Origin of the sequence: Nonomuraea purpurea (genome assembly GCF_042650645.1) — a bacterium.
Taxonomy (GTDB): domain Bacteria; phylum Actinomycetota; class Actinomycetes; order Streptosporangiales; family Streptosporangiaceae; genus Nonomuraea; species Nonomuraea purpurea.
Genome location: NZ_JBHSBI010000008.1, coordinates 284302 through 379825 on the forward strand (window position 1 = coordinate 284302; position 95524 = coordinate 379825).

A 95524-nucleotide genomic window follows, 5' to 3' on the forward strand; every position below is an offset into this window, starting at 1 on the left:
CGGCGAGGCCGAGCCTGCCCAGCTCCGCGTCACCGCGCCGGCCGGACAGGTGGAGCAGGTGGCGGAGCGGGCCCGTGAACGGCTGGCCGCCGCCAAGGTGACCTCCACCGTGAAGGCGTCGGAGAACGTCGTCGTCGCGGCCCTGGGCAGCTACGCCGACACGGTCACGGTCGACAGGGCGCGTACCGCGCTGGCCGGGCTCGTCCCCGGACGCACGCCCACGACCGAGACCGACGAGGAGCGGTTCGGCCTGCAGATCCTGGCTGACGTCCGGGTCGGCACGGTGGTGGTGCTGGCGGTCTCGTTCCTGGTCGCCATCGCCAGCGCGGGGATCACGGCCGCGTCGTCGATCCTGGACCGGCGGCAGACGTACGGGCTGCTGCGGCTGGCGGGCACGCCGCTGGAGGTGCTCGACGGGGCGCGGCGCGCGGAGACACTGATCCCGCTGACGGTCATGGGTGGCGGGGCGATCCTGACCGGGGTGTTCTGCGCGATGCCATTCATGATTGGCGGAATGAGCACGAACGGGGTGATCACGCTGGTCGTCTGCGTCGTGGCCGGTTTCGGCGGCGTGGTCGCCGCAGGGGCGCTGAGCAGGCCGCTGCTGCGCTCGGTCACCACCGACCCGGCCCCACGCCCCGACTGACCGGCCCTCGGTTCCAAGGGGCCGGAGACCGGCGCGGGGGCGTCAGCCGCCAGGTCCCGGCCCTGCGCTGGGCGATGGCCGTCAGCCGAGTACCAGGTCGCGGATCAGTTTCAGTGAGGGTTCGTCGCGTGGTCCCATGACGAGCAGGCTCGTGACCGGACTCTCGCGCCACAGCTCAAGCCGTTCCTTGATCCTCCCGGGCGGGCCGACGAGCGAGATGCCGTCGGCCAGTTCATCCGGGATCGCCTTGAACGCTTCGTCTTTCTTCCCGGCCAGGTAGAGCGACTGGATGTGCTCGGCGGCCTCGGCGTAGCCCATCCTGCCGATGATGTCGGCGTGGAAGTTGCGCTGTTTGGCGCCCATGCCGCCGATGTAGAGGGTGAGCATCATCTTCACGCCGTCCAGCGCGGCCCGGACGTCGTCGGAGATCAACACCATCACCATGGCGGCCACGTCGAAGCCCTCGGGAGCGCCGGCCAGTGACTCTCCGTACATCTCCTCGATCTTGGCAGGGAACGCGAACAGCGGCAGCCACCCCTGCGCGACCTCGGCGGCGAGCGCGACGTTCTTGGGGCCCTCCGCCCCGAGGTAGACAGGGATGTCCGAGCGGAGCGGATGCGTGATGAGTTTGAGTGGTTTGCCCAGTCCGTCCGGCAGCGGCAGCGGGTAGTGCGGTCCTTCGTTCGTGACGGGTTCCTCGCGGCGCCAGACCTTGCGCATGATCTCGATGTACTCGCGCGTCCTGGCCAGCGGTTTGGCGAACGGCTGGCCGTACCAGCCCTCCACGACCTGCGGGCCGGAGGCGCCCACCCCGAGCAGCAACCGGCCGCCCGTGAGGTGGTCGAGGGTCATGGCGGTCATCGCCGTCGTGACGGGTGGCCTGGCCGACATCTGGGCGATCGAAGTGCCCAGTTTGATGCGGCTGGTCCGAGCTCCATACCAGGCCAAAGGGGTAAAAACATCGCTACCGTATGCCTCCGCCGTCCATACCGAGTCATAGCCGAGACGTTCCGCGGCGAGCACCGATTCCGTTGCGTCATCGGCGTTACGCTGCCAGTAGCCAAGGTTCAAGCCAAGCTTCATGGGACACCTCCGGAATTAAGTTCTATTACGGCGGCGGCGGGCCCGGGTGTCAATGGCGGATCTATCGGGGAAGTCACACTCTGTGGTCAAGGGCCTATGTCGTCTCGCGTGTCTCCTGCTGCTTCTCCTGCCGGCGGCGGAGACCACGATGGCCGAGGGTGATTCTCGGCCGAACATCGTGTTCATCATGGCCGACGATCTCGAAGCGGGCACGCTGCGGTACTTTCCCAACATCACCGAGGAACTCGTGCGCCAAGGCGCCTCGTTCGACCGTTTCTTCGTGTCGAACTCCTGGTGCTGCCCCTCCAGGTCGTCGATCCTGCGCAGTCAGTACGTCCATAGTCATGGCGTCTACACCAACACTGCACCGGAGGGGGGATTCGACCGCTTCCACACCTTGGGTCTGGAACGTTCCACGGTCGGCACCTGGATGCAGGAGGCCGGATACCGTACGGCGTTGATGGGCAAGTTCCTCAACCACTATCCGGGTGCCACCGCCGATGAGAAGTTCGTGCCGCCCGGATGGGACGAATGGGACGTGCCCGTGCGCGACCTCTACGAGGAGTACGGCTACCGCCTCAACGAGAACGGCGAGCTGTTCGACTACGACTGGACCGAAGAGGACTACCTGTCGGACGTCCTGGCCCGCAAGGCCCACGACTTCATCACCGCGTCCAAGGAGCCGTTCTTCCTCTACCTGGCCCCCGTCGGCCCGCACAACCCGACCAACCCCGCCGTCCGTCACGCCAACGCCTTCCCGCTGGCCGCGGCGCCGCGCCCGCCGTCGTTCAACCAGGACGACCTGAGTGCCGAGCCGCTCTGGCTGCGGTCCCGTCCCAAGATCACGCCGGAGGGCATCGCCGAGGTCGACGAGCGCTACCGCGACCGCATGCGCGCCATGCTGGGCGTGGACGACCTCGTCGGGTCCGTCATGGACGCGCTGCGCCAGTCGGGCCAGCTCGACGACACCTACATCTTCTTCACCTCGGACAACGGCTTCCATCTTGGGACGCACCGGCTCAAGCAGGGCAAGACCACTCCGTTCGAGGAGGCGATCAGGATCCCGCTCGTCGTCCGCGGCCCCGGCATCAAGCAGGAATCCACGATCGACCACATGGGGGCCACGGTCGACCTGGCCACCACCTTCGCCGACCTGGGCGGGGCGGCGACGCCGCCGTTCGCCGAAGGCCGCTCTCTGGTTCCGCTGCTGCGCGGCAGGTCGCCGTCGAACTGGCGCAAGAACGTCCTGGTCGAGTTCGACAGGCCGTCCAACCGCTCGTCGGCCGCCCAGACCCCGGTGCCCGCCTATCGGGCGTTGCGGACAGAGCGCTACACCTATGTCCGGTACGAGACGGGCGAGCTCCAGCTCTACGACCTGGAGCACGACCCCCACCAGCTCCGCAACCTGGCGAGCACCGCCGACCGGTCGCTGCTGGTCAGGTTGGACGAGCGGCTGCGGGGGATGATGATGTGCGGGGGCGCGAGCTGCAGACAGGCCGACATGAGCGGATGAGCGCGTCAGCCGGCGGGGAACAACGACGGGTACGCGTGGGCCAGGTGCTCCGACACGGCCCTTACGGCCTCGTCGGCCCGGCCGCCCTCGATGGCCTCCAGGATGCGGACGTGGTCGGCCCGCAGGATCGACGTGTCGCCCAGGCGCTGCACCGCTTCGACCGAGTATCTCCGCATGGAGTCGCGCAGTGAGCGCATGATGGCGGCGATGAGGCGATTGCCTGACGCGTCCGCGATCGCGCAGTGGAAGGCGGTGTCGTGCTCGACGAACTCCTCCGCCGTTCCCGCCGCGTCCATCCCGGCGAGGGCGGCGGCCAGGCCGGAGGCGTCGGCGCGCCCGGAGGCGGCCAGGGCGGAGGCGTGCGCGGCGGCCCACTGCTCGATCATGTGCCGGGTGTCGATGACCTCGCGCATCTCCAGGCTGGCCAGCCCGAGGTGGAGCCTGAGCAGGTCCGTCAGCGCCGAGTCCGGGCGTGAGGTGAGCACGGCCCCGGCGTCGGGGCCCCGGCCCACCTGGGAGGAGACCACGCCGAGGGTCTCCAGGACACGCATGGCCTCCCGCACGGACGAACGGCTGACGCCGAGCTGCTCGGCGAGCTGGCGCTCGGCGGGCAGGCGGTCGCCCACGGTGAGGCCGTCCTCGGCGATGCGCCGCTCGATCTGGGCGAGCACGTCCTCGAACGTCCGCGTGCGCTTGACGGGACGCCAGCCGCTGCCGTCCAACGAGCCTCCCTCATGGTGGCTGGAATGGGCGTGGTTCGATATGGTCTGACCATACTGTGGTCAGACCATACCAACAAGAAACCTGCCGCCCTACTGTTCTGCCTGGTGCGGGTGGTGGCGGCAGTCCGCTTGGCGGATTTCTCATCGGCCAACAAGAAACCCGCTCGTGGGTCTGCCGCCCTGCTGTCGGCAGTCCGCTTGGCAGGCCTGCTCGTGGGGCTGCCGCGTTGCTGTGTTACCTGGTCCAGGCTGTGGGCCTTGGAAGGAGGGCTGTGAGAGTCGCCCTGTTCATCACGTGCGTGAACGACACGCTCTTCCCCGGCACCGGCAAGGCCGTCGTGTCGCTCCTGCGCAGGCTCGGCTGTGACGTGGACTTCCCCGTCGCCCAGACGTGCTGCGGGCAGATGCACGTCAACACGGGCTATCGGGAGGAGGGCGTACGGCTGGCGCGGCACTTCACCGAGGTGTTCGCCGGGTACGACGCCGTCGTCGCCCCATCGGGGTCGTGCGCCGCCATGGTGCGTGAGCAGTACCCGAAGCTGGCGCGTCCGGGCAGCAGGGGAGCGGCGGCGATCGCCGAGGTGGCCCCGAAGGTTTATGAGCTGTCCGAGTTCCTGGTTGACGTCCTGAAGACAGACGACGTAGGCGCATATTTCCCGCACCGGGTGACATATCACCCGACATGCCACTCACTCCGTGGCCTCCGCCTCGGCGACCGGCCCACCCGGTTGCTGCGCAACGTCAAGGGCCTGGAGCTGGTGCCGCTGCCGGGCGCGGAGGAATGTTGCGGCTTCGGGGGGACGTTCGCGGTCAAGAACCCCTCCGTCTCCGCCGCGATGGGCGCCGACAAGACCAGGAACATCCTGGACACGGGTGCCGAAGTGCTGTGCGCGGCGGACAACTCCTGCCTCATGCACATCGGGGGCACCCTGAGCCGCCAGAAGACCGGCGTCAGGACCATGCACCTGGCGGAGATCCTCGCGTCGACGGAGGAGGCCCAATGAGCGCGACATTCCTCGGCATGCCCGGAAATTTCCCGAAAAACGCTGAGAAAGCCGTCCAAAACTCGCAGCTTCGCTACAACCTCCGGAAAGCCACCCACACCATCCGCGGCAAGCGCGCAGGCGTCGTGGCCGAACTGCCCGACTGGCAGGAGCTCCGCGCCGCCGGCAAGGCGATCAAGGACCTCACCCTCCGCCACCTCGACCGTTACCTCCTCCAGCTCGAAGAGGCCGTGACCAGGGCGGGCGGCACCGTCCACTGGGCCAGGGACGCCGCCGAAGCCAACCGCATCGTCACCGGCCTGGTCAAGGCCACCGGCGAGACCGAGGTGGTCAAGGTCAAGTCGATGGCAACCCAGGAGATCGAGCTCAACCAGGCGCTGGCCGAGCAGGGCATCACCGCGTACGAGACCGACCTGGCCGAGCTGATCGTCCAGCTCGGCGACGATTTCCCCAGCCACATCCTGGTCCCCGCGATCCACCGCAACAGGTCGGAGATCCGCGAGATCTTCCTGGACAAGATGCCCAAAGTCCCGGAGAACCTGACCGACGACCCACCCGCGCTGGCCGAGGCGGCCCGGCTTCACCTGCGCGAACGCTTCCTCAAGAGCAAGGTCGCCATCTCCGGCGCCAACTTCATGATCGCCGAGACCGGCACGCTGGTGGTGCTGGAATCGGAGGGCAACGGCCGCATGTGCCTGACGCTCCCCGAGACCCTCATCAGCGTCGTCGGGATCGAGAAGCTTCTGCCCTCCTGGCGGGACCTGGAGGTCTTCCTCCAACTACTGCCGAGAAGCTCCACGGGCGAGCGGATGAATCCCTATACGAGCATGTGGACGGGCTCGGTCGAGGGCCAGGACTTCCACCTGGTGCTGCTCGACAACGGCCGCACCGACGTGCTCGCCGACGAGGTGGGCCGCCAGGCGCTGCGCTGCATCCGCTGCTCGGCCTGCCTGAACGTGTGCCCCGTCTACGAGCGCACGGGCGGCCACGCGTACGGCTCGGTCTATCCAGGGCCGATCGGCGCGATCCTGACCCCGCAGCTCAGGGGCATGTCGTCGGACCTGGACGCCTCGCTGCCGTACGCCTCCAGCCTGTGCGGCGCCTGCTACGAGGTCTGCCCGGTCGCCATCGACATCCCGGAGGTCCTGGTCGACCTGCGGGCCAAGGCCCCGCACGCGGCGGCGGAGCGGGCCGGGATGAAGGTCGCGGGCTGGATACTCAACGACCACCAGCGCCTGGCCAAGGCCCAGCACGCAGCCACCCGCCTGCGCAAGCTGGTACCCAAGAGACTGCCGGGACCACTGTCGTCCTGGACCGACACCAGGGACGTCCCGGAGATTCCGGAAGAATCCTTCAGAGACTGGTGGGAGCGAACCCAACGGAGCGAGCGAAGCGAGTGAGAAGGGTGAGTGACCAAATGGGCAGGGAGCGAACCCAACGCAGCGAGCGAAGCGAGTGAGAAGGGTGAGTGACCCATGGGGAGGGAGCGGGATGGGCGCGCGTGAGGAGATTCTGGCCAGGATCGGCAGGGCCGTGGCCGGTGCGGACGAGGTGGACGTCCCCCGTCGTTACCGTACGACGCAGCAGGTCGATGACCTGGTGGGTCTTTTCGCCGAGCGAGTCGACGACTACCGCGCGATCGTGCACGTGCTGCCCGCCTCCGAGGTCCCCGGCAGGATCGAGGAGAGCGTCGCGGGACGCCGCATGATCGTCCCGGACGGCTTCGAGCGGGACGGCGGCTGGGGCGACCTCGACACGGCCGACGGCGTGATCACCGGCTGCGCCGTGGCGGTCGCGGAGACCGGCACGATCGTTCTCGATCACGGCCCCGGTCAGGGCACGAGGGCGCAGACGCTGGTCCCCGACTACCACCTGTGCGTGGTCCGGGCCGATCAGATCGTGGCGGGGGCGCCGGAGGCGATCGCCCGGCTCGACCCGTCCCGTCCGCTCACCTGGATCAGCGGCCCCTCGGCCACCAGCGATATCGAGCTGAACAGGGTTGAGGGCGTCCACGGCCCCAGAACCCTGGAAGTGATCATCAGTACCTGAGGACGGCGGCCACGTCCGTGACGCCGTCGGTGAACCAGAGCTCCGCGTCGGTCATCGCCGCCGCCCTGGCCAGCGCGGAGTCGGCGCGTTCCTGAACCGGCTCGTCCACGCCCCAGCGGCGCAGTTCGCCGGCGTCGGTGGCGAGCTGTGTGCCGCCCGCGCCGATCCAGATGAGCCGCGGCAGCTCGCCGGGCGAGAGCACGGCCTGCACGCGGCCCTCGCGCAGGGCCTGCGCGACGCGGGCCACGCCGACGGGGCCCGCGCTCTCCTGGTGCCGTTCCAGCAGCTCGGCGCGCTTGCGGCCGAGCCAGTCGTCGAGCGCTTTCTCCACGTCGTGCTCGAATTGCCCGTGGTTGGAGCGGCTGCCGTGCTCGACCATCATGACCCGGTCCACGGACTTGGTGTTGAGATGTTCCAGCAGGTACGAGCGCGACTTCGGCTCGCCGGCCACCAGGATCAGCTGCGCGCCGATGCGGCGTACCTGCTCGTCGACCTCGCGCGCGGTGGCCACCGCGTTCTTCTCCCAGGTCTCGTCCACCGCCCTCTCGTAGCGCTTCTGCGACCAGCCGCCCTGCGCGGTCTTCTGCAGCGGCCACAGGTCGGCCGCCACCACGGCCCGGCGCGGCGATCCGCCGCCGAACACCGTCAGCTCCGCCCCGGCGTGATCCACGATCACGCGCAGATGCGGGATGTTCTCGCCGCGCCGCATGAGCATCGTCGTGATGTGCGGCAAAGGCGAGTACATGGCGATCTCGGACGGCGGCTCCGCCAGCGACTCGGCCAGCACCACGTCACCGTGCGTGGCGAACAGCGCCCGCCCCGCGGCGGCCCGCAGCGCCTCCTCCTCCAGGGCGTCCAGGGTCCGCTTGTCCACTTGGCCGTCGAGCCGGTCGCGCACGCTGCGCCAGTGGGCCGCCCGCTCTGGGCCGGTGAGCGCGCCGAGGTAGACCGACGCGTACGGGCCGCGCCGCTCGTACAGGGGCCGGATGAAGTCGAGCCGCACGGGTCACCACCTCCGGATTTCCACACCGAGCCCGAGGGCCTTGGCGACCTCGGCCACGTTCCTGAAGCGGCGTTCCGGGAGGGAGCCGACCATGTCCAGCACCGGGTCCGGGGCGCCCACGCGTTCGGCGTGTCGGGCGAGTTCGTGCTTGTTCGCGGGCCAACGAGCGTCGCTGAGCCATTTCGCCAGATCACTGCGGATATCGACGCCACGCTGTGTGATGCCGGGCGGGGTCCCCGGCTCGTGGCCGGGCGGATACGACTGCCGCAGCCCCTCGCCCGGCGCCGGCATGCCTTCGGGGTCCTTCCACTCCTCGGCGTGCGTGGGACCGCAGCCGCGAATCAGGCCCTCGGTCTCATGCTTCTGCTGGTCGTCCAGGCGTGCGCTGTGCTTGTCGCTCCCCCGTTGTGCCATGGTTCCCACACTCCTCTCAACCGCGCTCCTACCCCTGCTTTCGTGGGCAAACATGGCCACTGTGTACTCTGCCGAGCGTGTTCGATTCCGATGTGAACATCGCTACGGAACGGCTCACTCTCCGGCCGTTCGGCCCCCAGGACGCGGTCAGGCTCCGTGCCATCGTGAAGTCGGGCGTCCAGTTCCTCCCGCCCGGCGCGCCGGCCAAGACCTCCGGCGTCGCGCAGTGGCTCGCGCACGGCGTGCACGAGCTGCGCCGCTCGGGCCAGGGCCTGCACCTGGCCATGACGGACGCCGAGGGCCTGATCGTGGGCGCCATCAGCCTGTTCAAGACCTCGTGGAGCGCGGGCACGACCGAGGTCGGGTACGGCGTGCACCCGCTCTACCGGGGCCGGGGCTTCGCCACCGAGGCGGTGCGCGGGCTGGTCGGCTGGGCGTTCGGGACCCTGGGGCTGCGCAGGATCGACCTGACGGCCAACCTGGACAACCTCGCCTCTCTGCGCGTGGCCCAGAAAGCGGGCTTCACCTGGGAAGGCGTGCTCCGATCCGCGATCATGGAGGACGACGGCCCGCACGACCTCGTCATGTTCGGCCTGCTGCGCGACGACGGCCGCGCGCCCGCCGGCGCCCTGCCCAGGACGGAGTTGCGCACCGAACGGCTGCTCCTGCGCCCCCAGGCCGCCGCGGACGTCCCGCACCTGACCGCCACCGCCGCGGACCCGCTCACCCAGGCCCAGACCGGCGTGCCGAGCGACTACACCGAAGGGCACGCCAAGGCCTACATCGACCATTCGGAACGCATGCGGATGAGAGGCGCGGGCATCGCCTGGACCGTCGAAGAGCTCGACACCGGACGCTACACCGCCAACGTGGATCTCAGGGACCTCGACTGGCACAGCAGAAGCGCCGAGATCGGCTACATGACGGCCCCGTGGGCGCGCGGCAGGGGCTACGCGGGGGAGGCCGTCACGGCCATCGCGCGCTGGCTGTTCGAGCGGCATGGCTTCCGCCGGCTGCAACTGCGCGCCGTCGCCTCGAACACCGCTTCGCAGCGGGTCGCGGAGAAAGCCGGCTTCGTCCGCGAAGGCGTGGCCCGTGCGGCTCTGGCCGGTGACGATCTGATCGTCTACAGCCTCATCCCGTCCGACCTGGCCTGAGGGCACGCCGGACTGACCTCCGCACCCTTTGTGAAACCCCTCCGCACCCGGCACCCTTGAGATGAGGACGGTGAGGCACAATGATCACGGTTGTCGGCTGGGACGGATCCGAGCTTCCGGCGAAGGCGGTGGACAAACTCCACGAGGCGGAACTCGTCGTCGGACCCGACGCCATTTTGGCGCAGCTCAGGCTCACCGCGACGACCGCAGCCGACGGGTCGCTGCTCGAAACCCTGGATGACCACCTGGAACACGGTCAGGGCCCCGCCGTCGTGGTCACGGAGGGCGATCCCGGATTCTTCGGAGTCGTCCGCACGTTGCGGGCACACGGCCTCAACCCGGACGTGTTGCCGGCGATGTCCCTGGTCACCCGCGCCTTCGGCTGCGCCGGGCTCAACTGGGAAGACGCGCTGGTCGTCGCCCCTTCGGGGCCGCGGCAGCTCAACCGCGTCGTCAACGCCTGCCGCGCCCACCCCAAGGTCGCGCTGATCGTCGCGCCCGGCGTCGGCCCCGCCGAGATCGCCAGGGAGCTGGCCCCGACCACGCCGCGCGCGCTGATCGTGTGCGAGGACCTGGGCGGCCCCGACCAGCGGATCACGCACAGCCGCATGGGCGAGGCCACCACCCGCCCGTGGAAGGACCCCGACGTGGTCCTCGTCATCGACCCGCTGCACCGGCCGAAGGAGCCGAGCTGGGTGGCGGGCGCCAGGCCGGGCCCCGCGGAGTGGGCGCTGCCGTTCGAGGGCGGGCTCCCGGCTGAGGTCAGGGCGTTCGTCCTGGCCAAGCTCGGTCCCCGGCTCGGCGACCTGGTCTGGGACGTCGGCGCGGGCGTCGGCGAGATCGCCGTCGAATGCGCCAGGCTCGGCGCGGCCGTCGTGGCCGTCGAACGCGATGAGGAGTCCTGCGCCAAGCTGCGCGCCAACGTGCTCCTGTACGGTGTCAAAGTGGCTTTGACCAGGGGACAGGCGCCTCCGGCTCTGGAGCCGCTGCCCGACCCCGACGCTGTCTTCGTGGGCGGCGGCGGCCCCGACGTGGTGGTCGCGTGCGCGGCCCGCCGACCGCGTACGCTGGTGTGCGCACTCGCCAAGGTCGAGCAGGTCTCGGCCGTGCTCGACCGGCTGCGTGAGCAGGGCTACCGCGGCGAGGGCACCCAGATACTGGCCTCCAACCTGACGCTCAACCCCGACGGCTCGCACCGCTTGACCGCCTCTGACCCGGTCTTCGTGGTGCACGCGACACCTGCGCACACGGCCTGACCTGTCCCCTACCGCTACGCATCGGTTATCCTCGCGTGACTTTGTCTACCGCACCGGAGAATCCCTCACAATGAAGCCGCCGCTCCTGCTGATCGGGCAGGGCTCTCAGGACGACGCCTACGCCGCGGAGTTCGGCAGGTTCGTACACCGGCTCCGCTGCCGCCTCGACCAGTCGGGCGCCGACGTCTCGGGCGGTTACTTGGAGCGCGCCACTCCCCGGCTGAGCGATTCCGTCTCCTCTTTGGTCGCCAAGGGACATCACCGGCTCGTGGCCCTGCCGATGAGCCTCAGCAGGATGGGGGAGGAGTTCCCCGCCGCGATGGCGCTTGAGCAGCAGCGTCACCCGACGCTGATGTACGACTACGGCCGCCCGCTCGGGCCCGACCCGCGTGTGCTGACGCTGCTGGCCGAGCGGCTCAACGAGGCCGCCAGCGAGCTGTCCAGGCCGCGCGCGCTGGAGCTGGCGGGCGCCAGGCCACGGCTGCGCGCCGTCGACGCGCTGCCCGTCGAGGACCATCCCGCGCATGTCGAGCCGGGCGAGACCGCGGTCGTGCTGGTCGGCGAGGGCTCGACCGATGCCGCCGCCAACGCCGAGGTCCACCGGGTGTCGCGGCTGTTCTGGGAGACGCACGCCTACGACTTCATGACCGTCGAGACCGCGTTCGTCTCCGTCACCCCGCCCGGCGTGCCCGGCGGGCTCGAACGCTGCCGCCGCCTCGGGGCCAAGCGCGTGATCGTGGTGCCCTATCTGCTGTTCGCGGGCGGCATGCTGGAGAGGGTGTGGGCGCAGGCGCTGGCGTACGGCGCCGGGCACCCGGACCTTGACATCCGCTGCGCAGAAGTGATCGGCGACTGCGAGACTCTGGCCGATGTCGTGATCGACAGATATGAGGAAGCGCTCCAACTCGTCCCGTAAGTGGAGGTTGTTAGCAGTGCTCGCTGAGACGCTCGCCGCGATCCGTCCCGCCGACAGGCGGGCGATCGCCGACGCTCGAGCCCACCAGGACCGCCTGACCAAGCCTCGCGGCTCGCTCGGCGTTCTTGAGGAGATCGCGGTACGCCTCGCCGGGGCGTCCGGCGCCTGTCCGCCGCCCATGCCCTTCCCCGCGGCGCTGGCCATCTTCACCGCCGACCACGGCGTGCACGCCCGCGGCGTCAGCCCCTGGCCGCAGGAGGTGACCGTCCAGATGGTGGCCAACTTCCTGGCGGGCGGCGCGGTCGCCAACGCCTTCGCCGCGCAGGTCGGCGCGTCGGTGACCGTGGTCGACGTCGGCGTCGCCACCGACCTGCCCGACGCGCCCAACCTCGTCAACCGCAAGATCGGGTACGGCACCGCCGACCTGTCCAAGGGTCCGGCCATGACCGTCGACCAGGCCGTCAGGGCGCTGGAGGCCGGCATCACCGTGGCCCGCGACCTGGTCGACTCCGGGGCCCGCTGCCTGATCACCGGCGACATGGGCATCGCGAACACCACCGCCTCGGCCGCGCTGATCTCCGTGTTCACCGGCAGGGACGCCGCCGAGGTGACCGGCAGGGGCACGGGCATCGACGACGAGACCTACGAGCGCAAGGTCGAGATCGTCCGCGAGGCCATCCTCGCCAACGGCCTGACGGACGGCTCGGGCTCGCCCCCGCAGCCGAGCGAGGCGCTGCGGGCCCTGGCGGCCGTCGGCGGCTTCGAGCACGCGGCCATCGCGGGCTTCATCCTGGGCGGTGCGGCGGCCCGCGTGCCGGTGATCCTCGACGGCGTCATCGCCGGCGCCGGCGCGCTGGCGGCCGCCGCGCTCGACCCCGGCGCGATCGACCACTGCGTCGCGGGCCACCGCTCGGCGGAGCCGGGCCACGCCGCCGCACTCGACCACCTCGGCCTGCGCCCACTGGTGGATTTGGAACTGCGGCTCGGCGAGGGCACCGGCGCCCTGCTGGCGCACCCGATGGTCTGCGCGGCCGTCCGCGTGATGCACGACGTGGCCACGTTCGACTCCGCGGGAGTGACGGAAAAGCCCGTGTGATGATGGGGCCCTGGAGGTGAGGCAGTGTCCCGTTACGGCCCCATGTACGGCCCCGACTTCACATTCCTGGGCGTGGACCGCTGCGACGTCGGCGACCCGGCGACCTACGCCGGCGCCGACGTCGTGATCATCGGCGCCCCCTTCGACGGCGGCACCAGCAACAGGCCGGGCGCCAGGTTCGGCCCGATGGCGCTGCGCCAGGCCTGCTACCTGCCGCACGACGGTTCCAGGCCGAGCCTGGCCCTGCGCGTGGACGCCATGCGCGACCTGCGGGTGCTGGACGCGGGCGACGTCGAGTGCTACTCCGGCGACGTCGAAGGCTCGCTGGCCGCGATCGAGGAGGCGGTGCACCGCATCGCCGCCTCCGGAGCCGTTCCGCTGGTGCTGGGCGGCGACCACACGGTGGCGCTGCCCGACGCCAGGGGTACCGCCAGGGCCTACGCGCCCGGCCGTACCTCGATGATCCACTTCGACGCGCACGCCGACACCGGCGACATCACCTTCGGCCACCTGTACGGCCACGGCCAGCCGATGCGGCGGCTCATCGAGTCAGGCGCCATCCGCGGCGACAGGTTCCTGCAGATCGGGCTGCGCGGTTACTGGCCAGGGCCCGAGACGCTGAGCTGGATGGCCGAGCGCCGCATGCGGTCCTACGAGATGACCGAGATCGTGGCCCGCGGGCTGGAGGAGTGCCTGACGGAGGCGTTCGTGACAGCGCTCGACGACTGCGACCAGGTCTTCCTGTCGGTGGACATCGACGTCTGCGACCCCGGCCACGCGCCCGGCACCGGCACGCCGGAGCCGGGCGGGCTCACGGCCAGGCAGCTGCTCGACTCCGTCCGCCGCATCTGCTACGAACTTCCCGTGGCCGGCATGGAACTCGTCGAGGTGGCGCCGCCGTACGACCACGCCGACGTGACCGCCTACCTCGGAAACCGCGTTATCCTTGAGGCGCTGTCAGCGATGGCCAGACGCCGCAAGGACGATCAGGGCGGGCCTCGCTGGGATCCTCGGCAGCCTCTTCTCGACGGTCGTTAACTCGTGCGCAGCAAATGACGTATGCGGAGCCGGTAGGTTTGACCTCCTGAACACAACCTTCGCGAATGGGAGATTCCCCTCATGGGCCCCTACCTCCTCGGCCTGCGGCTTTCCGGCCGCCGGGTGCTGGTCGTGGGCGGCGGACGCGTCGCGCAACGACGAGTACCCGCGCTGCTAGAGGCCGGTGCGGAGGTCACGGTCGTCTCGCCTGGCGTGACCCCGGCCCTTGACGACCTGATCGCCGCCGGCAGGGTCACCTGGCACGCCCGGCCCTACGAGGTCGGCGACTGCGACGGCGCCTGGCTCGTGCAGGCCTGCACCGACGACAGATCCGTCAACACCGCGGTCGCGGCCGAGGCGGAGGCCAAACGGGTGTGGTGCGTGCGGGCCGACGACAAAGACGCCTCCGCCGCCTGGACACCCGCCACGGGACGGGTCGACGAGATCGGCGTGGCCGTCACCGCGGGCGGCGATCCGCGCAGGGCGGCGGGCATCAGAGACGCGGTCGTCGACGCGCTGCGCGACGGCACGGTCGACGCCCGGCGCAACCGCACCAAACCGGTCGGCGTGGCGCTGGTGGGCGGCGGGCCCGGCGATCCCGGGCTGATCACCGTACGCGGGCGTCAGCTCCTCGCGCAGGCCGACGTGGTGGTCGCCGACCGGCTCGCGCCCCGCGCCCTGCTCGACGAGCTCGCCCCCGACGTCGAGCTCATCGACGCGGCCAAGGTCCCCTATGGCAGGTCGCTGTCCCAGGACACGATCAACGACCTGCTCGTCGACCGCGCCAGGCAGGGCAAGTTCGTGGTGCGGCTCAAGGGGGGCGACTCGTTCGTGTTCGGGCGCGGGGGCGAGGAGATGATCGCCTGCGCCCGGGCCGGCATTCCCGTGCTGGTGGTGCCCGGCCTCACCAGCGCCGTCGCGGTGCCCGCCGCGGCCGGGGTGCCGGTGACGCATCGCGGCGTCAGCCAGGAGTTTCACGTGATCTCCGTGCACGTGGCGCCCGACGACCCCAAGTCCACCGTCGACTGGCCCGGCCTGGCCCGTTCCCAGGGCACTTTGGTGCTGCTGATGGCCGTCGAACGGCTGGCGAAGGTAGCCGAGGCACTCGTTCGAGATGGACGTGCCCCGGAGACTCCCGTAATGGTGGTACAGGACGGTACCCTTCCGACCCAGCGGGCGGTCACCGCTTCGCTTTCCACCGTGGCCGACCGCGTGTCCGCGGCTGGGATACGGCCGCCGGCGATCGTCATCGTCGGCGAGGTCGTGAGGGTCGGCCAGGAGGTCGAGATGGTTCGAGCGGAGCGCTTGCCTTGAGCACGGCCATGGATGACGGGCGGCAGGAGTCACCCGGGGAGCAGACGTTGAGCTTCCCCCCGGTGACGGACGAGGACCTGGCAGAGGTCCGGGACAACGATGCCCTGGACGGGGGCGACAAGAAGGTCGCGCCCGCCGCGGCCTCCCCCGAGGCCGAAGGGCCGGCCGAGAAGGGCGGTGAGGAGGCCGTGGCCGACGACGAACCGGTGAACTTCTTCGCCGCGCGCAAGAAACCCACCGGGCCGGCCGACCGCGCGGTGGCGGGTATGCCGGGCGGCGAGGCGTCGCGTGGGGCGGAGGAGGCCGAGCTCAGCGGGCCCTCGCTCTTCGTCAAGCCGGCTTCGCGCGGTGGGCCCGAGACGCCTCCCGAGCAGGACGAGCCGAGCGCCGCGGAAGGAGCGGCTTCCGCCGAGGACCCGCGCTCCGGCGACGAGCCAGACGAGGCCGTCCCCGGAGCCGCCGACAAGGCGCCCGCCCCGGTGGAGATCGCCGACGCGGATGTCAAGCCCGAGGAGACGAAGTCCGAGGCCACGCAAGAGGAGCCCGAGCCTGCGGAGCCCGAGTCTTCGGAGGCCGTTCCCACCGAGGTCGCTTCCGATCGAGCCGAGCCCGCCACGGCTGCTTCCGACGGTGTCAAGGCCGCCGCGTCTGTCTCCGGCGGGGCCAAAGCCGCCGCGACCGGCTCCAATGGCGCCAAGCCGGGCGGGGAGGAGTTGCCCCCCGAGACCGTCGAGACGCTCATGGCCGCCCTCGACACCCTCCGCGAAAGCGTCGCCGACCTGCGCTTCGGCCTTGAGCTTCCCGGTGCGGAGGAGGCCAGGAACGCCCAGGCCGACCTCCTGACCCAGCTCCAGGACTACGTGCTGCCCCGCGTCAAGACCAACACCGCCCCGGCCCTCATCGTCGTCGCAGGCTCGACAGGATCGGGCAAGTCCACGCTGGTCAATACGCTCGCCGAGAAGAACATCTCACGCACCGGCGTACGCCGCCCGACCACCGGCACCCCCGTCCTCGCCTGTCACCCTGACGACCGCAAGTGGTTCATGGAGGGAGACCTGCTCGGCGGCCTCGAACGGCTTGACAAGCCGTCCCAGGAGGCCGGGCTCCGCAGCCTGGTCGTCGTCGCGACCGAGAAGCTCCCGCAGGGCGTCGCGCTGCTCGACACCCCCGACATCGACTCGGTCGTCGAAGAGCACCACGAGATCGCCCACCGCATGCTCGACGCCGCCGACCTGTGGATCTTCGTGACCACGGCCGCCCGCTACGCCGACGCCCCCGCCTGGAACCTGCTGCGCCTGGCCAAGGAGCGCGGCGCCCGGCTCGCCATCGTGCTCTCGCGGGTGCAGCCGAGGTCCGGCGAGGTGGTTCTGAAGCACTTCGTCCGCATGCTCACCGAATACGGTCTGGGCGAGATCGATAGGTTCGTCATCAACGAGGCGAAAGTCCAAGACGGCAGGTTGCCCGACAGCGAGGTCACCGACCTGCGGCTCTGGCTGGCGGAGCTCTCGGTCGACGAGGAACGCCGCGCCCAGGCCGTCCGTGAGACGCTCAACGGCGTGCTCGACAGCTTCCGCACCCGCGTCCCCGCGCTGGCCAAGCACCTGGAGGGGCAGGTCGCGTTCAGGACGGAGCTGCGCAGCGACGTGGAGGCGGCCTTCCTGAGCGCGCTCAGCGAGATCGACAAGGCCTCGAAGAACGGCTCGCTGCTGCACGGCGAGGTGCTGGCCCGCTGGCAGGACTTCGCCGGCTCCGGCGACCTCATGCGCTCGCTCCAACTGCGCAAACGCGGCCGGGCGGCCAAACAGGCGCCCGAGCGCGTGCTGGCGTTCAGGTCGGCGATCCGCACCGGCCTGGAGTCGCTGATCGTCGCCGCGGCCAACCGGGCCGCGGAGGAGGTGGCGGCGCGCTGGCGGCACCGATCCGGGTTGGGCGCCAAGCTCGCGGAAGGGCTCGACCGGCCGTCCGACGACCTCGTACGCCACACCAGCCGCGCCATCGCGACCTGGCAGGAGCACCTGAGCGAGCTCGTCCGCACAGAGGGAGTGGCCAAGAGGTCGGTGTCGAAGCTGGTGTCGTTCGACCCCGACTCGCTCGCCCTGATCTTCACCGTTGCGATGTTCAGCGGCACCAACGGCGAAGGAGTGCCGCATCGGCTGGTCACCGCCCTGCTGGGCGCGGAGTCGCTGCGCGGCATCGGCGCCAAGGCGCTCAGCGACCTGCGGGCCAGGATCGGCATGCTGTTCGATGAGGAATCCATGCGTTACGTGCAAGCGCTCGACTCCGCGGGCATCCCCGACGAGTCAGTGGCGACCCGGCTCTACCAGGCGGCCTACAACCTCGAGGTGGCCCGATGACCACCGCGACCACCAGGCCAGGGCTGGCTCCGCGGCTGGCCGCGCTCACCAAGGTGGTGGAGCTGGGCCCAGGGCGGCTGGACAAGAAGCTGCTCAACGACGCCAGCACGCTGCTGATGCAGGCGGGCGACCGGCTCAAGCTGTCGTCCGAGCACACCGTCGTCGCCCTCGCGGGCGGCACGGGCAGCGGCAAGTCGTCGCTGTTCAACGCCGTCTCCGGGCTTGAGCTGTCGCCCACGGGCGTGCGCCGGCCGACCACCGCCCGCACGCACGCCTGCGTGTGGGGGCTGGAGGGCGCGGGGCCGCTGCTCGACTGGCTGCAGATCCAGTGGCGGCACCGCTTCTCCCGGGCCAGCGCGCTTGACAAGGGCGACAGCCAGCTCCACGGGCTGATCCTGCTCGACCTGCCCGACCACGACTCGATCAGGGCGCTCACCGACACCGAGGCCGACCGGCTCATCGGCCTGGCCGACCTGGTCGTGTGGGTGCTCGACCCGCAGAAGTACGCCGACGCCTCCACCCACCGGCGCTATGTGACCGAGCTGGCCGGGCACGACGCGGTGACGGTGTTCGCGCTCAACCAGGCCGACCGGCTGACCGCCGAAGAGCTGGCCGAGCTCGTCATCGACCTCAACGACCTGCTGCGCCGCGAAGGCGTCGAACACCCCAGCGTCGTCCCCACCTCGGCGGTCACCGGGCGGGGCATCGAAAGCCTCAAGAGCGTCGTCGCGACCGCCGTCAGCCGCCGCCGGGCCGCCATCCAGAAGCTGGAGGCCGACCTCCACCGGCTGGAACAGCGCCTCATCCAGGCCATGCCGCTGGGGGAGTCGCTGTCCGCCCCCTCGTCGGTCGACGAGGCCCGCAGGATGGGCCTCACCGACGCCCTCTGCGACGCGGTCGGCGTGCCCGCCGTGGGCGAGGCCATGGAGAACATCTACGCCGAGCGGTCCAGCCAGTGGGTCGGGTGGCCGTATCCGAGGTGGTTCGCCAAGTTCCGCTCCGACCCGCTGAAGACGCTGCGACTGGAGGGCGTGGGGGAGGAGATCCGCGGCATCGCGACCGCGTCGGTGAGCGCGCAGTCGGCCGAGGTCTCCAACGCCGTGCAGGCGCTGGCCGACGGGCTGTCCGTGGGGATGAACCCGGTCTGGCGCACCGCCGTGCACCGAGCCGCCCGTTCCCGCTCCAGCCAGCTCCCGAAGGCGCTGAGCGAAGACCTCACCGAGGTCGCGCCCCAACTCGACCGCGTGCCCGGCTGGTGGCGGGTGCTCAAGGTGTGGCAGTACCTTCTGGTGGCGGCGTTCGCCGCCGGAGTCGCCTGGCTGCTGGTCGGGCTGCTCATGCCCGACCAACTGCCGCCCGCCCTCGAACTCCTGGGCGACAGCACGACGTTGCCCTGGGTCGGGCTGATGACGGCGTCGGTCCTCGGACTCGGGGCGCTGTCGGGGATCGCCTCCCGCAACTTCGTCGAATTGGGGGCGTCGCGGGAGCGGGAACGCCTGGAACGCGAGATGAGGCGCAGGGTCGCGGCGGTGTCGACGACCATGGTGGTGGAGCCGGTGGAACGCGAACTGACCCGCCACCACACCTTCCACACCGCCCTCCGCGACCTGTCAACCTGAGCCCCGTCCCACAACCTCGGGGTCCGTCACCCACTCCGCGCGGGCACCAGGAGGCGCGTCCCCAGCTGGGCCACAAAGCAGCCCGGGGCCTTCGTTCGCCCCGGGGCCTGCGTTTTCGGCCCAGCGCCCCTGCACACCCGCCCCTGCTCCGTCCCTGACCCCAGCTCCAGCCCCGGGCCCGAACCTTGGCACCAGGCCCCAGCTCCGGTTCCGGCCCTGGCCTCGGCTGTCACTCCGGCTTCGGCCCTGGCTTCGGCTGCGATCTCGGTTCCGGCTATGGCTCCGGTCCTGGCTCTGGACTTCAGCCCCGGACCTCGGACCTCGGACGACCTCGCCCACCTCGGCCCCCGGACCTCGGATCCGGGACCTCGGACGACCTCGGGCCTCGGGCCTTGGATCTCGGACCGAGGCACGGTTCCGGCTGCGGCCAAGCCGCCACTTCTGGCTTCGGCTCGTCGGCGGTTGAAGGTGGCGGTTGAAGGAGGCGTTTGTCTGCCGCGTCCAATGAAGTGCGCCTGCGTGTGAACCGCCTTTGAGATGACCCGACAACCACGACAACCGGCCCCAGCCTTGTCCACAACCCCGACACACCCCCGCCTCCCCATCCACAGAACCCCATTCGGCCCCCCGCCCTCACCCCCTTCCACGGCACCGTATTCCCAGATCGCGGGCAGCCGGCCCGCAGCATGGGAGGCATGGGATGAACGACATCTACATCACACTCACCGGCAATGTCGCAGCAGAGCCAAGGCAATACAGCTTCGAGGAGGGCACCAAGGTCACCTCACTGAAGGTCCTCACCTCACACCGCTACTTCGACAAGAGGACCGGACAGTGGACGGACGGTGAGAAGGTCTGCTTCACGGTCCGCTGCTGGCGCGCGCTGGGGGATAACGTCGCCGCCTCGATCCGAGCAGGCCACCCGGTGGTGGTGTCGGGCAAGCTGCGTATCCGTGAGTTCGGCGCGGAGGGAGACCGCCGTTTCATGCCGGAGATCGAGGCCAGCGCGGTCGGCCATGACCTGCGCTGGGGCACCGGTGTCTTCACCAAGCCAGACCGGTCAGGAGGAGTGGCCTTGATGAGCAGGGAAATGCGCGACCGCCTCGACGAAGAGACCCGAGACTGGGCCATGGGCACCCAAAACACCCGCCCCAACCCACGACTCGCCGCAGCCCCCTTCTCCAGCGCAAACGAGTCCGCAGGACAAACTTTCGGGACCGCAAACACCCCCACGCCCACCCCGGAACCGAACTGGGACGTAACCCACCTCCCGTCAACAAAGAAGACCCCGATCCACACCATGAGCACAGGCGGGGAAGACGGGAACACGGATAGGTCGGACATCACGGGCATCACCGCCAATGCACCCCGTGCCCAGACCCCAGGCGACCACCAAGCCCACAACCCGGAATCCACCAAGCCAGAACCCCACACCCTCGATGCGCTCAAGGCCGCGCCTCACACCTCCGGAGCAGCAAGGACCAACCTCAACACCCCCGACGCAGCCGACCTCGGGCCGCACCTCTCTGAAGCAGCCAAGGCCGGCACCCGTATGGGTGAAGCAGATGAGACCAAATCCCGTAGGCCGACGGAAACGGACGGGGACGGACATCGCGCTTCGGGAACAACCGGAGAATCCGCACGTTCCCGAGGAACAACCGGAGGCACAACCCGCCCCCTCGGGCAGAGCCGGGAGGAATCACGCACTCGCGGAGCAGGCCGAGACGCGGCACGCAGCCGAGGAACGACCACGGTACGCGTCCTCGGAACGGAAGGGGAAGCATCACGCACCCCCTTGAGGCCCGAGAACGACGAGCAGGAGCGCATCGCGGTTAAGGCGCAAGCCGCCGCCGAGCCCCTGAGGCCGGATCAGCGAGCAGCAGCCTAGCCCTCGCGACCAGAGGCACCGGACCAGCACCGCGACATCAGGCGTTGATGGGCGGTGCTGCCCGGCGGCGTTGAGGGGCTGCTCCGAGTGTGCGTACTCCGGGTCGGAGTAGGGCGGGGACGACATGTGCGCGCTGGGCTTGGACAGTGGCGGCTGGCATGCGGGTGGGGGCGCTGGGTGGTGAAGGGGGCTGGGCAATCTGCGTGTCGGCCGCCGATCACATCGGCACTCCGATGCCTCTGCACTTACCTGCGCGGCTGTCGAAGCGATTGCTGTGCCCGTAGGAGGAGGGGCTCATCGAGTCGTGGATTAATGATCTCGTTGTACGGCTGCTACCTGGATGAACAGGGCCGAGATGGCTCAGGAATTACATCGCTCCGCGGAACGTGATCGGAGGTTGTTCGGCATCTGACTCTGAAGATGGCGGATCGCAGAGGGAAGTAGGTGCTGCCGAGAAGGTGTTTGTGGCTGGCGGAAAGATCGTTATTGATTTGCGTCGCAGGCAAAAGCGTAAAGCGGTGAAGACATTAAACCCGTGCGAGAGAAAGGGGGATAGGGGACGGCCGAATTTGGGGGAGGGGGCACCGGTGCGTCCCGTTGACACCCCCGAGGGACGGCCGATGGCGTGTTGCCCGTGTCAGATGGCTAGTGCATCTGTTAGGTCCAGGTAACGCCCTGCACCATGGCACTGCTCCTTTCCAGCACGGCCCGCTCGCGGAGTGAACGGGTGTAGTCATTGCCAAACGTAGCGGTTCCCATCGCGCAACGCACACTCCGCAATTATTGTGTTACACATCGTTAGTCAGGGAGGAGACGAGATGGCGGTGACCAGTCACGCTTCGATCAAGTCTCGCGACGGTGTGTCAACATTGGCCTGCCGCTGGCCGTTGCTTGGGCAACGCCGCCCGCTCGTGGGCTACGTGTGCGCGACAGTCGCTCTTGATCTCGCCGCGATCGTGCTGTTCGCGGCTTCGACTGAATTCACCTGGCGGGATGTGCTCACGTTCGGTGCCCTCATGGGGTGCGGCGCGGTGTGCATCGAGGCGACCAGACGCTTGGGCGTGCCCGCCGGGGTCTCGCGGGACCTGTTGTCGGCCTGGTGGCTGCCCGTGGCGCTGCTGTTGCCCCCGGTGTATGCCCTCTTCGCGCCGATCGTGCTGCAGATTCTGCTCCAGGTCCGTGTGCGGGCGACGGTGCTCTACCGTCGCGTGTTCAGCTCGGCGGCCATCGGCCTGGCCGGGTGTACGGCCTCCGTCGTGTTCCACTGGTTCGTCGAGGATCCGCGGGTGTTGCCGCAGGACGGCGGCTTGCCGATCATCTACGCGGTGGTGGCCTCCGTACTGTTCTGCCTGCTCAACATCGGCCTCATCGCCATCGCGGCGCACACGGCCGACCCCGACATCGCTTGGCGGGAGGTCCTGTGGGACAGGGAGAGCGTCCTGCTGGACATCGTCGAGCTCTGCCTGGGCGTCATGGTCTCGATCTGTTGCAGCCTCAACCTGGGGCTGCTGGTCCTCACGCTGCCGCCGGTGGTGCTGCTCCAGCGCAGCCTCCTGCACGCCCAGCTCCAGGCCGCGGCCCGTACGGACGCCAAGACCGGTCTGCTGAACGCCGCCGCCTGGCAGCGCGAAGCCGACACCGAGATCGTCAGGGCACGCCGCACCGGCGACACACTGGCGCTGCTGATCATCGACATCGACCACTTCAAACGCGTCAACGACGCCCATGGCCACCTGGTCGGCGACCAGGTGCTCGTCGGGTTGGCGGCGACGCTGCGCAGCCAACTCCGCGACTATGACGTGGTAGGGCGGTTCGGGGGCGAAGAGTTCGTCGTACTGCTGCCAGGGGCCGACATGGAGGAGGCCTGCCAGGTCGCGGAACGACTCCGCGTCCACATCAGCCACATGGCCGTTCCCGCCGGCGGCACCTTGATCAGGGTCACGATCTCGGTCGGGGTCGCCTTGATGAGCATCCACGGCGACGACCTGATCGACCTGCTCGCCGCCGCCGACCTGGCCCTTTACCGGGCGAAGGAGCTGGGGCGGGATCAGGTCTGCGTGCCGGTGGCACAACAGCCCCCACCGTTCCCTAAGACGCCCCCACCCCCACGTTCCCTCCCCAAAGACCCCAATCTCTGACCTTTCTCCCTCCCGCTCCTTGAGATCTTCGCTCTCCTCGGTGTCCTCGCTCCTCAGGGTGCACTTCGCTCTCACTGGGCTCTTGGTGCCCGCGCGATGTCGTCCCGGTACTCGGTGCTCATGGCATCCAGGACCAGCTCGTATGGTCGGATGCCTGGCGCTGACGGCGACCGCGTTGCTTTGGGCCACCGCCCTTACGTACCTCTCAGCCCAACGTCGCTTTCGGTCCTTGAGCCCTTCTCGGGCATCTTGGGCCCTCCCAGCTCTTGGTTCCCTCCCGGTTCTTGGTTCCCTTCCGGCTCCTGGGTCCCTTCCGGCCCTTGGGTGTCTCTGGGGCCTTTGCCTCTCGGCCCCCTTGGGTCCGTTGCCAGGGGCAGTCCCTCGCCAAGCACCGGGGCGGTCCGAAGCAGGCCACGCCCGTCCGGGTCGTCTGATTGCTTCGGGGAACCACATCGGATTCGAGATGCTTTGCTCTCCTGGGGAGGAGCGGCGGAAGCCCGGGTCGAGAGCCCCTAAGCTAGAAGGCATGCCGGAGTACATCTATACGCTGCAGCGCGTGCGCAAGGCGCACGGCGACAAGGTTGTCCTTGACGACGTAACGTTGTCGTTCCTGCCTGGAGCCAAGATCGGTGTCCTGGGGCCGAACGGCACCGGAAAGTCGACGCTGCTCCGGATGATGGCCGGCCTGGAGCAGCCCTCGAACGGTGATGCGAAGCTCATGCCGGGCTTCACGGTGGGCATGCTCCAGCAGGAGCCCCCGCTCAACGAGGAGAAGACCGTCCTCGGCAACGTCCAAGAGGGCGTCGCCGAGACGATGGCGATGCTCCACCGCTACAACGAGATCGCTGAGCAGATGGCCACCGACTACAGCGACGAACTGCTGGAGGAGATGGGCAAGCTGCAGGATCAGCTTGAGCACCGCAACGCGTGGGATCTTGACAGCCAGCTTGAGCAGGCCATGGACGCCCTGCGCTGCCCGCCGCCCGACGCCGAGGTGACCAAGCTGTCCGGTGGTGAGCGTCGCCGGGTCGCGCTGTGCAAGTTGCTGCTTGAGGCGCCCGACCTGCTGCTGCTCGACGAGCCCACCAACCACCTCGACGCCGAGAGTGTTCAGTGGCTGGAGCAGCACCTGGAGAAGTACGCCGGCACCGTGGTCGCCGTCACCCACGACCGCTACTTCCTCGACAACGTGGCCGGCTGGATCCTGGAGCTCGACCGCGGACGCGCGTTCGTGTACGAGGGCAACTACTCCACCTACCTCGAGGCCAAGGCCCAGCGGCTCAAGGTCGAGGGGCAGAAGGACGTCAAGCGGAAGAAGCGCCTGGAAGACGAGCTGGAGTGGGTTCGCTCCAACCCGAAGGCGCGCCAGACCAAGAGCAAGGCCCGACTGCAGCGGTACGAGGAGATGGCGGCCGAAGCCGACAAGCACCGCAAGCTGGACTTCGAGGAGATCCAGATCCCGCCGGGCCCGCGTCTGGGCACCACGGTGATCAAGGCCGGCGACCTCACCAAGGGGTTCGGTGACAGGCTGCTGATGGAGGAGTTGACGTTCGACCTGCCCCGCAACGGCATCGTCGGCGTCATCGGCCCCAACGGCGTCGGCAAGACCACGCTGTTCCGGATGATCACCGGTGGTGAGACGCCCGACACCGGCTCGATCATCGTCGGTGACACGGTCAAGATCTCGTACGCCGACCAGAGCCGCGGCGGCATCGACGCGAACAAGAACGTCTGGGAGGTCGTCTCCGACGGGCTCGACCACATCAAGGTCGGCAACGTGGAGATGCCGTCGAGGGCGTACATCGCGGCGTTCGGGTTCAAGGGGCCCGACCAGCAGAAGAAGGCGGGGGTGTTGTCGGGCGGCGAGCGCAACCGGCTCAACCTCGCGCTCACCCTCAAGCAGGGCGGCAACGTTCTGCTGCTCGACGAGCCCACCAACGACCTCGACACCGAGACGCTGTCGTCGCTGGAGAACGCGCTGCTCGACTTCCCGGGCTGTGCGGTCATCACCTCGCACGACCGGTGGTTCCTCGACCGGATCGCCACCCACATCCTGGCGTGGGAGGAAGGGTCCAACTGGTTCTGGTTCGAGGGGAACTTCGCGGACTACGAGAAGAACAAGATCGAGCGACTGGGTGCCGACGCCGCACGTCCGCACCGGATCACATATCGGAAGCTGCACCGCGACTGATTCAAGGGTCTGAGGATCTGAGGGTCGGCTGGTGAAGAATGGGGCCTTTCCGGGTAAAACCGGAGGGCCCCATTTTGGTTGGTGTGGCGTGGTGTGGCTTGGTCTGGTGTGATGCGGCGGGGCGGCATTGGGCGTAACGTGCCGGCACATCGGCCTGGCGTCATGTTGTTCTGGCGGGGAGTCCCGTCGACCTGGCGCGGCATGGCGAGTCTGGCCTGGGGTGGCGTGTGTCGTGTCGGTCTGGCGTGGCGTGGCGTGGTTCGCGTCTTCCTGGTGGGGTGGCGTGTGTCGTGTTGGCCTGGGGTGGCGTGGGTTGCGTCGGTCCGTGGTGATGTGGTGTGGATCGTGTCGGTCGGGATGGCGTGGGGTGGCCTGATTCGGTGGGGTGGGACGTAGTGAGGTGTGGTGCGGTGGGTGTTGGCGTCTCAGGGCGATTGGGAGATGGGCGGCGGCGTTGTAAGGGGGCCGATCGGCCGTGAGGGCGCGCAGACGTTAGAATCCGATTCTAGGATCGCTCCGCAGCGAGGAGTCGTGCGTGGACCTGCAACTGGACGGCCTCCAAGTTTCCTTCGACCACACGGCCGTGGCCGCTCCCCGGATCAGGGATCTGCTGCCGCTCTACCGTGACCTCCTCGGCGGCACCCATCGGGGCGGGGGCGGCGACAACCGGACCGCCGGTTACCGCACCCTGCAGCTCACCTACGCCAACGGCGGCAGGGTCGAGCTCATGGAGCCCCTGGCCGACTCGACGTTCTTCGACAGTTTCTTCGAGCTCACCCGGGGCCGGGGCGGCGTCCACCACCTCAATTTCCACGTCGACGACCTGGACGCGGCCGTGGCGGCGCTGACCGCGCGCGGCTACCGCCTGCACGGCCTCAACCGGTCGAATCCGCGGTGGCGGGAGGTGTTCCTGCACCCGAAGGAGGCACATGGCGTGCTGGTGCAGCTCGCCCAGCCGGGGCCGCGCGAGCCGGGGGAGCGGCGGCCGACGTTGGAGGAGGTGCTGGCCGGGCGGGGCAGGAACGGCAACGGCGTGTCGAGTCCTTGAGCGCGGGTGGCGTGGCCGGGGGTCCTGCCGTCGTACGTGCTGCTCATCGGTGTGGTGGTGGGCGGCGTGGACGGCTCCGCTCCCGCCGCCTGGGAAAACCCGATTCTAGAATGCTGGAATGGCACGCAAGTCCTCGTGGGAGTGGAGTCGTACGGCCCAGACGCGCAAGATCATGCTGCAGGCCGCTCGCGAGGTCTTCAGCGAGCACGGCTTCGCCGACTCCAGCGTCTCCGAGGTCGTCGCCCGCGCCGGGTCCAGCGTCGGGAGCCTCTACCACCACTTCGGCGGCAAGACGGAGCTGTTCCTGGCTCTGTACGAGGACCACCAGGCGGCGCACGAACAGGCCTCGGCTGCCGGCGTCGCCAAGGCCAAGAAGGATGGGGTGGGCGACCCGGTCGAGCTGCTGATCGCCGGGGCCCGCGCCTACCTCGCCGGCGCGTGGGAGCGGCGCGACCTTGTCCGGCTCTTCATCGACGGGGACGGCCCGCCCGGCTTCGAGCTGATCCGCCGCACGCGGGGACGGGAGTGGGTGCGTCAGAACGCCGTGCTGCTGGGGGCGGGCGGCGATCCGCTCGACCGGTTCACGGTGGCGGTGCTGACCAGCATCATCGGCGAGGCGGCCAGGGAGGTGGCCACCTCCGACACGGAGGAGGAGGCCCAGGAGGTCATCGACGCCGCCATGACCCTGATCCGCCGCCTCGACCCCCTGCGGGTCCTGGACGAAACCTGACGTCGGGCCATCCGGCAAAGCCAGGTACGGTTGCGGACGTGGTTGAACGCACCCAGGCCCATCGGCACGTCTTTCTACGAACGGTGAGATTCGCCGACATCGACTCCCAAGGACACGTGAACAACGTGCGCTTCCTCGACTACCTCGAGGACGCCCGTTTCGGCATGTTCCACATCGATCCGTACAACGCGGGCGATGCGCCGTTCAAGGGCCTGGTGGTGACCCGGCACGAGGTCGACTACCGCCGTCCGCTCGGCTTCCGCGCCGCGCCGGTGCGCGTCGAGACGTGGGTGACGCAGGTTGGGGCGGTGCGGTTTACGCTCCAGTACGAGATTCGCGATGACGAAGCCCTCTATGTGACGGCCACGTCCGTCTTGGCGGCCTACGACGTCGAGCGGGCCGCGCCGCGACGCCTCAACTCAGGGGAGCTGGCCTACCTCAAGCGCTTTTGCGAATGAACCGCTGGGTGATGCTGGCGCTGGGGGTCAACGCCCACGCCAGTGTCACGCTGGGGCTGTTCGGCCTGCCCCTCGTCATGCCCGAAATTTTGCGACATTTCGGTGTCTCACTGCCGGTGGGCGGAGTCATAGGGAACGCCCCTGCTTTCGGCATCCTCCTGGCCCTCGTCGCCTGGGGCGCGCTGGCGGACCGGCACGGCGAGCGGCTGGTGCTGGGCACGGGCGTGGGGCTGGCGGCCCTGTTGTTCGCCGCCGTGGCCCTGGTCGAGCAGGCATGGGCCGTGGTCGCGCTGCTCGCCCTGGCGGGCGCGGCCGGCTCGGCGGCGATGGTCGGCGGCGGCCGGATCGTGCTGCGCTGGTTCGAGCCGCCGGAGCGCGGCGTCGCCATGGGCCTGCGCCAGGTCTCCTTCACACTCGGCATGGCCATCGGCGCCTTCGCGCTGCCGCCGGTCGCCCGCGCGTACGGACTGCCCGGCGTGATGCTCGTCTGCGCGGGCGCGAGCCTGGTGGCCGCCGTGCTGGCCGCGCTCTTCCTGGCCGAGCCCCCGCACGACCTCTCGGCCTCCGGCGCGGCGCCGAAGGGCTCGCCGTACCGGCAGCCCGCGTTGTGGCGGGTGCACGCCACCAGCGCGCTGCACGCGGTGCCGCAGGTCGTGGTCAGCACGTACGGTGTGAGCTGCCTCGTCAATCTCTACGACTGGGACAGCGTGGCCGCCGGCCAGCTCTTCGGGGTGGCGGCGATCGGCGGGGCCGTGGTCAGGATCGCGGTCGGCCGCTGGTCCGACAGGACGGGTCTGCGCATGCGGCCCCTGCTGCTGATCACCCTTGTCACCCTGGTCGTTCTCGCGTTGCTGGTGGCCGGGACGCTCGGTGGCACCTGGCTCGGACCCGTGATGATCGCGGCGGCCGCGGTGATGACCGTGGCGGGGAACGGGCTGGCCTACCTGGCGGCGGGCGAGCTCGCCGGGCCCGGCTGGGCGGGCCGGGTGCTCGGCACCCACAACACCGTCCAGAACTCCGTCTCCCTGGTCGTCACCCCGCTGGCCGGAGCGCTGATGGACGGCACGGGGATGTGGGCGGGGTTCGCGGCGGGCTTGGCCTGCGCACTGCTCTCCCTGCCCGTCATCCCCTTCCGCGGCGAACGCCCCTGAGCTGAACGAGTTATGTGGGGGAGTTCACCAGGCTGTGGGCCGCGTAGACCAGATAGTCCCAGAGCCTGGTCTCCTGCTCTTCCGGCAGGTCGAGGGAGTCGACCGCGTCACGCATGTGCCGCAGCCAGGCGTCGCGCTCGGGCTCCCCGATGACGAACGGCATGTGACGCATACGCAGCCTGGGGTGGCCGCGCTCCTGGCTGTAGGTGTTGGGGCCGCCCCAGTACTGGATCAGGAAGCCCCGCAGCCGCTCCTCAGCGCCCGTCAGGTCGGACTCCGGGTAGAGCGGCCGCAGCAGCGGGTCTTCGGAGACCCCCTCGTAGAAGCGGTGCACGAGACGTCGGAAGGTCTCCTCACCCCCGACGGCGTCGTAGAAGGAGGTCTCAGTCACGCCCCCTAGCCTACGGCGTACCGGGAACCGCCTTAAACCGGACTCATATCACCGCGACCATGGGGATGCCTGCGGTGTCGAGCGCGGTCTTGACCCTGAGCCTGAGCTCTCTGCCCACCTCGGCCTGCGCGGACGGCAGCGTCTTGGCGCTGAGGCGGAACACCAGCGCGCTGTCGGAGAGCTGCTCGACGCCGAACACCTGAGGCTGCTCAACGATCTTGCTCTCGCGCAGCTCGGAGTCGGCCCAGACCTCCTCCGCCACCTGCTCGAGCAGCACGCGCACGCCGACGACGTCGGCGTCGTAGGCGACAGGGACGTCGACGTAGGCTCGCGACCAGCCCTGCGACTCGTTGCCGACCCGGGTGATGGTGCCGTTGCGGACGTACCACACGCGGCCGTCGATGTCGCGCAGCCGGGTGACGCGCAGGGTGACCGCCTCGACTGTTCCGACCGCGGCGCCCGCGTCGATCACGTCGCCGACGCCGTACTGGTCCTCCAGCAGCATGAACATGCCCGCGATGAAGTCTTTGACCAGTTCCTGTGCGCCGAAGCCGACGGCCACGCCGAGGATGCCGACGCTGGTCAGCAGCGGCGCGATCGGGATCGTCAGCCGGTCGAGCACGGTCAGCACCGCAGTGCCGAGGATGACGATCGAGGCGATGTGCTTGAGCACCGAGCCCATCGTCTCGGCCCGCTGCTTGCGGCGCTCGTGGAGCAGCACGTCGATGCCGTCGGTGGCCGCTCCCTTGCGGAAGCGGCTGGTGATCGACCCTCCGGTGGCCGCACGGTTCACCACCCGCGTGATCACCCGGTGCGCGATGCCACGGACCACGAACGCGAGCACGATGATCAGAACGACCGTGATCGCGCTGGCCACGAGCGGTGCCCAGGTCCAATTGTTCAGCATCCCGACAAGGGTAGAGCAAAGAACCGTGTCGTTTTGGCAGCTTGTCGCCATGCCTTGGGTCATTTGGTCTAAATCAGGAAGCCCTGACGGCGACGCAGGCGGTGGCGACGGTGTCACCAGCAGTAACACTAGGCGGATCCCCCTCCGGAAGCGGTTCGGTCGGCAGATTGGACCGTTTCGATCCAAAAATACCGCCGACCGAACCGCCCGCCGTCACATCACGCCGGGGAAGACGGGGTTGCCCGCTCTCTGGGCCGCGGAGGGAGAGAGCGAACGCTCCGATGACGGACAGCTCGGAACGGGGCGCGCACCCGGAAGCGCGTCCCGTTCCGGTTCCGGGAGGGATTCCCCGAGCACTCGCCCGGCGGGATCCCCCGAACACCCGCCCGGCGTACCGGACGGGCGGCTTGTGAGAGAGACAGGCGGCTCGTGAGAGAGGGGCCGGAACCGGCGGAGTGGCCAGGGCTCCTGTATCGGGGAGACCCTCCGCACCGGCCACCCCGCCGGCTCCGTCGAGGCCACCATGGGTGCGGTGAGCCGCGGTGGCTGCGCTCCACCCGGTTCACCGCGTGGTCACTTCCCCACGGCGGCGAGCACGCGGGCGACTTTCGTCGCAGCACCGGCCGGGTCGTCGGCCGTGTGCATTCGTTCGCCCCAGGACCAGCAGTACCACCAGTCCGGCATGTCGGAGACGGTGGCCGACCGACAGGTGACGTTCTCGGACAGGCTGGTCGCCTCGGGGTTGATGACCCGTACGAACCTGCGACCGTTCTGGGCCTGGACCACTCGGGCGAGCAATCCGCGGGCGCCGAGCTCCGCCACGAGACGCTGCAGATGTTCGAAACTGTCGTCCCCCACCGTTCGTCCCTCCTTGGGAATCGTTGCTGGTGGGCCAAAGATGTCTCAAGTCAATGGCGGGCGCAACGAGGGGAATTTGCTCACGGGGAGTCGCTTGTCCCTCGTGGGATGTAAGAAACAGTCCCTCGGAGGACGATCCTTAACCGTACGCTGGATCCGGGCGTTTCCAAGCCGCCGACATTGCTTCATAGTCATGGGTAGGCGTAGAGCGATCCGGAGGCTACGCTGAGTCACCAGTTGCGGACCGCTCGAGACGTGCGTGAGAGGGGCCGGGATGTCCGGCAGACAGCATAGGGAGACGGAGATCGCCCGGCGGATCAGGGCCAAGGGCCTTGCCGTCGGCCGCACCTCGGCCCAGATAGCTGAAGAGATCCACGAGGCATGCACCACGCAGTTCAGCACGACCCGTATCAAGTCCCACCGGCTGGCGCACGGCATCGCGCTGGCGGACGTGATCGAGCAGGTCAGGGCCCTTTTCGAGCGAGATTCCAAGCCGATGCCCGGTATCGGCGAGACGCTGCTGTCCGCCTACGAGAGCGGGCTCAAGCGTCCGGGCCCCGAATACCTCCACTACCTGTGCACCGTCTACCGGGTCGAGCCCGTGGCGCTCGGCCTCGACGGGCCGTGCATCTGCGGCCACGGCCACCGGATGCCGGGGGTGCTGGGAGGCGAGGCCAAGGATCGGCCGCTGCTGCCCACGGAGCGGGAGCTGGTGATCATGCCGATGGTCACCGAGCCCGCCGCCGAGGAGGACGAGAACATCCTCCGGCGCACCCTGTTAAATCTCCTCGATCCCGATGCCAGCCCGGCGGCCGAGCTCGACGGCCCGGTGCTGGGCGCGTGCGAGGGCATCAGGCGGCGCATGGACGAGACGCTCGTGTCGGCCACCGTGTCGGCCGCGATGCTCGACCAGTGGGAAGAGGCCACGGTCAGTTTCGGCCGTCAGTACACCACGACGGCCCCGCTGCGGCTGCTGTGCGACGTGCTGCTCGAACTGAGCGCGGTGCGCACGGCGCTGTCCCGCCGCCAGCCCATCGACCTGAACGACCGCCTGCTCAGGATGGCGGCCCAGCTCTCCGGGCTGAGCGGCATGATCATGATCAACCTGGGCGACCACCGGCTGGCCCGCTCCTTCTTCCGCACCGGGCGCACCGCGGCCGACGAGACGGGCGACCGCGCGCTGCGGGCGTGGATCACGGCCCGCGAGTCGCTCGTCCCCCTGTATTTCGGCGACGCCCGCGAGGCGCTCCACCTGGCCAAGAAGAGCCGCGACCTGGCCGGCTCCACACCGTGTCCCGCGCTGGCCATGGCGCCGGTCGTCGAGGCCAGGGCGCTGGCCATGCTCTCGGGGGTCGACAGCAAGAAGGAGGTCGTCGACCAGGCCAAGCGCGCGCTGGCCCGCGCCAGGAACGCCTTCTCGCACATGAAGAGCACCGACCAGGAGGACATGGCCTTCGGCTACACCGAGAAGCAGCTCTACTTCTACCAGGGCGACGTCCTGACCAAGCTCGGCCAGACGATAGAGGCCGAGGTGGTGCTCGACCAGGCGCTGGAGAAGTACGAGGACCACATCCTCGACCAGACCCTGATCAGGCTGGACCAGGCACAGTGCCGCCTGATCGACGGCGAGCTCGACGACGCGCTCGACGTCGGGACGAGGGCGCTGCGCATGGTCCGCGACGAGTACCTGACCGATCTCATCATGCGTCCCGCCCTGGAGCTTGAGAAGAAGGTCATGGAGCGCGATGCGAACCATCCGAAACTGGACGACTATCGGGCCGAGCTGCGCCGGCCCAGGAGCCGGGTGAAAGGGGGCGGTACGTGAAGTTGACGATCAGGCGTTATCGCTGGTCCGATCTCGACACCATTCTCGCGCTGCACCGGATCTGCCTCGCCGAGGTGGGCCTGGCCCCCGGTGACGGCGTCTACTACGAAGACGACTTCCCCCGTATCCAGGAGATCTACCTGGCCTGCGGGGGCGACTTCCTGATCGGCGAGGTCTCCTCGCGGGTCGTCGCCATGGGCGGGCTGAAACCGGTCGACACGGCGACCGCCGAAATCTGCCGCCTGCGGGTGCACCCCGAGTTCCAGCGGCGCGGCTTCGGCGCCGCCATGCTCGAGGCTCTGGAGCGACGCGCGGTGGAGCTCGGCTTCCACAGCGTCACAGGTGACACCACGCTCAACCAGGAGGCCGCGCTGGCGTTGTACGAGCGCCAGGGCTGGCGTCAGCTCTCCCGGCATCGGGTCGGCGACCTGACCGTCGTCTACATCGAGAAGCGCCTGATCCCTCCGGCGATGCTCGAACTCTAGGCCTCCCCCCTTTTCCTCACGGCCCCACCCTCCTGGGGCCGCTTTTGGCTTGTCTCGGCGTGACTTCCGGACGTATGCCGTCGATTTTTCAATCCGGCCATAGATCGGATCACTGCCGCCCGGCTCCGGTCTGCGGCCTCCCCGGATCCTCGCCGGATATGGATGTACGTGCCTGCGGGTGAACCAGATACCACCGAGGTGTAAGGGAGTATCACCGACTGCTCCCTGTGAAGTTGTCGCTGCGAATAGTAGTGAGATGCTTCTGATATGGCAGTCGTGGCCGCTCCCCGGCCCCTCCTGGGAGCCGTGCTTCTGTTGTTCGTCAGCGCCGCATGGGGGTCGGCGTTTCCGCTGATGAAAGATCTCATCCACCGTTTACCAGTCGAAGACCTGCTCGCCGAGCGATACGTGATCGCCGCGGTGACGCTGGCCGTCATCCGTCCCGCGTGCTTGCGGGGATTGTCACGCGAGACGTGGATCTACGGGATCGTCCTCGGGTTGATGTTCGGGGTGGGGCAGGTCGCCCAGGCGTTCGCCCTGCACAGCCTGCCGTCGGCGGTGTCGGGGTTCGCGGTCGGGTGCAGCGTGGTGATCACGCCGATCCTGTCGCTCGTGATCACCAAGGCCAAGATGCCGCGCCGGATCTGGGTGGGGGTCGCCCTCGCGCTGGCCGGCATGACGGTGTTCACGCTCCTGCAGGGTGCGGAAGAGGAGGAGTTCTCGGTGGTCGCCCTTGTGGCCACACTCTTCGCCGCCGCCCTCTACTCCGGTCACACGTTGCTGCTCGCGCACCTGTCCAAGCTCGAGGTGGGCTTTCACGCGTACGCGCTGACCGTCATCCAGCTCTTCACCATCGGTCTGCTCTGCGGCGTCTTCGCGGCGCGCGACGGGATCACCCTGCCGGGCAACGCGCCCGACTGGGTGGTCATGGCTCACCTGTCCGTGGTGTCGTGCGCGCTGGGGTTCCTGGCGCGCGCGTACGGCCAGGCGCACGTCCCGGCCGTCCCCAGTCAGATCCTGATGTCGTCGCAGCCCCTGTGGGTGGCGGCGATCGCGGTGATCTGGTTCCACGAGCCCGTGGGCTGGAGCATGCTCGTGGGCGGCTGCCTGATGGCGGGGGCGACGTTGCTCGCTCTGCCGTCGAGGACCGCCTGCCTGGGAAAAAAGCGCCGGTGTCGTCATGCCGACCTCCTCGCGATCGCCGACCTGGGCGCCCAGGCCCTGGCCGGGCTGAAGATCAAACGTGAGGAGCCGGTGAAACCCAGGGGAGGGCCCATGCCGTACATCGACAAGAACGCCTGCGAGAACGCCGCGGCGTGTCCCTGGCAAACACGTTCGCTCAAGGGCGGCGAGCCGAGCCTGGAGCGGCTGATCGAACGCGCCACCGTCATCGTGCGCGCCAAGGCGCTGTCCAAGCCCGGCTGCTGTCAGTCGGTCACGCTGGTCGGCCGGTGTCTGTGCGCCATGATGGCCGAATCCGAGCAGACGCGTACGACGATGTCGCGCCAATGGACGCAGCACTCATAGGTTAGATGGGCCAATCAAAAGGCAAGCCCTTTTTATCCTTTACCCTCCCACTTATTCACCACGTTCCTTGATATTCGTTGAGGTGACCTAATAATGGTGAATTAACCTCAAGTGGAGAGGTACGTCATGAAGCGCATCGTTGTTCGCAAGCCTGGCACCGCGAGGCTCGCCGGGACCTCCGGCGTCATTCACAAGGGGTGAGCGAGAAGAGGTCCCACCTGCGGGTCCGGGGTGAACCACCGGCCCGCTGGGAGGCCGCGAGGCCGCTGATGCCGTTGATCGACGGGCATCGCCGGCCACGCGGCCCCTACACCGTCGCCGCCGCTCTGCTGGGCCACCTGGTGCCGGACGCGCTGGAACGGCCGGGCGGCCTGGTGGCGGCCCACGACATCGAGATCAGGGCCGCCGCTCCGGAACTGGCCGCGCTCGTGCCGGCCAGGCGGGTCACGATCGAGGCGGGACTGACCGACGAGGAGCGCATCCTCGTGCCCGCGCCCCGCCGTACGCTGCGGCTGGCCAACGGGCTGGCGGAGTTCGTGCGCGACGCGGCGCCGCCCGGACGGGCGCTCGCGGTGTGCAACGGCGCCGAGGCCGACCCGACGGACGTCGAACTGCTCGAGGTGATGATGCGGCGCATCCCTGCCGGGACGCTGACGATCACGGTGTATTCCGGCGGCCCCTCGTCAGGCCCCGACACCCGCGGCGACGACGAACTCTGGGCGCTGGTGGACCGCTGCACGCGGGAGGGGTTCCTGCACGCCGTGGTCGAGCTGGGGGAGTGCGGCATGGCGCGGGCCGAGCCGGGCGGCGAACGGTGGTGGCGCTTCGCCCAGCGCACGGCGACCGCGCTCGGCGGGCTCGGGCGCACCGACGAGGCCCGCGCGCTGTGGGACCGGGTCCGCCTGAGCAGTCAGGATCCGGCCATGCACGCCGCCGGCGCGTACGGGACCGCCATGCTCGACGCCCGCCACCCCGATCCCGCCCGCCGCGACCTGGCCAGGGCCCGCGGGTGGATGAACGAGGCGATCGCCATCTCCAGCCTGCTGCCCGACCCCGCGGAGCGGGCCTTCAAGCTCGGCTTCGACCGCAACGGACTGGCGCTGATCGAGCTGCGTCAGGGCCGGCCCGGGGCGGCGCTGGCGCTGGTCGAGTCGGCGATCGAGTTGGCGGGCGAGCTGGGGGAGCGGCATCCGCAACACCGGATGGTGCTGCTGGCGAACCGGGCCCAGTTGCTGGCCGCGCTCGGGCACGCCAAGGAGGCGCTGGAGGACTACGAGGCCGCGATCGCGCTGGACCCCGCCTTCCCCGACCACTACCTGGAACGGGGGAACCTGCTGTTCAAGCTCGGACGGCACGAGGAGGCGCTGGCCGACTACGAGCGGGCCATCGCGGCAGGGCCACCGCTGCCCGAGGCGTACTACAACCGGGCCGAGCTGCGTACCGTGCGCGGCGACAGCGACGGCGCGCTGGCCGACCTGGGGCGGGTGATCGAGCTCGACCCCGGCTACCTGGACGCCTACGTCAACCGCGCCGGGCTGCTGGCCGTCTCCGGCAGAGATCCGGAGGCCAGGGCGGACGTCGAGGCCGGGCTCGCGCTCGCGCCCGGCAACCCGCACCTGCTCACGGTGCTGGGGCAGATCGAGACGGCGGCCGGGCGGTACGCCGCGGCGGAGGCGGCGCTGGAGCAGGCCGTGGAGCTCGCCCCCGAACTGGCCGCGACGTGGGGGAACCGGGGCGTGCTGCGCTACGCCGTCGGGGACCTGGAGGGGGCGGTCGCGGACCTGACCCGCGCGATCGAGCTGCAACCGCAGGCCGACCTGCACGCCAACCGGGCCGTCGCGCTGCGCACGCTGGGACGCACGGCGCAGGCCGAAGCGGACGAGCGCCGCGCGGAACGCCTGGGCTGACCACCACGCCCGCCCAGGTGGGACCATGAGCTCATGTGGCGGCGAATGGGGCGGGCGGCTGCCGTGTCCGCGGTGCTGGGGGTGTTGTGGTGGGCCACCGTGCGCCTGGCGTGGACCGGTGTCGGCTGCGAGGACTGGGGCTGCCTGGCCCCGGCCGTCGGACTCGTGGTGGTGATCACCCTTGCGCTGCTCGCCGGGTCCGCCCTGGCCCTCGAACGGGTGGACGTGCGCCCGGGGCGGCGGGTGACGCTGGTGGCCGCAGGGGTGGTCGTCGTGCTCAGAGCCGTGGGGGAGGCGCTGCCCTCGTGGACGTCGTCGTTCGCGCACGCGGTCACCGCCGCGGCGACCTGCGCGGGGGCGGGGACCGTGGCGGCGTTCGTGACGGAGGCGGGGGTGGCGCGCCGGTGGAAGGTGGTGACCGCGCTGGCCGTGGTCGCGCTGGTGCCGATCGCGCTCGTGGTTTCGTGGGTCAGGTTCGGGGTGTGACACGGGGCTGTCATGAAAGGCCCACGTCGAGGACGCTCTTGCCGACGATCGTGCGGGCCTCGATGGCGGCGTGCGCCTCGGCGGCGCCCTCCAGCGGGTACACGGCGCCGATCGTCGGACGCAGGCGTCCGGCGGCGGCCTCGGCCATGGCCTCTTCTGCCAGCTCGCGCAGGCTCGTCGGGGGCCAGGCGACGGCTGTCACGCGTGGATCGGGGGTGGTCATCGGGCCGCCCGCCATCCCGTACACGCTGAGCCTGCCCCCGTCCTTCAACAGCCTCTGGGCGGCCGCGCCGATCTCGCCGCCCACGCCGTCGAAGACCACGTCCAGGCCGCCCGTCGCCGCGCGCACCACGTCCGTCCAGCCGGGGTCGGTGTAGTCGATCGTCAGCTCGGCGCCCACGCCGGCGGCCAGGTCGCGCTTGGCCGCGCTGCCTGCCGCGCCCACCACGCGGGCCCGCGCCCGGCGGGCGAGCTGCACGAGCAGGCTGCCCACGCCGCCGCCCGCGGCCTCCACCAGCACCCATTCGCCGGGCTTCGGGGCGGCGGCACGGGCCAGGCCGACGGCCGTGCGCCCGTCGGCGAGCAGCGCCACCGCGACCTGCGGGGTCAGCCCGTCGGGGACGGGGATGAGATCGTCAACGCGGGCCACGGCCAGTTCGGCGTAGCCGCCGTACCCGTTCAGCATGCTGACCACCGGCGTGCCGACCAGCGCCGCGTCCACGCCTTCGCCGGTCGCGAGCACCGTGCCCGCCACGCCGTTGCCCAGGATCGCGGGCAGGTCCGCGCGCCTCGGCCCTCTGTCGGCGCGTACCTGCGTCTCGACGAACGTGATGCCCGCCACCGCCACCTTGACCAGCGCCTGCCCCGGCCCGGCCACGGGGTCGGGGACCTCCTCCACGACCAGCGCCTGCGGCCCGCCGTACCGCCTCAACACCACTGCGCGCATGATCTGCCATCCCTCTTTAGTCGGAGCGTATTGCTCCGGAATCTATATCGGAGCGGAACGCTCCGCAACCGGGCTATCCTCTACGGCATGAGCACACGCGGCAGGCAGGCCGAGGCGGCGCGCAACGATCTGCGGCTGCTGCGGGCGGCGCACGAGGTGTTCACCACACAGGGGTTCGACGCGCCGGTGTCGGCCATCGCCAAGGCCGCGGGCGTCGGCATGGGCAGCCTCTACCGCCGCTACCGCACCAAGGAGGAACTGCTCCAGCGCCTGTGCCTGATCGCCATGGAGCGCGGCGTCGAGGCCGCGCAGGCGGGGCTGGCCGCACGAGACCCGTGGGAGGGCCTGGTTATGTACGTACGCGCCTGCGTGGCCTACCGCGCGGGCGCGCTGGCGCCGGTGGCGGGCACCATCGAGGTCACCGAGGAGATGTCGCGCACCGCCGGGAAGGCCATCGAGCTGTCCGGCCAGGTCGTCTCCAGGGCGCGTGCGGCCGGCGTGCTCAGGGGCGACGTGACCACGCTGGACATCTCACTGCTCGTGGAGCAGTTCAGCCGCCCGGCCCCCGGGCCGTCCAGCGAGGAGCACGAACGCGTCAAACAGCGCCTGCTGACCATCGCGCTCGACGGCCTGCGCGCCCCCGGCGCGAGCGAGTTGCCGGGCGCGCCACCGAGCATGGAGTGGTACCAAGGCCGCTGGGAGAGCCCCTCGTAGGTACGGTGGGGTCCGTGGGGTTCAACGAGCTGCTCAACGACCTTGACCACGCCGCCAGCGCCCAGGCCGCGGGCATCAGGCGCGGCTACGGCGGTCCGCCCGCCCGCACGGTGAGCGTCAGATCGGGCCAGACGCGGCTGCGCTGCGCCTCGCTGCTCAAGCCCCTGTACGCGTGGGTGTGCGCGGACCGCATCCACGATGCCGCCCGGTGGCGCCGCCACGCCGAGCCCGCCGTGGTCGTCTCCTCCAACGCCGACACGCTCAACCTGTGGCTCGCCGTCGGCCCCGGCGTCATCCTCGACGACCTGCGCAGGCGCACCGGCGTCGCCTGGTCGCCGCCGAACGGCGACCCCTCGCGGTTCGGGTCCGTGGAGGTCGCCGCCGACGAGGTCGCGACCGCCTACGCCGAGCTCGCCCAGGCCGCCGTCGCCGGAGATCCGGTGGCGGCGACCATCGTGGGCTGGATGCGGGAGGTGAGCGGGCCGCAGACGTTCGGCCTCCGTGAGGTGACGCGGTCGCCGGAGACGGGGATCAAGTGCGGCTGGTTCGGGGCTCCCGACGAGGTCTGCCTGCGCACGCACGCCGTGGCGATCCTGCCCAGGGGCGGGACCCGGGCCACGGTCGTCGTCGGGATGACGGCGCTGCCCTATCCCGGAGGGCGGGAGCGGGCGATCTACAGGGAGAGGGTGGCCAAAGGGCTGTCGGTGGAGGACGAGCACGACAAGCTGGCGGGGACGCTGCTGCGCGGGCTCATGACGACGACGCTGGCGGAGCTGGGGCACTCGTCCGGCGGTCTATGAGGCGGGGGCGTCCGTCACGAGTCGTTCGACCACTTTCGCGAGGTCGGGCGGATCAACCCCTGCCGGCAGCTCCTCGGCCCAGGTGTAGCCCAGGTAGGCCGCGCGTTCCTCGTCGGTGAGCCCTTTCGGGGCCACCTCGGGGCGTACCCCGTCGAACCTGGCCAGGAAGAACGGCTCGGTCTTCACATAGCGCACGCCGAGCCACGAGAAGTCGCGTTCGACCAGGACGTGGCGATCGAGCACCGCCGCGCCCGGCAGCCCGGTCTCCTCGGCCAGCTCGCGCCTGGCGGCCTCCAGCGCGCTCTCCCCCGGATCGATGCCGCCGCCCGGCGGCTCCCACACCGCTGCGCGGCTGACCTGGTCGTACCAGTGCATGAGCAGCACCCTGCCGTCACGGTCGAGACAGACGACCCGCGCGGCGGGGCGGTCGTCGTATTGGTCGTCCACCGTTCAGACGGTAGCTCCGCTCGGAGCGGAAGGGCAGGTGGGCGCGTCGTTTGACCTGGAGCGCGCTCCAACTTCTAGCGTGGTCGTATGACAACGCCACAACAGAAGATCGGGTCGGGTTTCGGCGCCAGGAGCACCGCTGAGGACGTGCTGCACGGGATCGACCTGTCAGGGAAGCTGGCGATCGTCACCGGCGGCTATTCGGGCCTCGGGCTGGAGACCACGCGTGCGCTCGCCCGGGCCGGGGCTCATGTCGTCGTCCCCGCCCGCCGCCGTGACGTGGCCCAGGAGGCGGTCGGCGCGATCAGCGGCGTCGAGGTCGACGAACTGGACCTCGCCGACCTCGACAGCGTGCACCAGTTCGCCGAACGGTTCCTCGACTCCGGCCGCGACATCGAGATCGTCATCAACAACGCGGGCATCATGGCCTGCCCCGAGACGAGGGTCGGCTTCGGGTGGGAGGCGCAGTTCGCGACCAACCACCTCGGCCACTACGCGCTCGTCAACCGCCTGTGGCCGGCGATCGCCCGCGGCAGGGGGCGGGTGGTGAGCGTCTCGTCGGCGGGCCACCGCCGCTCGGGCATCCGCTGGGAGGACATGCAGTTCGAGCGCGGCTACGACAAGTGGGAGGCCTACGGTCAGGCCAAGACCGCGAACGTCCTGTTCGCCGTCCACCTCGACGCCCTCGCCCGCGACGCGGGGGTCCGCGCGTTCTCCCTGCACCCCGGCGGCATCATGACCCCGCTGCAGCGCCACCTGCCCAGACAGGAGATGGTCGCCGCCGGATGGATCGACGAGGAGGGCAACCCGCTGGACCCCTCCTTCAAGACCCCTGAGCAGGGCGCGGCCACCCAGGTGTGGGCCGCGACGTCGCCGCAGCTCGAAGGGATGGGCGGGGTGTACTGCGAGGACTGCGACATCGCCGAGGCCGTCACGGACGACACGCAGGGGCCGGGGGTGCGCCCCCACGCCATCGACCCGGACCAGGCCGCCCGCCTCTGGACGCTGTCCGCGGAACTCACGGGAGTCAACGCTTTCCCCGAGCCTCGCTGACCCTCGGGGTGTCATCGTTTCATCGCACCGTCCGTGATGGCGTCCGCCGCCTCGCCGATCGACATGCCGACGATTTCGAGGCGGCGTACCAGCTCACGCTCCTTCAACGCCTCGGCCGTGACCTCGCCGGAGAAGATCCGCGAGATCTCGTACTGGTACATCCGCCGGATCGCCCCGCCCGCCTTCCTGGCCTCCAGGGCGTCATGGACGACGACGGAGGGGCGGGTGGCGAGGTCGCAGACGGCGTTCTCCAGGGCCTCGATGCCCACGATGACCTGGTCGAGCATGGGGGTGAAGCGGATCTGGTCGGGCACGCGATAGAGGTGGGATTCGCGGACGAAGTCCCGCAGCGAGTCGAGCACGTCGTCGATCGAGCGTGACAGCCGGAACAGGTCCTCTCGATCGATGGGCGTGACCAGGGCGTTCTTGAGTTCTTCGATGAGGCGGGCGCGTTCTTCGTCGCCGAGGTGTTCGATCGAGCGCATCTGCTCGTGCGCTCCCGTCCTGCCCACCTCGCCCCCGATCATCGCCATGGCCAGCCACGCGCCCTCTTTGGTGGCCTGGAGCTGGCCGAGCAGCGCCTCCGTGAGCGCGCTGTCCATACGCCCGGTCATGAGGTCGCGGATCCGTCGCAGCCGCTTCATCGCCGGACCGCCTTCTGAGTCTTCGCCTCGCCGCAGTGCCGTATGTCCTTCATGGGAGTTCCACCCCCGCGAAGCCGCGCACCAGCAGGGCCAGGCTCCAGCCCAGAAGGGCGCTCGCCGGCAGGGTCAGCAGCCAGGCTGAAACGATTTTGGTGGCGGCGTACCAGCGGACTCGGCCGCCGCCGTGGGCGACGCCTGCTCCGATGAGCGCCCCGGCGATGGCCTGGGTCATGCTCACCGGCATGCCGAGCCCGGCGCACCCCATCACCGCCGCTCCCGCGGCCAGTTCGGCGGAGACCCCGTGCGGGGGACGGGAGACGATGATCTCGCGGCTGAGCGTACGTCCCGCCTTGGGCAGGCCGTACACGATGCCGAGGCCGAACAGGACGGCCGCCAGCGACGTGTACGCGAACGGCGCCCCCGAGAACCCGAACGCCACCATGAACACGGCCAGCATCTTCTGCGCGTCGTTGGCCGCGTACGCCAGGCTCTGCACCAAGAACCCCGCCCAGTGCCAGCGCCGCAGACCCCTGGCCGTCGTGGCGGCCACGAGCAACCGGATGAGCACCCACCCCAGCAGCCCGCCGACCAGCGGCGCCGCCAGGCCGAACGCCACCACCCGCGCCACCGATCCGCCCGAGACCGGCAGCCCCCAGCCCAGCCCCGCTCCGGACACGCCGCCCACGATGGCGAGGGTGAGGCTGGTCGGCCGCCCTTTGGCGCTGAGCACGGTCACCACGGTCAAGGACGAGACCACCGCGAGCGCCATCGCGATCCTTTCGCCCGGCCCGTGGAAGGAGGCCAGCCTGGTCACGAATGTCAGCGCCACCTGGTGGGTGACCAACGGCACGGCGGCCACCATCGTCACCAGCACGAGAACGCCGACCGCCGGGCGTATGGAGGGGAGTTTGAGCCCGGTCGACAGGAGAGCGCCGCCGTCGTTGACCCCGGAGACGACGGCGAAGAGGCCGGCGAGCACGATCAGTACGGCAGCTTCCAAAGGCCGACACTCCATCCCCCGCTCAAAAGTCGGTAAGAACCGATAACTACCCAAGATTGGGCGAAATATTAACGCAAAGCTACCAAAAGCTGCGGAATGTAACGCTCCGCGTAAATATGCGCCGCGAACCCGGCCGTCCCCGGTACTCTCGGCGTTGGCCGCCTACCGCTACTCTGCCCAGGCGCACTACGACCCCACGTCCGCGAGAGTGAAGCATGACCAGCGCCGCCGAATACATCCTGACCCTGTCCTGCCCCGACCGCCCCGGTGTGGTCGCCGCCGTCTCCGGCCTGCTGGCCGGGCGCGGCTGCAACATCATCGAGAGCCAGCAGTTCGGAGACCGGGTCGCGCAGCGCTTTTTCATGCGGGTGCAGTTCGCGGGCCCGCTGGGCGAGGACGAACTGAACGCCGCCTTCGCCACGCTCGCGCCCGACTTCGGCATGGAGTTCAAGCTGCGCGACGTGGCCAGGAAGCCGCGAGTGCTGATCATGGTCAGCAAGTTCGACCACTGTCTGAACGACCTGCTCTACCGGGTCAGGTCCAGGGCGCTCGACATCGAGATCGTCGCGGTGGCCTCCAACCATCCCGACCTGCGGCCGCTCACGCAGTCGTACGGGATCGACTACCACCACCTGCCGACCACCCCCGAGACCAAGGCCAAGCAGGAGGCCGAGGTGCTGGCGTTGGTCGAGCACTACCAGGTCGACCTGGTGGTGCTGGCCCGCTACATGCAGGTGCTGTCGGAGGGTCTGTGCGAGAAGCTGGCCGGGCGGGCCATCAACATCCACCACTCGTTCCTGCCGTCGTTCAAGGGCGCCAAGCCCTACCACCAGGCCCACAACCGCGGCGTCAAGCTCATCGGCGCCACCGCTCACTACGTGACCTCCGACCTGGACGAGGGGCCGATCATCGAGCAGGAGGTGGCCCGGGTCAACCACAGCCACTCGCCGCAGGACCTGGTGGCGATCGGGCGCGACGTGGAGTGCGTGGCGCTGGCCAGGGCCGTCAAGTGGCACACCGAGCAGCGGGTGCTGCTCGACGGCCACAAGACGATCATCTTCCCGCGCTAGCACGGCCCATGGTCACGAGCAGTTTGCCAGCGACGTGCCGCTCCACCAGGTCCGCGTACGCCCGTGCGGCCTCCTCCAGCGGGTACCGGCGGGTGACGGTGGAGGGCAGGACGCCCTTGACGGCGAGCGCGGCCAACTCGTCCAGGTCGCCTGGCCGCGCCCGCGTGTAGACGGTCTCGATCTTCGTGGCGGGATCCGGGCTGGGGAACGCGATGTTCAGCAGGCGCCCTCCTGGCCGTACGGCCAGGGTCACGGCGGGCAGGGACGGGCCGGGCAGAGCCAGGTTCACCAGGCCGTCGACGCCGCCAGGGTGTCGTCTCAGGGTCTCCTCGGTCAGGTCCGCAGAGCGGTAGTCGATCACCTCCGAGGCGCCCAGACCGCGCACGTACGCCTCGTCCTCGGGGATGGCGGTGCCGATCACGTGGACGCCCCGCGCCGCCAGCAATGGCACCACTGCCCCGCCGACTCCTCCCGCCGCCCCGATGACCAGCACGCTCATCCCGGCCGTGTAGTCGCCTGCCCGCAGCAGCGGCAGGGCGGTCAGGGCCGCGATGGGCAGGATGGCGGCGTGTTCCGCGGGCAACTCGGCCGGTCGCGGGGCGAGGGCGGGGGTGTCGGCGTCGAAGAGCGCGTACTCGGCCATCGTCCCCGTGGTGAACGACGGCGGCGACGACAGGGCGGTCGCCATGCCGCCCGCCGCCCGCGCGAGCCCGAGGCCGAAGATCTCGTCGCCCGGGGCGAATCGTTCGACTCCTTCGCCGGTGGCGGTGACCGTTCCCGCGAAGTCGCTGCCCGGCACGTGCGGGAACGCCACCGGCGCCGACTCCATGAACACCCCGCTCACCAGCCTGAGATCGGCCGGATTGAGCCCCGCGGCCGCGATCCTGACCTGGATCTGGCCGGGCCCCGGCTGCGGCACCGGCCTGTCTGCCAGTTCCAGCACCTCGACCCCGCCGTACCCGCCGGCTATCAGCGCTCTCATGCTTGGGACCCCCTTAAGCGGACCGCTCGGTCATGTTGTGTCGCTTGAAGCATAATATGACCGGGCGGTCCGCTTGAAGATAGGGTCGGGACATGAGCAAGATGCGGGCCGACGCCGTACGCAACAGGAGGCTGCTGCTGGACGCGGCCGCCGCCGAGCTCGCCGAGCACGGCACCGAGGTCTCGATCGCGCGCATCGCCGCTCGGGCGGGCATCGGCAAGGGCACGGTGTTCCGCCATTTCGCCACCAAGGAGCAGCTCGTCGCGGCCATCTTCAGCGACCGCCTGGACGGCCTCACCGCCAAGGGCGAGGCCCTGCTCAACAGCCCCACAGCGCCGCGTAACCGCCTTGAGGGTTGCGACGGCGGCTCGGCGCCGCCGGACGCCCCTGAGGGCCGTGGAGGGCCGTCTGGCGTGCCAGGCAGCGGTGGGGCGGAGGGGGCCGGCGAGGCCGGCAGCGGTGGGGCGTTGCTGGAGTTCATGGCGGCGGCGGTCGAGCTGCAGGCGTCCGACCGGGCGTTCTGTCAGGCGCTCACGGCGGATCTCCGGCACGAAGCGCAGGTCAGGGCCGCTGGCGACCGGCTGGTGGCGGTCGCGGAATCGCTGACCTCACGTGCGCGGCGGGACGGCCACATACGTGGCGACGTCACGGGGCACGACGTCGTGCTCCTGATCAACGCCGTCTCACAGGCCACGGCCCCCTTGGGCGACGCCCTCCCCGGCCTTTGGCGCCGCTACCTGAGCATGATCTTCGACGGCCTGCGCCCCGAAGCCGCCCGCCCGCTTCCCGAAGCGTCCCCAACCTCCCTGGCCCCACCCGGCACCGGCTGACCGGGCTCGCTGGGGGCGGCCCCGCCCAGGGGGCCGGCCCCAGAATGTTCTTGTGGGCTCAGAGGCCGGTGTGCCGCGCGAGGAAGGTCAGCGTGTCGGCCGACAGGTCGACCGACCTGCTCACCGACCGCGCCCCATGGCCCACCTCGGTCTCGTTGCGCAGCAGCACGGGACGGCCGGACGCCGAGGCGTGCTGCAGCGCCGCGCACATCTTCCACGCGTGCAGCGGATGCACCCGCGTGTCGGACTGGAAGACGGTGAACATCGTCGCGGGGTAGGCCACGCCCTCCTTGACGTGGTGGTAGGGCGAGTAGCTCCACAACCAGCCGAACTCTTCTGGGTCCTCGGCGGTGCCGTACTCGACGTTCCAGGTGGCCCCCAGCCCGAACTGCTCGTACCTGATCATGTCGAGCAGCGGCGCCGAGCAGACGACGGCGGCGTACAGGTCGGGGCGCTGCGTCAGCGCGGCCCCGACGAGGAGCCCGCCGTTGGAGCCGCCGGAGATGCCGAGCTGGGCGGAGGTCGTCACGCCGGTACTGATCAGGTGCTCGGCGGCGGCGTGGAAGTCGTCGAAGACGTTCTGCTTGTTGCCCAGCATGCCCGCGCGGTGCCAGTCTTCCCCTTCCTCGCCGCCGCCGCGCAGGTTGGTGATCGCGTAGACGCCGCCCGCCTCGACCCAGGACAGGATGGAGGCGGAGTAGCCGGGGGTCATCGACAGGCCGAAGCCGCCGTAGCCGTACAGGATCGTGGGCCGAGGCCCCGGCGTGTCGTCGGCGGGGGAGATGATCAGCATGCGCACGTCCGTGCCGTCTTCCGACTGGTAGACGACCTGGGACGTCCGCACCGGCGGCACCTCGACCGCGCCCGGCGAGGCCGCCCAGAGCGTGGTCTGGCCCGTCCTGGCGTCATAGCGCTGGATGGTCGGAGGCGTGGTGTTGTCGGTGTAGCCGAACCAGGCCTCGTGGCCGCCCTCGGGGCGCTCGGAGATGCCCCCGATCGAGCCGAGTCCCGGCGTGGGCACCTCGCCGACCCGATCGCCGCTCTCCAGGTCGTGGACGGTGATCTCGCTGATCGCGTGGCGGGTCCAGCCCACCAGCATGACCGGGCGCTCCAGGTCGTCGAGGATCGCGAAGTCGCTCAGCACCGCCTCGGGGTCCTCGGGGACCAGGTCGCGCCAGGTCTCGAACCCGGGCTCGGCCGGATCGGTGACGCACACCCTGCCCCTGGAGGCGTCGCGGTCGGTGTGGACGTAGAGCCGGCCGTCGCGGCCGAACAGCAGCCCCGTCTGCCCGTCGACGCCCTCCTGGACGACCCGCAGCTCGGGCCGGTCGGCGGGGGAGGAGGTCAGGTCGGCGATCCACAGGTCGTTGCGCGGCGCGGTGCCCTCGTGGGCCGACACCTGCAGCCAGCGCCCATCGCGCGAGACCGAGACGCCGTAGTAGTTGGTCATCTTCAGCCCCTCGCCGAAGATGATCACGTCCTCCTCGGTGGAGATGCCCACGCGGTGCAGGTAGACGCGGCGGTGGAACTGCGTCTCGTTCTCGGGCACCTCGCTGCTCGGCAGCCTGCGTACGTAGTAAAATGCCTCGCCGCCGGGCAGCCACGCGATCGGGGAGTAGCGGCACCGGTCGATCGGCCCCTCGACCCGCGCACCCGTTGTGACGTCCATCACATAAAGGATGGACTCCTCGTTGCCGCCCACCGAGATCTGGTACGCCAGCAGCCGCCCTTCCTTGTCGGGCTGCACGGCGTCGAGCGTGGTCAGCCCGGACGGGTCGATCGCCATCGGGTCGATCAGCGCCCGCTCGGTGCCATCAGGCTCGACGACGTAGTAGACGGCGTGCTCCTGGTCGGGGGTGCGGCGGCTGAAGAAGTGGCGCCCGCCGCGCCACGCCGGGGTGCCCACGGAGCCGGACCTGAGCAGCTCCGCGATGCGGCTCTTGAACCGCTGCGGCCCGCGGTTCCTGCCGAACAGCTCTGACTGCCCGAGCAGCCATCCCTTGGTCTCGGGGCTGTCGGGATCCTCCAGCCACCGATAGGGGTCGGGGACGGCTGTGTCGTGCAGGATGTCGGCGGTCTCTTCGCGGCGTGCGGTCGGGTACGACTCTGGCGTCATGCAGGAACCTTACTGCCAACGAGCAGGCGTAAAGCGCTGGTGAAGTGGGCATAAAAGGTACTGTGCGTCCCTGGAGTCATTCCTTCGGGAGCTTTTTGGGGTGGCGGGGACCACGGTGCAAACGCCAGACTTGGTGACAGGACGGTGCCGTGGTGACCATCCGCTGGACCGTCCGGCGGAGGTCCACGTGACGGAAGCACACATGCCCCAGGAGGGGCCGACAGGCGGGACATGCCACGGCATGTCCCCTTTGATACCTGCGCAGCAGGGAGAGGCCCGATGATGCGCCAAGTCCTGCTGCTTAATGCCACCTACGAGCCACTGACCACGCTCTCGCTGCACCGCGCCATCGTGCTGGTGCTGAGAGAGAAGGCCGACGTCGTCCACCGCGACGGCAGGGGCGCGGTGCTGCGCTCCGCGAGCCGCACGCTCGACGTCCCCTCGGTGATCAGGCTCAAAAGATATGTCCGCATCCCCTACCGGTCGCGCATCCCGCTGACGCGGGCCGCCCTCATGCGACGCGACGACTACCGCTGCGCCTACTGCGGCCAGCGGGCCGAGACCATCGACCACGTCATTCCCCGATCCAGGGGCGGCACCCACACCTGGGAGAACTGCGTCGCCTCCTGCACCACCTGCAACCACAGAAAGGCCGACAAGTACCTGGAGGAGCTGGGGTGGACGCTGCGCGTCAACCCCGCGGTGCCACGGGGCGCCCACTGGAGGCTCATCGGCGCGTCCCTCGTCGGAGATCCACAATGGGCGCCTTACCTCGAGGCCGCGGCCTGAAACGCTTTGAACCGGGAGGCCACCGCCTGACACCATGGCAGGCATGTGGACCTTGACCTCGGACGTCGAGGCGTACGCCGAGGTCGCCGAGCCGTTCCTGCTCGGCGACCCGGTGCGCAACACCGTGGCGCTGACCGTCCTGGCCAATCTGCGGGCGGGCATGCCCGTGGAGGACCCCCGTTTCGGCTGGTGGAGCGTCGGCGATGAGGTGCGCGGCGCGGTCTTCCACACCCCGCCGCATCCCGTCGGGCTGGCCGCGATGCCGGTCGAGGCCGTCCCCCCGCTGGTGGAGGCGCTGCGCGACGTGCCCGGCGTGGTGGGCACCATGGAGCTGACCTCCGAGGTCACCAGGCTGCTCGGCCCGCCGCGCCGGACGATCGCGCAGCGCCTCTACCGCCTCGGCGCGCTCTCCGTCCCCGACGCGCCGGGCCGCGGCAGGCCGGCCGCTCCCGCCGACTATCCGCTGCTGGTGAGCTGGTGGCACGCCTTCGACGCGGAGACGGGCGGCGGCACCGGCGACCCGGCCGACCGGGTGGCGCGGCGGCTGGCGGCCCGCGAACTGTTCGTGTGGGAGTCGCCGGAGGGCGTGCCGGTCTCGCTGGCCGCCCTGTCCCCGTCCTGCGGCGGGGTCTGCCGCATCGGCCCCGTCTACACCCCGCCCTCGTGCCGCAGGCGCGGGTACGGCGCGGCCGTCACCGCCTTCGCCAGCCAGAGCGGCCTGGCCGAGCGCTGCGAGCAGGTCGTGCTCTTCGCCGACCTGTCCAACCCCACGAGTAACGCGGTGTACCGGTCGATCGGCTACGAGCCGGTGTCCGATCACGCGCACATCTCGTACGCTTGACCCATGCCGCGTTACGACTTCCGCTGCCGCGCCTGCGGTTCCACGTTCGAGGTCTCCCGCCCGATGTCCGCCTCCGGCGACCCGGCGATCTGCCCCGACGGTCACGACGACACGGTCAAGCTGCTGTCGACGGTCTCGATGACCGGCGGCGCGAGCGCGCCCCGGGCGAGCGGCGGCGGCGGCTGCTGCGGCGGGGGTTGCTGCTCCTCCTAGGGTGTAGCCGGCCATCGGGGCGACGGAGCCCGCCGCCCCGATGGCCGCTTTCCTAGGCGGCCTTGGCGCGCTTGCGGCGCTGGAACGGCAGGAACCGGTCGGCCAGGTGCGGCCGGGACGGCGTCAGCGTGGGCTCGACCGCGATGATCCGGTCGAACCTGAAGGCCCTGATGCCCCGGCGCATCCTGCACACTCCGACCAGGTACCAGTATTCGCGGTGGACCAGGCACGTCACCGGCTCGACCTCGCGCGCGGTGATCGTGCCGGAGGCGTCGCGGTAGTGCAGGCGGATCATGAGACGGCTGGTGATGGCGTCGGCCATGAGCCTGGCCCTGGAGGCGACCTCCACGGGCAGCGGCTCGGTGAGGGTCGTGAGCGTGGTGGCGATGACGTCGTCGTCGAGCTCCAGGTGCTCGAACGCGTGCTGCAGGCCGCGCCTGGCGGTGACGGCCTGCGGGCCCGAGCCGAGGTGGGCGAGGGAGAGTGCGAGGGCGGCGATCTCGGCGGTCGTCAGCGGGCGAGTATCGTGCTTCACGACTGTCGTCATACCCCAAGAATAGGGATGACGACCGACATTTTTCGAAAACCTGTCCGGTGAGTGAGGTGGCCCACCGGACAGGTATTCATCACTTCGACAACTGGGACAGATCGCGCGACGCGCCGGTGGAGGCGGACGTGGTCATCGCCGCGTACGCCTGCAGCGCCACGCTCACCGGCCGGCTGCGGTCGCGCGGCCGGTAGCCGCCCAGGTCGGCCAGCAGCCGCACACGCCGCGCCGCCAGCACGTCCTCGGGCACCCGCAGCTCCATCGAGCGGCCTGGGATGTCGATGTCGATGATGTCGCCATCCTCGACCAGCGCGATCGCGCCGCCTTCCGCCGCCTCGGGCGAGGCGTGCCCGATCGACAGGCCGGAGGTGCCGCCGGAGAAACGCCCGTCGGTGATCAGCGCGCAGACCTTGCCCAGGCCCCTGCCCTTGAGGAACGAGGTCGGGTAGAGCATCTCCTGCATGCCGGGGCCGCCCTTGGGGCCCTCGTAGCGGATGACCACCACGTCGCCCTCCTTGACCCGCCCGCCGAGGATGCCCTCGACCGCCTGCTCCTGCGACTCGAACACCACCGCGGGCCCGCTGAACTTCCAGATCGACTCGTCGACCCCGGCCGTCTTCACCACCGCGCCGTCGCGCGAGATGTTGCCGTAGAGCACGGCCAGGCCGCCGTCGGCGGTGTAGGCGTGCTCAAGGTCGCGGACGCAGCCGGCCGAGCGGTCGACGTCGAGGGAGTCCCAGCGGTTGTCCTGGGAGTAGGCCTTGACCGTGCGCACGTTGCCCGGCGCGGCGTGCCACAGCTCCACGGCCTCGGGCAGCACGGCGGGCGAGCGCACGTCCCAGGAGGCCAGCATGTCGGCGAGCGTGCCGCCGTTCACGGTGGGCACCTCGCGGTGCAGCAGCCCGCCCCGGTCGAGCTCGCCGAGGATGGCCGGGATGCCGCCGGCGCGGTGGACGTCCTCGACGTGGTACTTGTTCGTGGCCGGGGCGACCTTGCACACGCACGGCACCCGCAGCGAGATCTCGTTGATCTCCTTGAGCCCGAAGTCGACCCCGGCCTCGCGGGCCGCGGCCAGGATGTGCAGGATCGTGTTGGTCGAGCCGCCCATGGCCACGTCGAGCGTCATCGCGTTCTCGAACGCCTCGCGGGTGGCGATCGAGCGCGGCAGCACCGACTCGTCGTCATCCTGGTAGTAGCGGCGGGTGATCTCCACGAGCTGGCGGCCGGCGTCCTCGAACAGCTTCTTGCGCGCCTTGTGGGTGGCCAGGATCGTGCCGTTGCCCGGCAGCGCCAGGCCGATGGCCTCGGCCAGGCAGTTCATCGAGTTGGCGGTGAACATGCCCGAGCAGGAGCCGCACGTCGGGCAGGCGCTCTCCTCCATCTCCAGCAATTCGGCGTCGGAGACGGAGTCGTCGGCGGAGGCGATCATCGGGTCGATCAGGTCGAGCTTCTTGCCCGGGGTCTTGCCGGCTTCCATGGGGCCGCCGGAGACGAAGATCGTCGGAATGTTCAGCCTGAAGGCGGCCAGCAGCATGCCCGGCGTGATCTTGTCACAGTTGGAGACGCAGATCAGCGCGTCGGCGCAGTGGGCCTGGACCATGTACTCGACGGCGTCGGCGATCAGTTCGCGCGAGGGCAGCGAGTAGAGCATGCCGCCGTGGCCCATGGCGATGCCGTCGTCCACCGCGATCGTGTTGAACTCGCGCGGGATCGCCCCGGCCTCCCTGATCGCGGCCGAGACCACGTCGCCGACTTCCCTCAGATGAACATGACCGGGCACGAACTGGGTGAAGCTGTTGGCCACGGCGATGATCGGTTTGCCGAAATCGCTCCCGGCTACGCCGGTCGCCCGGAGCAGGGCCCGGGCACCGGCCATGTTCCTGCCGTGGGTGACTGTACGTGACCTGAGGGCGGGCATTGCGCATCTCCCATCGCTAGCAAGTCTTCACATTTTACGGCCACCGCCCGGTAGTTGAGACGCCTGTCCACACATCGGACACTTGGTTACCGGATCGTTCCGCAAACGCGGCCGACACCCCGCCGAACTCGTGTTAGAGAGATCAGATGAGCCATGGCGGCATCATCTTGGACGACCCGGCCAGGGTCGGCAACTTCATCCACACGATAGACCGCCTGTGCCGCAGACCGGCCAGGGGAGAGGGAGTCCAGGACTCCCCGCACGTCGCCAGGCGGCCGTTGCTGGCCAGGTGGCGCGGCGTCAGCGACGACGGACAGTACGTCGATCGCCGGGGCGTCCCCCTGGTACGGCTGAGCGAGGCCGGCGACTGGCCGTCGATCCTTGCGCCGCGGGGCAAGCCCGCCACGCATGTGATCTCGCCGGGCATCCCCCGCGCGGACCCTGACGTCCAGCCGGGGGAGGACGCGCCGAAGATCCTCTCGCGCGTCGTGGTCGCGCTGCGCAGCACCAGGCTGCGCTTCCCCCACTACCGCCTGGTCGCCCAGCTCATGGAGAGCCTGGCCGACTCCCATGGCAAGGAGGAGCGGGCCCGCAGGATCCTGCGCGAGGCCGACCGCACCTGGGGCTGGGGCGTCGAGACCGCCGACAAGGGCGCGGAGCACGTGCCCTTCCCCGTCAACCTGCTGCTGCGGCTTTTACCCGGGTTCGTGCACGACCTGCGGGTCAGCGGGCGCGTGCCACTCCTGAGCGGGCGTTTCCGCCGGCTGCGGCGCGTGCTTTCGCAGGGCGATTCCAAGGCGCCGGGCGTCCCCGCGCTGCTGGCCGCCTTCGACCCGGCCGACGAGGGCCGGGCCGCGCGGGTGCTGCTGTCGGCCTTGATGGACGACCTGCACCGGCAGTACAGGCGCTCTCCGCTGCACGTACGCGGCGCGGGCCACGTCTTCTACCCCCTGCTGCTGCTCAACGAGCACGCGGGCCCGCTCATGAAGCTGATCGAGGAGCGGCGCGCCGACCTCGGCAGATTCGACCCGGTCGTGGTCGTCTCCTACACCCCTGGCACCGTCCCGCTGGAGGACGACGAGGAGCCCCTGTGGCGGCTCGTGCGCTGGCGCAGAGAGCTGGTCACGGCCGCCGAGCCCGACGCCTGGCGGCAGGCGCTCATGGCGCCGCTGGTCATCACGGCGCCGCCCGTTCCGCCCGACCTGACCAGGTACGACGCCGCCGAACCCACCTGGGTGCCGCCCGCCCGCGTGGCCCCGTGGTGGTCGACGTGGACGGCGATCGCGCTGTTCTGGATGGCGCTGGCGGGCGCGGTCGGCGCGTACGCGGGCCAGACCGCCGCCTGGCAGCGTAGCGCCTGCGCCGACGGCCTGTGGACCCCGTGGACGGAGAGCGGCAGGCAGTTGGCCGGCACCCAGTGCGTGGGCGTGGCCGAGCCCGACTACCTGTTCACCCCGGGCAACGCCGAGATGGTCCGCGTCCAGGCCGTGCTGCAACGGGAGAACGAGCGGGCGGCCCGGCTGCACGAGGGCAGCGAACGGCCGTACGTGACGATCGTCTACCTGGCGGCGCTGACCTCCTCCGACCGCGACACGCTGGCCGCCGCCAGGGAGGGCCTGGCAGGGGTCGCGATCGCGCAGAAGCGCCAGAACGGCTCCGCCGGCCCCAGCGAGCCGCTGATCCGCATCCTGCTCGCCAACGCCGGCGGCCGGATGGAGCACGGCTCGCGCATCGCCAGGCTGCTGCTGCGCTACCGCGACGACGAGGCGCCCATCGTGGGCGTGGTCGGCCTGGACCAGAGCCGCCAGGAGACCGTCGCGGCCATCCAGGAGTTGGGCAAGGCCGGGCTGCCCATGGTGGCATCCACGCTGTCGGCCGACCGTTTGGTGAGCGAGTCGCCGTTCTACTTCCAGGTCGCGCCCCAGAACTCCAGGCAGGCGTGGATGGCCGCGGCCTTCGCCGACTCGCTGGTCGAGAAGGGCGAGGTCAAGCGGCGGGCCCGGGTCTACTACTCGCACGACGTGACCGACTACTACGCCTCCAACCTCGCTTCCCGGGTCGTGGCCCGGCTCAAGGATCGTGGTTTCGCGGTCGAGAGGCGCCGCTTCACGCCGGTCGGGTCCGCCAAGCCGGGCCCCGACGACAGGAGCGAGGACGTCTACGACGGGGAGCCGAGGGACGCGGGCGTGTCGGCGTGCGGGTTCGAGGGCCTGGTGTACTTCGCGGGGCGCGGCATCCCCGACTTCGCCGAGTTCGTCAAGGGCGTGGCCGACAAGTGCGCGGGGTCGCCGCCGACCATCCTCGGCGGCGACGACGTCACCAGGTACGTCGCCGACGTCCGCGTCAGGTCGGCCGTCAGCGGCGTGGGCTACTACTACCAGTCGTTCGCCGTCGCGCCCAACAAGTGCGGGCAGCCGCAGCGGCACGACTTCTACGCCGACCTGTTCGCCACGTTTCCCTTCGAGTGCGAGGAGCCCGGCCCTGGACGGACGCTCGACGGGCACGCCGCCCTGTCGTACGACGCCGCGGAGACCATGATCACGGCGATCCGGCGGCTCGGGAAGGAACGGCACCGCGTACCGGTGAACTCTTACTCCGTCTGGCGCCAGCTCGGCACCCTGTACACGCCCGACCAGAGCGGCCACGCCATCGAGGGCGCCACCGGCGCGCTCGATTTCGGCGCCGGCTCGCCTCGTCAGTACCCGCTGGACAAGGCCGTGCTGGTCCTGCGGGTCAAGGGCGCCGAGCGGCCCACCCAGGTGGGCGCGTGCGGCGACATCACCAGGGCGGCCAAGGCCGAGTTCTTCCCGTGGTGCGGCTCGGTCCCGACGATCTACCGTTAGCCGGGCAGACGTACGGCGGCGAGCTGGGTCGACTGCGCCACCAGGCGGCCCTTGTCGTCCCAGACGTGGGCCACCTCGTCCATCCGGTCGCCGCCGACGTCCGTGGCCGTCAGCCGGACCCTGATGGGGCCGGGGGCGGGCAGCCTTCGGATGTAGGCCGAGAGCTGGATCGTCGGCACCCACCCCGACAGCCCCAGGTCGAACGAGACCGGCGGCACCGGGTCGAGGGCCACCAGCAGGCTCAGCGGGTCCCAGTCGGAGCCGTCGGCCAGCCGCTGCCAGGTCGCGATGAGGCCGCGCCTGGACGGCGCCCCGAAGGCGAAGGCCAGGTGCTCGGGGTCGATGCGCTCCTCGACCACGGCCATCAGCGGCACGTGCATGTCCGCGCCGGGCGGGTCGACGGGCGCCAGGAAGCAGTCCTGCTCGGGAGGCAGCGCGACCGGCTCGTGCGCCGACCACCAGGGGTCGGACTCGTCCAGCAGGCCGAGCGTGACGTGCGCCTCGACCCGGATCCTGCCCTCCTGCACCAGCGCCGCCCTGACCTGGGCCACGCTTCTGCCGACCCGCAGCGTCTCCACGCGCGCGACCGCCTCGCCGGGCTCCGGCGGCTCGACGAAGGTGCCGCTGACGGCGGTCACGTGCGGATGCCCCTCGCCGGCCGCGCTCTCAGAGGCGGCCCTGCCCAGCACGGCCAGCAGGTAGCCTCCGTGCAGGCGGGTGCCGACGCTCCACTGGGCGTCGAGTTCGGCGTCGAACACGCCGTCGCCCCGTGCAGTCACAGCAGTTGCTTCCCGAAAAGTCCCCATTTTTCGTCATATCCCTTCGCCAAGGACCTCAGGTTGACATCGTTAACCTGACGGCGTCAACGTGAGATACATGACCACCAGACGCGTACGCGCCCGGCGCGGAGAAGGGCTGCTGCTACGGGAGGAGATCCTGCGCGCGGCCGAGGACCTCCTGGCGGAGTCCGGCACCGAGGACGCGCTCACGCTGCGCGCGGTCGCCCTGCGCGCGGGGGTGTCGACGCCCTCGGTCTACCTGCACTTCGCCGACAAGGAAGCGCTCGTCGAGGCCGTCTGCATGCGGGTGTGGCACGAGCTCGGCAGACTGTTCAGCGAGAATCTGGAGGGCGACCCGCTGCTCGCCCTCGGCAGATGCGCACGCGCCTACGCCCGCTTCGCCCTCGACCACCCGGTGCAGTACCGGGTGCTGATGATGCGGCCGTCGACGGGGCCGGACGTGCCGCCGGCCGCGGCCGAATGTTTCCGCCACATGGTGAACGCGGTCTCGGCCTGCGTGCAGACCCGCGTCTTCGAGGGCGACCCCGAGGAGCTCGCGCTCGGCCTCTGGTCGGCCGTGCACGGCTGCGTGTCGCTGTTGATCGCGCAGCCGTCGTTTCCGTGGCCGCGCGACAGGGAGGCGCTCATCGACCACATCGTGCGTATCGCCGGATTCGGCACCGCGCTCTACTCGCGCCTTCCTCAGGCGCTCCCGCCGAGCGCGGAACTGGCCGCCGGCCTCGACGACTTCGGCGTACGGCTGTCCCGCGGGGCGGGGCCCCGCGGGGACGCGAATCAGCCTTCGCCGTAACGGGCCGGCAGCACCTCGGCGGCGATGTCGAAGATCCGGTCGATCTCGCCGTCGGTCAGCGCCCGCTCCCGCTTGGTGATCCACTTGCGTGCGCGGTCGCCCTGGTAGACGTCCACGCCGCGGATCGTCATGATCTTCCACGGCACCGGTGGGCCGTAGATGGCCAGGGAGGGCACCACCGCGACCTCGCGGCCGAACGACTTGGTGATCAGCTCGCTGGCCTGGGACGCCTCCCACTTCGCCTCGGTCAGACGGGGTTTCATGTCGAACGGGCCGTGGAAGAGCTTCTTGCCCATCTGCACGCGTACGGGCAGCCGCTTGTCCCACTTCTCCGAGTCGACCGCGTACACGCCTGTCGGGCCCACCACGAGGTGGTCGATCTGGGCCTCGCTGCCCGGGATCGCCCTGGCGTGCAGCGTGCGATAGCCGTTGCGCTCCAGTTTGCGGAGCTGCGCTTCGGTGCGGCGCTCAGCCACGGACGTCCGCCGCCAGGCAGGCACGGACGAGTGGTGGCGCGCGCGATAGACCGCATCGGCGACGGCCGCGATCACGGCCGCCGTCACGCCCAAGCGCCAGTCGCGCACAAGAAAGCCCACCACGAGGCCGACGACCACCGCCAGGATCGCGCGGTTGCGCAGGTGGCGGACGCGTGGCTGTTGCAGCAGGCTACGCACGGACACGCGTTCGATCGGCGCGTACGTGGTGGTGGGCGCCGATGGCGTCGCGGCAGCGGTCTGCTCACTGTCTGGTCGGTCGCTCACCCAGATCGGCGACGCGTTGGGACCGTCTTCTCGCTGGTTGTCGGAGTCCACGTCACTCACCGTAGCTCGCGATTCTCATCGATTCCTAGTGTTGCCCTGTCCATAGTTTTATGGCCCGGCTCGTCGTGTTCCACGCGTGATTTCGGGGTATCTATTACGTTCTTCTCTAGAGATGCCTCGGGCGCCGGCAACGGTCGCCCGTCCCCATCGAAGATCTTAACCCGGTGATCGACCGAGGACGCTCCGCAAGGGGTCTGGCCGGACCCGCCGCCGAGGATTACGGTCGAGTTGTGAACAGCGCGGTGGAGATTCTGTTCTTCCTCATCGGGGTGTCCTTGGGGCTGTTCCTCCTGATCAGCCTGCTGGTCCTGCTGCCAGGACGAGGCGTGCGGCGCCGCGTCGAGTCGGGCCCGGTGTGGCTCGGCGGCCCCTCCGGGAGCGAGCGCGGCGTGAGCACGTCGGGCCTGGTGCTGACCGACCGGGTGCCGCACTGGGCGGAGGTCCCCGAGGACGACTGGGTGGCCGCGGCCGAGAGGGCCGAACCCGGCGGCCGTGCAGGCGGCGCCTCCGCGGGATGGTGATGACGATGCGCGGACTGACGGCCGCACAGGCCGACGACATCAGACAGGCCCTGCACACCGCCGAACGGCGCAGCGGGCTGCGGTTCGGGGTGTTCCTCGGGGAGCCGGCGGCCGGCGGGCGGCGGCACTTCGCCGAACGCCTGCACGCCGCTCTGGGGGCGCAGGCTCCCGACGCCGTGGTCGTCTTCGTGGACTTCGAGGGCCGGGGCCTGGAGATCGTCACGGGGGAGCAGGCCAGGCGGCGGCTCAGTGACAGCGCCTGCCGGCTGACCGCGATGTCCATGGCCACCGCGTTCAGCGTCGGCGACCTGGTGGGCGGCCTGCTGTACGGCATCGCCGCCCTCGGCGAACAGGCCACGGCCCACCGCTGAGCCGCCCCGCGCCGGGCTCAGGCGCGTTCGAGCAGGGTGACGACGTGTTCGCTGACCCCGCGCAGCAACGTCGAGGGCTCGATCGGCGCATCGGCCACGGCCGAGAACAACGCGGGCAACCCCGGCAACGGAAAGCCGTCCTCTTTCAGGGCCGAACCACCCACGGCGTTCTTGTCGAGCCCCACCCGGCTGCGCTCCCAGGCCTCCAGCACCTCCTCGGGAGACGGCACCCCGAACCCGTGCCCCACCGGCGCGGCGTGCCGCAGCCGCACCAGGGGCGTCTCGGCGAAGGCCAGCGCCGTACGCGCCCGAAGCTGCAGGTCGGCGCGCGAGTCCGGCGAGACCCAGTCCATGGCCGTGCACGGGTTGCGGCAGGTGGCCACGCACACCCCGAGGGCGCCCGCCACCTGGCTGTGCTGGCGGTCGAAGTAGGCCCGCCACCCCTCGCCGGGCTCCACCGACACCCGGAGCGTCCTGTTGGTGGCCGACTGCTCGGACTTGGTGTGGTCGCACTCCCGATCGCCGATCACGCCGAACCGGCTTCCGGCGGCGCTCAGCCCCTCGGGCCAGCGCGCCGGGTCGCCCGCGTGCCCGAGTTGCGGCTCAAAGGCCAGCAGCGGCAGGTACTCGCTGGCGATGTGCACGGCCGCGATCATCGGGCTCAGTTCGCGCCGGTACCACCGTACGGCGATGACCTCCAGCAGCAGCCCGTACGCCGGCCGCAACGACTCCAGCGCCCCGCGGGGCTGCTCGCGCGGCGTCTGCGGCATGTGGCAGGCTCGCGCGCGCCGTCGCAGGTCGGCGGGCACGCCCTTCGCCTCGGCCGCGAAGTCCTCGGCGTCGAGCGAGAGCAGCCGCTGACCGAACTCACACACCTCCGCGATCTCTTCCTTCGGCGCGAGAGCTCCGAGGTCGGCGAAGGCGTAGCGGCGGGCAAGGGCGATGAGCAGGTCACGGGTCGAATCCACGCGATGACTTTCTCACGATCGGAGAGGGGTTGCGGACACAGAAGCCGGACACGCCGGATTCTGCCGGATATCGCGTAGATAGCACCGTTATGGGCAAGGAGCCCGGATGCACTGGATGTCGCCGGGCGGCCGGCTCACCGTGGGCTCGGAGGTGGGCTCCTCGGGGGACGGCGGCGTGGTGGGCGGCTCGGTCGGCTCGGGCTCCGACGGCGTCGGAGTGGGCGTGGGCGTCACCGTGGGCGTGGAGCTCGGCACCGTCGTCGTGGCGGACGGCACCGGGAACGTGCGGGTCGCCCGGGGCGTGGGAGTGCGCTTGGGCGGAGCCGTCGTCTGCCTGACGGTGGACGGCGAGGCCATCGACGGGATGATCTCGACGGTGGTGCCGCCGGCGGACGATGGCGGCGCCTCGGTGCCGGTCATGGGCGGGGAGGGCCGCAGCCAGACCGAGCCGGCCACCGCCGCGGTCACGGCCACGGCGGCGATCATCGTGAGCACCGCCCGCAACGTACGCCTGGGCCGCGGCACGGGCAGCTCTGCAGGGGCGGCCAGCGCCTTGCGCGTGACCTCGGCCATCAGCTCGGCCGTCTGCCAGCGCCGGTCGGGTGTCTTCTCCAGCGCCCGCTCGACCACCTGTCGTGGCCCTGGCGGAATCTCGTCGGGCAGCGGGGGGATGGGAGAGTTGAGGTGCTTGAAGATGATCTGTACGGGCGTGTTGCCCTCGAACGGCAGCCGCCCTGTCAGGCACTCGAACGCCACCACGCCCAGCGCGTAGACGTCGACCGCGGGTGTCACGTCGCTGGCCGTGGCCATCTCGGGGGCGCAGTAGCCGGCCGAGCAGAGCATCGTGCCCGTGGCCGTCAGGTGGCCGGCGGAGGCCGAGTGGGCGATGCCGAAGTCGGTGAGCGCCACGCCGCCGTCGGACCTGATCATGAGGTTGGCCGGTTTGACGTCGCGGTGCACGATGCCGTGCGCGTGGGCGGCGGCCAGCGCGTCGGCGACCTCCGCGACCAGTCGCATGGTGGCCTCGGGGCCGAGCGAGCCGCGCCGCAGGACGTGGTCGAGCGACTCGCCGCGCACGTACTCCATGACCAGGAAGCTCACCTGGCGGCCCATGACCTCGCAGGTGCCGTAGTCGTAGACGTCGACGACGCCGGGGTGCCTCAGCGTGGCCATGGCCCTGGCCTCGTTCAGGAAGCGCTGGGTGAAGGTGGGGTTGTCGGTCAGGGCGGGAGTGAGCACCTTGACGGCCACCTCGCGGCCGAGGACCGTGTCGTCGGCACGCCAGACCTCGCCCATGCCGCCGCCACCCAGGCGAGCGGTGAGCACGTAGCGATCGTTGAGGGTGGTCCCCGCGCCTAGCACGTAATCGAGGCTAACATCGCACGTCGGATGGCATCGCCAACTCGGAGCACACATTCGACGGGTCGGCCGCGGGTTGTTCGAAGACGGTCCGGGGACGTTAATTCACACCCCCCTTTCACGCCCCCGTCCGGACGCGAAAAGGCCCCCGCGGTCGCGGGGGCCTTCACCGGGAGCGTGTCAGGCGGACGCGGCGTCCTTCTCGCGGTTGCGCAGCGCGCGGCTGACGCCGTCGGCGCCCTCCAGGACCAGTCGCCGCAGCGCCTGCGGCGGCTGCGCGGCCTGCAGGTAGTCGTGCGCGGCCTGGACCGTCTCCGGCTCGATGACCAGCGCCGGGAAGCAGCCCACCGCGAACGACGACGCCTGGTCGAACGTCCACTCCTGGTAGATGCGCCCGACCTCGGCGAAGTACTTCTCCCTGAACGGCTCAAGCAGCTCGGGGTGGCTGGGGTCCTGGAACCCGCTGATCGTCGTGCGGGCGATGTGGTTGGCCAGCTTGCCCGCGACGATCCGGTCCCAGGCCGCCGACTTGGCCTCGGGCGTCGGGATCGCGGCCCGGCACAGGGCCGCCGAGCGCTCACCCGTCGCCGTAGGGTCGCGCTCCAGCTCGGCGTCGATGTCGGACTCGTCCAGCTTGCCGCCGCAGACCAGCGCGTGGACCAGCGACCAGCGCAGGTCGGCGTCCACGGTCAGGCCCTCGGGCACCGCCGAGCCGTCGAGGATGCCCTGCAGCACGGCCAGGTCCTCATCGACGCCGGCCACCGCGGCGAACGCCTGCAGGAACGCGAGCTGGTGGTCGGAGCCCGGCCTGGCCGCGGCGAGCCGCGCGCGCAGCTCCGTCGCCAGCAGCCGCAGGCCCTCCTGCCGCCACGCCGGGTCGGCGTACTGCTGCACGGCCTGGCGCGCCTGGCGCAGCACCGTCTGCAGGACGGTGAGGTCGGTGACCGTGGCGGCGCCGGAGACGACCAGCTTGACGTAGTCGCGCGTGGACATCTCGCCGTCGCGGGTCATGTCCCAGGCCGCCGACCAGCACAGCGCCCGCGGCAGCGACTCGGTGAAGCGCGCGATGCCGCCGCCCACCAGCGTGCGCAGGGAGTCGTCGTCGAGGCGGATCTTGGCGTAGGTCAGGTCGTCGTCGTTGAGCAGGACCAGGTCGGGCTGCTCCTCGCCGACGAGCTCGGCCACGGACGTGCGGGCGCCGACCACGTCCAGCTCCACCCGCCTGGTGCGCCTCAGCTCGCCGTCGGCCAGGGAGTAGAGCCCGACGGCGATGCGGTGCGAGCGCAGCGTCGGATAGTCGGCCGGCGCCTCCTGCAGCACCTCGAAGGAGGTGAACCGGCCCTGCGACACCTCGAACGACGGGCGCAGCGTGTTGACCCAGGCGGTCTCCAGCCACTCCTTCGACCAGGAGGACAGGTCGCGGCCCGAGGTCCGCTCCAGCGCGGTGAGCAGGTCCTTCAGCTCGGTGTTGCCCCAGGCATGCTCGGCGAAGTAGTCGCGCACACCGGCCAGGAAGTTGTCCAGGCCCACGTAGGCGACGAGCTGCTTGAGCACGCTCGCGCCCTTGGCGTAGGTGATGCCGTCGAAGTTGACCTCGACGGCCTGCATGTCGGGGATGTCGGCGGCGATGGGGTGGGTGGAGGGGAGCTGGTCCTGGCGGTAGGCCCAGGCCTTCTCGACGTTGGCGAACGTGGTCCACGCGCCCTTGCCCCACCGCGTGGCCTCGGCCTGGGCCAGCACGGACATGTAGGTGGCGAACGACTCGTTCAGCCACAGGTCGTCCCACCAGCGCATGGTGACCAGGTCGCCGAACCACATGTGCGCCATCTCGTGCAGGATCGTCTCGGCGCGCCGCTCGACCACCGCGTCGGTGACCCGGGAGCGGAAGACGTAGTCCTCCAGGAACGTCACGCAGCCCGCGTTCTCCATGGCGCCGGCGTTGAACTCGGGCACGAAGAGCTGGTCGTACTTGCCGAACGGGTAGCGCAGCCCGAACACCCGGTGGAAGAAGTCGAAGCCCTGCCTGGTGACCTCGAGGATGTTGTCGGCGTCGAGGTGCTCGGCCAGTGAGGCCCTGCAGTAGATGCCCAGCGGGATGCCGTCATGCTCGGAGGTCACCTTGTGGTACGGCCCGGCCACGAGCGCGGTGATGTAGGTGGAGATGGCCGGTGTGGGCGGGAACTCCCACCGCCGGGCGGGAACGTTCACGGTGTGCTTGCCGCTCTCGCCGGGCAACGCCACCACCTGTGAGGCGGCGGCGTTGGAGACGACCTCCCAGTCGGCGGGGGCCAGCACCGTGAGCTGGAAGGCGGCCTTGAGGTCGGGCTGGTCGAAGCAGGCGTACATGCGGTGGGCGTCGGCCGTCTCGAACTGGCTGTGCAGGTAGACCTTCTGGTCGACCGGGTCGACGAAGCGGTGCAGGCCCTCGCCGGTGCGCATGTAGGCGCAGTCGGCGTCGATGCGCAACTCGTTGTCGCCGGCGAGCGAGGGGAGCGGGAGACGGCCCTTCTCGGCGTCGTAGCCGGCGACGTCGAGGTCGTGGCCGTTGAGCGTGACCTTGCGCACCTGTGCACCGTGCAGGTCGATGAACGTGGAGGCGCCCGGTTGGCCGCAGGCGAAGCGGACCGTGGTGACGCTCCCGAAACGCTCGTCTCCCTCCGTCAGGTCGAGTGCGACCTCATACGACTCGACCTTCAACAGCCGGGCGCGTTCGCGAGCCTCGTCCCGAGTCAGGTTGCCTGCCAAGTTGTGCTCCTTTTCGCCACTTCGTCGGGGTTGTCCGTATCCTGCCATGCCGGGAATACGATCCGAACCACCTCAGGTTATGGCCACACGTGACTGAAAAGATTCCCGTGGACCTGTGGTTCGATCCTGCCTGTCCCTTTGCATGGGTTACGTCACGATGGCTGCTCGAAGTAGAGAAGGTACGTTCGATCGAGCCGCGCTGGCGCATCATGTCCCTGTATTTCCTCAACAAGGACAAGGACATCTCCGACGACTACCGCAAGAGCACCGAGAGGAGCCTCGGGTCGGTCAGGGTGATCGCGGCCGCCGCCGCCAAGCACGGCGACCACGTCATCGGCGAGCTCTACACCCAGTTCGGCACCCGCCTGCACAACGAGGGGCTCGGCAGGCAGCCCGAACGCCTCCGCGAGGTCCGCGAGTCGGCACTCGAAGCCGTCGGGCTCGACAAGTCCCTGGCCGACGCCGCCGGCTCCGACGAGTGGGACGAAGCGATCCGCGCCTCCCACGAGGAGGGCATCGGCCTCGTCGGCGAGGAGGTCGGGACGCCGGTCATCCGCGTCGGCCCCAACGCCTTCTTCGGCCCGGTGATCACGAAGATCCTGCGCGGCGACGACGCGGGCAGGCTCTGGGACGGCGTGCTCGCCGTCACCGCGTACGAGGACTTCTTCGAGCTGAAGCGCACGCGCACCAAGCGCCCCACCTTCGACTGACGTACCCGATTGTCGGGCGGCGGGGGACGAGACTTGTCCTCCGCCCAGCCGGGCCCTCGCATTGTCTCCTGCGGCGCTGTCAGGATGGGTGCCATGCGTCAGCTCTATATCGGCGGCTCCTGGACCGCTTCTGCGTCGGACGAGCCCATCGAGGTCGTCAACCCGGCCACGGAAGAGACCATCGACCGCGTGCCCGCGGGCTCTCCCGACGATGTGGAGCGGGCTGCGGGCGCCGCCAGGAAAGCCTTCCCCGCCTGGTCGGAGATGGCCGCGGCCGAACGCGGCAAGCTGCTCGCCGACGCGGCCGAGCTGCTGAGACAGCGCGCAGGCGACATCGCCGAGATCATCGCCACCGACATGGGCGCCCCGCTGAAGTTCGCGCTCAAGACGCAGACGCTCATGCCGGCGACCGTGCTGTCGTCCTACGCCCAGCTCGCCGAGAGCCACCCGCGCGAGTCGCGCGTCGGCAACTCCCTCGTGGTCAAGGAGCCCGTCGGCGTGGTCGCCGCGATCACGCCGTGGAACTACCCGCTGCACCAGATCATCTGCAAGACCGGGCCCGCGCTGGCCGCCGGGTGCACCGTGGTGCTCAAGCCGAGCGAGGTGGCGCCGCTGGCCGCGTACGCGCTGGCCGAGATCTTCCACGAGGTGGGCCTGCCCCCGGGCGTGTTCAACCTGGTCAGCGGGCGCGGCCCGGTCGTCGGAGAGGCCATGGCCGCCCACCCCGAGGTGGACATGGTCTCCTTCACCGGCTCGACCGCCGCGGGCCGGCGCGTGGCCTCGCTCGCCGCCGAGTCGGTCAAACGGGTCGCGCTGGAGCTCGGCGGCAAGTCGGCCAACATCATCCTGCCCGACGCCGACCTGGCCCTGGCCGTCAAGGTCGGGGTGGCCAACTGCTTCGTCAACGCCGGCCAGACCTGCTCTGCCTGGACCCGCATGATCGTCCACCGTGACCAGTACGACGAGGCCGTCCGCCTGGCCGTCGCGGCCGCGCGCGGCTACACCGTCGGCGACCCCTTCGACGAGTCGACCAGGCTCGGCCCGCTGGTCTCCGCCGCCCAGCGCGACCGGGTGATCCGCTACATCAACCGGGGCGAGGAGGAGGGCGCCCGGCTGGTGACCGGCGGCACCGAGCGCCCGCACGAGCGGGGGTTCTACGTCGAGCCCACCGTGTTCGCGGCCGTGGAGCCCGGCATGACGATCGGGCAGGAGGAGATCTTCGGGCCGGTCCTGTCGCTGATCCCGTACACGGGCGAGGAGCAGGCCGTCGAGATCGCCAACGACACCAAGTACGGCCTGGCCGGCGCGGTCTGGTCGGCCACGGAGGAACGCGCGCTCGCCGTCGCGCGCCGGCTGCGCACGGGGCAGGTGGCCGTCAACGGCGGCCGGTTCAACCCGCTGGCCCCCTTCGGCGGCTACAAGCAGTCGGGCGTGGGCCGCGAGCTCGGCGAGCAAGGGCTGGAGGAGTTCTTCGAGGTCAAGTCGATGCAGCTGTGACCGTTGCTCCGGGTCAGACGAGCAGCCCGCCGGTGGCCAGGATGTTCTGGCCGGTGACCCAGCGCCCGTCGGGGCCCGCCAGGAAAGCGACCACGGAGGCGAGGTCGTCGGGCCGGCCCAGCCGCCCCAGCGCGGTCATCATGGGCGTCTGCTCCAGCGCTTCCGGCGGGTTGGCGCCGCGCAGCATGTCGGTGTCGGTGGCCCCGGACGTGACGACGTTCACGGTGATCCCGCGCCCGCCCAGCTCCCGCGCCGCCACCTTGGCGAACTGCTCGACGGCGCCCTTGCTGCCGCAGTAGAGCGCCAGGGTCGGCGCGGGCACCTTGGTGTTGAGCGTCGAGATGGTGATGACGCGCCCGTCGTCGCGCATCACCCGCGCGGCCCACTGGGTGGCCAGGAACACCGCCCGCGTGTTGACCGCGAACACCCGCTCGTAGTCCTCGTCCGTGATGTCGGCGATGGGCTTCTGCGCCTCGGCGGTGGCGGCGTTGTTGACGACGATGTCGATGCCGGGCAGCCGCGCCTGGGCCTCGGCGAACAACCGCTCCAGATCCTCTTTGCTCGACAGGTCGGCCCGGACGGCGTGCGCGCCCGTCTCCTTGGCGACCTGCTCCGCCGCCTCCGCCGACCGCTCGTAGCAGAAGACGACCTCGGCCCCGTCGGAGCTCAGCCGCTCGACGACGGCCTTGCCGATGCCCCTGGAACCTCCAGTGACCAATGCGCCCTTTCCGGAAAGTACGCTCATGCGGCCAACCTATGCTCTGAGCATGATCGTGCGAGCCTCGGTTCGCGGCAGGCGATCGACGTACAGCTTGCCGTCGAGGTGCTCGGTCTCGTGCTGGAAGCAGCGCGCCAGCGACCCGCGGGCCCTGACCCGCACCGGCCGCCGCAGCCTGTCGACGCCCTCGACGGTCACGCCCGCGGCCCGCGCGACGGGCGCGTAGATCGGCAGGCGCGTCTGCCGGTCGGGCACGGACAGGCAGCCCTCCTCGTCGAGCACCTCCTCGGGGTCGTCCACGGTCAGGACCGGATTGATCACGTGGCCCTTGCGGCCTGCGATGTCGTAGACGAACAGCCGCCGCGACACGCCGATCTGCGGGCCGGCCAGGCCCACGCCCTGGACCGCGTACATCGCCTGGAACATCTCCTCGATCAGCCGGCGCAGATCGCGGTCGAAGTCCGTGACGGACTCGGCGGGCGTGCGCAGGACCGGATCGCCGATGACGCGGATCTCACGCATGGGTCTCTACCTTCGTAAGGACTGGATAGCGAAACAGGTCCTTACTGTAGCCAGCCCGCGCGCACGGCGCGGCCGTCGGAGACACGGCTGTGGAAGACTGGGCGCGTGCGTGTCTACATCGGTGCCGACCATGCCGGCTATGAGCTCAAGAACCACCTCGTGTCCTGGCTCAAGGACCACGGTCACGACGTGACCGACTGCGGTCCCTTCGTCTACGACGCCGAGGACGACTACCCGGCGTTCGTGCTGCGCGCGGCCGAGGGCGTCGCGGGCGACCCGGGCAGCCGGGGGGTGGTGATCGGCGGGTCGGGCAACGGCGAGCAGATCGCCGCCAACAAGATCCGCGGCATCCGCGCCGCGCTGGCCTGGAGCGAGGAGACGGCCAAACTGGCTCGCGAGCACAACGACGCCAACGTGGTCGGCGTCGGCGCCCGCATGCACTCCACCGAGGACGCCACCAGGTTCGTCGAGGTGTTCCTGACCACCGCCTTCTCCGGCGGCGAGCGCCACAGCAGGCGCATCGCGCAGATCGACGCCTACGAGACGATCGGCCAGCTTCCCTCGCTGCCGTAGCCCGCTACGGCTGGCCCTTGCGCTTGGCCTCGCGCTTGGGCGCCTCGTCGCGCAGAGGCCGCCGGTCGGCGGCCTCCTGCTGCTCCTTCGACGGCCGGGACACCTCGCGCGCACGCATGGCGATCGTCGCGGTGATCTGCAAGCTCTGCAACGCCATGCCCCGACCTTACGCTTGATCCGTCAGAACGTCAGGCCCGCCCACGGTTTCGGGCTCCACGACATGGCGGTGGCCAGCGCGCGCACCGCGCCGGGGGAGTGCTCGCGCAGCAGCCCCGCCTGCAGCGACTCCAAGAGCAGGCCCTCGCCCATGTACGCAGAGCCGAGCACGGCCACCGGCAGCCTCACGTCCGGCTCGTCCTCGACGGACTTGACCGTGGCCCCCGTCAGGTCGGCGGTCAGCCGCAGGCGTCCGGCGTTCCAGGGGCACACGTCGTCCTCGACCTCGATCACCACGTCCACCGGCGCCGAGTACGCCCGCGCGGCCAGCGCCCGTTCCACATCGACCAGGCGCACCCACAACTCGTCCGAACTGCTCGGCCGCAGGTGGCGCGGGTCGGCGATCAGCGCGAACAGCGGGTCGTCGGACGGTCTGCTGTACACGGAGACCCTGGAGACCAGGTCACGGTCGAGGACGGCGCGCCAGAGCAGGGCGTAGGCGGCGGGGTCGGCCGCCTCCAGCTCGTTCAGCCGCAACTCGCCGTTGGGCAGGCCGTCGTCGTCCGAGGACGACCTGACGCGGAACAGCGCGTAGCCGCGTACGCCGTCGTCGTCCTCGGCCAGGATCGAGCGCAGGTTCCCCGAGCCGTTCTGGACGGCCTCCTCGTCGGCCAGCACGGCGTCCCAGGACACGGAGTTGCGCTCGTAGCGTCCGGGACGGCGGGTCACGACGGTGGCGAACACCTTCTCCAGCTCCGCCCGCACCTCGGCGGGCCTGGCCACCCTCAGCCTGAGCGCCGGGTCGGCAGGGGCGTCGCCGACGAAGGCCGAGCCGGCCTTGTCGATGCGGAAGCTCGTCTTCGTGGCGGCCCTGCCGTACCCGTACCTGCCGTAGATCGGGGTCTCTGAGGCGTACAGAGCGGCGACCGGCTCGCCGCGCTCGCGGATGTCGGACAGCTGCCTGCGCATCAGCGCGGACAGCACGCCGCGGCGCCGGTGCGAGGGCAACACGCTGACGCTCGTGACGCCTCCGACGGGGAGCTGCCCGCCGGGGACCGTCATGGTGAGACTGAGCACGGTGGTGACACCGACGATCTCATCACCGTCGAGGACGGCGAGCGTCCGGTCGAACTCGGTTTCTGCCTTGAATCGCTCGGCCTGCGCGGGACCCGGCGTCCAGGAGAAGGCCTCTTCGAGAACCCGTGAAAAGGCCGGCCACTCGGTCTCGACAATGGGGCGGATCGGATACGTCATCCGTCCACGGTAGGAGCGGGCAAAGAGGAAGGGCCACCCAATATCCGTGCTTAATGATCAAGGCGTTGGTCAAGTGGGCTGCCCAAACACGGGTCAGACCGATACAGTCAGGCCCATCATGAGTTCCCGACCTGCGCCGCTGATCCCGCCACGGGTTCGCGCGGTCCTGGTGCGGGTGCCCTTCCTGGTGTCCGCCGTCCGTTTCCTCCGCCGTGGGCCGCTGGCCCGCGACCGCAACCTGCTCGTCACCCTGACCGGGCTCGCGCTCGTGATCGGGTTCCTGGCGGCGAAGGTCTCGACCGAATGGTTCTCGCCTTCGCTGCTCATCCTGGTGACCCTGATCGGCGGCCTGCAGCTGCGGCTGCGCAGCCTGGTCAAGCTGCTCGTGGGGGTCGGCGTCGCGCTCGGCTACATCGCGCTCACGCTCGGCGTCGGCCGCGTGGGCCTGGGGCTGACCGTGACCATCGTCTTCACCACCGTGCTCGCCGTGCTCATGGCCCGCACCAGGGGCAAGCTGGGCGTGCAGGGGCTGCGCGGCGACGCGATGCTGCTGGAACTGCGCGACCGGCTCAGGAGCCAGGGCGAGCTGCCGCCGCTGCCCAAAGACTGGGGCGGCAAGGTCGTGCTCAAACAGGCCGGCGGGTCCTCCTTCGGCGGCGACTTCCTGGTCTCCATGCGCGACGGCAACTCCGTCGAGATCGCCCTGGTCGACGTGTCGGGCAAGGGCGTCGACGCCGGCACCAGAGCGCTGCTGCTGTCCGGGACGTTCGGCGGGCTGCTCGGCTCCGTCACCGACTTCCTGCCCGCCTGCAACGCCTACCTGCACAGGCAGCGAGGCGACGAGGGGTTCGTGACCGCCGTGCACGTGCGCCTCGACCTCGACACGGGCGACTACACCATCACCTCGGCCGGGCATCCGCCCGTGGTGAAGTTCGACGCGGGCACAGGCAACTGGCAGGTGGCCTCAGCCAAGGGCGTGGTGCTCGGCGTCGTGCCCGACCTGCACTGCGAGCCCGACAGCGGCACCCTGCGCAAGGGCGACGCGCTGCTGCTGTTCACCGACGGGCTGATCGAGCAGCCGGGACGCGACATCGACGCCGGCCTCGACCGGCTGCTCGGAGAGGCGGAGCGGCTGCTGCCCTCCGGCTTCCGCGACGGGGCCAAGGCCCTGGTCAACGCCATGGCCTCGGGCCACAACGACGACTGCGCCCTGGTGCTGATCTGGCGTCCGTAGTGAAGTTTCACACGGGTCAGGTCGTGACGGCGGTCACTGGCAGGGCCCTTCGCCCTGCTGAGATCCTCTAGACATTCGGGCCCCGGGCGGAGCGGCGCGGTTTCACCCGGGGTCCCGTCGGCTCTCACAGCCACCCGAAGTCGATGGCGATGCGCACGGCGTCGAGCCGGTTGCGGGCGCCTGTCTTGCACATGATCCGCGACAGGTGGTTGCGCACGGTGCCGACCGACAGGAAGAGCTGGTCGGCGATCTCCGTCGAACGCGCGCCGCCCGCCGCGATTCTCAGCACGTCGAGCTCCCGCCTGGTCAGCGGATTGGTCGCGCTCTGCAGCGCCGCCACGGCCAATTCCGCCTCGATGGCCCGGCGGCCGGCGGCGACCTGGCGCACCCCCTCGGCCAGCCGTTCCGGCGCGACGCACAGGCTCAGGAACCCGAGCGCGCGCACCGACAGCGCCTTGCGCACCTGACCGGGATTGGGTTTGGCCGACAGCAGCAGCACCCCGCAGCGCGGCGTCTGCGCGGCGAGCGCGGCGGCCACCGGCAGCCCCGGTAGGTCGAGGTCGACGACGGCCACGTCGGGCCCGCTCGACAGCGCCGCCGGCAGCACCTCCTCCGGGTGGCAGGCCTCGGCGACGACACGCAGGTCAGGCTCGGCATCGAGGGTGGCGAGCAGGCCACGGCGCACCAAGGGCAGGTGTTCCGCGATCAGTATCCGGATCAAGACGTCCCCCTCCATTGTCTCCCAGCGTCATCGTTTGATCGCGTACTGTCAATGCTCGCGAAAAGGCATGGAAGCCGTCAGGTGCGGTGAGTTCGACTACCCTTGGGCTGTCGGACCCTTCTGTCGGCACCTGTCGTCTGCTACGGAGCGCGCCCAGATGAATTGGCTCTATCTCGTGGGGATCATCATTTTCCTCGTCGGGCTGATGTTCTCCATCGCGCTGCACGAGATCGGCCACCTAGTGCCCGCCAAGCTCTTCGGCGTCAAGGTGACGCAGTACATGGTCGGCTTCGGCTCGACGCTCTGGTCACGGCGCAAGGGCGATACCGAGTACGGCATCAAGTGGATCCCCTTCGGCGGCTACATCCGCATGATCGGCATGCTGCCTCCGCGTCCTGGCGACGACCCTGCCAAGGTCAGGAGCACCGCGACGGGGCCGTTCCAGGGGCTCATCGAGTCCGCCCGCGACGCCGCCCAGGAAGAGGTCCGGCCGGGCGACGAAGACCGCGTCTTCTACCGCAAGAAGTGGTGGCAGAAGGTCATCATCATGTCCGGCGGCCCGTTGATGAACTTCGTGCTCGCCTTCGTCTTCTTCGCCATCCTGCTCGTCGGCATCGGCCTGCCCGTCCGGGCCCCGATCGTCTCCCCCGACACCAACACGTGCGTGATCCCTGTCTCCGAGCAGCGCACCGAGTGCAAGCCCACCGACCAGCTCACCCCGGCCGCCCAGGCGGGCCTGAAGCCCGGCGACCACCTGGTCTCCCTCGGCGGCCAGAAGATCGGCTCCTGGGACGACGCCACCCGCCTGATCCGCTCCCACGGCGCAGGCCCGGTCGCGCTCGGCATCGTCCGCGACGGCAAGGCCATGACGCTCAACGTCACGCTCATCGCCCAGGACCGGCCCAACCTCCAGGACCCCAAGAAGATCGACAAGAACGTCGGCTTCCTGGGCGTCCTGCCCGCCGAGGTCATGCAGCGCCAGAACCTGGGCCAGGTCCTCGGCTACATGGGCGAGGTGACGGCCAGGGTGGCGGGCTCGCTCGTCAACCTGCCGGAGAAGATGGTCGGCGTCTGGCACGCGGCCTTCTCGGGCGAGAAGCGCGACCCGGAAGGGCCGGTGGGCGTGGTCGGGGCCGGCCGCATGGGCGGCGAGATTCTCTCCTCCGACCTGTTGTCGGACGAGCAGAAGATCGCCTTCTTCGTCAACCTGCTGGCCGGCTTCAACCTGGCGATCGGCATGTTCAACCTGATCCCGCTGCTGCCGATGGACGGCGGCCACGTCGCCGGCGGGCTGTGGGAGGGCGTCAAGCGGGCCTACGCCAAGGTGATGCGGCGGCCTGAGCCCAGGTACGTGGACATCGCCAAGGTGCTGCCGCTGACGTACGTGGTCGCCATCGTGATGGTGATCATGGCCGGCCTGCTCGTCTACGCCGACCTGATCAACCCCCTCACCCTGACCGGCTGAGCGGCGTCAGGACGAGCTGCGCTTGAGAAGGGTCACGCACCAGCGGAAGTGACCGTCGCCGCCGTCTGAGGAGAACAAGTCGTAGGTGGCCAGGGCATAGGCCGTCTGGTACAGCGCCAGCGTTTCCTGGGAGTAGCGCAGCTCGGCGGCGAAGAGGCGGGTAAGGGCCGCGACGTGCTCTTCGGCGTAAGGCCCGTACATGTCCCAGACGGCAGCCGTGATGGCGGCCTCGAAGGCAGGGTCGCCGGCGGTGGTGAAGAAGCCGAAGTCGAGGACGGCGACAGGGCGGCCGGCGTCGTCGACATGGACGTTCGGCGGGACGAGATCCCCGTGGACGACGGTGACGGACGTGTCAGGCAGTGCCTTGAGAGCCTGAACAGCCCGTACGACCTTTGCGTCAAGGTCCGGGACATGGGCGGCGAGCAGGTCGCCGTGCCGGTGGGCCGCGCGTTCGACGACGGCGGCCAGGGCGTCGGGGAAGCGGGTGTGACCCCGCCAAAGTGGCCGGTCGTCGCCTTGGACCTTGAGGCGTCGCATGGCTTCGGTGCCCGGGATGGTGGCAAGGGCGCGCAGGACCGTGAGGAGCGCATCAGTCTCTCCAGAGGTCAGGTCGCGGCCGGGCGGTCGCACCGCTGAGTCCGGCCGCAGTGGCGACCCGGTCAATTCCCGCTCATAGGTGACGACGGTGCCCTCATGCTCCTCAACCATCAGGATCTCTGGCGTGGAGAAGGGCAACGGGTGGCGAGCGATGTCCGCATAGACCTGACGTGTCAGGTTGAGGTCCTCTGGCGGTCTTCCGTCCCATACTTTGGCGATCACTCCCTCGCCGAGCCAGTAGACGGCACCTTCGACACCGGCGGCCAGTGGCCGGGCGGCGTGGTAGCCGCGGTGCGCGAAGTACTGAAGCCAGTCGGCGGTGTGCCTTTGCCGGTAGTCGACCATGGGATGAGTACACCCGTTCTGGTCCGCCCGCGCACGCGGCCCTGCGCTGTCACTGCATCGAGATGTGCACGTGGTCGAAGTGGTTCTCGGTGACGCTGCCGCGATCCGACATCCCCTCCCAGCCCGAGCCCTGGTTGATGCGCTGTCTCCAGATCACGTACTTGACGCCCAGCTTGTCCTTGTTCTTGATCGCCCAGTCCGCGATGCGGTCGCCCAGGGCGTTGTTGATGGCCGACGGCATCGAGCCGCCCGTGCTCATCATGAAGTCGCAGGCCCGTCCGAGCGGATGCTCGCCGCTGGCGCCGGCTCGGAAACAGCCCACGTCGAACGGCAGCGCGAAGTTCTTGCCGACCTGTTCCTTCATGATGCGCGTACGGGAGGTGATGTTGTCGGAACCCGAGGGGAGTTCGGGCGTCCAACTGCCGTTGGACTTGCGGCCCGTGCCGAACGGCACCAGGTCCTGGAGCTTGTTCTGGATGTCCTTGATGACGTCCTTGGCCTCGTCGCGCTGGCGGGCGACCTCGGCCGCGTCCCCGCCGATCTTGGTGGCGAGCGCGGCGGCCTCGTCGGATGCCCGCTTCTTGTCGTCGCGCGCCTTGGCCACGCTCTGAACCAGGGCCTGCTGCTCGGCGGTCAACTGGCTCATCAGGGCGGCGCCGGGGGCGTTCTGGGCCATCAGGAAGCTGGGGATCGAGCGCTCCTCGTTCTGGTAGCTCATCCTGGCGAGCTCGGCGACGCGCTGCTCGGCCGTGGCCAGCGTCTGGTCGGCGGTGGTCAGGCGCTGCTTGGCCGTCTTGGCGGCCTCCCGCGCCTGGGCCAGCTCGACGCGCTTGAGGTTGTACTTCTCGATGAGCTTGTCGACCTTGCCGTTGAGCTGCTTGAGCTGGGTGCGCAGCTCGGCTTCCGACGGTTTGGGGGCGGCCGACGCCACGCCCGCCGGGAGGACGGCGATGGCGGTGGCGGTGATGAGGCCGATGGCAAGGTTCGCGGGGGACGAAGCCGCCACGTGGTGATTCCTCTCCCTCTGCCGACCGGGTTAGCTGACGGGTTCGGGCGGGGAGCTGCGATTTTCCCTACCACGTATGTGGATTCACCCCAGGTGCGATGGGTCCCCGGTTCCCGGGTGACGCGCCCGGGATTAGGCCTGCAACGGCAGTTGCGGCCGGTGCATATTGGGATGTTAGTGGTAGATCACGGGTAATGCGACCTTAAGGAGAAATCTATTAGTGATCAATCTGTGATCGGAGCATGCTCGCGGCCTCCTCCGGCAGCACGTCGTTGACGAAGGCGCCCATCGCCGACTCCGAGCCCGCCAGGAACTTGAGCTTGTTCGGCGCCCGCCTGACGCTGAACAGCTCCAGGTGCAGATAGGCCAGGTCACGGTCCTGACGCACGGGCGCCTGGTGCCAGGCCGCGATGTAGGGCATCACGAGCCCGAACAGCCCGTCGAAGGCCCGCAGCACCGAGGTGTACAGCGGTGCGAACGCGGCACGTTCCGCCTCCGACAACGCCGCCAGATCGGGCACCTGCCGGTGCGGATAGAGGTGCACCTCGAACGGCCAGCGCGCCGCGGCGGGCACGAACGCCGTCCACAGCTCGTTGGCGGCCACCACCCGCGTCCCCGCGGCACGCTCGGCCGCCAGCACGTCGGCGAACAGGTTGCCCGGCCCCTTGTGACGGGCGGCGGCGCCGAGCTGGAGCTTGGTGCGCGGCGTGACGTACGGGTAGGCGTAGATCTGGCCGTGGGGGTGGGCCAGCGTGATGCCGATCTCCTCGCCCCGGTTCTCGAAGCAGAACACCTGCTCCACGCCCTCCACCCCGGACAGCTCGGCCGTGCGGTCGGCCCACGCCTCCATCACCAGCTCGACCTGGGCGTCGGAGAGCCGGGAGAAGGACGAGGAGTGGTCGGAGGTAAAGCAGACCACCTCGCACCGCCCCACTCCCGGGCGGACCTCACTCAGCCCGCCCACATCCTGATAAGTCCCCAAATTTCCGGAAAAAGAGGGGAAGCGGTTCTCGAACACCACCACGTCGTAGTCGTACGCCGGGATCTCCGTCGACCTCGTCTCCGACGACGGGCACAGCGGGCATTCGGCGGCCGTGCCCGTCGGCAGGAACGTCCGCGTCTGCCGGTGCCCCGCCATCGCGATCCACTCCTCGGTCAGCGGGTCGTAGCGCAGCTCGGAGGCCACCGGCCGGGGACCGAGCGCCCGCCGGTCGATCGCGCTCCTGCCGGCGTCGTCCCGCCGGTCGAAGTAGATCAGCTCTCGGCCGTCGGCCAGGTGGGTGATGGTGCGCTTCAAGGCGAGCCCTCCGCGATGATCAGTTCGCCGGCCCGTTCGGCCAGGTCGGTACGTGCGTTCTCGGGCAGCCCCGCGTCGCTGATGACCACGTCGGCCTCGCTCAGCTCGGCGATGGTGCTGATGCCGACCGTGTTCCACTTTGTGTGGTCGGCGGGGATGACCAGCCGGTGGGCCGCCGCCACCAACTCTCTGTCGGTCTCTGACTCCAGCAGGTTGGGCGTGGTGAACCCGGCCCGCACGCTCATCCCGTGCACCCCCAGGAAGAGCGTGTCCACGTGCAGGCGGCGGATCGCGGCCACGGCCACCGGGCCGACCAGCGCGTCGGAGGGCGTGCGCACGCCGCCGGTCAGCACGACCGTGCGGTCGGCGCGCGGGTTGCGGTGGAAGACCTCGGCGACGGGGATCGAGTTGGTGATCACGGTGAGCTCGGGCACGCCGATCAGGTGGTGGGCCAGCGCCCACGTCGTGGTGCCCGCGGACAGCGCCACCGCCGTGCCGGGGCGGACCAGCCGGGCCGCCTGCCGGGCGATGGCCTCCTTCTCCTGCTGCTGGCGGGCGGATTTGGCGGCGAAGCCGGGCTCTTCCGTGGAGCCGGGGCCTAGGGCGGTCGCGCCTCCGTGTACCTTCTCCAGCAGCCCACGCTCGGCCAGGACCTCGAGGTCGCGGCGGATGGTCATGTCGGAGACGCCCAGTTCGCGGACGAGATCGGCCACCCGGACGCCGCCGCTGCTGCGCACGCGTTCGAGGATCGTCTGCTGACGCTGCTGTGCGAGCACGCCCGCTCCTTCCAACAGATTCCACCAAATTATGACATGAATTTGTTGGGGAATGTTAGTTCGCGCGGCCTGCTTGCCTGGTCGCCGCAGGCGCGAGACGTTGAGAGTGTCGGACGAGACCCGATCACTCGGAGGCGAGCTTATGGCCAGGCGCGCACGCAAGGGCAAGGCACGCAAGAAGAAGAAGGCGAACCACGGTAAGCGCCCCACCGCACGTTGACGGGTGGCCGCCCGCCCGGCGGCCACCCCGACGCCTCACCCCGGCAGCTCGGTGAGCGCCTGGTCGATGCGCTCCTGCGGAAGCGTGTAGTCCTCCAGCCGCCCCGACAGGTAGCGGTCGTAGGCGGCCAGATCGAAATGACCGTGGCCGCACAGCGCGGTCAGGATCACCTTCTCCTCGCCGCTCTCCTTGCAGCGCAGGGCCTCGGCGATGGTCTCGGCCAGCGCGTGCGTGGGCTCGGGCGCCGGGACGATGCCCTCCGTCCGCGCGAAGCGCACACCGGCCTCGAAACACTCGTTCTGGGAGCGGGTGACGGCCTCGAACAGGCCCAGCTCGTACATGTGCGACAACAACGGCGACATGCCGTGATAGCGCAGCCCGCCCGCGTGGATCGGATCCGGCACGAACGAGTGCCCCAGCGTGTGCATCTTGAGCAGCGGCGTGAGCCCGGCCGTGTCGCCGAAGTCGTAGGCGTAGGTGCCGCGCGTGAACGACGGGCAGGCCGCGGGCTCGACCGCGCGGAACACCGTCCCGATGCGCCCCGCCAGCTTCTCGCGCAGGAACGGGAAGGCGAGGCCGGCGAAGTTCGAGCCGCCGCCCGTACAGCCGATGACCAGGTCGGGCAGCTCGGGGAGCTGCTCGAGTGCCTCCTCGCCGATCACGGTCTGGTGCATGAGCACATGATTGAGCACCGAGCCGAGCGCGTAGCGGGCCTCAGGCGTGGCCGCGGCCACCTCGACCGCCTCGCTGATCGCGAGGCCCAGGCTGCCCGGCGAGTCCGGGTCGTCGGCCAGCGCCTTGTTGCCCGGGCCGGTCACGGGGGAGGGGCTGGGGTGCACGGTGGCGCCGTACACCTGCATGAGCGAGCGCCGGTACGGCTTCTGGTCGTAGGAGGCGCGGACCATCCAGACCTGGCACTCCAGATCGAACTGGGAGCAGGCGAACGCCAGCGCCGACCCCCACTGCCCCGCCCCGGTCTCCGTGGTGAGCAGCCGCACACCCTCCCTGGCGTTGTAGAACGCCTGCGGCACGGCCGTGTTCGGCTTGTGCGAGCCGGCGGGCGAGACGCCCTCGTACTTGTAGTAGATCCTGGCCGGGGTGCCGAGTGAGCGTTCGAGCCTGCGCGCCCTGATCAGCGGCGTCGGCCGCCAGAGCCGGTAGACGTCGAGCACCTCCCGCGGGATCTCCACGAACCGCTCACCGCTCACCTCCTGCCCGATCAGCTCCATCGGGAAGAGCGGCGCCAGGTCGTCGGGTCCGATGGGTTGCCGCGTGCCCGGGTGCAGCGGCGGAGGGGGCGCAGCGGGCAGATCGGGAACGATGTTGTACCAGTTGCTGGGGATCATCGCTTCAGTCTGCGCCGATTACGGCCCGTGTTCCAGCATCACGTGACGAGCACCGCGAGCCGGTCCGGATGATCGGCCCTGACCACGACGTCGGCCGCCTCCTGCGGCAGGGCCTCCCGCTCGTAGCGCTCATAGGCGGGCAGCCGCCAGCTCTCCCGCTCGGGCGTCCCACGCCGCAGCGCCCCCGCCGACAGCCACACGTGCACGCTCACCTCGAAGACCAGCCCCTGCCCCAGCAGCAGCGTCCCGTCCAGCAGCAACACCCCGCCCCGAGGCAACTCCTGGTACGGCAGCCGGAACGCCCGGTCGATCCCGCTGTCCCAGAGTTTCGGCAGCACCTGCCCAGAACCGCCCGCCTCCAGCGGCTCCAGCACCTCCCTGCGCAGCGCCCGCACGTCCAGCCAGTCCTCGTAGAAGGCGTCGGGGTCGGTTCTGCCGTGCTCCAGCCGCAGGGACGCCGGCCGCAGATAGTCGCCCGCCGACACCCGGAGCACGGGTCGCCCGCGCAGCCTGAGCGGGGCTACCAGGTCGTCCGCCAGCGCCTCGGGGCGCGCGGCCGGCGCGCCGTCCACCGCCACCCGGACCCAGCCGTCCGGCGGGCGCCCGGAGATCCGCTCGGTCAGTTCCTCGACGAGGACGTCATGGGAGATCGGTCGCGCACGCATCGCCGTCCAGCTTACGAATCAGGAGATCGGCGCATCCGCCCGCGTCGGCGAGGGCTCCCGTAACCGCAGGTCAGCGGCATTGCGTAGAACGCAAAGGGCGCAACGACGGCCAATCGTTGCGCCCCATGCTTTTGATCACTCCTGGGCCGTCTACCTGCTGATGTCGAGATAGCCGATCGGGTCGGCCGCCTTGCTCAGCGTCTTCACCGAGACCGTGTGGTTGCCGTTGGTGCGGTTGTTGGCCGGATCCCACACGGTGACCGTGCGCTTGGCTTTGTCGTACCCGCGCACGGTGACCATGTGGATGTTCGGCGCGCCCGCCCCGTTTGTGTACGGCATGAGGTCGGCGTCCACGATGATGGCGGTCGCCCGCTTCAGCACGCCCACGTCATAAGCGATGTTGTTCAGCAGGGCCCCGGGGTCCTTGGTCTTGCCCCAGGCCATGGTGAGGCCCTTGTCGTTGACGTAGGAGTTGAAGACCAGCCGGATGTTCTTGCTCGGCGTGCCCTTCTTGTCGTCGGTCACCATCTGCTTGGCCAACTGCTCCTGGGTGCGGCTGTAGCCGTAGGTCCGCAGGATGGCGCTCATCGTGGCGGGGGCGCACCACATGCCGTACTTCTGCTTTACCGCAGGGTGCGAGACAGAGGCCTTGGCCGGGGCGAGCAGCCCGAGGTCCTGCTTCGGCGAGGCGCTGGGCGAGGCACTGGGCGTGGGGGTCGGGACGGCGAGTGCGGGAGAGGCGGTCAGCAGCGACCCGGAAGCGGCGACGGCGACGGCGGCGATGGCCAGGGCACGTGCGGTGGTGCGCAAGAGGGAAACTCCAGAGGAACTCGACTGACTTGGCCGGGCCGGTCGACCCGGCAGGGGGGACTAGAAGTAGGCGGAGAACCGGTCGGCGATCGGCCATGCCGTGACCGAGCTCGCGGCCTGGTTGAGAAGTGGGTCGATGCTCGAGAAACTGGGCGCGCCGCCCTCCTGCCTCCGGTTGAAGAGCGCGGCGAAGGTGATCCCGTCGGAGCGGCGCACCACGAGCGTGTACGTGCCGGGCAGGCCTCCCGTGTGCCAGGTGTTGAGCTTGCCGCCGCTCACCGGGCGCACCTGCCAGCCGGCGCCGTAATACCAGCCGTTGGCGTTCACACCGGTCTCGGGGACGGCGAACATCCGGCCGATGGAGGTGGCGTTCAGGATGCCCACGCTCGGCTTGTCAAAGATCAGCTCGAACCTGACCAGGTCGACGGCTGAGGCGATCCAGCCGCCGTTCGCGGCCATGTTCTCCAGGTTGAACCCGCCATAGGGATACTTCACCGTGTCGCCTGAGGTGTCCATCACATTCGTACCCGTGCTGCTGGAGTCGTAGGTGACCTCGCCGGCGGCGCGGGTGAGTGTCTGGCCCAGCCGCATCCTGTCGATGCCGAGCGGCGAGAAAAGCTTGCTCTGCACGTAGGTCGCGTACGGCATGCCGCTGATCTTCTCGATGACCTTCCCGAGCAGCAGGTAGCCGAAATTGCTGTAGGCCACCGAGCTGCCGGGGGCGAAGTCCAGCTTGCGGCCGGTGACGTAGGTGATGATGCTCTCCTGGCTGACAGGCAGTGTGTCGCCGAGCGCCTTGGAGATGGTCGCGTCCTTGAACACCGGGTCGCCGGAGATGTCCTTGTTCCAGCCGCCGGTGTGCTGGAGCAGCCGCCAGATCGTGACGTTCGCCAGTCGCGGGTCGGCGGTGGTCGGGAGACCGAGCAGCGAGGCGACGTTCGCGCCCAGGCTGAGCTTGCCCTCCTGGACGAGCCGCATGATCGCGGTCGCGGTGATGTGCTTGCTCACGCTGGCGATGCGGAACAGCGAGGTGGGTTGCGTCGTGACGGAGCCACCGCTGGTGTAGCCGCGGGCGAGCATCAGCTTGCCGCCGCGGGCGACGGCAAGCTGGCCGTTGGTGATACCGCGCTCGGTCATGAACGTGGTCATCGCGCTGTCGAAGCTCTTCAGCGTGGATACCGCGGTGCCGGTGATCGTCATGGCAGCCAGGCCCGTGGCCTGCGCAGGCTCGGCAGCCGACGCGGTCGCGACGAGGGCAGCGCCACCGGCCACAAGGAATTGCCGACGGCTCAGCTCAGTCACGTTTTACCCTTCCGAATTACGTGGAATGGGAGCAAAGTTACCAGTGATACTCCAGGTCCATCACGTGAACGAAGTCTCCCGAGCGAACCCCGGGGTCTCCGTGTGATGATCCGCCTGCCCGGCCCTGCCTGCACGCGTCCCGCCTTGACACACGCCCTCGCCGGAGGCTTCGCCCTCAAGGTCCAGGCGAATGGACCCGGTGGAAGCTGCCGTGGTTGGGGAGCTTCGGCTTTAGAGGGCGTCGCCGTTGTTCCTGCAGAACCCTGCCGGCCGCCGGCGTCGCTTCACCGCCTTATGGGCGAGTTCTGTTCTGGAAGATCAGCAGGAGGCGTTCTGGACCGGACTCGGCGGCTCGGCCACGATGAGGGCATGACGGAGAACGTCTCAGCGCGGCCGCCGGGGGCGGGTGGAGGTGCGGGCTTGCGCCTGAACTGGCCGGCAGTGAGCGCTCTGGCGGGTGCGGTCGCCGCCGTGATCGCGTTGATCGCCTACCTGGCGCCGCCGACCCCGCCTCCGCAGCCCCCGCCCCAGCCGCAGCCCGACACGGTGGTCCCCAGTTCGGCCCCGCGGTCATCGTCACCAGATTCGGTCACCACCCGGTCCGCGCCGTCGACCCCGACTCCATCGCCTGAGTCCGATACGCCCGAACCCCAAACGCCAAGCTCCACGCGAGAGGCCCCGGTTTCCTCCGCATCGCTGTCGGCGGTCCGGCCCGACGGCTGCGACGAGGCGACGGCGGCGCTGACCGCATACTCCCGGAACGCCGGGACCACGCGCAGCAGCCAGGCGGCCGCGGCTCAGCAGACGTACAGCGACCTGATGGGCGCGGGTCTCAACGCGCAAGGAGTGGTGGGGCCGAAGATCACTCGGCTGGCCCGCGAGTTCCAGGAACTGAACTTCCGCTTGACGGGCATGGTCATGGCCGATCCCAACCAGGTGATCGCGGACATCAACACAGACATCACGGAGTTCAACAGGTTGTGCGGATTCAGCTGACCTGGTGACACGCGACAGCCGGACCGGCGCGCGACGCCCGCGGAGCGGCGGGGCCACCGGGTCCGCGCTGGAACGCCCGTTCCCGCGCATTCATCGCCTCCGCCAGGGCGGAACGCAAGCCACACAGCATGCTGCGGACCCCCCCAACTGATCAAGGCCCCGGAGCGGCCGGGGCCGGTCGTCGGCGTTGGCCGTACGCCGAACCAGGAAGGCATCGGGCACGGAAGACCAAGAGGAAGTAGCGGAGATCACGAAGGCCAGGCCGCCTCATAGGGCTGACCTGGCCTTTCGGCTTTGGAGCGGACGACGGGAATCGAACCCGCGTAGCTAGTTTGGAAGACTAGGGCTCTACCATTGAGCTACGTCCGCGCGAACCGGTCGAACTCTGGTCTAGACTTCATCCGGTCGTCAGGGCGTAAGCGTACCGGAGTCCCGGAGCGCATGCGCAATCGGCGATACGGGGCGTGGCGCAGCTTGGCAGCGCGCTTGCTTTGGGAGCAAGAAGTCGCAGGTTCAAATCCTGTCGCCCCGACCAGCTCAAAGGCCCCTTCCGAAACGGAAGGGGCCCGCTGCTCGTCCGGCTGGTCGACTGTGGCTGTTGGGCGATGCACGCGTGACCATCAGGGGAAGGGTGCACCTAAGTACACCCTTCCCGGGTAGCCAGCCCGATTCTCCGTGGAGGCCGCGAACCCTAGCGTCGTGGGCGGAAGCTCAGTCGCAGGGAAGGCAGAAGACGTTGACCATCACACCGCACCCCACCCCCAGGCGCACGATCACGAACATCGCCCTCTGGGCCCTGCAGGTCATCGTCGCCGGCTTTTTCCTGATGTCGGCCGTGGCCAAGTTCACCGGTGCCGAGCCGGCCGCCTCCACGTTCGAGGAGATCGGCTGGGGTGACTGGTTCCGCTATCTGATCGGCGCGCTGGAAGCGGCGGGCGTCGCCGGGCTGCTGATTCCGCGACTGGCCGGGGCGGCGGGGTTGGGGCTGGCCGGGCTGATGGTGGGCGCGACGCTGACCGAGGCGTTCGTGACCGGGGGCGGCGTGGTCTTGCCGCTGGCGCTGCTCGTACTGTCCGCGGTGATCGCCTGGGGGCGCAGGGAGGGCGTCCGGGCGCTGGTCACACGCCGATGAAGGCTCAGGCCCTGTGCTGGGGGGATGCTGGAGCCGTGGCGCTGTTCGAGGACGACCCCATCTCCCAGCCCCTGACCTATCCCGGCCGTGTCCCGGAGACCTCCGGCGTGCTGGCCGACGCCGCGTATGTGCCGTTGCGGGCCGCCCCGGGCCGCCCGGTGGACGAATGGCGGGCCGGGCCCGAGACGGTGGCCGAGCTTCTGGCGCGTCATGGAGGCGCGCCGCTGGAAGGCCGCCACCTGGTCGTCGCCGTGGGCTCCAACGCCGCACCCAGTCAGCTCCTGCGGAAGTTCACCGACCATGGGGTACGTCCGCTCGTCCCCATGACGCTGGCTCGCGTTCGGGACGTCGCGCCGGGCGTGTCCGCCCACGTCAGCAAGTGGGGGTACGTGCCGGCGGCGCCGATCGACACGCCCGGCGAGACGTCCCGGTTGTTCGCCCTCTGGCTCGATGAGCGCCAGCTCGCCGCCCTGGATCTGACCGAGCCCAACTACCGCCGCGAGCCGCTCGCCCACCCGATCGCGCTGGAGTCGGGGGTACGCCGCGACGCCGCCGTCTACTGGGGACGGCATGGTTGCCTGGCCGACGGCGGCGGGCGTCCTCGCCGTCTGACGCCCCAGAGAGCCCTGATCGGGTCTCTCCTGGACGAATCCTCGCAACTGAGGCTCCTGTGCGGCGACACTCCCGACGAGTTCGTGGTCAACGTCCGGGACGACACGGTACGGGAGGCTGTCTACCGCCTCTTACAGGACAAACACCGCATAAACCACGGTAAGGTCGGGCCTCGTGATCGATAGCCGCATCCCCCCGCCACTGATCGGCGACGAGCTGACCATTCTGAACAACTGGCTCGAATGGCATCGCGGCACCCTCGCCGTCAAGTGCGCCGGCCTGTCGGACGAGGAGTTGCGCCTGCGTTCCGCGCCGCCCTCGACCCTGTCGCTGCTCGGCCTCGTCAGGCACATGGCGCACGTCGAACGCTCCTGGTTCCGCCGCGTCCTGAACGGCGAGGACCTTCCCAAGCTGTGGAACAAGGACGTCGACAACGACGCCGACTTCAAGGACGTCGACACCGCCTCGGTCGAGGAGGCCTTCGCGACCTGGCAGGCCGAGATCGAACTCGCCCGCGCCATCTCGGCCGCCAAACCGCTGGACGCCGTCGGCGACCGCAACGGCCAGGAGTGCACGCACCGCTGGATCCTCGTCCACATGATCGAGGAGTACGCCCGGCACAACGGCCACGCGGACTTGCTACGCGAGCGCATCGACGGCGTAACCGGCGAATAACGGCCCGCCAGGCCCTTCCCGGCGGGCCCAGACGCCTGCGGCTCTTGTGCTCCTGGCCCTGCTTACGTTCGGTCAGCCCGCCGTCTGGCGGAAGATGATCGCCACGCCGAACGCCTCCCGCGCGGGTACGAAGACCTCCCCCGACGACGTCCTGCCCAAGGGAATCCCGTTCCCGCGCAGGAGCCGCTCGGTCGCCGCGACATCCCGCACACCCACCGCGTACGCCACGAATCCCGGCAATCCCCCAGGAACCTCACCGGGAAGCAGCCCATCCAGCCCCGACGCGGCGGCCAGCGTGACCTTCGCGTCCCCATCGAGCGGGAACGTCCGTACGAGCCCGTTCCGCGCGTCCCGGTCCGCCGTACGGCCGAGGTAGAGCGCGTAGCGCCGCTCGACGTCGTCCAGGTCGGCGTCGGCGACGCACAGCACGCACTCGACCAGCCCGACCGCCCCGTTGGGATGCTCGACGCTGAAGGCGGTGGCGTTGGAGGCCAGCCCCCACCCGCCCCTCCGGCACGCGGCCGACCTCCACGCCGTCGATCTCCAGGAGCCGGGCGGGCTCCATCCGCAGCTCGTCCTCCGTCTCGACCGGCCGCTGGGTGTCGAGCACCCCGCCGTGCCCGACCCCGCTCTCCGTCAGCCGCGCCGCGGCCGCGTCGATGTTCGCCGAGTCGAACATGAGGATGTGCACGCCCTCGAAGCGCCGCAGGCAGTCGTCCAGGTTCGCCGCGGCGCGGCTGACTGCCGCCTTGAGCGCGGGCAGCCGCTCCGCCGGAGCGTGCAGCGGAATCAGCCGAACGTCGTCGGGCACCCGTCCGGACGCCCCCGCGACGCTGACCAACTCGATGAACCCGTCGGCGAGGTAGGCGTGCGTGTTGCCCACCCCGAACGGCTCGGGGGGCTCGCCCAGCACCGGGTACGCCGGATCCGGGAGCGCGAACCCCAGCCGCCGATACCGCTCAAGCGCCTGCCCCATGTCGTGCACGAGGTGTCCCACGTGGTGCAGCCCGCCGATGTCATGCCCCATCGTCATCGCCTCCATAAGCGGCATTCCGGAAGTCACGGGAGAGCCCCTCGAAGATCTCGATCACCCGCCCGGTCGCGGGCTCGCAGGAGGGCGGGCCGGCGGGTTCGAACGTCCTGCGCAGCGTGTCGGCGAGGTGTTCCGCCTTCTCCGCCAGGTCGAGCGTGACCTCGGCGGGCAGCAGCGGCTCGATCCCGAAGAACCCGAACACGATCGCCGGCAGCGAGTAGTCCAGGTCCTCGGGCCGCAGCCCCGGGCGCAGCAGCCCGTGTTCGGCCAGCACGCCCAGGTATTCGCGCGAGGCGAGCAGCTTGGCCCCCTCCAGGGGCTTCCTGGCCGGGCTGGAGAGGAACTTGTCGAGCGTCTCCACATCCCTGGTGAAGACCGCCCGCAGCACCGGCCGCCCCATGGCTTCCATGAAGAACCTGCGCATGTACCGATGCAGGGCGATCTCGCCGGGATCGTCCCGCATCGCCGTCACGACCGCGTCGAACATCGCGACCGCCTCCCTGGCGGCCACCGCGAAGAACAACTGCTCTCGTGTGCGCCAATGCAGGTAGATGGTCCCCTTGCCGACCTCGGCCCGCTTGGCGATCTCGTCGATCGTGACCCGCCGGTACCCCCAGCGCAGCAGCAGTTCCTTGGCCGCGTCGAGAATCCGGTCGGCCCGCCCGTCCTGACCGCTCCGCACGCCCACCTCCCTCGTGACTGTTGACCGATGACCATTGACTGATGACCAAATTAGCATTCTGGTCACGAAGATGGGCGTGCGGATTCCGGTAACGATTTGGAACCACGGAGACGGCCCACGGGGCGCGCGTAGCGGCGGCCCGCCACTGAAGGGTTCAGCGGGCGTCTTCCTGGAAGGTCCTCAGGCGAAGTGCGGCGGGTGGCGGCCGGCCACGGCGGAGCCGTACGGGATGGGGGTTTTGAGCGGCGGCAGGCCGCTGAAAGCAGCAGGTCCTGGACGTGTCACGCGTCGGCGCGCAAGGTTATGGACGGGTCACGCGTCGGCGTGGAAGAGCGCCCAGACGGCCTTGCCGCCGCGGGCCAGCGGGTCCCAGCCCCAGCACTGGCTGTAGGTTTCGACGATGTAGAGGCCGCGCCCGTTCTCGGAGATGAAGTCGGGCTCCTTGCGCCGCGGCACCTCGTCGCTCGGGTCGGCCACGGCCAGCAGCACGTGCGGCGCGACCCGCATCAGCAGCAGCTCGATCTCCCGCCGCCCGGCCGCGTACATGGCGTAGCGCACGGCGTTCGTCACCAGCTCCGACACCACGAGCGCGGCGTCGTCGCTCAGGTCGTGCAGTCCCCAGCGCCGCAGCGTGGAGCGGGTCACGTCCCTGGCGGTCTTCACCGAGTCGGCCTGGAAGGGCAACGGGCACGCGGTCGTGTACGGCTTGCCGCCCCCCATGAGCAGGTGGTCGAAGCCCACTTCGCGGGTGATCTGCAGGCAATCGGCAGTGGCCAGAGGATCCTCCACCATGCTGCCGATACCTCCCCGTTCAACCTTGGTTAGTGCATGTTTGGCCCAATATGCACTAAGCCATCATGGGTCACGATCGCGGCTGCTGCAAGACCCAAATGCACGTGCAGGTGCCTTGTGCAACAGCAAGCGGCGTTTAGGGCATAGGTATCCGAATCGGACACGAGGTTGAGACCTTGTCATACCCGGCAATGTGGTGTCACTGTGTGTGCGGACCTTGATAGGAGGCAAAGTGACGCAGAACCAGCCGGGTTCCGGACCGACGGCGCTGCGCATCCTCCTGGGCTCCCAACTGCGCAAGCTCAGGGAAGCAAAGAACGTCACTCGTGAGGAGGCGGGCCACCTCATCCGGGGCTCCGAATCCAAGATCAGCCGCATGGAGCTGGGCCGAGTGGGGTTCAAAGAGCGCGACGTGGCGGATCTGCTGACTCTGTACGGGGTCGTGGACCAGCAGGCCCGTTCCGCCGTGCTCGACCTGGTCGCCACCGCCAACGAGCCGGGCTGGTGGCACCGGTTCAACGATGTCCTGCCCACGTGGTTCCAGGCGTACGTCGGCCTTGAAGAGGCCGCCGCCAGGATCAGGACCTATGAAGTCCAGTTCGTGCCGGGACTGTTGCAGACCAAGGAGTACGCAAGGGCTGTGGTGACCGCCGGATCGGCGGGCATCGGAGCAGAGGAGATCGCCAGAAGGGTCGATCTCCGGCTGGAGCGCCAGCGGATGTTGGACAGGCCTGACGGGCCCATCTTCTGGGCCGTGATCGACGAGGCCGCCCTGCGGCGGCCCATCGGCGGCGTCGAGGTGATGCGGGCCCAGATCGAGCATCTCATCGACCTCATGCGCCAGCCGAACATCACGATCCAGATCATGCCGTTCAGCTTCGGCGGGCATCCCTCGGAGGGAGGCGCGTTCAGCATCCTGCGCTTCCCCGACACCGACCTGCCGGACGTGGTGTACGTGGAGCAGCTCGCCAGCGCGCTCTACCTGGACAAGCGTGAGGACGTGGACAGATACACCGAGGTGATGGAGCGTCTGTGCGCCGTGAGTACCACCCCGGATGAGACGATCGAGCTGTTGAGGACGATCGCGGACGAGTTCTGATGACGAGTCGCGGATGATCGCAGGTGAGTCGTGACGGCGTTGGCGTCGTGGTTGGGTGTGCATCTGCCCTAGACTGGCCATCGGCGTTGGAACCCGCCGTGGCGGAGCATGCCCAACACCGCACATGTGGGCGCGGCGCGCGAGCCGTACCGATTGGACGCGCCCGCGAACACTCGTAGCTTGATCAAGGAGACCATTCCGTGAAGACCGCTGTCGAGGAGCTCAGCCCGACCCGGGTCAAGCTCACTGTCGAGGTGCCGTTCGACGAGCTGCGCCCGAGCATGGATGCGGCGTACAAGAAGGTCGCGCAGCAGGTGCGCGTCCCCGGGTTCCGGCCTGGCAAGGTTCCGGCCCGCATCATCGAGCAGCGCTTCGGCCGGGCGGTAGTGCTGGAGGAGACCCTCAACGACGCGGTGCCCAAGCTGTACGGCCAGGCCGTCGACGAGGTCGACGTGTTCCCCGTCAGCCAGCCCGACATCGAGGTCACGAAGATCGACGACGGTGAGCAGATCGAGTTCACCGCCGAGGTCGACATCCGGCCCAACTTCGAGCTGCCCGACTACCAGGGCGCCGAAGTCACGGTCGACTCCGCCGAGGTCTCCGACGAGGACGTCGACACGCAGCTCGACGCGCTGCGCCAGCGCTTCGCGACCCTGACCGGCGTCGAGCGCCCGGCCGCCAACGGCGACTTCGTCGTCATGGACCTGCGCGCCGAGATCGACGGCGAGAACATCGAGGAGCAGCAGGCCAACGAGGTCTCCTACGAGGTCGGCGCCGGCTCGGTGCTGCAGGGCCTCGACGCCGCGCTCGAGGGCATGTCCGCGGAGGAGGAGAAGAGCTTCAAGACCGAGCTGGTCGGCGGCGAGAACGCCGGCGAGGAAGCCGACGTGATCATCAACGTCAAGTCGGTCAAGGAGAAGGTCCTGCCGGAGCTCGACGACGAGTTCGCCCAGCTCGCCAGCGAGTTCGACACGCTCGACGAGCTCAAGAACAGCATCCGCGAGCAGGCTCGCCGCAACAAGCTCATCGACCAGGTCGTCCAGGCCCGTGAGAAGGCCCTCGACGCCCTGCTCGACCAGATCGACATTCCGCTGCCCGACAGCGCGCTCAAGACCGAGGTCGACGCTCGCAAGCACAACCTCGACCACCAGGTCGCCGAGAGCGGCCTGAGCCGCGACGCCTTCTTCCGCCTCTACCAGACGACGGAGGAGGAGCGCTTCGCCGAGTTCGAGAGCAACTCCGCCAAGGCGCTCAAGGTCGGCTTCGTGCTCGACAAGATCGTCAAGTCCGAGGAGCTGGGCGTCTCCGAGCAGGAGCTGACCAACTTCGTGGTCCGCCGCGCGATGGAGATGGGCGTCCAGCCCAACGAGCTGGCCAAGCACCTGGCCGACAACGACCAGCTGACGCTGGCCATGGTCGAGATCGTGCGCGACAAGGCCAAGTCGGTGCTGGGCGACGCGGCCAAGGTCGTCGACACCGAGGGCAACGAGGTCGACCTCAAGGCGATCTACAGCGAGATCAACGGCGGCGAGGTCGTCGAGGACGAGGCCCCGGCCGACGAGGAGAAGAAAGAGGCGTAACTCCCGCGCCCAGACGTAGCCGAGCCCCCGAAACCGGTCGATCCGTTCGGGGGCTCTGGCCATTCTTGGGCCAAAAAGGGGACCATGTTGGTACCGGGTGGGCTCGCCGGCCCGTCGCCCTTGCCGGTCCCGCCCGCTATGTCTGCCAGGGTCCGTGCGTGCCCCGAGAGCGGCCCAGGACGCTTGAGGGCCTTCTGAGAGGCTTCCCACGCGTCCACCGGGCCCGCTCGCCATCTGAGGGCGTTCAGGGACGTGTGGCCGTGTCACGCGCGCCCGCTCCGGCAGCACACCTGAGCCGGGGACGATTGCCGCAAAAGTCGCGCAGGGTAACAGCAGAGGTGCCTTTACGAACATGCGCCGTCAGCGAACAGCACGGGGACCGGGCATGACCTATGGGCGGCGCGCGTTAAGGTCACAAGCAAAGCCAATCGATTACGACGCATCGGAAGGTGACGCTGTGACCAGCCCGCCGACCTTCTATCAGCCCGAGTCTCGAGACCGTGAGAACGGCTCCGCCTTCCGGCTTGAAGACCAGCTTTACCAGCGCCTGCTCCGCGAGCGGATCATCGTGCTCGGGCAGGAGGTCAACGACGAGATCGCCAACCGCATCTGCGCCGAGCTGCTGCTGCTCGCCGCCGACGACCCCGAGCGCGACATCTCGCTCTACATCAACTCGCCGGGGGGCTCGGTGAGCGCGGGCATGGCGATTTACGACATGATGGAATACGTACCGAACGACGTGTCGACGGTTGTGATGGGCATGGCCGCCTCGATGGGGCAGTTCCTGCTCACCGCCGGGGCCAAGGGCAAGCGCTACGCTCTGCCGCACGCCAGGGTCATGATGCACCAGCCGTCGGGCGGCATCGGCGGCACCGCGGCCGACATCGCCATCCAGGCCGAGCAGATGCTTTACGTGAAGAAGACGCTGGCCGAGCGGATCGCCTTCCACACAGGGCAGCCGCTGGAGCAGATCGAGGCCGATTCCGACCGCGACCGCTGGTTCACTGCCGAGGAGGCCAAGGACTACGGCTTCATCGACCTCGTCGTCCGCAGTGCGCGACAGGTCCCCTCGCAGGGCCCCGTCTCCTAAGGAAGCTGAAGTGGATATCTACAGCCGCTACATTGTTCCGGAGTTCACGGAGCGCACCTCGTACGGGGTGAAGACCATGAACCCGTACACCAAGCTCTTCGAGGACCGCATCATCTTCCTCGGAGTGCAGATCGACGACGCGTCGGCCAACGACGTCATGGCGCAGCTGCTGACGCTTGAGTCGCTCGACCCCGACCGTGACATCAGCATCTACATCAACTCGCCCGGCGGCTCGTTCACGGCCATGACGGCGATCTACGACACGATGCAGTTCGTCCGGCCGGAGATCCAGACCGTCTGCCTGGGCCAGGCCGCCTCCGCGGCCGCCGTGCTGCTGGCCGGTGGCACGCCGGGCAAGCGTTTCGCGCTGCCCAACGCCCGGGTACTGATCCACCAGCCGTCCACCGAGGGCGGCGGCCAGGGCAGCGACATCGAGATCCAGGCCCGCGAGATCCTTCGCATGCGCACTCTGCTCGAGGACATCGTGGCCAGGCACACCGGCAAGCCCTCGGCCGACGTCCGCAGGGACATCGAACGCGACAAAATTCTCAACGCGGACGAGGCAAAGGCGTATGGTCTGATCGATGACATCATTCCGTCCAGGAAGAAACGGGCTCAGGCCGTAGCTTCCTAGACGAGACGTGACGCACCGGAGCGCTGCCCAATAGGGCACGTTCCGGTGCGACTCGCCGCTAGGGGGCTCACTGAGGGCCCAGAAGACGGTAACGTCGAAACCTGAGCGGTTCGGCCAAGTCCGGAGGATGTCCGGAGACAACTGCTCGCGAGAGCAGGGCGGTCCCACGCAAAGGAGTATCTGGGGTGGCACGCATCGGCGACGGGGGAGACCTGCTGAAGTGCTCTTTCTGCGGGAAGAGCCAGAAGCAAGTCAAGAAGCTCATTGCCGGTCCAGGCGTCTACATCTGCGATGAGTGCATCGATCTCTGCAACGAGATCATCGAGGAGGAGCTCTCTGAGTCCTCCGAGCTCAAGTGGGACAACCTGCCCAAGCCGAGGGAGATCTACGAGTTCCTCGACGCCTACGTCATCGGTCAGGACAAGGCGAAGAAGGCGCTCTCGGTGGCGGTATACAACCACTACAAGCGGGTGCAGTCCGGAGACCGGGGCAGAGACGACGGCCTCGAACTGGCCAAGAGCAACATCCTGCTGCTCGGGCCCACCGGTTCGGGAAAGACGCTGCTGGCGCAGACCCTGGCGAAGATGCTCAACGTCCCCTTCGCCATCGCCGACGCCACCGCGTTGACCGAGGCCGGCTACGTCGGCGAGGACGTGGAGAACATCCTCCTCAAGCTCATCCAGGCCGCCGACTACGACGTCAAGAAGGCCGAGACCGGCATCATCTACATCGACGAGGTCGACAAGATCGCCCGCAAGAGCGAAAACCCGTCGATCACGCGCGACGTCTCGGGCGAGGGTGTGCAGCAGGCGCTGCTGAAGATCCTGGAGGGCACGACGGCCTCGGTGCCCCCGCAGGGCGGCCGCAAGCACCCGCACCAGGAGTTCATCCAGATCGACACCACGAACGTGCTGTTCATCTGCGGTGGCGCGTTCGCCGGCCTCGAAAAGATCATCGAGTCGCGCATCGGCAAGAAGGGCATCGGCTTCAACGCCATCATCCGCTCGAAGGAAGAGGTCGACACGGCCGACATCTTCGGCGACGTGATGCCGGAAGACCTGCTCAAGTTCGGCATGATCCCCGAGTTCGTCGGCCGCCTGCCGGTCATCACCTCGGTGCACAACCTCGACCGCGAGGCGCTCATCCAGATCCTCACCGAGCCGCGCAACGCGCTGGTCAAGCAGTACCGCAAGCTGCTCGAACTCGACGGCGTGGAGCTGGAGTTCACCGACGGCGCCCTTGAGGCCATCGCCGACCAGGCCATCCTGCGCGGCACCGGCGCCCGCGGGCTGCGCGCGATCCTGGAGGAGGTGCTCCAGTCCGTCATGTACGAGGTGCCCTCCAGGCAGGACGTCGCCCGCGTGGTCATCACCCGCGAGTCGGTGATCGAGCACGCGATCCCGACGCTCGTCCCGCGTGACCAGCTCGCCGCCAAGCAGCAGCGCACGCCCCGGGAGAAGTCGGCCTGAACAACGGCCCGCAGAGCGCCCTGTGACCACGGAGGTCGCGGGGCGTTTTCGGTGTCCAAGAGGATCCTGGCGACGGCGGGGCCGCGAACCGTGGGGCGTTCCGCTTGCCCGCCTCCCTAGAATTGGTCACTGTGACAACGCCAGAGCTGCCCACCCAGTACACACCGGCCGACGTCGAGACCCGAAGCTACGAGCGCTGGGTATCCGAAGGCTACTTCCACGCCGACCCGGGCAGCTCGCGCGAGCCGTACAGCATCGTCCTCCCGCCGCCCAACGTGACCGGCGTCCTGCACATCGGGCACGCACTCGACCACTCCATCCAGGACGCGCTGACGCGCCGCGCCCGCATGCGCGGGCTTGAGACGCTCTGGCTGCCCGGCATGGACCACGCCGGCATCGCCACCCAGAACGTCGTGGAACGTGAGCTGGCCAAAGAGAGCCTGTCGCGGCACGACCTGGGGCGCGAGGCGTTCGTCGAGCGGGTCTGGGAGTGGAAGGAGGAGTCCGGCGGCCGGATCCTCGGCCAGATGCGCAAGCTCGGCGACGGCGTCGACTGGGCGCGTGAGCGCTTCACCATGGACCCCGGCCTGTCCAGGGCGGTCCAGACGATCTTCAAGCGGCTGTTCGACGACGGGCTGATCTACCGCGCCGAGCGCATCATCAACTGGTGCCCGCGCTGCCTGACCGCCCTGTCCGACATCGAGGTCGAGCACAGCGAGGACGAGGGCGAGCTGGTCTCGATCCGCTACTCCGACGAGATCGTGGTGGCCACCACACGCGCCGAGACCATGCTCGGCGACACCGCCGTGGCCGTCCACCCCGCCGACGAACGCTACGCGCACCTGATCGGCACGATGGTCGAGGTGCCGCTCACCGGGCGCATGATCCCCGTGGTCGCCGACGAGCACGTCGACCCGGCGTTCGGCACCGGCGCGGTCAAGGTCACCCCCGCGCACGACCCCAACGACTTCGAGATCGGACGACGTCATTCGCTGCCGTCGCTGACCGTCATGGACGAACGCGGTGTGATCACCGCGCACGGCCCTTTCCAGGGGCTCGACCGCTTCGAGGCCCGCCCCGCCGTGGTCGCCGCACTGCGCGCGGAGGGCAGGATCGTCGCGGAGAAGCGCCCCTACCTGCATTCGGTCGGCCACTGCTCGCGCTGCAAGACCGTGGTCGAGCCGAGGTTGTCGCTGCAGTGGTTCGTGAACGTCTCGCCGCTGGCCAAGGCCGCCGGCGACGCCGTGCGCGACGGCCGCACCCGCGTCCACCCACCTGAGCTGGCCAAGCGCTACTTCGACTGGGTCGACGACATGCACGACTGGTGCATCTCCCGTCAGCTTTGGTGGGGGCATCGCATCCCGGTCTGGTACGGGCCGGGCGGCGAGGTCGTCTGCGTGGGCCCCGACGAGGAGCCGCCCGCCGGTTACACCCAGGACCCGGACGTTCTGGACACCTGGTTCTCCTCGGCGCTGTGGCCGTTCTCGACCATGGGATGGCCGGAGGAGACACCGGAGCTGGCGCGCTTCTACCCGACGTCCGTCCTGGTGACCGGATACGACATCCTGTTCTTCTGGGTGGCCAGGATGATGATGTTCGGCCTGTACGCCATGGACGGCGCGCCGCCGTTCCGCGTCGTCGCGCTGCACGGCATGGTGCGCGACCAGTACGGCAAGAAGATGTCCAAGTCGTTCGGCAACGTGGTCGACCCGCTCGACTGGGTCGAGCGGTTCGGCGCCGACGCCACCCGCTTCACCCTGCTGCGCGGCGCCAACCCCGGCGCTGACGTCGCGGTGAGCGAGGAGTGGGCGGCCGGCTCACGCAACTTCTGCAACAAGATCTGGAACGCCACCCGCTTCGCGCTGATGAACGGCGCCGCCATCGGATCCCTCGAAGGCGCCGAACTGACCGCGGCCGACCGCTGGATCCTGTCGCGGCTGCAGGCGGTGATCACGGCCACGGACGCCGCGTTCGAGGAGTACGAGTTCGCCAAGGCGTCCGATCTGCTCTACCACTTCGCGTGGGACGAGGTCTGCGACTGGTATCTCGAACTGGCCAAGATCCAGCTGGGTGAGGGGCTTGAGCACACCCGGATGGTGCTCGGCCACGTGCTCGACGCGTTGCTGCGGCTGATGCATCCGCTGGTGCCGTTCGTGACCGAGGAGCTGTGGCGGGCCGTCACCGGGGGCGAGTCGGTCGTCGTGGCCCCCTGGCCGGAGGCCGACGCGCGCTACGCCGACGCGGCGGCCGAGGCCGAGATCGGGGCGTTGCAGGAGCTGGTGACGGAGGTCCGGCGGTTCCGCTCCGACCAAGGGCTCAAGCCCGGTCAGAAGGTGGCCGCCCGCCTGGGGCTCGCCGGCACGCCGCTGGCCGATCAGGAAGCCGCGATCCGGGCGCTGCTGCGCCTCACGGAGCCGCCCGAGTCGTTCAGCGCCACAGCGCGCCTCAGCGTGGGCCAGGTGAGCGTGGAGATCGACACCGCGGGCGCCATCGACGTCGTGGCCGAGCGCAAACGGCTGGAGAAGGACCTGGCCGTGGCACGCAAGGAGGCCGCGCAGGTGTGGGCCAAGCTGGGCAACGAGCAGTTCATGGCCAAGGCGCCGGAAGACGTGGTGGCCAAGGTCAGGGCCAGGGCCGAGCAGGCGTCCGCGGACATCGCGCGCCTTGAGGCTCAGCTCTCCGGGCTCGGGGTTTGAACGTACGCACGCGGGGAAGGTCCATTCGTTACCGAAGATGGACCTTCGACGCCGTTGAGGCTGCTACAGTTTTCAACGCAGGGCTTGATCGCCCTGGCACCCCTCTGATCGATCCCGAACTTTCGGGCTGGTCCTACCACGTGGTTGGACAAAGGCTGAAAGTTCGAGTAAGTTAGCAGGGTTGCCTCGAGGAGAGGCAGGTCCGGAAGCTACCGGAACGGGCGGTTTGACAAGAAACACCCAAATCTGGTAGACTGAAGGAAATGAAATGTGAGCGCCCTCACCGCTAGGGTCCGAAAGGGATTCTGGCGGGGTTGTACGCGTCCGTTTCTTGAGAACTCAACAGTGTGCTAAAAGCCAGTGCATGATTTACATGCAAAACCCTGTCATTGATTTGACGGATTGCTTGGACAGCTTTTCCAAAAGCATTGTTTGGAGAGTTTGATCCTGGCTCAGGACGAACGCTGGCGGCGTGCTTAACACATGCAAGTCGAGCGGAAAGGCCCTTCGGGGTACTC

At 69.6% G+C, this 95524-nt stretch carries 90 protein-coding genes, 2 tRNA genes, 1 rRNA gene and 1 riboswitch (1 of these 94 cut by a window edge); of the genes, 55 read left to right on the forward strand and 38 right to left on the reverse strand.

What is annotated here, in order from left to right; translation table 11 throughout:
- On the forward strand, nt 1-646 hold the 3' end of the coding sequence (locus ACFOY2_RS18260) for an FtsX-like permease family protein (RefSeq protein WP_379529239.1). It extends 1289 nt beyond the left edge of the window; the window shows 646 of its 1935 coding nt (coding positions 1290-1935); its start codon lies off the left edge, out of view; its stop codon occupies nt 644-646.
- 81 nt (nt 647-727) lie between these two features.
- Here the strand turns inward: ACFOY2_RS18260 and ACFOY2_RS18265 are convergent, their stop codons facing one another.
- Nucleotides 728-1729, reverse strand: a complete 1002-nt coding sequence (locus ACFOY2_RS18265) for an LLM class F420-dependent oxidoreductase (RefSeq protein WP_379529240.1) — start codon at nt 1727-1729, stop codon at nt 728-730.
- A gap of 52 nt (nt 1730-1781) precedes the next feature.
- Between ACFOY2_RS18265 and ACFOY2_RS18270 the strand changes: the two genes are divergently transcribed.
- Nucleotides 1782-3242: a sulfatase family protein gene (locus ACFOY2_RS18270; RefSeq protein ID WP_379529241.1), complete on the forward strand. Its 1461-nt coding sequence runs from the start codon at nt 1782-1784 to the stop codon at nt 3240-3242.
- Between the two features lie 5 nt (nt 3243-3247).
- Here ACFOY2_RS18270 and ACFOY2_RS18275 read toward each other — a convergent pair whose 3' ends face one another.
- Entirely contained in the window at nt 3248-3964 is a 717-nt protein-coding gene (locus ACFOY2_RS18275; protein WP_379529242.1) for a FadR/GntR family transcriptional regulator, read from the reverse strand.
- A 272-nt stretch (nt 3965-4236) separates the two neighbouring features.
- On the opposite strand from ACFOY2_RS18275, the gene ACFOY2_RS18280 reads away from it, so the two are divergent.
- From ACFOY2_RS18280 to ACFOY2_RS18290, 3 genes are all read left to right on the forward strand, one after another.
- Entirely contained in the window at nt 4237-4968 is a 732-nt protein-coding gene (locus ACFOY2_RS18280) for a (Fe-S)-binding protein (protein WP_357814705.1), read from the forward strand.
- Nucleotides 4965-6368 carry a lactate utilization protein B gene (locus ACFOY2_RS18285; RefSeq protein ID WP_379529243.1) on the forward strand — a complete coding sequence of 468 codons (1404 nt, stop codon included), beginning with the start codon at nt 4965-4967 and terminating at the stop codon, nt 6366-6368. Before ACFOY2_RS18280 ends, ACFOY2_RS18285 begins: the two co-directional genes overlap by 4 nt.
- Before the next feature lie 91 nt (nt 6369-6459).
- Nucleotides 6460-7017: a LutC/YkgG family protein gene (locus ACFOY2_RS18290; RefSeq protein ID WP_379529244.1), complete on the forward strand. Its 558-nt coding sequence runs from the start codon at nt 6460-6462 to the stop codon at nt 7015-7017.
- Here ACFOY2_RS18290 and ACFOY2_RS18295 read toward each other — a convergent pair.
- Nucleotides 7007-8020 carry a baeRF2 domain-containing protein gene (locus ACFOY2_RS18295; protein WP_379529245.1) on the reverse strand — a complete coding sequence of 338 codons (1014 nt, stop codon included), beginning with the start codon at nt 8018-8020 and terminating at the stop codon, nt 7007-7009. The two genes, ACFOY2_RS18290 and ACFOY2_RS18295, sit on opposite strands and share 11 nt — an antisense overlap.
- A gap of 3 nt (nt 8021-8023) precedes the next feature.
- Nucleotides 8024-8434: a DUF2795 domain-containing protein gene (locus ACFOY2_RS18300; RefSeq protein WP_379529246.1), complete on the reverse strand. Its 411-nt coding sequence runs from the start codon at nt 8432-8434 to the stop codon at nt 8024-8026.
- A gap of 77 nt (nt 8435-8511) precedes the next feature.
- Between ACFOY2_RS18300 and ACFOY2_RS18305 the strand changes: the two genes are divergently transcribed.
- The 15 genes from ACFOY2_RS18305 (at nt 8512) to ACFOY2_RS18375 (ending at nt 28788) form a co-directional block, all read left to right on the forward strand.
- Nucleotides 8512-9591, forward strand: coding sequence for a GNAT family N-acetyltransferase (locus tag ACFOY2_RS18305; RefSeq protein WP_379529247.1), 1080 nt, complete (start codon nt 8512-8514; stop codon nt 9589-9591).
- Nucleotides 9592-9671: 80 nt separating this feature from the next.
- The gene (locus ACFOY2_RS18310; protein WP_379529248.1) at nt 9672-10847 is read left to right on the forward strand and encodes a bifunctional cobalt-precorrin-7 (C(5))-methyltransferase/cobalt-precorrin-6B (C(15))-methyltransferase; all 1176 of its coding nucleotides are present in this window, start codon (nt 9672-9674) and stop codon (nt 10845-10847) included.
- Nucleotides 10848-10917: 70 nt separating this feature from the next.
- Nucleotides 10918-11763 (forward strand): sirohydrochlorin chelatase, encoded by an 846-nt coding sequence (locus ACFOY2_RS18315; RefSeq protein ID WP_379529249.1) that lies wholly within the window; start codon nt 10918-10920, stop codon nt 11761-11763.
- A 16-nt stretch (nt 11764-11779) separates the two neighbouring features.
- Nucleotides 11780-12859 (forward strand): nicotinate-nucleotide--dimethylbenzimidazole phosphoribosyltransferase, encoded by a 1080-nt coding sequence (cobT, locus tag ACFOY2_RS18320; RefSeq protein ID WP_379529250.1) that lies wholly within the window; start codon nt 11780-11782, stop codon nt 12857-12859.
- 24 nt (nt 12860-12883) lie between these two features.
- Nucleotides 12884-13897, forward strand: a complete 1014-nt coding sequence (gene speB, locus ACFOY2_RS18325) for an agmatinase (RefSeq protein ID WP_379529251.1) — start codon at nt 12884-12886, stop codon at nt 13895-13897.
- A gap of 81 nt (nt 13898-13978) precedes the next feature.
- Nucleotides 13979-15211, forward strand: a complete 1233-nt coding sequence (cobA, locus tag ACFOY2_RS18330) for a uroporphyrinogen-III C-methyltransferase (RefSeq protein ID WP_379529252.1) — start codon at nt 13979-13981, stop codon at nt 15209-15211.
- A complete protein-coding gene (locus ACFOY2_RS18335) occupies nt 15208-17565 on the forward strand; it encodes a dynamin family protein (protein ID WP_379529253.1) in 2358 nt (785 codons plus the stop codon). Before cobA ends, ACFOY2_RS18335 begins: the two co-directional genes overlap by 4 nt.
- On the forward strand, nt 17562-19184 hold the full coding sequence (locus tag ACFOY2_RS18340; RefSeq protein WP_379529254.1) for a GTP-binding protein: 1623 nt from the start codon (nt 17562-17564) through the stop codon (nt 19182-19184). Before ACFOY2_RS18335 ends, ACFOY2_RS18340 begins: the two co-directional genes overlap by 4 nt.
- A gap of 700 nt (nt 19185-19884) precedes the next feature.
- Nucleotides 19885-21072 carry a single-stranded DNA-binding protein gene (locus tag ACFOY2_RS18345; protein WP_379529255.1) on the forward strand — a complete coding sequence of 396 codons (1188 nt, stop codon included), beginning with the start codon at nt 19885-19887 and terminating at the stop codon, nt 21070-21072.
- Nucleotides 21073-21890: 818 nt separating this feature from the next.
- Entirely contained in the window at nt 21891-23210 is a 1320-nt protein-coding gene (locus ACFOY2_RS18350) for a sensor domain-containing diguanylate cyclase (RefSeq protein ID WP_379529256.1), read from the forward strand.
- Between the two features lie 526 nt (nt 23211-23736).
- Complete coding sequence (gene ettA / locus ACFOY2_RS18355; RefSeq protein WP_379529257.1) at nt 23737-25401, forward strand: energy-dependent translational throttle protein EttA; 1665 nt, start codon at nt 23737-23739, stop codon at nt 25399-25401.
- Nucleotides 25402-25936: 535 nt separating this feature from the next.
- On the forward strand, nt 25937-26449 hold the full coding sequence (locus ACFOY2_RS18360; protein WP_379529258.1) for a VOC family protein: 513 nt from the start codon (nt 25937-25939) through the stop codon (nt 26447-26449).
- A gap of 118 nt (nt 26450-26567) precedes the next feature.
- Nucleotides 26568-27179, forward strand: a complete 612-nt coding sequence (locus ACFOY2_RS18365; RefSeq protein ID WP_379529259.1) for a TetR/AcrR family transcriptional regulator — start codon at nt 26568-26570, stop codon at nt 27177-27179.
- 83 nt (nt 27180-27262) lie between these two features.
- Nucleotides 27263-27637 (forward strand): acyl-CoA thioesterase, encoded by a 375-nt coding sequence (locus tag ACFOY2_RS18370; protein WP_379529326.1) that lies wholly within the window; start codon nt 27263-27265, stop codon nt 27635-27637.
- On the forward strand, nt 27634-28788 hold the full coding sequence (locus ACFOY2_RS18375) for an MFS transporter (RefSeq protein WP_379529260.1): 1155 nt from the start codon (nt 27634-27636) through the stop codon (nt 28786-28788). Before ACFOY2_RS18370 ends, ACFOY2_RS18375 begins: the two co-directional genes overlap by 4 nt.
- A gap of 10 nt (nt 28789-28798) precedes the next feature.
- Here the strand turns inward: ACFOY2_RS18375 and ACFOY2_RS18380 are convergent, their stop codons facing one another.
- The 3 genes from ACFOY2_RS18380 to ACFOY2_RS18390 form a co-directional block, all read right to left on the reverse strand.
- The gene (locus ACFOY2_RS18380; protein WP_379529261.1) at nt 28799-29179 is read right to left on the reverse strand and encodes a globin; all 381 of its coding nucleotides are present in this window, start codon (nt 29177-29179) and stop codon (nt 28799-28801) included.
- A 43-nt stretch (nt 29180-29222) separates the two neighbouring features.
- Complete coding sequence (locus ACFOY2_RS18385) at nt 29223-30086, reverse strand: mechanosensitive ion channel family protein (RefSeq protein WP_379529262.1); 864 nt, start codon at nt 30084-30086, stop codon at nt 29223-29225.
- A gap of 573 nt (nt 30087-30659) precedes the next feature.
- Entirely contained in the window at nt 30660-30944 is a 285-nt protein-coding gene (locus ACFOY2_RS18390) for a hypothetical protein (protein WP_357814759.1), read from the reverse strand.
- Nucleotides 30945-31218: 274 nt separating this feature from the next.
- On the opposite strand from ACFOY2_RS18390, the gene ACFOY2_RS18395 reads away from it, so the two are divergent.
- The 5 genes from ACFOY2_RS18395 to ACFOY2_RS18415 all read left to right on the forward strand — a co-directional run bounded on the left by ACFOY2_RS18395 (nt 31219) and on the right by ACFOY2_RS18415 (nt 37174).
- The gene (locus tag ACFOY2_RS18395; RefSeq protein ID WP_379529263.1) at nt 31219-32769 is read left to right on the forward strand and encodes an XRE family transcriptional regulator; all 1551 of its coding nucleotides are present in this window, start codon (nt 31219-31221) and stop codon (nt 32767-32769) included.
- Nucleotides 32766-33254, forward strand: a complete 489-nt coding sequence (locus ACFOY2_RS18400) for a GNAT family N-acetyltransferase (RefSeq protein WP_379529264.1) — start codon at nt 32766-32768, stop codon at nt 33252-33254. The genes ACFOY2_RS18395 and ACFOY2_RS18400 overlap by 4 nt, the downstream gene beginning before the upstream one ends.
- A gap of 267 nt (nt 33255-33521) precedes the next feature.
- The gene (locus ACFOY2_RS18405) at nt 33522-34781 is read left to right on the forward strand and encodes a DMT family transporter (RefSeq protein ID WP_379529265.1); all 1260 of its coding nucleotides are present in this window, start codon (nt 33522-33524) and stop codon (nt 34779-34781) included.
- A gap of 197 nt (nt 34782-34978) precedes the next feature.
- The gene (locus tag ACFOY2_RS18410; RefSeq protein ID WP_379529266.1) at nt 34979-36688 is read left to right on the forward strand and encodes a tetratricopeptide repeat protein; all 1710 of its coding nucleotides are present in this window, start codon (nt 34979-34981) and stop codon (nt 36686-36688) included.
- Nucleotides 36689-36721: 33 nt separating this feature from the next.
- A complete protein-coding gene (locus tag ACFOY2_RS18415) occupies nt 36722-37174 on the forward strand; it encodes a hypothetical protein (protein ID WP_379529267.1) in 453 nt (150 codons plus the stop codon).
- A 10-nt stretch (nt 37175-37184) separates the two neighbouring features.
- On the opposite strand, the gene ACFOY2_RS18420 is transcribed toward ACFOY2_RS18415, so the two are convergent.
- Nucleotides 37185-38120: a zinc-binding dehydrogenase gene (locus ACFOY2_RS18420; RefSeq protein ID WP_379529268.1), complete on the reverse strand. Its 936-nt coding sequence runs from the start codon at nt 38118-38120 to the stop codon at nt 37185-37187.
- 87 nt (nt 38121-38207) lie between these two features.
- Here ACFOY2_RS18420 and ACFOY2_RS18425 point away from each other — a divergent pair, with 87 nt between their 5' ends.
- Together ACFOY2_RS18425 and ACFOY2_RS18430 are read left to right on the forward strand one after the other, a co-directional pair.
- Nucleotides 38208-38834 carry a TetR/AcrR family transcriptional regulator gene (locus tag ACFOY2_RS18425; protein ID WP_379529269.1) on the forward strand — a complete coding sequence of 209 codons (627 nt, stop codon included), beginning with the start codon at nt 38208-38210 and terminating at the stop codon, nt 38832-38834.
- A gap of 14 nt (nt 38835-38848) precedes the next feature.
- Nucleotides 38849-39634: a hypothetical protein gene (locus ACFOY2_RS18430; protein WP_379529270.1), complete on the forward strand. Its 786-nt coding sequence runs from the start codon at nt 38849-38851 to the stop codon at nt 39632-39634.
- Here the strand turns inward: ACFOY2_RS18430 and ACFOY2_RS18435 are convergent.
- Nucleotides 39629-40081 carry an NUDIX hydrolase gene (locus ACFOY2_RS18435; protein ID WP_379529271.1) on the reverse strand — a complete coding sequence of 151 codons (453 nt, stop codon included), beginning with the start codon at nt 40079-40081 and terminating at the stop codon, nt 39629-39631. The two genes, ACFOY2_RS18430 and ACFOY2_RS18435, sit on opposite strands and share 6 nt — an antisense overlap.
- Before the next feature lie 87 nt (nt 40082-40168).
- Between ACFOY2_RS18435 and ACFOY2_RS18440 the strand changes: the two genes are divergently transcribed.
- Nucleotides 40169-41134 carry an SDR family NAD(P)-dependent oxidoreductase gene (locus tag ACFOY2_RS18440; protein WP_379529272.1) on the forward strand — a complete coding sequence of 322 codons (966 nt, stop codon included), beginning with the start codon at nt 40169-40171 and terminating at the stop codon, nt 41132-41134.
- Between the two features lie 11 nt (nt 41135-41145).
- On the opposite strand, the gene ACFOY2_RS18445 is transcribed toward ACFOY2_RS18440, so the two are convergent.
- Complete coding sequence (locus ACFOY2_RS18445; RefSeq protein ID WP_379529273.1) at nt 41146-41778, reverse strand: DUF47 domain-containing protein; 633 nt, start codon at nt 41776-41778, stop codon at nt 41146-41148.
- 49 nt (nt 41779-41827) lie between these two features.
- Complete coding sequence (locus tag ACFOY2_RS18450; RefSeq protein ID WP_379529274.1) at nt 41828-42778, reverse strand: inorganic phosphate transporter; 951 nt, start codon at nt 42776-42778, stop codon at nt 41828-41830.
- Nucleotides 42779-42993: 215 nt separating this feature from the next.
- On the opposite strand from ACFOY2_RS18450, the gene purU reads away from it, so the two are divergent.
- The gene (gene purU / locus ACFOY2_RS18455; RefSeq protein ID WP_379529275.1) at nt 42994-43848 is read left to right on the forward strand and encodes a formyltetrahydrofolate deformylase; all 855 of its coding nucleotides are present in this window, start codon (nt 42994-42996) and stop codon (nt 43846-43848) included.
- On the opposite strand, the gene ACFOY2_RS18460 is transcribed toward purU, so the two are convergent.
- Nucleotides 43832-44830, reverse strand: coding sequence for an NADP-dependent oxidoreductase (locus ACFOY2_RS18460; RefSeq protein WP_379529276.1), 999 nt, complete (start codon nt 44828-44830; stop codon nt 43832-43834). The two genes, purU and ACFOY2_RS18460, sit on opposite strands and share 17 nt — an antisense overlap.
- Before the next feature lie 92 nt (nt 44831-44922).
- On the opposite strand from ACFOY2_RS18460, the gene ACFOY2_RS18465 reads away from it, so the two are divergent.
- Nucleotides 44923-45660 carry a TetR/AcrR family transcriptional regulator gene (locus tag ACFOY2_RS18465; protein WP_379529277.1) on the forward strand — a complete coding sequence of 246 codons (738 nt, stop codon included), beginning with the start codon at nt 44923-44925 and terminating at the stop codon, nt 45658-45660.
- Between the two features lie 58 nt (nt 45661-45718).
- Here the strand turns inward: ACFOY2_RS18465 and ACFOY2_RS18470 are convergent, their stop codons facing one another.
- A complete protein-coding gene (locus tag ACFOY2_RS18470; RefSeq protein ID WP_379529278.1) occupies nt 45719-47776 on the reverse strand; it encodes a prolyl oligopeptidase family serine peptidase in 2058 nt (685 codons plus the stop codon).
- A gap of 282 nt (nt 47777-48058) precedes the next feature.
- Here ACFOY2_RS18470 and ACFOY2_RS18475 point away from each other — a divergent pair, with 282 nt between their 5' ends.
- From ACFOY2_RS18475 to ACFOY2_RS18485, 3 genes are read left to right on the forward strand one after another with little or no spacing between them, the layout of a single operon-like run.
- Nucleotides 48059-48565: an HNH endonuclease gene (locus ACFOY2_RS18475; RefSeq protein WP_357814933.1), complete on the forward strand. Its 507-nt coding sequence runs from the start codon at nt 48059-48061 to the stop codon at nt 48563-48565.
- Between the two features lie 43 nt (nt 48566-48608).
- Nucleotides 48609-49406 carry a GNAT family N-acetyltransferase gene (locus ACFOY2_RS18480; protein WP_379529279.1) on the forward strand — a complete coding sequence of 266 codons (798 nt, stop codon included), beginning with the start codon at nt 48609-48611 and terminating at the stop codon, nt 49404-49406.
- Between the two features lie 3 nt (nt 49407-49409).
- Complete coding sequence (locus ACFOY2_RS18485; protein WP_379529280.1) at nt 49410-49619, forward strand: FmdB family zinc ribbon protein; 210 nt, start codon at nt 49410-49412, stop codon at nt 49617-49619.
- Nucleotides 49620-49671: 52 nt separating this feature from the next.
- On the opposite strand, the gene ACFOY2_RS18490 is transcribed toward ACFOY2_RS18485, so the two are convergent.
- The gene (locus ACFOY2_RS18490) at nt 49672-50166 is read right to left on the reverse strand and encodes a helix-turn-helix transcriptional regulator (RefSeq protein ID WP_379529281.1); all 495 of its coding nucleotides are present in this window, start codon (nt 50164-50166) and stop codon (nt 49672-49674) included.
- A gap of 79 nt (nt 50167-50245) precedes the next feature.
- Nucleotides 50246-52084, reverse strand: a complete 1839-nt coding sequence (ilvD, locus tag ACFOY2_RS18495; protein WP_379529282.1) for a dihydroxy-acid dehydratase — start codon at nt 52082-52084, stop codon at nt 50246-50248.
- A gap of 146 nt (nt 52085-52230) precedes the next feature.
- Between ilvD and ACFOY2_RS18500 the strand changes: the two genes are divergently transcribed.
- Nucleotides 52231-54927, forward strand: a complete 2697-nt coding sequence (locus ACFOY2_RS18500) for a hypothetical protein (RefSeq protein ID WP_379529283.1) — start codon at nt 52231-52233, stop codon at nt 54925-54927.
- On the opposite strand, the gene ACFOY2_RS18505 is transcribed toward ACFOY2_RS18500, so the two are convergent.
- A complete protein-coding gene (locus ACFOY2_RS18505; protein WP_379529284.1) occupies nt 54924-55706 on the reverse strand; it encodes a thioesterase family protein in 783 nt (260 codons plus the stop codon). The two genes, ACFOY2_RS18500 and ACFOY2_RS18505, sit on opposite strands and share 4 nt — an antisense overlap.
- Nucleotides 55707-55803: 97 nt before the next feature.
- On the opposite strand from ACFOY2_RS18505, the gene ACFOY2_RS18510 reads away from it, so the two are divergent.
- On the forward strand, nt 55804-56517 hold the full coding sequence (locus tag ACFOY2_RS18510; RefSeq protein WP_379529285.1) for a TetR/AcrR family transcriptional regulator: 714 nt from the start codon (nt 55804-55806) through the stop codon (nt 56515-56517).
- Here ACFOY2_RS18510 and ACFOY2_RS18515 read toward each other — a convergent pair.
- The gene (locus tag ACFOY2_RS18515; RefSeq protein WP_379529286.1) at nt 56502-57329 is read right to left on the reverse strand and encodes a nuclease-related domain-containing protein; all 828 of its coding nucleotides are present in this window, start codon (nt 57327-57329) and stop codon (nt 56502-56504) included. The genes ACFOY2_RS18510 and ACFOY2_RS18515 overlap by 16 nt on opposite strands.
- Before the next feature lie 239 nt (nt 57330-57568).
- Here ACFOY2_RS18515 and ACFOY2_RS18520 point away from each other — a divergent pair, with 239 nt between their 5' ends.
- Together ACFOY2_RS18520 and ACFOY2_RS18525 are read left to right on the forward strand one after the other, a co-directional pair.
- Entirely contained in the window at nt 57569-57859 is a 291-nt protein-coding gene (locus tag ACFOY2_RS18520) for a hypothetical protein (RefSeq protein WP_379529287.1), read from the forward strand.
- A gap of 5 nt (nt 57860-57864) precedes the next feature.
- Nucleotides 57865-58230: a DUF5130 family protein gene (locus tag ACFOY2_RS18525; protein WP_379529288.1), complete on the forward strand. Its 366-nt coding sequence runs from the start codon at nt 57865-57867 to the stop codon at nt 58228-58230.
- A 17-nt stretch (nt 58231-58247) separates the two neighbouring features.
- On the opposite strand, the gene ACFOY2_RS18530 is transcribed toward ACFOY2_RS18525, so the two are convergent.
- From ACFOY2_RS18530 to pepN, 3 genes are all read right to left on the reverse strand, one after another.
- Nucleotides 58248-59198 carry a hypothetical protein gene (locus ACFOY2_RS18530; RefSeq protein WP_379529289.1) on the reverse strand — a complete coding sequence of 317 codons (951 nt, stop codon included), beginning with the start codon at nt 59196-59198 and terminating at the stop codon, nt 58248-58250.
- Between the two features lie 87 nt (nt 59199-59285).
- Nucleotides 59286-60560, reverse strand: a complete 1275-nt coding sequence (locus ACFOY2_RS18535; RefSeq protein WP_379529290.1) for a serine/threonine-protein kinase — start codon at nt 60558-60560, stop codon at nt 59286-59288.
- Nucleotides 60561-60737: 177 nt separating this feature from the next.
- A complete protein-coding gene (pepN, locus tag ACFOY2_RS18540) occupies nt 60738-63302 on the reverse strand; it encodes an aminopeptidase N (protein WP_379529291.1) in 2565 nt (854 codons plus the stop codon).
- Between the two features lie 107 nt (nt 63303-63409).
- Between pepN and ACFOY2_RS18545 the strand changes: the two genes are divergently transcribed.
- Nucleotides 63410-64012, forward strand: a complete 603-nt coding sequence (locus ACFOY2_RS18545; RefSeq protein WP_379529327.1) for a mycothiol-dependent nitroreductase Rv2466c family protein — start codon at nt 63410-63412, stop codon at nt 64010-64012.
- A gap of 93 nt (nt 64013-64105) precedes the next feature.
- Nucleotides 64106-65509, forward strand: coding sequence for an aldehyde dehydrogenase family protein (locus ACFOY2_RS18550; RefSeq protein WP_379529292.1), 1404 nt, complete (start codon nt 64106-64108; stop codon nt 65507-65509).
- Nucleotides 65510-65522: 13 nt separating this feature from the next.
- Here the strand turns inward: ACFOY2_RS18550 and ACFOY2_RS18555 are convergent, their stop codons facing one another.
- Nucleotides 65523-66254, reverse strand: a complete 732-nt coding sequence (locus tag ACFOY2_RS18555; RefSeq protein WP_379529293.1) for an SDR family oxidoreductase — start codon at nt 66252-66254, stop codon at nt 65523-65525.
- Between the two features lie 9 nt (nt 66255-66263).
- Complete coding sequence (def, locus tag ACFOY2_RS18560; RefSeq protein WP_379529294.1) at nt 66264-66749, reverse strand: peptide deformylase; 486 nt, start codon at nt 66747-66749, stop codon at nt 66264-66266.
- A gap of 105 nt (nt 66750-66854) precedes the next feature.
- Between def and ACFOY2_RS18565 the strand changes: the two genes are divergently transcribed.
- Nucleotides 66855-67322: a ribose-5-phosphate isomerase gene (locus tag ACFOY2_RS18565; RefSeq protein ID WP_379529295.1), complete on the forward strand. Its 468-nt coding sequence runs from the start codon at nt 66855-66857 to the stop codon at nt 67320-67322.
- A gap of 4 nt (nt 67323-67326) precedes the next feature.
- Here ACFOY2_RS18565 and ACFOY2_RS18570 read toward each other — a convergent pair whose 3' ends face one another.
- Nucleotides 67327-67479 (reverse strand): hypothetical protein, encoded by a 153-nt coding sequence (locus ACFOY2_RS18570; protein ID WP_379529296.1) that lies wholly within the window; start codon nt 67477-67479, stop codon nt 67327-67329.
- A gap of 23 nt (nt 67480-67502) precedes the next feature.
- Nucleotides 67503-68732 (reverse strand): GNAT family N-acetyltransferase, encoded by a 1230-nt coding sequence (locus ACFOY2_RS18575; protein ID WP_379529297.1) that lies wholly within the window; start codon nt 68730-68732, stop codon nt 67503-67505.
- A 118-nt stretch (nt 68733-68850) separates the two neighbouring features.
- Between ACFOY2_RS18575 and ACFOY2_RS18580 the strand changes: the two genes are divergently transcribed.
- Entirely contained in the window at nt 68851-69966 is a 1116-nt protein-coding gene (locus ACFOY2_RS18580) for a PP2C family protein-serine/threonine phosphatase (RefSeq protein ID WP_379529298.1), read from the forward strand.
- A gap of 124 nt (nt 69967-70090) precedes the next feature.
- Here ACFOY2_RS18580 and ACFOY2_RS18585 read toward each other — a convergent pair whose 3' ends face one another.
- The gene (locus tag ACFOY2_RS18585; protein WP_379529299.1) at nt 70091-70687 is read right to left on the reverse strand and encodes a response regulator transcription factor; all 597 of its coding nucleotides are present in this window, start codon (nt 70685-70687) and stop codon (nt 70091-70093) included.
- 175 nt (nt 70688-70862) lie between these two features.
- Here ACFOY2_RS18585 and ACFOY2_RS18590 point away from each other — a divergent pair, with 175 nt between their 5' ends.
- Complete coding sequence (locus tag ACFOY2_RS18590) at nt 70863-72152, forward strand: M50 family metallopeptidase (RefSeq protein ID WP_379529300.1); 1290 nt, start codon at nt 70863-70865, stop codon at nt 72150-72152.
- 6 nt (nt 72153-72158) lie between these two features.
- Here ACFOY2_RS18590 and ACFOY2_RS18595 read toward each other — a convergent pair whose 3' ends face one another.
- From ACFOY2_RS18595 to ACFOY2_RS18610, 4 genes are all read right to left on the reverse strand, one after another.
- On the reverse strand, nt 72159-73094 hold the full coding sequence (locus ACFOY2_RS18595; RefSeq protein WP_379529301.1) for a phosphotransferase family protein: 936 nt from the start codon (nt 73092-73094) through the stop codon (nt 72159-72161).
- Between the two features lie 49 nt (nt 73095-73143).
- Nucleotides 73144-74100 (reverse strand): coiled-coil domain-containing protein, encoded by a 957-nt coding sequence (locus ACFOY2_RS18600; RefSeq protein WP_379529302.1) that lies wholly within the window; start codon nt 74098-74100, stop codon nt 73144-73146.
- A gap of 5 nt (nt 74101-74105) precedes the next feature.
- Nucleotides 74106-74249: riboswitch (cyclic di-AMP (ydaO/yuaA leader) on the reverse strand.
- A 68-nt stretch (nt 74250-74317) separates the two neighbouring features.
- Nucleotides 74318-75397, reverse strand: coding sequence for a galactose-1-phosphate uridylyltransferase (gene galT, locus ACFOY2_RS18605; RefSeq protein ID WP_379529303.1), 1080 nt, complete (start codon nt 75395-75397; stop codon nt 74318-74320).
- Nucleotides 75394-76173 (reverse strand): DeoR/GlpR family DNA-binding transcription regulator, encoded by a 780-nt coding sequence (locus ACFOY2_RS18610; protein WP_379529304.1) that lies wholly within the window; start codon nt 76171-76173, stop codon nt 75394-75396. Before ACFOY2_RS18610 ends, galT begins: the two co-directional genes overlap by 4 nt.
- Nucleotides 76174-76315: 142 nt before the next feature.
- On the opposite strand from ACFOY2_RS18610, the gene ACFOY2_RS18615 reads away from it, so the two are divergent.
- Entirely contained in the window at nt 76316-76393 is a 78-nt protein-coding gene (locus ACFOY2_RS18615) for a 50S ribosomal protein bL37 (RefSeq protein WP_371252575.1), read from the forward strand.
- A gap of 35 nt (nt 76394-76428) precedes the next feature.
- Here ACFOY2_RS18615 and ACFOY2_RS18620 read toward each other — a convergent pair whose 3' ends face one another.
- From ACFOY2_RS18620 to ACFOY2_RS18635, 4 genes are all read right to left on the reverse strand, one after another.
- The gene (locus tag ACFOY2_RS18620) at nt 76429-77739 is read right to left on the reverse strand and encodes a TrpB-like pyridoxal phosphate-dependent enzyme (protein ID WP_379529305.1); all 1311 of its coding nucleotides are present in this window, start codon (nt 77737-77739) and stop codon (nt 76429-76431) included.
- Between the two features lie 38 nt (nt 77740-77777).
- Nucleotides 77778-78404, reverse strand: a complete 627-nt coding sequence (locus ACFOY2_RS18625; RefSeq protein WP_379529306.1) for a uridine kinase — start codon at nt 78402-78404, stop codon at nt 77778-77780.
- 150 nt (nt 78405-78554) lie between these two features.
- Entirely contained in the window at nt 78555-79214 is a 660-nt protein-coding gene (locus ACFOY2_RS18630; protein ID WP_379529307.1) for a C39 family peptidase, read from the reverse strand.
- Nucleotides 79215-79274: 60 nt separating this feature from the next.
- Entirely contained in the window at nt 79275-80516 is a 1242-nt protein-coding gene (locus tag ACFOY2_RS18635; RefSeq protein ID WP_379529308.1) for a serine hydrolase domain-containing protein, read from the reverse strand.
- A 369-nt stretch (nt 80517-80885) separates the two neighbouring features.
- Here ACFOY2_RS18635 and ACFOY2_RS18640 point away from each other — a divergent pair, with 369 nt between their 5' ends.
- A complete protein-coding gene (locus ACFOY2_RS18640; protein ID WP_379529309.1) occupies nt 80886-81512 on the forward strand; it encodes a hypothetical protein in 627 nt (208 codons plus the stop codon).
- A 295-nt stretch (nt 81513-81807) separates the two neighbouring features.
- Here the strand turns inward: ACFOY2_RS18640 and ACFOY2_RS18645 are convergent.
- A tRNA-Gly gene (locus tag ACFOY2_RS18645) sits at nt 81808-81881 on the reverse strand.
- Between the two features lie 89 nt (nt 81882-81970).
- Between ACFOY2_RS18645 and ACFOY2_RS18650 the strand changes: the two genes are divergently transcribed.
- From ACFOY2_RS18650 to ACFOY2_RS18665, 4 genes are all read left to right on the forward strand, one after another.
- A tRNA-Pro gene (locus ACFOY2_RS18650) sits at nt 81971-82047 on the forward strand.
- 201 nt (nt 82048-82248) lie between these two features.
- Complete coding sequence (locus ACFOY2_RS18655) at nt 82249-82644, forward strand: DoxX family protein (RefSeq protein WP_379529310.1); 396 nt, start codon at nt 82249-82251, stop codon at nt 82642-82644.
- A 35-nt stretch (nt 82645-82679) separates the two neighbouring features.
- Nucleotides 82680-83441: a hypothetical protein gene (locus ACFOY2_RS18660; RefSeq protein WP_379529311.1), complete on the forward strand. Its 762-nt coding sequence runs from the start codon at nt 82680-82682 to the stop codon at nt 83439-83441.
- The gene (locus ACFOY2_RS18665; RefSeq protein ID WP_379529312.1) at nt 83431-83931 is read left to right on the forward strand and encodes a DinB family protein; all 501 of its coding nucleotides are present in this window, start codon (nt 83431-83433) and stop codon (nt 83929-83931) included. The genes ACFOY2_RS18660 and ACFOY2_RS18665 overlap by 11 nt, the downstream gene beginning before the upstream one ends.
- Before the next feature lie 72 nt (nt 83932-84003).
- Here ACFOY2_RS18665 and ACFOY2_RS18670 read toward each other — a convergent pair whose 3' ends face one another.
- From ACFOY2_RS18670 to ACFOY2_RS18685, 4 genes are all read right to left on the reverse strand, one after another.
- Nucleotides 84004-84171: a hypothetical protein gene (locus tag ACFOY2_RS18670; protein ID WP_379529313.1), complete on the reverse strand. Its 168-nt coding sequence runs from the start codon at nt 84169-84171 to the stop codon at nt 84004-84006.
- A 13-nt stretch (nt 84172-84184) separates the two neighbouring features.
- The gene (locus tag ACFOY2_RS18675) at nt 84185-84958 is read right to left on the reverse strand and encodes a VOC family protein (protein ID WP_379529314.1); all 774 of its coding nucleotides are present in this window, start codon (nt 84956-84958) and stop codon (nt 84185-84187) included.
- Nucleotides 84948-85646, reverse strand: coding sequence for a TetR/AcrR family transcriptional regulator (locus tag ACFOY2_RS18680; protein ID WP_379529315.1), 699 nt, complete (start codon nt 85644-85646; stop codon nt 84948-84950). Before ACFOY2_RS18680 ends, ACFOY2_RS18675 begins: the two co-directional genes overlap by 11 nt.
- A gap of 312 nt (nt 85647-85958) precedes the next feature.
- A complete protein-coding gene (locus tag ACFOY2_RS18685; protein ID WP_357814898.1) occupies nt 85959-86438 on the reverse strand; it encodes an ATP-binding protein in 480 nt (159 codons plus the stop codon).
- Between the two features lie 232 nt (nt 86439-86670).
- On the opposite strand from ACFOY2_RS18685, the gene ACFOY2_RS18690 reads away from it, so the two are divergent.
- The 7 genes from ACFOY2_RS18690 to ACFOY2_RS18720 form a co-directional block, all read left to right on the forward strand.
- Nucleotides 86671-87537, forward strand: a complete 867-nt coding sequence (locus ACFOY2_RS18690) for a helix-turn-helix domain-containing protein (RefSeq protein WP_379529316.1) — start codon at nt 86671-86673, stop codon at nt 87535-87537.
- A gap of 200 nt (nt 87538-87737) precedes the next feature.
- Nucleotides 87738-89117, forward strand: a complete 1380-nt coding sequence (gene tig, locus ACFOY2_RS18695) for a trigger factor (RefSeq protein ID WP_379529317.1) — start codon at nt 87738-87740, stop codon at nt 89115-89117.
- A gap of 457 nt (nt 89118-89574) precedes the next feature.
- Complete coding sequence (locus ACFOY2_RS18700; protein ID WP_379529318.1) at nt 89575-90207, forward strand: ATP-dependent Clp protease proteolytic subunit; 633 nt, start codon at nt 89575-89577, stop codon at nt 90205-90207.
- 10 nt (nt 90208-90217) lie between these two features.
- Complete coding sequence (locus tag ACFOY2_RS18705; RefSeq protein ID WP_449290135.1) at nt 90218-90841, forward strand: ATP-dependent Clp protease proteolytic subunit; 624 nt, start codon at nt 90218-90220, stop codon at nt 90839-90841.
- 185 nt (nt 90842-91026) lie between these two features.
- Nucleotides 91027-92310 (forward strand): ATP-dependent Clp protease ATP-binding subunit ClpX, encoded by a 1284-nt coding sequence (gene clpX, locus ACFOY2_RS18710; RefSeq protein WP_043640058.1) that lies wholly within the window; start codon nt 91027-91029, stop codon nt 92308-92310.
- A 122-nt stretch (nt 92311-92432) separates the two neighbouring features.
- Nucleotides 92433-95006 carry a valine--tRNA ligase gene (locus ACFOY2_RS18715; protein ID WP_379529319.1) on the forward strand — a complete coding sequence of 858 codons (2574 nt, stop codon included), beginning with the start codon at nt 92433-92435 and terminating at the stop codon, nt 95004-95006.
- Nucleotides 95007-95435: 429 nt separating this feature from the next.
- Nucleotides 95436-95524: ribosomal RNA gene (locus tag ACFOY2_RS18720) — 16S ribosomal RNA — on the forward strand; the annotation flags it as partial.

Excerpts from the sequence above, each read along its gene's own strand:
- ACFOY2_RS18265 (WP_379529240.1), bottom strand. The coding sequence starts at position 1,729 with ATGAAGCTTGGCTTGAACCTTGGCTACTGGCAGCGTAACGCCGATGAC.
- ACFOY2_RS18270 (WP_379529241.1), top strand. The coding sequence starts at position 1,782 with ATGGCGGATCTATCGGGGAAGTCACACTCTGTGGTCAAGGGCCTATGT.
- ACFOY2_RS18285 (WP_379529243.1), top strand. The coding sequence starts at position 4,965 with ATGAGCGCGACATTCCTCGGCATGCCCGGAAATTTCCCGAAAAACGCT.
- ACFOY2_RS18290 (WP_379529244.1), top strand. The coding sequence starts at position 6,460 with ATGGGCGCGCGTGAGGAGATTCTGGCCAGGATCGGCAGGGCCGTGGCC.
- ACFOY2_RS18300 (WP_379529246.1), bottom strand. The coding sequence starts at position 8,434 with ATGGCACAACGGGGGAGCGACAAGCACAGCGCACGCCTGGACGACCAG.
- ACFOY2_RS18310 (WP_379529248.1), top strand. The coding sequence starts at position 9,672 with ATGATCACGGTTGTCGGCTGGGACGGATCCGAGCTTCCGGCGAAGGCG.
- ACFOY2_RS18315 (WP_379529249.1), top strand. The coding sequence starts at position 10,918 with ATGAAGCCGCCGCTCCTGCTGATCGGGCAGGGCTCTCAGGACGACGCC.
- cobA (WP_379529252.1), top strand. The coding sequence starts at position 13,979 with ATGGGCCCCTACCTCCTCGGCCTGCGGCTTTCCGGCCGCCGGGTGCTG.
- ACFOY2_RS18340 (WP_379529254.1), top strand. The coding sequence starts at position 17,562 with ATGACCACCGCGACCACCAGGCCAGGGCTGGCTCCGCGGCTGGCCGCG.
- ACFOY2_RS18345 (WP_379529255.1), top strand. The coding sequence starts at position 19,885 with ATGAACGACATCTACATCACACTCACCGGCAATGTCGCAGCAGAGCCA.
- ACFOY2_RS18350 (WP_379529256.1), top strand. The coding sequence starts at position 21,891 with ATGGCGGTGACCAGTCACGCTTCGATCAAGTCTCGCGACGGTGTGTCA.
- ettA (WP_379529257.1), top strand. The coding sequence starts at position 23,737 with ATGCCGGAGTACATCTATACGCTGCAGCGCGTGCGCAAGGCGCACGGC.
- ACFOY2_RS18365 (WP_379529259.1), top strand. The coding sequence starts at position 26,568 with ATGGCACGCAAGTCCTCGTGGGAGTGGAGTCGTACGGCCCAGACGCGC.
- ACFOY2_RS18375 (WP_379529260.1), top strand. The coding sequence starts at position 27,634 with ATGAACCGCTGGGTGATGCTGGCGCTGGGGGTCAACGCCCACGCCAGT.
- ACFOY2_RS18385 (WP_379529262.1), bottom strand. The coding sequence starts at position 30,086 with ATGCTGAACAATTGGACCTGGGCACCGCTCGTGGCCAGCGCGATCACG.
- ACFOY2_RS18395 (WP_379529263.1), top strand. The coding sequence starts at position 31,219 with ATGTCCGGCAGACAGCATAGGGAGACGGAGATCGCCCGGCGGATCAGG.
- ACFOY2_RS18405 (WP_379529265.1), top strand. The coding sequence starts at position 33,522 with ATGGCAGTCGTGGCCGCTCCCCGGCCCCTCCTGGGAGCCGTGCTTCTG.
- ACFOY2_RS18415 (WP_379529267.1), top strand. The coding sequence starts at position 36,722 with ATGTGGCGGCGAATGGGGCGGGCGGCTGCCGTGTCCGCGGTGCTGGGG.
- ACFOY2_RS18420 (WP_379529268.1), bottom strand. The coding sequence starts at position 38,120 with ATGCGCGCAGTGGTGTTGAGGCGGTACGGCGGGCCGCAGGCGCTGGTC.
- ACFOY2_RS18425 (WP_379529269.1), top strand. The coding sequence starts at position 38,208 with ATGAGCACACGCGGCAGGCAGGCCGAGGCGGCGCGCAACGATCTGCGG.
- ACFOY2_RS18440 (WP_379529272.1), top strand. The coding sequence starts at position 40,169 with ATGACAACGCCACAACAGAAGATCGGGTCGGGTTTCGGCGCCAGGAGC.
- ACFOY2_RS18445 (WP_379529273.1), bottom strand. The coding sequence starts at position 41,778 with ATGAAGCGGCTGCGACGGATCCGCGACCTCATGACCGGGCGTATGGAC.
- purU (WP_379529275.1), top strand. The coding sequence starts at position 42,994 with ATGACCAGCGCCGCCGAATACATCCTGACCCTGTCCTGCCCCGACCGC.
- ACFOY2_RS18460 (WP_379529276.1), bottom strand. The coding sequence starts at position 44,830 with ATGAGAGCGCTGATAGCCGGCGGGTACGGCGGGGTCGAGGTGCTGGAA.
- ACFOY2_RS18465 (WP_379529277.1), top strand. The coding sequence starts at position 44,923 with ATGAGCAAGATGCGGGCCGACGCCGTACGCAACAGGAGGCTGCTGCTG.
- ACFOY2_RS18470 (WP_379529278.1), bottom strand. The coding sequence starts at position 47,776 with ATGACGCCAGAGTCGTACCCGACCGCACGCCGCGAAGAGACCGCCGAC.
- ACFOY2_RS18475 (WP_357814933.1), top strand. The coding sequence starts at position 48,059 with ATGCGCCAAGTCCTGCTGCTTAATGCCACCTACGAGCCACTGACCACG.
- ACFOY2_RS18480 (WP_379529279.1), top strand. The coding sequence starts at position 48,609 with ATGTGGACCTTGACCTCGGACGTCGAGGCGTACGCCGAGGTCGCCGAG.
- ACFOY2_RS18485 (WP_379529280.1), top strand. The coding sequence starts at position 49,410 with ATGCCGCGTTACGACTTCCGCTGCCGCGCCTGCGGTTCCACGTTCGAG.
- ACFOY2_RS18490 (WP_379529281.1), bottom strand. The coding sequence starts at position 50,166 with ATGACGACAGTCGTGAAGCACGATACTCGCCCGCTGACGACCGCCGAG.
- ilvD (WP_379529282.1), bottom strand. The coding sequence starts at position 52,084 with ATGCCCGCCCTCAGGTCACGTACAGTCACCCACGGCAGGAACATGGCC.
- ACFOY2_RS18500 (WP_379529283.1), top strand. The coding sequence starts at position 52,231 with ATGAGCCATGGCGGCATCATCTTGGACGACCCGGCCAGGGTCGGCAAC.
- ACFOY2_RS18510 (WP_379529285.1), top strand. The coding sequence starts at position 55,804 with ATGACCACCAGACGCGTACGCGCCCGGCGCGGAGAAGGGCTGCTGCTA.
- ACFOY2_RS18525 (WP_379529288.1), top strand. The coding sequence starts at position 57,865 with ATGCGCGGACTGACGGCCGCACAGGCCGACGACATCAGACAGGCCCTG.
- ACFOY2_RS18550 (WP_379529292.1), top strand. The coding sequence starts at position 64,106 with ATGCGTCAGCTCTATATCGGCGGCTCCTGGACCGCTTCTGCGTCGGAC.
- ACFOY2_RS18555 (WP_379529293.1), bottom strand. The coding sequence starts at position 66,254 with ATGAGCGTACTTTCCGGAAAGGGCGCATTGGTCACTGGAGGTTCCAGG.
- def (WP_379529294.1), bottom strand. The coding sequence starts at position 66,749 with ATGCGTGAGATCCGCGTCATCGGCGATCCGGTCCTGCGCACGCCCGCC.
- ACFOY2_RS18570 (WP_379529296.1), bottom strand. The coding sequence starts at position 67,479 with ATGGCGTTGCAGAGCTTGCAGATCACCGCGACGATCGCCATGCGTGCG.
- ACFOY2_RS18575 (WP_379529297.1), bottom strand. The coding sequence starts at position 68,732 with ATGACGTATCCGATCCGCCCCATTGTCGAGACCGAGTGGCCGGCCTTT.
- ACFOY2_RS18580 (WP_379529298.1), top strand. The coding sequence starts at position 68,851 with ATGAGTTCCCGACCTGCGCCGCTGATCCCGCCACGGGTTCGCGCGGTC.
- ACFOY2_RS18595 (WP_379529301.1), bottom strand. The coding sequence starts at position 73,094 with ATGGTCGACTACCGGCAAAGGCACACCGCCGACTGGCTTCAGTACTTC.
- ACFOY2_RS18615 (WP_371252575.1), top strand. The coding sequence starts at position 76,316 with ATGGCCAGGCGCGCACGCAAGGGCAAGGCACGCAAGAAGAAGAAGGCG.
- ACFOY2_RS18620 (WP_379529305.1), bottom strand. The coding sequence starts at position 77,739 with ATGATCCCCAGCAACTGGTACAACATCGTTCCCGATCTGCCCGCTGCG.
- ACFOY2_RS18625 (WP_379529306.1), bottom strand. The coding sequence starts at position 78,404 with ATGCGTGCGCGACCGATCTCCCATGACGTCCTCGTCGAGGAACTGACC.
- ACFOY2_RS18640 (WP_379529309.1), top strand. The coding sequence starts at position 80,886 with ATGACGGAGAACGTCTCAGCGCGGCCGCCGGGGGCGGGTGGAGGTGCG.
- ACFOY2_RS18675 (WP_379529314.1), bottom strand. The coding sequence starts at position 84,958 with ATGGGGCATGACATCGGCGGGCTGCACCACGTGGGACACCTCGTGCAC.
- ACFOY2_RS18685 (WP_357814898.1), bottom strand. The coding sequence starts at position 86,438 with ATGGTGGAGGATCCTCTGGCCACTGCCGATTGCCTGCAGATCACCCGC.